General features: G+C 63.3%; 101 protein-coding genes and 1 riboswitch (2 of these 102 only partly in view). Of the genes, 57 read left to right on the top strand and 44 right to left on the bottom strand.

Annotated elements, in window-relative coordinates:
- The 13 genes from B4920_RS05540 to B4920_RS05480 all read left to right on the top strand — a co-directional run.
- On the top strand, positions 1 to 264 hold the 3' end of the coding sequence (locus B4920_RS05540) for an NADH-quinone oxidoreductase subunit D (protein WP_079433619.1). 990 nt of this gene lie to the left of the window's left edge; the window shows 264 of its 1,254 coding nt (coding positions 991-1,254); the start codon falls outside the window, past its left edge; its stop codon occupies positions 262 to 264.
- Positions 265 to 331: 67 nt separating this feature from the next.
- Positions 332 to 808 (top strand): NADH-quinone oxidoreductase subunit NuoE, encoded by a 477-nt coding sequence (gene nuoE, locus B4920_RS05535; protein ID WP_079433618.1) that lies wholly within the window; start codon positions 332 to 334, stop codon positions 806 to 808.
- Positions 805 to 2,115: an NADH-quinone oxidoreductase subunit NuoF gene (gene nuoF / locus B4920_RS05530; protein ID WP_173862643.1), complete on the top strand. Its 1,311-nt coding sequence runs from the start codon at positions 805 to 807 to the stop codon at positions 2,113 to 2,115. Before nuoE ends, nuoF begins: the two co-directional genes overlap by 4 nt.
- A gap of 7 nt (positions 2,116 to 2,122) precedes the next feature.
- Positions 2,123 to 4,471 (top strand): NADH-quinone oxidoreductase subunit NuoG, encoded by a 2,349-nt coding sequence (nuoG, locus tag B4920_RS05525; RefSeq protein ID WP_079433617.1) that lies wholly within the window; start codon positions 2,123 to 2,125, stop codon positions 4,469 to 4,471.
- Positions 4,471 to 5,520, top strand: a complete 1,050-nt coding sequence (gene nuoH, locus B4920_RS05520; RefSeq protein WP_079433616.1) for an NADH-quinone oxidoreductase subunit NuoH — start codon at positions 4,471 to 4,473, stop codon at positions 5,518 to 5,520. The genes nuoG and nuoH overlap by 1 nt, the downstream gene beginning before the upstream one ends.
- A gap of 10 nt (positions 5,521 to 5,530) precedes the next feature.
- Entirely contained in the window at positions 5,531 to 6,019 is a 489-nt protein-coding gene (gene nuoI / locus B4920_RS05515; RefSeq protein ID WP_079433615.1) for an NADH-quinone oxidoreductase subunit NuoI, read from the top strand.
- Between the two features lie 42 nt (positions 6,020 to 6,061).
- Complete coding sequence (locus B4920_RS05510) at positions 6,062 to 6,664, top strand: NADH-quinone oxidoreductase subunit J (protein WP_079433614.1); 603 nt, start codon at positions 6,062 to 6,064, stop codon at positions 6,662 to 6,664.
- A gap of 32 nt (positions 6,665 to 6,696) precedes the next feature.
- Positions 6,697 to 7,002 (top strand): NADH-quinone oxidoreductase subunit NuoK, encoded by a 306-nt coding sequence (nuoK, locus tag B4920_RS05505; protein WP_079433613.1) that lies wholly within the window; start codon positions 6,697 to 6,699, stop codon positions 7,000 to 7,002.
- A gap of 12 nt (positions 7,003 to 7,014) precedes the next feature.
- Positions 7,015 to 9,069, top strand: a complete 2,055-nt coding sequence (gene nuoL, locus B4920_RS05500) for an NADH-quinone oxidoreductase subunit L (protein WP_079433612.1) — start codon at positions 7,015 to 7,017, stop codon at positions 9,067 to 9,069.
- 86 nt (positions 9,070 to 9,155) lie between these two features.
- A complete protein-coding gene (locus B4920_RS05495; protein WP_079433611.1) occupies positions 9,156 to 10,637 on the top strand; it encodes an NADH-quinone oxidoreductase subunit M in 1,482 nt (493 codons plus the stop codon).
- Positions 10,638 to 10,677: 40 nt separating this feature from the next.
- Complete coding sequence (gene nuoN / locus B4920_RS05490; RefSeq protein WP_079433610.1) at positions 10,678 to 12,144, top strand: NADH-quinone oxidoreductase subunit NuoN; 1,467 nt, start codon at positions 10,678 to 10,680, stop codon at positions 12,142 to 12,144.
- A 42-nt stretch (positions 12,145 to 12,186) separates the two neighbouring features.
- Entirely contained in the window at positions 12,187 to 12,486 is a 300-nt protein-coding gene (locus B4920_RS30900) for a DUF2818 family protein (RefSeq protein ID WP_079433609.1), read from the top strand.
- Positions 12,487 to 12,804: 318 nt separating this feature from the next.
- A complete protein-coding gene (locus B4920_RS05480) occupies positions 12,805 to 13,098 on the top strand; it encodes a DUF3579 domain-containing protein (RefSeq protein WP_079433608.1) in 294 nt (97 codons plus the stop codon).
- Positions 13,099 to 13,205: 107 nt separating this feature from the next.
- Here the strand turns inward: B4920_RS05480 and B4920_RS05475 are convergent, their stop codons facing one another.
- From B4920_RS05475 to B4920_RS05410, 14 genes are all read right to left on the bottom strand, one after another.
- Positions 13,206 to 14,450, bottom strand: a complete 1,245-nt coding sequence (locus B4920_RS05475) for a pyridoxal-dependent decarboxylase, exosortase A system-associated (RefSeq protein ID WP_254050835.1) — start codon at positions 14,448 to 14,450, stop codon at positions 13,206 to 13,208.
- Positions 14,450 to 16,048 carry an acyl-CoA ligase (AMP-forming), exosortase A system-associated gene (locus B4920_RS05470; RefSeq protein ID WP_079433606.1) on the bottom strand — a complete coding sequence of 533 codons (1,599 nt, stop codon included), beginning with the start codon at positions 16,046 to 16,048 and terminating at the stop codon, positions 14,450 to 14,452. The genes B4920_RS05475 and B4920_RS05470 overlap by 1 nt, the downstream gene beginning before the upstream one ends.
- Positions 16,049 to 16,173: 125 nt before the next feature.
- Positions 16,174 to 17,424 carry a glycosyltransferase gene (locus B4920_RS05465; protein WP_079433605.1) on the bottom strand — a complete coding sequence of 417 codons (1,251 nt, stop codon included), beginning with the start codon at positions 17,422 to 17,424 and terminating at the stop codon, positions 16,174 to 16,176.
- A 12-nt stretch (positions 17,425 to 17,436) separates the two neighbouring features.
- Entirely contained in the window at positions 17,437 to 18,285 is an 849-nt protein-coding gene (locus B4920_RS05460) for a hypothetical protein (protein WP_079433604.1), read from the bottom strand.
- A gap of 20 nt (positions 18,286 to 18,305) precedes the next feature.
- Positions 18,306 to 19,178, bottom strand: a complete 873-nt coding sequence (locus B4920_RS05455; protein WP_173862642.1) for a hydrolase 1, exosortase A system-associated — start codon at positions 19,176 to 19,178, stop codon at positions 18,306 to 18,308.
- Positions 19,175 to 20,044: a hydrolase 2, exosortase A system-associated gene (locus B4920_RS05450; RefSeq protein ID WP_079433602.1), complete on the bottom strand. Its 870-nt coding sequence runs from the start codon at positions 20,042 to 20,044 to the stop codon at positions 19,175 to 19,177. Before B4920_RS05450 ends, B4920_RS05455 begins: the two co-directional genes overlap by 4 nt.
- A gap of 13 nt (positions 20,045 to 20,057) precedes the next feature.
- Positions 20,058 to 20,327: a phosphopantetheine-binding protein gene (locus tag B4920_RS05445; RefSeq protein ID WP_079433601.1), complete on the bottom strand. Its 270-nt coding sequence runs from the start codon at positions 20,325 to 20,327 to the stop codon at positions 20,058 to 20,060.
- Positions 20,324 to 21,454, bottom strand: coding sequence for a 2-oxo acid dehydrogenase subunit E2 (locus tag B4920_RS05440; RefSeq protein WP_079433600.1), 1,131 nt, complete (start codon positions 21,452 to 21,454; stop codon positions 20,324 to 20,326). Before B4920_RS05440 ends, B4920_RS05445 begins: the two co-directional genes overlap by 4 nt.
- A gap of 28 nt (positions 21,455 to 21,482) precedes the next feature.
- A complete protein-coding gene (locus tag B4920_RS05435; protein WP_079433599.1) occupies positions 21,483 to 23,474 on the bottom strand; it encodes an alpha-ketoacid dehydrogenase subunit alpha/beta in 1,992 nt (663 codons plus the stop codon).
- Positions 23,475 to 23,587: 113 nt separating this feature from the next.
- Positions 23,588 to 23,839: an acyl carrier protein gene (locus B4920_RS05430; protein ID WP_079433598.1), complete on the bottom strand. Its 252-nt coding sequence runs from the start codon at positions 23,837 to 23,839 to the stop codon at positions 23,588 to 23,590.
- A gap of 223 nt (positions 23,840 to 24,062) precedes the next feature.
- Positions 24,063 to 26,795 carry a nitrate reductase gene (locus B4920_RS05425; protein WP_079433597.1) on the bottom strand — a complete coding sequence of 911 codons (2,733 nt, stop codon included), beginning with the start codon at positions 26,793 to 26,795 and terminating at the stop codon, positions 24,063 to 24,065.
- Between the two features lie 187 nt (positions 26,796 to 26,982).
- Positions 26,983 to 27,780, bottom strand: a complete 798-nt coding sequence (locus B4920_RS05420) for a caspase family protein (protein WP_079433596.1) — start codon at positions 27,778 to 27,780, stop codon at positions 26,983 to 26,985.
- A gap of 109 nt (positions 27,781 to 27,889) precedes the next feature.
- Positions 27,890 to 28,849 (bottom strand): DNA-binding protein YbiB, encoded by a 960-nt coding sequence (gene ybiB, locus B4920_RS05415; RefSeq protein WP_079433595.1) that lies wholly within the window; start codon positions 28,847 to 28,849, stop codon positions 27,890 to 27,892.
- 84 nt (positions 28,850 to 28,933) lie between these two features.
- Positions 28,934 to 29,845, bottom strand: a complete 912-nt coding sequence (locus B4920_RS05410) for a hypothetical protein (protein ID WP_079433594.1) — start codon at positions 29,843 to 29,845, stop codon at positions 28,934 to 28,936.
- Positions 29,846 to 30,026: 181 nt separating this feature from the next.
- Between B4920_RS05410 and B4920_RS05405 the strand changes: the two genes are divergently transcribed.
- The 5 genes from B4920_RS05405 (at position 30,027) to B4920_RS05385 (ending at position 34,130) form a co-directional block, all read left to right on the top strand.
- The gene (locus B4920_RS05405; protein ID WP_216819753.1) at positions 30,027 to 31,172 is read left to right on the top strand and encodes a sorbosone dehydrogenase family protein; all 1,146 of its coding nucleotides are present in this window, start codon (positions 30,027 to 30,029) and stop codon (positions 31,170 to 31,172) included.
- 76 nt (positions 31,173 to 31,248) lie between these two features.
- Positions 31,249 to 32,121 (top strand): NAD(P)-dependent oxidoreductase, encoded by an 873-nt coding sequence (locus B4920_RS05400; RefSeq protein WP_079433592.1) that lies wholly within the window; start codon positions 31,249 to 31,251, stop codon positions 32,119 to 32,121.
- A gap of 2 nt (positions 32,122 to 32,123) precedes the next feature.
- Positions 32,124 to 32,993 carry an NAD(P)-dependent oxidoreductase gene (locus B4920_RS05395; protein ID WP_079433697.1) on the top strand — a complete coding sequence of 290 codons (870 nt, stop codon included), beginning with the start codon at positions 32,124 to 32,126 and terminating at the stop codon, positions 32,991 to 32,993.
- A gap of 2 nt (positions 32,994 to 32,995) precedes the next feature.
- Entirely contained in the window at positions 32,996 to 33,535 is a 540-nt protein-coding gene (locus B4920_RS05390; RefSeq protein WP_161493242.1) for an LEA type 2 family protein, read from the top strand.
- 127 nt (positions 33,536 to 33,662) lie between these two features.
- Positions 33,663 to 34,130: a glycine zipper 2TM domain-containing protein gene (locus B4920_RS05385; RefSeq protein WP_079433590.1), complete on the top strand. Its 468-nt coding sequence runs from the start codon at positions 33,663 to 33,665 to the stop codon at positions 34,128 to 34,130.
- Between the two features lie 3 nt (positions 34,131 to 34,133).
- On the opposite strand, the gene B4920_RS05380 is transcribed toward B4920_RS05385, so the two are convergent.
- From B4920_RS05380 to mtnA, 5 genes are all read right to left on the bottom strand, one after another.
- Positions 34,134 to 36,941, bottom strand: a complete 2,808-nt coding sequence (locus B4920_RS05380; RefSeq protein WP_079433589.1) for a bifunctional diguanylate cyclase/phosphodiesterase — start codon at positions 36,939 to 36,941, stop codon at positions 34,134 to 34,136.
- A gap of 91 nt (positions 36,942 to 37,032) precedes the next feature.
- Entirely contained in the window at positions 37,033 to 38,187 is a 1,155-nt protein-coding gene (locus B4920_RS05375) for an HD-GYP domain-containing protein (protein ID WP_079433588.1), read from the bottom strand.
- Between the two features lie 24 nt (positions 38,188 to 38,211).
- On the bottom strand, positions 38,212 to 42,858 hold the full coding sequence (locus B4920_RS05370; RefSeq protein WP_079433587.1) for a response regulator: 4,647 nt from the start codon (positions 42,856 to 42,858) through the stop codon (positions 38,212 to 38,214).
- 11 nt (positions 42,859 to 42,869) lie between these two features.
- On the bottom strand, positions 42,870 to 43,556 hold the full coding sequence (locus tag B4920_RS05365) for a class II aldolase/adducin family protein (protein WP_079433586.1): 687 nt from the start codon (positions 43,554 to 43,556) through the stop codon (positions 42,870 to 42,872).
- A 22-nt stretch (positions 43,557 to 43,578) separates the two neighbouring features.
- Positions 43,579 to 44,634 (bottom strand): S-methyl-5-thioribose-1-phosphate isomerase, encoded by a 1,056-nt coding sequence (gene mtnA, locus B4920_RS05360; RefSeq protein WP_079433585.1) that lies wholly within the window; start codon positions 44,632 to 44,634, stop codon positions 43,579 to 43,581.
- Between the two features lie 109 nt (positions 44,635 to 44,743).
- Here mtnA and B4920_RS05355 point away from each other — a divergent pair, with 109 nt between their 5' ends.
- From B4920_RS05355 to B4920_RS05330, 6 genes are read left to right on the top strand one after another with little or no spacing between them, the layout of a single operon-like run.
- On the top strand, positions 44,744 to 45,904 hold the full coding sequence (locus B4920_RS05355; RefSeq protein ID WP_079433584.1) for a pyridoxal phosphate-dependent aminotransferase: 1,161 nt from the start codon (positions 44,744 to 44,746) through the stop codon (positions 45,902 to 45,904).
- A 31-nt stretch (positions 45,905 to 45,935) separates the two neighbouring features.
- Positions 45,936 to 46,193, top strand: a complete 258-nt coding sequence (locus tag B4920_RS05350; protein ID WP_079433583.1) for a PP0621 family protein — start codon at positions 45,936 to 45,938, stop codon at positions 46,191 to 46,193.
- Positions 46,190 to 47,773 carry a PAS domain-containing sensor histidine kinase gene (locus tag B4920_RS05345; protein WP_079433582.1) on the top strand — a complete coding sequence of 528 codons (1,584 nt, stop codon included), beginning with the start codon at positions 46,190 to 46,192 and terminating at the stop codon, positions 47,771 to 47,773. The genes B4920_RS05350 and B4920_RS05345 overlap by 4 nt, the downstream gene beginning before the upstream one ends.
- Positions 47,770 to 49,143 (top strand): sigma-54 dependent transcriptional regulator, encoded by a 1,374-nt coding sequence (locus B4920_RS05340; RefSeq protein ID WP_079433581.1) that lies wholly within the window; start codon positions 47,770 to 47,772, stop codon positions 49,141 to 49,143. Before B4920_RS05345 ends, B4920_RS05340 begins: the two co-directional genes overlap by 4 nt.
- Complete coding sequence (locus B4920_RS05335; protein ID WP_079433580.1) at positions 49,143 to 52,544, top strand: ATP-binding protein; 3,402 nt, start codon at positions 49,143 to 49,145, stop codon at positions 52,542 to 52,544. Before B4920_RS05340 ends, B4920_RS05335 begins: the two co-directional genes overlap by 1 nt.
- A complete protein-coding gene (locus B4920_RS05330) occupies positions 52,537 to 53,487 on the top strand; it encodes a response regulator transcription factor (protein ID WP_079433579.1) in 951 nt (316 codons plus the stop codon). The genes B4920_RS05335 and B4920_RS05330 overlap by 8 nt, the downstream gene beginning before the upstream one ends.
- Before the next feature lies 1 nt (position 53,488).
- Here B4920_RS05330 and B4920_RS05325 read toward each other — a convergent pair whose 3' ends face one another.
- The gene (locus tag B4920_RS05325) at positions 53,489 to 56,797 is read right to left on the bottom strand and encodes an EAL domain-containing protein (protein ID WP_079433578.1); all 3,309 of its coding nucleotides are present in this window, start codon (positions 56,795 to 56,797) and stop codon (positions 53,489 to 53,491) included.
- A 233-nt stretch (positions 56,798 to 57,030) separates the two neighbouring features.
- Between B4920_RS05325 and modD the strand changes: the two genes are divergently transcribed.
- From modD to B4920_RS05280, 9 genes are all read left to right on the top strand, one after another.
- Positions 57,031 to 57,897 carry a ModD protein gene (gene modD, locus B4920_RS05320; protein WP_254050834.1) on the top strand — a complete coding sequence of 289 codons (867 nt, stop codon included), beginning with the start codon at positions 57,031 to 57,033 and terminating at the stop codon, positions 57,895 to 57,897.
- A gap of 185 nt (positions 57,898 to 58,082) precedes the next feature.
- Positions 58,083 to 59,978 carry a potassium transporter Kup gene (locus B4920_RS05315; protein ID WP_079433577.1) on the top strand — a complete coding sequence of 632 codons (1,896 nt, stop codon included), beginning with the start codon at positions 58,083 to 58,085 and terminating at the stop codon, positions 59,976 to 59,978.
- 414 nt (positions 59,979 to 60,392) lie between these two features.
- Positions 60,393 to 61,778: a TIGR03013 family XrtA/PEP-CTERM system glycosyltransferase gene (locus tag B4920_RS05310; protein WP_079433576.1), complete on the top strand. Its 1,386-nt coding sequence runs from the start codon at positions 60,393 to 60,395 to the stop codon at positions 61,776 to 61,778.
- A gap of 87 nt (positions 61,779 to 61,865) precedes the next feature.
- Positions 61,866 to 63,962, top strand: a complete 2,097-nt coding sequence (gene prsK, locus B4920_RS05305) for an XrtA/PEP-CTERM system histidine kinase PrsK (protein WP_088179386.1) — start codon at positions 61,866 to 61,868, stop codon at positions 63,960 to 63,962.
- Positions 63,963 to 63,966: 4 nt separating this feature from the next.
- On the top strand, positions 63,967 to 65,334 hold the full coding sequence (gene prsR, locus B4920_RS05300; RefSeq protein ID WP_079433575.1) for a PEP-CTERM-box response regulator transcription factor: 1,368 nt from the start codon (positions 63,967 to 63,969) through the stop codon (positions 65,332 to 65,334).
- Positions 65,331 to 68,138, top strand: a complete 2,808-nt coding sequence (gene prsT, locus B4920_RS05295; RefSeq protein ID WP_139379430.1) for an XrtA/PEP-CTERM system TPR-repeat protein PrsT — start codon at positions 65,331 to 65,333, stop codon at positions 68,136 to 68,138. The genes prsR and prsT overlap by 4 nt, the downstream gene beginning before the upstream one ends.
- Before the next feature lie 41 nt (positions 68,139 to 68,179).
- Entirely contained in the window at positions 68,180 to 69,460 is a 1,281-nt protein-coding gene (locus B4920_RS05290) for a nucleotide sugar dehydrogenase (RefSeq protein WP_079433573.1), read from the top strand.
- Between the two features lie 23 nt (positions 69,461 to 69,483).
- Positions 69,484 to 70,383, top strand: coding sequence for a transglycosylase SLT domain-containing protein (locus B4920_RS05285; RefSeq protein WP_079433572.1), 900 nt, complete (start codon positions 69,484 to 69,486; stop codon positions 70,381 to 70,383).
- A complete protein-coding gene (locus B4920_RS05280) occupies positions 70,380 to 71,180 on the top strand; it encodes a serine protease (protein WP_079433571.1) in 801 nt (266 codons plus the stop codon). The genes B4920_RS05285 and B4920_RS05280 overlap by 4 nt, the downstream gene beginning before the upstream one ends.
- 62 nt (positions 71,181 to 71,242) lie before the next feature.
- Here B4920_RS05280 and gcvP read toward each other — a convergent pair whose 3' ends face one another.
- From gcvP to gcvT, 3 genes are all read right to left on the bottom strand, one after another.
- A complete protein-coding gene (gene gcvP / locus B4920_RS05275) occupies positions 71,243 to 74,134 on the bottom strand; it encodes an aminomethyl-transferring glycine dehydrogenase (RefSeq protein ID WP_079433570.1) in 2,892 nt (963 codons plus the stop codon).
- Between the two features lie 73 nt (positions 74,135 to 74,207).
- Positions 74,208 to 74,585 carry a glycine cleavage system protein GcvH gene (gene gcvH / locus B4920_RS05270; protein ID WP_079433569.1) on the bottom strand — a complete coding sequence of 126 codons (378 nt, stop codon included), beginning with the start codon at positions 74,583 to 74,585 and terminating at the stop codon, positions 74,208 to 74,210.
- A gap of 54 nt (positions 74,586 to 74,639) precedes the next feature.
- A complete protein-coding gene (gene gcvT, locus B4920_RS05265; protein ID WP_079433568.1) occupies positions 74,640 to 75,722 on the bottom strand; it encodes a glycine cleavage system aminomethyltransferase GcvT in 1,083 nt (360 codons plus the stop codon).
- Between the two features lie 180 nt (positions 75,723 to 75,902).
- Positions 75,903 to 75,997: riboswitch (glycine riboswitch) on the bottom strand.
- A gap of 53 nt (positions 75,998 to 76,050) precedes the next feature.
- Between gcvT and B4920_RS05260 the strand changes: the two genes are divergently transcribed.
- The 7 genes from B4920_RS05260 (at position 76,051) to scpB (ending at position 81,856) form a co-directional block, all read left to right on the top strand.
- Positions 76,051 to 76,929 carry an alpha/beta fold hydrolase gene (locus B4920_RS05260; RefSeq protein ID WP_079433567.1) on the top strand — a complete coding sequence of 293 codons (879 nt, stop codon included), beginning with the start codon at positions 76,051 to 76,053 and terminating at the stop codon, positions 76,927 to 76,929.
- The gene (locus tag B4920_RS05255) at positions 76,926 to 77,765 is read left to right on the top strand and encodes a 3',5'-nucleoside bisphosphate phosphatase (protein WP_079433566.1); all 840 of its coding nucleotides are present in this window, start codon (positions 76,926 to 76,928) and stop codon (positions 77,763 to 77,765) included. The genes B4920_RS05260 and B4920_RS05255 overlap by 4 nt, the downstream gene beginning before the upstream one ends.
- 23 nt (positions 77,766 to 77,788) lie before the next feature.
- A complete protein-coding gene (locus B4920_RS05250; RefSeq protein ID WP_079433565.1) occupies positions 77,789 to 78,412 on the top strand; it encodes an L-threonylcarbamoyladenylate synthase in 624 nt (207 codons plus the stop codon).
- A 97-nt stretch (positions 78,413 to 78,509) separates the two neighbouring features.
- Positions 78,510 to 79,169, top strand: coding sequence for a site-2 protease family protein (locus B4920_RS05245; protein ID WP_079433564.1), 660 nt, complete (start codon positions 78,510 to 78,512; stop codon positions 79,167 to 79,169).
- Between the two features lie 6 nt (positions 79,170 to 79,175).
- On the top strand, positions 79,176 to 80,378 hold the full coding sequence (locus B4920_RS05240; RefSeq protein WP_079433563.1) for a tryptophan--tRNA ligase: 1,203 nt from the start codon (positions 79,176 to 79,178) through the stop codon (positions 80,376 to 80,378).
- A gap of 139 nt (positions 80,379 to 80,517) precedes the next feature.
- The gene (locus B4920_RS05235; protein WP_079433562.1) at positions 80,518 to 81,288 is read left to right on the top strand and encodes a ScpA family protein; all 771 of its coding nucleotides are present in this window, start codon (positions 80,518 to 80,520) and stop codon (positions 81,286 to 81,288) included.
- Positions 81,269 to 81,856 (top strand): SMC-Scp complex subunit ScpB, encoded by a 588-nt coding sequence (gene scpB, locus B4920_RS05230; RefSeq protein WP_088179384.1) that lies wholly within the window; start codon positions 81,269 to 81,271, stop codon positions 81,854 to 81,856. The genes B4920_RS05235 and scpB overlap by 20 nt, the downstream gene beginning before the upstream one ends.
- A 172-nt stretch (positions 81,857 to 82,028) precedes the next feature.
- Here scpB and B4920_RS05225 read toward each other — a convergent pair whose 3' ends face one another.
- From B4920_RS05225 to B4920_RS05145, 19 genes are all read right to left on the bottom strand, one after another.
- A complete protein-coding gene (locus tag B4920_RS05225; RefSeq protein ID WP_254050843.1) occupies positions 82,029 to 83,582 on the bottom strand; it encodes a recombinase family protein in 1,554 nt (517 codons plus the stop codon).
- The gene (locus B4920_RS29440) at positions 83,560 to 83,736 is read right to left on the bottom strand and encodes a hypothetical protein (RefSeq protein WP_161493241.1); all 177 of its coding nucleotides are present in this window, start codon (positions 83,734 to 83,736) and stop codon (positions 83,560 to 83,562) included. The genes B4920_RS05225 and B4920_RS29440 overlap by 23 nt, the downstream gene beginning before the upstream one ends.
- A 7-nt stretch (positions 83,737 to 83,743) precedes the next feature.
- Entirely contained in the window at positions 83,744 to 84,454 is a 711-nt protein-coding gene (locus tag B4920_RS28650) for a hypothetical protein (protein WP_139379429.1), read from the bottom strand.
- Positions 84,451 to 84,729, bottom strand: a complete 279-nt coding sequence (locus tag B4920_RS05220; RefSeq protein WP_079433560.1) for a hypothetical protein — start codon at positions 84,727 to 84,729, stop codon at positions 84,451 to 84,453. The genes B4920_RS28650 and B4920_RS05220 overlap by 4 nt, the downstream gene beginning before the upstream one ends.
- A gap of 2 nt (positions 84,730 to 84,731) precedes the next feature.
- Entirely contained in the window at positions 84,732 to 85,073 is a 342-nt protein-coding gene (locus tag B4920_RS05215; protein ID WP_079433559.1) for a hypothetical protein, read from the bottom strand.
- A gap of 102 nt (positions 85,074 to 85,175) precedes the next feature.
- Positions 85,176 to 85,430: a hypothetical protein gene (locus B4920_RS05210; protein WP_079433558.1), complete on the bottom strand. Its 255-nt coding sequence runs from the start codon at positions 85,428 to 85,430 to the stop codon at positions 85,176 to 85,178.
- Between the two features lie 290 nt (positions 85,431 to 85,720).
- On the bottom strand, positions 85,721 to 86,107 hold the full coding sequence (locus B4920_RS30340; protein WP_254050833.1) for a GpE family phage tail protein: 387 nt from the start codon (positions 86,105 to 86,107) through the stop codon (positions 85,721 to 85,723).
- The gene (locus B4920_RS05200) at positions 86,104 to 88,389 is read right to left on the bottom strand and encodes a phage tail tape measure protein (protein ID WP_079433557.1); all 2,286 of its coding nucleotides are present in this window, start codon (positions 88,387 to 88,389) and stop codon (positions 86,104 to 86,106) included. Before B4920_RS05200 ends, B4920_RS30340 begins: the two co-directional genes overlap by 4 nt.
- Positions 88,390 to 88,455: 66 nt before the next feature.
- Complete coding sequence (locus tag B4920_RS05195) at positions 88,456 to 88,788, bottom strand: phage tail assembly protein (protein ID WP_079433556.1); 333 nt, start codon at positions 88,786 to 88,788, stop codon at positions 88,456 to 88,458.
- Between the two features lie 108 nt (positions 88,789 to 88,896).
- Entirely contained in the window at positions 88,897 to 89,331 is a 435-nt protein-coding gene (locus B4920_RS30895) for an ogr/Delta-like zinc finger family protein (protein ID WP_079433555.1), read from the bottom strand.
- 11 nt (positions 89,332 to 89,342) lie between these two features.
- Positions 89,343 to 90,203: a hypothetical protein gene (locus tag B4920_RS05185; protein ID WP_079433554.1), complete on the bottom strand. Its 861-nt coding sequence runs from the start codon at positions 90,201 to 90,203 to the stop codon at positions 89,343 to 89,345.
- Between the two features lie 18 nt (positions 90,204 to 90,221).
- Positions 90,222 to 91,250, bottom strand: a complete 1,029-nt coding sequence (locus B4920_RS05180; RefSeq protein ID WP_216819752.1) for a phage major capsid protein, P2 family — start codon at positions 91,248 to 91,250, stop codon at positions 90,222 to 90,224.
- 208 nt (positions 91,251 to 91,458) lie between these two features.
- Complete coding sequence (locus B4920_RS05175) at positions 91,459 to 93,318, bottom strand: replication endonuclease (RefSeq protein ID WP_079433553.1); 1,860 nt, start codon at positions 93,316 to 93,318, stop codon at positions 91,459 to 91,461.
- Positions 93,315 to 93,608, bottom strand: a complete 294-nt coding sequence (locus B4920_RS05170; protein ID WP_079433552.1) for a hypothetical protein — start codon at positions 93,606 to 93,608, stop codon at positions 93,315 to 93,317. Before B4920_RS05170 ends, B4920_RS05175 begins: the two co-directional genes overlap by 4 nt.
- Before the next feature lie 15 nt (positions 93,609 to 93,623).
- A complete protein-coding gene (locus B4920_RS05165; protein ID WP_079433691.1) occupies positions 93,624 to 93,821 on the bottom strand; it encodes a hypothetical protein in 198 nt (65 codons plus the stop codon).
- 171 nt (positions 93,822 to 93,992) lie between these two features.
- Complete coding sequence (locus tag B4920_RS05160; RefSeq protein ID WP_079433551.1) at positions 93,993 to 94,802, bottom strand: hypothetical protein; 810 nt, start codon at positions 94,800 to 94,802, stop codon at positions 93,993 to 93,995.
- Positions 94,803 to 94,914: 112 nt separating this feature from the next.
- Positions 94,915 to 95,202 carry a DNA-binding transcriptional regulator gene (locus B4920_RS05155; RefSeq protein ID WP_079433550.1) on the bottom strand — a complete coding sequence of 96 codons (288 nt, stop codon included), beginning with the start codon at positions 95,200 to 95,202 and terminating at the stop codon, positions 94,915 to 94,917.
- On the bottom strand, positions 95,199 to 95,540 hold the full coding sequence (locus B4920_RS05150) for a type II toxin-antitoxin system RelE/ParE family toxin (RefSeq protein ID WP_079433690.1): 342 nt from the start codon (positions 95,538 to 95,540) through the stop codon (positions 95,199 to 95,201). The genes B4920_RS05155 and B4920_RS05150 overlap by 4 nt, the downstream gene beginning before the upstream one ends.
- Before the next feature lie 51 nt (positions 95,541 to 95,591).
- Positions 95,592 to 97,013, bottom strand: coding sequence for an integrase family protein (locus B4920_RS05145; protein WP_079433549.1), 1,422 nt, complete (start codon positions 97,011 to 97,013; stop codon positions 95,592 to 95,594).
- 205 nt (positions 97,014 to 97,218) lie between these two features.
- Here B4920_RS05145 and rluB point away from each other — a divergent pair, with 205 nt between their 5' ends.
- From rluB to B4920_RS05100, 9 genes are all read left to right on the top strand, one after another.
- Positions 97,219 to 98,388 (top strand): 23S rRNA pseudouridine(2605) synthase RluB, encoded by a 1,170-nt coding sequence (gene rluB, locus B4920_RS05140; protein ID WP_079433548.1) that lies wholly within the window; start codon positions 97,219 to 97,221, stop codon positions 98,386 to 98,388.
- 130 nt (positions 98,389 to 98,518) lie between these two features.
- The gene (rimP, locus tag B4920_RS05135; RefSeq protein WP_079433547.1) at positions 98,519 to 98,947 is read left to right on the top strand and encodes a ribosome maturation factor RimP; all 429 of its coding nucleotides are present in this window, start codon (positions 98,519 to 98,521) and stop codon (positions 98,945 to 98,947) included.
- 21 nt (positions 98,948 to 98,968) lie between these two features.
- Positions 98,969 to 100,441 (top strand): transcription termination factor NusA, encoded by a 1,473-nt coding sequence (gene nusA / locus B4920_RS05130; protein ID WP_079433546.1) that lies wholly within the window; start codon positions 98,969 to 98,971, stop codon positions 100,439 to 100,441.
- A gap of 19 nt (positions 100,442 to 100,460) precedes the next feature.
- Entirely contained in the window at positions 100,461 to 103,319 is a 2,859-nt protein-coding gene (gene infB, locus B4920_RS05125) for a translation initiation factor IF-2 (protein ID WP_079433545.1), read from the top strand.
- Positions 103,320 to 103,322: 3 nt separating this feature from the next.
- Entirely contained in the window at positions 103,323 to 103,739 is a 417-nt protein-coding gene (rbfA, locus tag B4920_RS05120) for a 30S ribosome-binding factor RbfA (protein WP_079433544.1), read from the top strand.
- A gap of 50 nt (positions 103,740 to 103,789) precedes the next feature.
- Positions 103,790 to 104,707 carry a tRNA pseudouridine(55) synthase TruB gene (gene truB, locus B4920_RS05115; RefSeq protein WP_088179383.1) on the top strand — a complete coding sequence of 306 codons (918 nt, stop codon included), beginning with the start codon at positions 103,790 to 103,792 and terminating at the stop codon, positions 104,705 to 104,707.
- 74 nt (positions 104,708 to 104,781) lie between these two features.
- Complete coding sequence (rpsO, locus tag B4920_RS05110) at positions 104,782 to 105,051, top strand: 30S ribosomal protein S15 (protein WP_079433543.1); 270 nt, start codon at positions 104,782 to 104,784, stop codon at positions 105,049 to 105,051.
- Between the two features lie 197 nt (positions 105,052 to 105,248).
- The gene (pnp, locus tag B4920_RS05105) at positions 105,249 to 107,351 is read left to right on the top strand and encodes a polyribonucleotide nucleotidyltransferase (protein ID WP_079433542.1); all 2,103 of its coding nucleotides are present in this window, start codon (positions 105,249 to 105,251) and stop codon (positions 107,349 to 107,351) included.
- 215 nt (positions 107,352 to 107,566) lie between these two features.
- The gene (locus B4920_RS05100) at positions 107,567 to 108,127 is read left to right on the top strand and encodes a bifunctional 2-polyprenyl-6-hydroxyphenol methylase/3-demethylubiquinol 3-O-methyltransferase UbiG (RefSeq protein WP_079433541.1); all 561 of its coding nucleotides are present in this window, start codon (positions 107,567 to 107,569) and stop codon (positions 108,125 to 108,127) included.
- Here B4920_RS05100 and B4920_RS05095 read toward each other — a convergent pair.
- Positions 108,124 to 108,741, bottom strand: a complete 618-nt coding sequence (locus tag B4920_RS05095; RefSeq protein ID WP_079433540.1) for an arylesterase — start codon at positions 108,739 to 108,741, stop codon at positions 108,124 to 108,126. The two genes, B4920_RS05100 and B4920_RS05095, sit on opposite strands and share 4 nt — an antisense overlap.
- An 8-nt stretch (positions 108,742 to 108,749) precedes the next feature.
- Positions 108,750 to 109,556: an inositol monophosphatase family protein gene (locus tag B4920_RS05090; protein WP_079433539.1), complete on the bottom strand. Its 807-nt coding sequence runs from the start codon at positions 109,554 to 109,556 to the stop codon at positions 108,750 to 108,752.
- Between the two features lie 78 nt (positions 109,557 to 109,634).
- On the opposite strand from B4920_RS05090, the gene B4920_RS05085 reads away from it, so the two are divergent.
- From B4920_RS05085 to hscB, 8 genes are all read left to right on the top strand, one after another.
- Complete coding sequence (locus tag B4920_RS05085) at positions 109,635 to 110,357, top strand: RNA methyltransferase (protein WP_079433538.1); 723 nt, start codon at positions 109,635 to 109,637, stop codon at positions 110,355 to 110,357.
- A gap of 93 nt (positions 110,358 to 110,450) precedes the next feature.
- Complete coding sequence (gene cysE / locus B4920_RS05080) at positions 110,451 to 111,212, top strand: serine O-acetyltransferase (protein WP_079433537.1); 762 nt, start codon at positions 110,451 to 110,453, stop codon at positions 111,210 to 111,212.
- Between the two features lie 100 nt (positions 111,213 to 111,312).
- Entirely contained in the window at positions 111,313 to 111,801 is a 489-nt protein-coding gene (iscR, locus tag B4920_RS05075) for a Fe-S cluster assembly transcriptional regulator IscR (protein WP_079433536.1), read from the top strand.
- A 16-nt stretch (positions 111,802 to 111,817) separates the two neighbouring features.
- Entirely contained in the window at positions 111,818 to 112,966 is a 1,149-nt protein-coding gene (locus B4920_RS05070; RefSeq protein ID WP_079433535.1) for a cysteine desulfurase family protein, read from the top strand.
- Between the two features lie 43 nt (positions 112,967 to 113,009).
- The gene (locus tag B4920_RS05065) at positions 113,010 to 114,221 is read left to right on the top strand and encodes an IscS subfamily cysteine desulfurase (protein WP_079433534.1); all 1,212 of its coding nucleotides are present in this window, start codon (positions 113,010 to 113,012) and stop codon (positions 114,219 to 114,221) included.
- Between the two features lie 13 nt (positions 114,222 to 114,234).
- Positions 114,235 to 114,618 carry a Fe-S cluster assembly scaffold IscU gene (gene iscU / locus B4920_RS05060; protein WP_079433533.1) on the top strand — a complete coding sequence of 128 codons (384 nt, stop codon included), beginning with the start codon at positions 114,235 to 114,237 and terminating at the stop codon, positions 114,616 to 114,618.
- A 14-nt stretch (positions 114,619 to 114,632) separates the two neighbouring features.
- Positions 114,633 to 114,956 (top strand): iron-sulfur cluster assembly protein IscA, encoded by a 324-nt coding sequence (gene iscA, locus B4920_RS05055; RefSeq protein ID WP_079433532.1) that lies wholly within the window; start codon positions 114,633 to 114,635, stop codon positions 114,954 to 114,956.
- Between the two features lie 53 nt (positions 114,957 to 115,009).
- A protein-coding gene (hscB, locus tag B4920_RS05050) for a Fe-S protein assembly co-chaperone HscB (RefSeq protein WP_079433531.1) crosses the window boundary here: on the top strand, positions 115,010 to 115,343 show its 5' portion. Its footprint extends 197 nt past the window's final position; 334 of the gene's 531 nt are visible here — the first part of the coding sequence; it begins with the start codon at positions 115,010 to 115,012; the stop codon falls past the right edge of the window.

Raw genomic sequence — 115,343 nt, 5'->3', positions numbered from 1 at the left:
GAGTTGATTCACCACTTCAAGCTGTTTACCGAAGGCATGCATGTTCCGGCTGGTGAGGTTTATGCGCCGGTCGAGCATCCCAAGGGTGAGTTCGGCGTGTATGCCGTTTCCGACGGCGCGAACAAGCCGTATCGTCTGAAGCTTCGTTCGCCGGGTTTTGCACACCTCTCCGCGATGGATGAAATGTCCCGCGGGCACATGATTGCAGACGTGGTGGCAATCATCGGCACGATGGATATCGTGTTTGGTGACGTTGACCGCTGACCGACCTGGCTGAGCATCCGTGGTTGCCTGGGTCATATCGTAATTCTGCTGACAGTAGATGGAAAAAATGCTGAGTCCGGAATCCTTGAAGAAAATTGATCGAGAGATCGCGAAGTATCCTCCTGATCAAAAGCAGTCCGCTTCTATGTCAGCGCTCAGAATTGCGCAGGAAGAAAAGGGCTGGCTGTCCAGCGAAACCATCGAGTTCGTGGCTAAGTACCTCGAAATGCCGGCAATTGCCGTCTATGAGGTAGCCAGCTTCTACAACATGTATGACCTGGCTCCGGTCGGTGCGCGAAAGATCACGGTTTGTACCAATCTGCCCTGTGCGCTGTCCGGTGGTGTGCATGCCGCGGAACACATCAAGAAACGTCTTGGTATCGACTTCAACGAGACCACCTCCGACGGCAAATTCACTCTCAAGGAGGGTGAGTGCATGGGGGCGTGTGGTGACGCGCCTGTGCTGTTGGTGAACAATCACCATATGTGCAGCTGGATGACGGAAGAGAAAATCGATCAATTGCTCGAAGATCTGAAAAAATGAGTTCTCAAGGAATTATTCTTTCCGGTCTCGACGGTGACCGTACTTGGCATCTGGCTGATTACATCCAGCGTGGCGGCTACGAAGCGCTGAGAAAGATCATTGCCGAGAAGATTCCGGCCGACACCATCATCGGTGAAGTGAAGAAGTCATCCCTGCGCGGGCGGGGAGGCGCGGGCTTTCCAACCGGCTTGAAGTGGAGCTTCATGCCGAGAGCTTTCCCCGGTGCTAAGTATCTGGCCTGTAATTCCGATGAAGGTGAGCCGGGCACGTTCAAGGATAGGGATATCCTTCGCTACAACCCGCATTCCGTGATCGAGGGAATGATCATCGCCGGCTATGCAATGGGTTGCGAGCGGGGCTACAACTACATTCACGGCGAGATCTTCGAGATCTACACCCGCTTCGAAGAGGCGCTGCAGGAGGCGCGCGACGCCGGCCTTCTGGGCAAGAACATTCTGGGTTCCGATTTCAGTTTCGAGTTGTTTGCTCACCACGGCTACGGTGCCTACATTTGTGGTGAGGAAACCGCGTTGCTGGAGTCCATCGAAGGGAAGAAGGGGCAGCCGCGCTTCAAGCCACCTTTCCCAGCGAGCTTTGGTCTCTATGGCAAGCCCACGACCATCAATAACACCGAGACCTTCGCGTCCATTCCCTACATCATTCGTGAAGGTGGCGATGCGTTCCTGGCGCTAGGCAAGCCGAATAATGGCGGTACCAAGCTGTTCTCCATTTCCGGTCACGTGAATAAGCCGGGGACTTACGAGATCCCTCTGGGTACGCCGTTCGCAGATCTGTTGGAAATGGCTGGCGGGGTTCGTGGCGGTCGCAAGCTCAAGGCTGTGATTCCGGGCGGCTCCTCGGCTCCGGTTCTGCCGGCATCGGTCATGATGGATTGCACGATGGACTACGACTCGATTTCCAAGGCGGGATCGATGCTGGGCTCCGGTGCGGTAATCGTGATGGACGAATCAACCTGCATGGTCAAGGCGCTGGAGCGTCTGTCCTACTTCTACTTCGAAGAGTCCTGCGGTCAGTGCACCCCGTGCCGGGAGGGTACGGGTTGGCTCTATCGGGTCGTCCATCGAATCGAGAATGGTCTTGGCCGACCGGATGATCTGGATCTTCTGAATAGCGTCACGGCGAACATCATGGGCCGGACGATTTGTGCTTTGGGCGATGCAGCCTCGATGCCGGTGCAAAGTTTCATCAAGCACTTTGGCGACGAGTTCGCATTCCATATCGAACATAAGAAATGCCTTGTTCCGCAGGACGTACAGCGTGAAGGCAGCAAGATTTACGTAGCGTAGGCTCGACATGCTAGAAATCGAAATTGACGGAAAGCAGTTGCAGGTTCCTGACGGTAGCACCGTCATGGAGGCTGCCTCCAAGGTCGGCGCCTATGTGCCGCATTTTTGCTACCACAAGAAGCTCTCCATCGCGGCCAACTGCCGCATGTGTCTTGTTCAGGTGGAGAAGGCTCCGAAACCGTTGCCTGCATGCGCAACGCCAGTGACCAACGGGATGAAGGTCTGGACGCACTCTGAGCAGGCAGTCAAGGCTCAAAAGGGCGTCATGGAGTTCCTGCTGATTAACCATCCGCTGGACTGCCCGATTTGTGACCAGGGCGGTGAGTGCCAGTTGCAGGATCTCTCTGTCGGCTATGGCGGCGTGGAGTCCCGGTACCAGGAGGGGAAGCGGGTCGTCGGCAACAAAGACCTGGGTCCTCTGGTGTCTACCGACATGACCCGGTGCATCAACTGCACCCGCTGTGTCCGTTTCACGACCGAGATCGCCGGGCTCATGGAACTTGGTCAGGCTTTCCGTGGCGAGCATGCCGAGATCATGCCGTTCGTGGAAAAGACGATTGATTCCGAGCTGTCCGGCAACATCATCGATTTGTGCCCGGTCGGCGCGCTGACCTCAAAACCTTTCCGCTTTGGCGCACGCGCTTGGGAAATGTCCCGGCGGAAGTCGGTGAGCCCTCATGACTCCCTCGGCAGCAATCTGGTCGTGCAGGTCAAGAACGATGTCGTGAAGCGCGTGCTGCCTCTCGAGAACGAGGCGCTGAACGAATGCTGGCTGAGCGACAAGGATCGTTTCTCTTACGAAGCGCTGAACGGCGAAGAGCGTCTGACGCGGCCGCAGGTCAAGCAGGGCGGCAAGTGGGTCGCAACCGACTGGCAGACGGCGCTGGAGTATGTGGCGAATGCCCTCAAGTTGGTTCGTGCTGAACATGGCGCAGAGGCGATCGGTGCTCTTGCATCGCCGCATAGCACGCTTGAGGAACTGCATCTCCTTCAGGCGCTCGTGCGTGGCCTGGGGTCCGACAATATCGATTTCCGTCTGCGTCAGACCGACTTTTCGATCGACGGGCGTCGGGCAGGCGTGCCCTGGCTCGGTCTGAACGTCGCCGAGATTGGTAGCCTCGACCGGCTGTTCGTCGTCGGAAGCTTCTTCCGCAAGGATCACCCTCTCGTTGCACAGCGCGTACGGCAGGCCGTCAAGCGGGGCCTGAAAGTGAGCGTGCTGAATCCGGTCATTGATGACTGGCAGTTCAAGATCGAGAACAAGCTTCAGGTCAAACCTTCAGGCGTTGTCACTGCATTGGTTGCTGTGGCAAAGGCCCTGGCGCAACAGAGTGACCAAGTGCTGGCCGACGCGTTTGCCGCCGCCGCTGCGTCTGTGGAGGTCGATGCCGCCGCTGTCGCAATCGCTGGCAGCCTTGCTTCGGGTAAGCAGGTTGCGGTTTGGCTCGGCAACTATGCACAGCAGCATGCCGAGGCTTCCAAGATTGAAGCGGTGGCTCAGGAGATCGCCCGTCTCAGCAAGGGTAAGTTCGGTCTTCTCGGTGAAGCGGCCAACACCGTCGGTGCATATCTGGTCGGCGGCCTGCCTTCCAAGGGAGGCAAGAATGCAGCTGCAATGTTGTCTGCTCCGCTGAAGGCTTATGTCCTGTTCGGGCTTGATGCCGAGCTGGATACGCAGGCAGGGCAGGGGGCCGTCGAAACTCTCGGCAAGGCGGAGACCGTCATCGTGCTGTCGGCCTTCAAGTCCGAAGCTGCGCTGGCTTACGCAGACGTCCTGTTGCCCATCGCGCCTTTTACCGAGACGGCTGGCACCTTCGTAAATACCGAAGGACGTGCCCAGGCGTTTTACCCGGTGGTCAAGACGGCTGGCGAAGCCCGTCCTGGCTGGAAGGTGCTGCGTGTTCTGGGCCAATTGATTGGTCTTGACGGTTTCGGTTTCGATAAGGTTGAGGACGTACGGCAGGTCATTCTCGGTGCTGCACAGCAGGTCGACTCTTCGCGTCTGAATAGCGCGATTACCGTTGAGTCCTTCGAGCTCGGTGTGCTGGCACAGGGTGTCGAACGTGTTGCTGACATTCCCATTTATGCAGCCGATCCGATTGCACGGCGTTCCGCACCGCTGCAGAAGACCCGCGACGGGCAGGCACCTGCGCTACGCGTCAGCGCAGCTACGGCCGCCAAGTTGGGACTGGAGGCAGGGGGTAAGGCGAAGGTGAGATCTGCCGCCGGTGCCGTCACCGTTCCTGTGGCGATCGACGACGGCGTCGTTGATGGAAGCATTTGTTTGGCTGGTGCGCACGCAGACACTTCGGCGCTGGGTGGCCTGCATGGCGAAGTTAGCGTGGAGCGAGTGTAATGGATGCTTTCATCGAACCCGTAGCGACCTTTTTTGGCAGTGCGTGGCCACTGGTGTGGTCGTTGCTGAAGATCATCGGTATCATCGCGCCGCTGTTTCTGTGCGTGGCATACCTGACGCTGGCCGAGCGTAAGGTCATCGGTTACATGCAGGTCCGTATCGGTCCCAATCGTGTGGGACCGCGGGGCTTGCTGCAGCCGATCGCCGATGGCGTGAAGCTTCTGCTGAAGGAAATCATTGTTCCTTCCGGAGCCAGCAAGGGGCTGTTCATCGTGGGCCCGGTCCTGGCTCTTGGCCCCGCGCTTGCGGCTTGGTCCGTGGTGCCATTCAGCGACGGTTGGGTTGTCGGCAACGTTGATGCCGGTCTGCTGTTCCTGCTGGCTGTCACTTCCATAGAAGTGTATGGGGTGATCATTGCAGGGTGGGCCTCCAACTCAAAGTACGCGTTCCTCGGCGGCGTTCGGGCCGCAGCCCAGATGGTTTCGTACGAAATCGCGATGGGCTTTGCACTCGTCTGCGTGCTGATGATTTCTTCGAGCCTCAACCTGTCGGATATCGTCGCCAGCCAGGGCAAAGGGCAGGGTGCCGATCTGGGTCTGGGCTTCCTGAGCTGGAACTGGCTGCCTCTTTTCCCGATGTTCATCGTCTACCTTATTTCCGGTATTGCGGAGACGAACCGCGCACCGTTTGACGTGGTGGAAGGTGAATCGGAAATCGTGGCTGGTCACATGGTCGAATACTCGGGGATGGCATTCGCGCTGTTCTTCCTCGGTGAATATGCCAACATGATTCTCGTGTCGGCGCTGACATCGATCCTGTTCCTTGGCGGGTGGCTGTCGCCTGTCGGGTTCCTGCCGGATGGGTTCGTCTGGCTGGCGCTCAAGACGTCGTTCATTCTGTTCTTGTTTCTTTGGTTCCGTGCAACGTTTCCGCGCTTCCGATACGACCATATCATGCGGCTGGGTTGGAAGGTGTTCATTCCGCTGACGCTGTTCTGGGTAGTTGTCGTTGCGGTGTGGATCATGTCGCCGTTGTCGTTGTGGAAGTAAGGGGATCGATATGGGTTCTATGAAGAATTACGTAGGGAGCCTGTTCCTTAAGGAATTGCTTAAGGGCTTGGCGCTGACCGGACGTCATCTCTTTGCAAGGAAGATCACGGTTCAGTTTCCCGACGAAAAGACGCCCCAGAGCTCCCGTTTCCGCGGATTGCATGCGCTGCGTCGCTATCCCAACGGGGAGGAGCGCTGCATCGCGTGCAAGCTGTGCGAGGCGATCTGCCCGGCCATGGCGATCACGATCGAGTCGGAGCAGCGCGATGACGGTTCCCGGCGTACCAGTCGTTACGACATCGACCTGACCAAGTGCATCTTCTGTGGATTCTGTGAGGAAGCATGCCCAGTCGATGCCATCGTCGAAACCCGTGTTTTTGAGTACCACGGCGAAAAGAGGGGTGATCTGTATTACACCAAGCAGATGCTTCTCGCGGTTGGGGATCGGTATGAGGGGCAGATTGCCAAGGATCGAGAAATCGATTCCAAGTACCGGTAAGGACGCGGAAGCGGCTACAGACACACACATCGGAATACGCAGATGGATTTTCAGTCGGTAATCTTTTACTTCTTTTCGACCGTGCTGGTACTGGCGTCGTTACGTGTCATCACGGCGCGTAATCCGGTGCACGCGGCCTTGTTCCTCGTCCTGGCGTTCTTCAGCGCAGGCGGCATCTGGATGCTGCTGCACGCGGAGTTCCTGGCGATTGCGCTGGTGATGGTTTACGTCGGGGCGGTGATGGTGCTGTTCCTGTTTGTCGTGATGATGCTCGACATCAATCTCGAACGAATCCGACAAGGCTTCTGGAGTTATCTGCCGGTTGGCGCACTGATTGGTGTGCTGATGGTGGTCGAAATGATCATGGTGCTGGGTGGCCGTTACTTCGGTCTCGACGCAATGCCGCAGCCCGCCGAGGTGGAGCAGGGCTACAGCAACACCAAGGAACTCGGCCGTCTGCTTTATACCGAGTACGTTTATCCGTTCGAACTGGCATCGATTGTGCTGCTGGTCGCAATGGTGGCTGCCGTGGCGCTGACGCTGCGCAAGCGCAAGAACGTGAAGATCATCGATCCCGCTGCGCAGGTTGCTGTCAAGCGTGATGATCGTGTGCGCATCGTCTCGATGCGTGCAGAAAAAGAATAATTTCTGCTGGCGATCGTCAGGGGGGCCTAGTAATGATTTCGTTGTCTCACTATTTGATATTGGGTGCCATTCTCTTCGCGATAAGCGTGGTTGGTATCTTCTTGAATCGTAAGAACTTGATCGTGCTGCTGATGGCGATTGAGTTAATGTTGTTGGCCGTCAATTTGAACTTCGTCGCCTTCTCGTATTACCTCGGGGACGCCGCAGGCCAGATTTTTGTGTTCTTCATATTGACTGTGGCAGCTGCGGAATCGGCCATTGGCCTGGCGATTTTGGTTGCACTGTTCCGCAACCTGCGGACCATCCACGTTGATGATCTGGATAGCCTCAAGGGATAAGGAAGCGTTCGAATGACTGGGATGCAAAAGCTATATCTGCTGGTTCCGCTTGCGCCGTTGTTTGGTGCGATCATGGCGGGGCTGTTCGGGAAGATCATCGGCAGGCGTGGAGCTCACACCGTCACCATCGCCGGTGTCGCAACGGCCTTCGTGCTGTCCGTGCTGATCTTCCAGGACGTTCAGGCCGGCAACACCTTCAACGGTACCCTGTACCACTGGGCCTCCAGCGGCGGGCTCGATCTTGAAGTCGGTTTCATGATCGATTCGCTGACCGTGATGATGATGCTGGTAGTGACCTTCGTGTCCCTGATGGTGCACATCTATACGATCGGCTACATGGCAGAGGATCCTGGTTACCAGCGCTTCTTCAGCTATATCTCGCTGTTCACGTTCTCGATGCTCATGCTTGTCATGTCGAACAACTTCCTGCAGTTGTTCTTCGGCTGGGAGGCCGTGGGCCTGGTGTCCTACCTGCTCATCGGATTCTGGTACACACGTCCGACGGCGATCTTTGCGAACCTGAAGGCCTTCCTGGTCAATCGGGTGGGTGACTTCGGTTTTCTGTTGGGTATCGGTTTGATCGCGGCGTTCGCGGGCACCCTGAACTACACGGAAGTGTTTGCCAAGGCCGGCGAGCTTGCTGGCATGACGATTCCTGAGACGGGCTGGCCTCTCATCACTGCCATCTGTATTGGCCTGTTCATCGGCGCCATGGGTAAGTCCGCCCAAGTGCCGCTGCATGTGTGGCTGCCTGACTCCATGGAAGGCCCGACCCCGATTTCGGCACTGATCCACGCGGCGACGATGGTGACGGCCGGCATCTTCATGGTTGCCCGCATGTCTCCGCTGTTCGAGCTGTCCGAAACGGCACTGTCCTTCGTGCTGATCATCGGCGCCACGACCGCGCTGTTCATGGGTTTCCTGGGTATCGTGCAGCACGACATCAAGCGCGTCGTGGCTTACTCGACGCTCTCGCAGTTGGGTTACATGACCGTTGCGCTGGGTGTGTCCGCCTACTCGGCAGCCGTCTTCCACCTGATGACCCATGCCTTCTTCAAGGCGCTGCTGTTCCTCGGCGCGGGTTCGGTCATCATCGGCATGCATCATGATCAGGACATGCGCAACATGGGCGGCCTGTGGAAGTACATGCCGGTCACGTGGATCACGTCGCTGCTGGGCTCGCTCGCGCTGATCGGCTTCCCGTTCTTCTCGGGCTTCTACTCCAAGGACACGATCATCGAGGCTGTGCAACTCTCCGAGCTGTACGGTTCCGGCTATGCCTATTTCTGCGTGATTGCAGGGGTCTTCGTGACGGCTTTCTACTCCTTCCGTATGTACTTCCTGGTTTTCCACGGGGAGGAGCGTTTCGGCAAGGCTCACGAAGAGGCTGTCCATGGGCATGATGCCCACGCCGATGAACACGCTCATGATGAGCATGGCCACGATGACGAGCACCACGACGAACATCATCATGGGCTGGCGCCGGGCCAGAAGCCGCACGAGTCGCCGTGGGTCGTTACCGTTCCGCTGGTTCTGCTGGCCGTGCCTTCGGTGCTGATCGGTTACTTCAGCATCGACAAGATGCTCTTTGGCGACTTCTTCAAGGGTGTCATTCATTTCGCCGAGCATCACCATGCGATGGCTGAACTGGGCGAAGAGTTCCATGGCCCGGCTGCGATGGCGCTGCATGGTTTGACGTCGCTTCCGTTCATCCTGGCGACCAGCGGTGTCGTACTTGCCGGTCTGCTGTATTTGGTCGTTCCGTCCGTTCCGCCGGTTATCGCCCGGGTTTTCAGCCCGATCCATCGCCTGCTGGAAAACAAGTACTACTTCGACAAGATCAACGAAGCGGTCTTTGCTGCTGGAGCCCGACTTGTTGGCCGCCTGCTGTGGAAGGTCGGCGACCAGACCATCATTGACGGTATTGCAGTGAATGGCTCTGCAAAGGCTGTTGGTCTGATCGCGCAGTTGTCGCGTCTCTTCCAGAGCGGCCACATCTATCAGTATGCGTTTTCGATGATTATTGGTGTTTTCCTGTTGCTGGCTTTCTGGGTGAATCGCGGTTGATTCGTTCAGCGACGAATTGCAGGGAACACTTCACATAATTTAGGACTTTTGCGCCCCTTGCGGGGCGCATAGAACGGAAAGTAGAGATGACGGGTATTCCATTCCTCAGCCTTGCGATTTGGGTTCCGATCGTTGGTGGCCTATTAGCGCTCGCTTCGGGGTCGGACCGTAATGCGTCGGTCGCGAGATTTCTTGCGCTGTTTTTTGCGCTTGCGGGTCTGGCCGTCAGCATCCCGCTCTACACGGGCTTCGATGTCACCACGAGTGCCATGCAGTTCGTTGAAGCCTATCCGTGGATCCCGCGCTTCAACATCAACTATGTGCTGGGTGTTGATGGTATTTCGGTGCTTTTCGTTCTTCTGAACAGCTTCATCACCGTGATTGTCGTGGTGGCCGGCTGGGAGGTGATTCAGGAGAAGGTTGCTCAATACATGGCTGCCTTCCTGATCATGTCCGGTCTGATCAATGGGATCTTCTCTGCGCTGGATGGCGTGCTGTTCTACGTCTTCTTCGAGGCATCGCTGATTCCGCTGTTCATTATCATCGGTGTATGGGGCGGGGCGAACCGCGTATATGCGGCTATCAAGTTCTTCCTATACACCCTTGCGGGCTCGCTTCTGATGCTGATTGCGCTGCTTTACCTGTTCATGGAGTCGGGCGGCAGCTTTAATATTCTAGATTGGCACCAGCTCAAGCTCGGCATGGATGTGCAGAGCCTCATCTTCCTGGCGTTCCTGGTCTCCTTCGCCGTGAAGGTACCGATGTTCCCGGTTCATACCTGGCTGCCTGATGCCCACGTGGAGGCACCGACCGGTGGCTCCATCGTGCTGGCTGCAATCGCGCTGAAGCTGGGGGCCTACGGTTTTCTGCGGTTCGCTCTGCCGATCGCGCCGGATGCGAGCCATGCCTTTGCTCCGCTGATCATCACGCTGTCCCTGATTGCCGTGATCTACATCGGCTTTATCGCGCTGGTGCAGACGGACATGAAAAAGCTGGTGGCTTATTCGTCCATTTCTCACATGGGTTTCGTCACATTGGGCTTCTTCATCTTTAATCCGCTGGGTGTCGAGGGCGCGATTGTCCAGATGATTTCCCACGGTTTCGTGTCTGCGGCCATGTTTGCCTCGATCGGCGTCCTGTATGACCGCATGCACTCTCGCCAGATTGCCGATTACGGCGGTGTGGTGAACGTGATGCCCAAGTTCGCTGCGCTGTTCATGCTTTTTGCAATGGCAAACTCCGGCCTGCCGGCCACGTCCGGTTTTGTCGGTGAATTCATGGTTGCGCTGGGCGCCGTGAAGTTCAATTTCTGGATTGGTTTCGGTGCCGCGACTACGCTGATCCTCGGTGCCGCCTATACGCTGTGGATGTACAAGCGTGTGGTGTTCGGCGCAGTGGCCAATCACCATGTGGCTGAGCTGACCGACATCAACAATCGCGAGTTCGTTTTCCTTGCGATCCTTGCCGTGTGTGTTCTGGCCATGGGTATCTATCCCTTCCCTGTAACCGAAGTCATGCACGCGTCGGTCAATGAACTGCTCAAGCACGTTGCTGTGAGCAAGCTTTGAGCCTGTAACGGATACGAAACCAGCGGAATGTGGCCTTAAGATGAACTTTGTAATCCCTGATTTTTACCCAGCAGCGGCCGAGTTGTTCGTCGTTGCAATGTCCTTCGTGATTCTGCTTGCGGGCACATTCTCGAAGCAGCCTCGCAACGTTGCTTATGCGCTGAGTCAGCTGACGCTGATCGGGGCGGCTGCAATCACGCTGTTCACGATGGACGGGCAGGTGAGCTTCACGTTCAGCAACATGTACGTGGATGATCTGATGGGGGACTTCCTGAAGCTTATCCTCTACTTCGCCGTTGCGATCGCGCTGCTGTATTCGCGCAGTTACATGCACGAACGGAAGATCGAGACCACCGAATATTACGTGCTGGTAATTTTCGCGACCCTGGGCATGATGGTGATGATTACCGCCAATCATTTCCTGACGATCTATCTGGGGCTCGAACTTCTGTCGCTGGCCTCGTACGCGATGGTTGCTTTGCTGCGCGATTCGGCCCGTGCGACTGAAGCTGCAATGAAGTATTTCGTCCTTGGTTCGCTGGCTTCCGGTCTGCTGCTGTATGGGATCTCGATGCTGTATGGCGCTGCAGGCACGCTGGAGATTTCCGGTGTGGCACAAGCCATCTATCAGCAGGCGGGCAACAAGACTGTGCTGATGTTCGGGCTGGTGTTCATCGTGGCAGGGCTTGCTTTCAAGCTTGGTGTCGTTCCCTTCCACATGTGGATTCCCGACGTCTATCACGGTGCACCGACTTCGATCACGCTGTTCATCGCTTCGGCGCCCAAGCTGGCTGCGTTTGCGATGGCAATGCGTCTGCTGGTGAATGGCCTCTTCGAGTTCGCTGAGCAATGGCAGTCGATGCTGATGGTGCTCGCCGTGTTGTCGATCGTGCTGGGGAACCTGGCGGCTATCGCCCAATCGAACCTCAAGCGCATGTTGGGCTATTCGGGCATTTCCCACATGGGTTTCATGCTGCTTGGCCTGGTGTCCGGGGTGGTTGGCGGTGATCGTCATTTCGCCCTCAACGCCTACAGCTCCGCGATGTTCTACGTCGTTTCGTACGTGCTCACGAGTCTTGCTTCTTTCGGTGTGCTGCTGCTGCTGTCGCGGGCTGGCTTCGAAGCCGAGACGCTTGACGACTTCAAGGGCCTGAATAAGCGCAATTCCTGGTTTGCCGGTGTGATGGCCATGGTGATGTTCTCGATGGCCGGTATCCCGTTCTTTGTGGGTTTCTTTGCAAAGTTCTCTGTGCTGCAGGCTGTCGTCGCTGCCGGTTACATCTGGATTGCGATTCTGGCCGTTGTAATGTCACTCATCGGAGCGTATTACTATCTGCGTGTCGTGAAGGTGATGTTCTTCGACGAGCCGCTGGACGCCACGCCGCTCACCGCTCCGGCCGACATGCGTGTGCTGTTGTCCCTGAATGGGATCGCCATCGCGGGGCTTGGGCTTGTGCCGCAGGGGCTGATGTCGCTCTGTGCGTATTCGCTGCTGGGTTCTCTTTGAGCATTATCCGAGCATAACAACTACTGGAAGGGCAGGTAAAAGGTGAGGCACATCGGCGAGTTGGTCCTGCTGTTTGCCTTGGCGAACCTGCCTTTCTTCAGTGAGCGACTGTTCTTTCTGTTCCGTGTATCAAGGGAAAAGACAGTTCTGTTGAGAGTGCTGGAGCTGATTGTCTATTACTTTCTTGCCGGAGCCGTTTTCGGAGCACGGGAAGTATCCGAAAACGGTTCTCGTTATTCCCAGAATTGGGAGTTCTTTGCGATCACCTTGTGCTTGTTTGCTGTGTTTGCATACCCGGGGTTTGTCTACCGTCATCTCTGGTCGCGTGACTTGAAGTCTTAGGGTCGCGCGTCGTGCGTCTCCCTGGATATTTGATTCAGAACTTCGACCTTGTGCCGGTTTGGTTTATGAAGTGATTGAATGGAACTGTGGGCTGAGGCCCACAGTTTTGCTTTTTGGGGGACGGAGATGAGAGCGTTTGCTTGTGTTTGTATGTCCAGGAACGATCGTCTAGCATTCAGTCAGTCGTGGTTTCTTCTCGGTGGGGTTAGATCGGATTACGTTCCATAATGAGATTTTCGGAGCCTCTTCGCGAAAGGGAGACGGGGGGAGCGCTTGTGGTAAGGCTGTTGTTCGGCGAAATCATTTCAGTCATCGCACATGATTCAAAAAATCGAAAATTTCGTTATCGTTGGTCGCACTAGTGATGGGAGAACGTTTCGTCCTAGTGATTGGGCGGATCGCTTGTGCGGGATAATGTCCGTGTTCGGAGCGGACAATCGCATGACTTATTCCCCATACGTTCGGCCTGCATGTAATTTGCGGGGTGACAAGACAGTGCTCGTGGATGCGCGAATCCACGATATTGAGCCGCTGGCGTACAATTTTTTGAGGAATTTCGCGAAGGATAACGATCTGCAGGTGGAGTCACTGCCTGACGATCATTTTGGTTAGGGCTGTCTGAAGCTGCTTTTTGTCCGTTTCATCAGGATTCGGGCTGTGAAATGCAGAGGGGCCACGCTGATCTTGCGTGGCCCCTTTGCATTATTGAATCCGTTTCTTCAGACCAGAATTTCGACTACCCGGGGATGGTCCAGAAATGTCTGCGGGCTAGCGCTGGCACCGTAGGCGCCAGACTGAAAGATGACGACGAGGTTGCCGGGCTGGGCATCGGGGAGAAGCATCCGGTCTGCGAGAATATCGAGTGGTGTGCACAGGGGGCCGACAATGGAGACTGTTTCCCCGGTAGGCTCGCTCATGCGGTCTCCAATGGCAACGGGATAATTCTTGCGGATGACCTGGCCGAAATTTCCGGAGGCGGACAGGTGGTGATGAAGGCCACCGTCTGCCACGAGGAAGGTATGTCCGCGGGAGTCTTTCCGGTCTACGATCTTGCAGACATAGACTCCGGCCTCGCCGACCAGGTAGCGCCCCAGTTCGATGACGATCTCGGCGCCTGGAAACTTGCTTGCCGCCTCTTCTTCGATGGCTTTGAGATTGGCGCCGATGGCTGTCAGATCGAGACGCTGCTCGCCGGGGAAATACGGGATGCCGAAGCCACCACCGAGGTTGAGGAATTTGACGGGGGCTGGCGCATCTTCGGCGAGCCGTACTGCCAGATCGAAGCACTTGCGCTGGGCTTCAATGATGGCGTCGGGACGGAGGTTCTGCGAGCCTGCGAAAAGATGGAAGCCTTCGAAGGCAAGTCCGGCTCGGCCGATGTCCGCGAGCAGATCAGGCACTTTTTCGGCGTCGACACCGAACTGCTTGGGGCCCCCGCCCATTTTCATGCCCGAGCTCTTCAGTTCGAAGTCCGGGTTCACACGCACGGCCACGCGGACCGGCCAGCCGCTCTCCTGGCGGATGGCGGCCAGTTCGGCAACCTCACGGAACGATTCGACGTTGATCAGAATGCCCGCAGCTACAGCTTGGCGCAGTTCCTCATGGCGCTTGCCCGGCCCGGCAAAGCTGATATCGCGGGGATTGGTGCCGCTGTCGAGGGCAATCTTGAGTTCGCGTCCAGAGGCCACATCGATGCCGTCGACCAGACGGGCCATGTGGTCCACCACGGCAGGCATCGGGTTGGCCTTCATGGCGAAATGGATCTTGATGCCTGCAGGCAGGACGCCACGTAGCTCGGCAACGCGTTGGCTCAACAGTCCGCGATCGTAAGCATAGAACGGAGTCTGCCCCACGCGTTCAGCGAGGCGGCGCAGGGGGATGCCACCGATCAACAGCTCGCCATCAGCGGACTGGAATTGGTCCATCGCTACGTGGACCGGTTTGTCGCGGCTTGCGTCACTCATTACTGTACCTTGCGGGCCGTTTCGAATTCGGTAGACAGTGTCTTGCGGTCGATCTTGCCATTAGGATTGCGGGGGAGCGGGCCGTCCCGCGCTTCGATGACGGCGGGCACCATGTAGGCGGGCATGCGTTGCTTGCACTCATTCAGCAGCGCCGCGCTATCGAGCGGGCTACAGTCCTTGCCGGTGGCGATGACACAGATGGAATGGCCGAGACTGGGATGCGGCACACCGAATGCCACGCATTCGCCAACCAGTTGGGTGCTGTACAGGATCTCTTCGACTTCGGTGGGACTGACCCGGTAGCCGGAGGTTTTCATCATCTCGTCGCGACGGCCGATGAAGTAGAGATAGCCTTCCTCGTCACGACGGACGGTGTCCCCCGAAAACACGGCGATTTCCGGCAGGACGAAGCCCGCCTGGCGTCCGGGGGCCGTATTGGGAAGGGGTTTGAAGCGTTCGGCCGTCTTGTCCGGGTCGTTCCAGTAGCCCAAGGCAACCAGCGCACCACGTTGGACCAGCTCGCCAGGTTCATTAGGGCTGCATTCCGATCCATCTTCCCGCAACACCATTACCTCTGCATTGGGTATGGCCTTGCCGATCGAGTCAGGCCGGCTATCGGCCTGATCTGGCGGAAGATAGGTCGCGCGGAATGCTTCGGTGAGACCGTACATAAGGAAGGGCTGAGTCTTGGGCAGCTGCCCGCGGAGCAGCTTGAGGGTCTCGAGCGGCATGCGTCCGCCGGTGTTGGCGAAATAGCGTAGATGCTCGGTGACCTCGGCGGGCCACTTCAGCTGGGCCAGCTGAATGTACAGCGGCGGCACGGCAGTCAAGCCGGTGATTTTTTCCCTGACGACCGCCTTGAGTACGTCCTGGGGCAGCAGGTAGTTCAGCAGCACGACCTTGGCGCCGCTATGGAAGGCGGTGGTGAGCTGGGAGAAGCCCGCATCGAAGGACAGGGGCAGGGCTGCAAGCAGGGTGTCGTCCGGATTGTTGCCGAGATAGCTGGCCACGCTCTTGGCACCTGCAACCATGTTGCGGTGGGACAGCACGACTCCTTTCGGACGCCCGGTGCTGCCGGAAGTGTACAGAATGGACAGCAGATCGGTGTCGATGATCCGGTGGCCCGGCTGCGACGGAGCGGCGAGCAACTCGTCCCATTGCACGACGTTTACGCCCGGCAGGGTGAGCGCTGCGGCTGGCCGGGTAGTCAGAACCACGTGGCGCAGGTCATGGCAGTGGGGCAGGGCATCCACCAGCAGGGGCAGGCGCTCAGCCGAGGTCACCAGCAGGCGGGCGTTGCAGTCCCGCAGGATATGCATGACCTGTTCGCCCTTGAGGATCGGATTGACCGGCACGAAGGCACAGCCCGCGCGGGCCGTACCAAAGCTGGCGACGACAGTTTCGATCTGCTTGTCGAGAAAGATCCCGATCCGCTCGCCCCGCTCGAGGCCGAGGGCCATCAAGCCTGATGCAAAGGCGCGTACGCTGGCCTCGAGCTCGCCATAGGAGAGGGTCAGGTTTCTCGTACCGAGGGCTGCAGCCTCCGGGCTACGCTCGGAGGAGGCACTGATGAGTTCGTGAAGTAGCGTCGTGGTCATCTTTGCGGGGGACTCTATTTCGGATGCCTATGACAAAGGGGCTATTGGCCAGTTTTAGCAACGAGTCTAGCGCAAGCCCATCGTTCGTCCTGCACATTTGGACACGGGCATGCGTGGGATGCCGTTCAGCGGCTTATCGACTCCAGCAGGCGCGCCAGTTCCTCGGTGCGTGAGCGTCGGGAGCAGGTATCGGCCAACTCACGGCGGACTCCGTTGAGCTGTCCCGATTGCCATGCGGTTATGAAGCTACGCAGGGTGCCGCGGATCGATTCCGCGTCGGCGATATCCGCGATGTGGGTACAGCCGAGTTCGCGGAGAAGATGGGCGGTGTTGCCAGCGAAATCCGTCAGGCCCAGGATGGGCTGTCCGGCGCGGGCGTACTCGTACAATTTCGCTGGAATCTGGTGATTGCAGATGGATGCCTGCATCAACAGCAGTCCATCTGCACGCAGCATCTCCTGCAGGGCCGACCGGTATGCGATGGTGGGTTCGATGCTGACAAGATCTTCGATCCCGTAATCGGCGATCATCTTGCGGTAGAGGTCGTCGGTGCCCGTTGCGCGGAGTACGACCTTCAGGGTTGCCGCGCTGATTTCCCCAGCCTGCTTGAGACTCTGGAGTGCTGTGAAGAAGGGGCGTGGATCCCGCTCCTGCGGATAAAGGATGCCGCTGTGGACCAGAACCAGCTGTCCTTCTGCGCCAAGCCGGTGCCGATCGAGGCCGGTTTCAGCATCCTTGAAGTTCTCTTCGTCGAAGCCGTTTTCGATGATTGCCCAGCGGGAGGATGGAATCTCCGGGTAGCGTTCCGCGTACATGTCCAGGGTGCCCTGGGTGGTGAAGATGGCCTTGGTGCAGTGGGTGACAAGAGCCTTCTCCAGTCGGCGGTGCACCTTCCAGGTGACCGGGTCGCGCGGATAATCCGGCTCCGTCATCGCATCCCGGAAATCGGCCACGAAGGGGAGGCCCGTCAACCGGTGGAGGGTCAGGCCGATCCAGTGGGACGTAGCGATCGGATAGGTCGCCATGATGGCCTTCGGCCGGTACTTGCGGATCATGCGCAGCCCCGTCAGGACGCCCATCGGCCACCAACTGGCCCAGCGATCGGGTTGCGCCATCCAGCGCAGATACCGCCCCTTGATCGACAGATGGCGCTGTGTATTCAGCCCGAAGGCGCGCTCGACGATCATCCCGTCGGGAATCTCCTTCATCTGGTCATCGCTGACCATTTCATAGGCGCGTGGCGAGATGGTCAGGATCATTGGCTCCCAGCCATGATCCCTGAGATAGGCAGAAAATTTCAGGGTACGTTGAATGCCACTACTGACCCGGACGGGGGGATAGTGGAAGGCGACCATCAGGATGCGCTTGTCGGTCATGGGGCCGTTCCATTAGAGATTCATGGCGACCGTCTCGGAGTAGAGATAGTCGATGTCCGGCTCCTGGAGGCTCGGGCTGAGGTACAGCTTAGCGTTGAAGCCGGAACGAATTCTGGAGGGGGACACGTCGCAGCGCAGGTGCCGGGTGTCCACATGGGTGCTGACGATCCCGTTGAACAGGAAATGGGTGGTCAGGCGCCCCACATGCCGACTGAAGACTTCGGGGTCTCCGACGTGGATGATGCGGGCTGCCGGCAAACCCTTGAATGTCCAGCGCTTGTAAATCACGTGGCACCAGGACGTACCGGAGCCGACGATGAGGTGCGTGAGCCAGGGAAAGCCAGCGTTGTCACGATAAGCCTGCCGGGCGTCGCCCTGTAGCGTGGCCTCGATCTTCGCTGCTTCGGTGATCACGCGACCACTGGCCAGCAGGCGGGGCAGGTTCAGTATGACGGTCTGACGTTCGTCGATCGGTTTGAACTTGAGGAAGCGCAGGACTCCACCGACGACCTCGGTCGGCGAAAAGTCGGTGAAGTGATAACCGGGCTGTTCGACGATGGCCATCGCCAACCGCATGCTCTGCTTGCGGTAGGCATCGAGCACGCACCAGCTGGTGATGTTGCAGAAGCGCTCCTCACGACCGTTGACGCGCCGCTGCGCATAGATGGCACCGATACCGCCGGCGATGCGACCCTCGTCGCGCATCAGGAAGCCGAAGTTGGGGCGTTCCGGGTCCCAGCCGACGCGCAGTGCCTGTTGCCATTCGGCCGGGCTGCGATCCTTGCTCAGGTTGGCGTAGAGAAATTCGGCGAATTCCGGCAGGTTCTGCTCGGTCACCGGCTCGATAATCGGTCTGGCCATGAAAGATGAGAGAGATGGAATCAGTGTCCGCGCAGCCAGCCCAGGCTCCAGCTGACGACCTGGTCACGCCATTCCCGTGACGAAAAGGTATGGTCGCCGTCCTTCAAGTCGAAGCGCGTTGTGGGTTTGGCGGCGATGGCCGTTTGCCAGGGGGCGGAGTCCCGAATGAGGTCGTCGAATTCCTTGGCGATGAAATCGCGTCCGCTCATGACCAGCATGACCGGCCCCTTGAAGCGGTTGAAGCCCGTATACAACCGGTCGGGTAGCGAGGCACTGCGGGGCAGGGGGGCGAACGGATCCGCTGCTACATCGCTGTTCTTGCCCGAAGCACCTTTTGCGGCGGCGATCAGCGGAATGGCAGAGCGCACCGAGTCGAGGATGTTGAACTGGAAGCTGAACACCTTGCGCCAGAAGCTGGGCTGCATGATGCGGTTGAGGTAGTAGTGGCGCAGCACGGTCTTGGCCTGACCCGCCTCCGTGCGGGCCCACGGGTTGAGCAGCACCAGACCCTTCACGCGGGGATCCCGGTAGGCGTAGAACAGGATCGCTGCAGCGGCGTCGCATTCGCCCCACAGGATGATCTCGTCGAGCCCGGGGGCTTCCTTGAGCAACTGGTCGATGCCGGTCTGGATGTCATCGTCGGCGTCTTCGAAACCGAGGAACTCACCATGACTGTCACCCATGCCACGGTAGTCGAAACGCAAAACCGGAAAGCCCTCTGAAGAGAGCTTGCGCGCCCACAGAACGAGCTGTCGGTGCCCGCCAACGCGGTATTGGGGACCCCCGCCGACCACCATCAGGACGCCGCGTCGGGCCGCCGGATTGGCAGACGGATGAAAGATGCCGACCAGCGGAGCGCCGTGGCAGTCGAAACGTATCGCGCGTTCGTTCATGTCGTTCCTGCCTTCGCCCTGAGCCATTCGGTCGTCAGGCGGATGGCCTCGGGGGCGAGGGCCCGCTCATGAAGCTGCCAGAAGGCCTGCCCATCGAAGCCCTGGACTTCCGTTTGCACTCCCGCAGCCTGCCAGGTACTCAGCACGCGCTCTCCGGCCGCGGAGGGCACGCTGCCACCGGGCACGATCTGCTCGAGCCAGAGTGTGGCGGTATCGGCCGGGGGCGGAAAGTCGGCGAGTTTGCGGCTGTCCAAGGCCTTGGCCAGCTCAGGGTGTATCTCGTAGCCGCCGACTTCCACAGGAGTGCCGGCTGCCAGCTGCTCGCGCATGCTGGCAGTGGTCTCCTTGGGCAGGTCGCTGCGGTCCATGTTGGCGGCAATGCGCATGCGCAGGAACTGCGTGAAGTACTGCTTGCCGTCGGTCACGGGCTGCCAGGCAATCAACGCGGGACGCGATGCCGGCGCCTTGTCGTGAAGCCATTCGGCGGCCAGCAGCGCGCCAGTCCGGATACCGAGGAGCACTGCGCAGCCTTCCCGTTCGTCGAGCCAGTCGACCGCGGCCCCAATGTTCTCCAGCCAGGACTCCCAGCGTGCATCCCCGTAATCGCCGTCGCTGTCGCCGGTCCCGAAGGGGTCGATGACCAGGGTGCCAAAACCGAGCCCTGCGAAAGCCTGGGCCTGTAGTGTGACCATGCTGCGGCAGCGGTTCATCTCCTCATTGAAGGACGGGACGCACAGCACGTGTCCGCGGGCTGCGGGCAGCGTGTGGTGCAACACAAAGATGCGTCCTCCCGGGGTATCGAGGAAGAAGGGGACGACGTCGATGGCGGCTTGCGTCGGCGCGCCCGCGGGAAAAGGGGCATTCATCGCGATGGGGAAATCAGGCCTGGCCCTTGCGTTTGATGACGTATTCCGCCATCAGGGCGATGGAGCCGAGATTGTCGATGGTGATCTCTTCAGGTTTCAGCGGGATTGCAAAATGGCTTTCGTACCACATCAGCAACTCCAGCAGACCCGCCGAGTCGATCAGGCCGGAGGCGGGAATCAGTTCGTCGTGGGCCAGGTCGCTGGCGTCTTCGCCGAGGGTTTCGCAGATCTGGATCAGCTTCTGCTTGATGGCATCTTCGATGGCGGCTTGGTTGAGGCTCATTGAGTATTTTCCTTCTTGCGGTCGGGGACGGCCGGCTTGGAAAGCTTGCGCAGGGTATTGACCACCTGGAAGCCGTTCAGGACCCGGTGATCGTAGGTGGCGCCCAGCACGTGGCGACCGTCGGCGGACACGGCGTGGGCCACCATCAGCGCGGTGTGCGGCGGAAGAATGGGGATGTGGCGGCTGACCTTCCAGCGGGCCATGCTGGAGAATGAAATCGTGGCGCCCTGCAGCTCGGCCGGGACGAGCCGGTGACCGGCTGCGCGGCGCTGGATGTCGCCCTGTGCATTCACGAAACCGCTCTCGTCGAGGGTGTCGGCGTTGCGCAAGACGGTGAGATACAGCGTCTCGCCGGCCTGGACGGTGAAACCGAGATTGATCTCGCCGTACTCGTAGCGCTGTTCGCCGACATGGGTGGCGTTGAGGGCCGGCGTCTCGCGGGCCAGCTCGACCAGGCGCCAGGCCATCAGGGACAGCAGCGGACTCAGCATCAGGCGATGGCGATCGGCGTAATCCTTGGCGTAGGCATCCCACGGCTGCGGGTCATATTCGAGCTCGATGTAGCCGGGGACAGCGAAATCACGGCTCCAGCTGACGGTGTTGACCATGCCGCGTTCATCCGGGCGGAGCGGACGCAGGGCGCCCGGTACGTCCGGCAAACGGTCGATGCGTGTGGCCACCGGGCTGCCGGAGGCCTGGGCGGTCCTGCCGCCCTTGCCGGCGACGTAGTGCTCCACGTCTTCGGCAGTCAGGCGTTCCCCGGCGGCCGGAACCTGGTCGGCGGTGAGTCCATGGCGTTTCAGGAGGAGGCGGGCCTTGGCGGTTGGCGCACCGGATGCCTGGCCAGCCCGCGTCTCGACCGCCGCTGCGGCAGGCACGACTTCATCGGCGCTTTCGCCGAGCCAGACGAGAATGCTGCCCACCTCGACCATCGTGTCGACCTCGGCCTGCAGGCCGATGACGTAGCCTTCGGCCGGCGCTTCGATATCGACCACGGCCTTGTCGGTCTCGACCTGGCCGATGACTGCGCCGCGGTCGACCTTTTGGCCAATGGCCACGTCGAGGGCGATCAGCTTGACCTGGTCGTCATTGTTGTTGATACGCGGTGCGTGAATGGAAACGGCCATCTTGTTCCTCGGAAATCTCTGGGGCGGCTCAGATGAGATCGAGCACGCTGGCGACAATCATCTGCTCGTCCGGGATCTGTTCCCGTTCCAGGCTGCGGGCGGAGGCTATGGGCACCGGCGCCAGGCCGACACGGAGCACCTGGCCGGTGAAGCCGGCCTCGGCGAGCATGGCCAGGATCTCGGCGCTGACGCCGAATTCGTGGTGGGATTCCTCGACCACGACGATGCGCGGACGATCCAGCAGGGCGTCGAGCAAGGTGCCGCGGGGAAGCGGTGCAAGCAAGGCCGGTGCGACGATCTCGACGGCCAGCTCTTCCTGTTCTTCCAGTTGTTTCGCGGCACGCTCGACGACGGGCAGCATGCCGCCGAAGGACAGCAGCGTGACGTCCGGTGCATCGGCGCCGCGGCGCAGGGTGGGGAACAGGTCGGCGCCCTGGTCCTCCGGGCTGGCTGCAACGAGCTCGTAGTCCGCCGGATCCTGGGCTTCGCCGTATAGCAGCTTGTGCTCTAGGAAGACGGTGGGATTGGGCCAGCGTTGGACGGCATCCACCAGCAGCTGCCCCACGTTGTGGCGGTGGCTGCCGAACAGGACGGTGAGGCCGGGGACCGAAACGAACAGGTTTTCCGGGTTCTGGCTGTGGGTCGGCCCGTAGCCGCGCCGTCCTCCAGCTGGCGTGCGGATCAGCAGCGGTACTTTAACGTCCTCGAACATGCCCGGGAACTTCACCGCATGGTTGTAGAGCTGGTCCATGCACAGGGTCAGGAAGTCGGCGAACATGATCTCGAGGATCGGCCGCTCGCCGTCTAGGGCCAGGCCGATGCTGGCGCCGGTGATGCCCGCTTCGCTGATCGGCGTGGAGATGACCCGGCCGGCGAAGTCGCCGGACAGGCCGGCGCTGACCTTGAAGGCGCCGCCATAGGGTTCGTGGAGATCCTCGCCGATCAGCAGCACCCGTTCGTCGCCGCCCAGCAGTGTGCGCAGCGCCTGGTTGATGGCGAGCCGGACGTTCGATGCCTTGGCCGGCTGGAGGGAGCCGATGCGCGTCGTGCTGACCGGGCTGAAGGTGTGCAGGCGTTGCGCGTCGAAGCTGGCTTCCGGGGAGGCCAGCGCTTCCGCCTCGATGCGGGCCAGGAAGACGGTGTTGCGCGCTTCGATCGCCTCCCGTTCGCTATCGGCAAGACGGCGGCCGATTGCGGCGAGCGGATCGCGTGCCGCGATCGCGGCTTTCTCGTCGTCGGCGCGCAGGTCGTCACCCTTGCTGTGGGGGCCGAGGCGCCGGGTGTCGATGACCAGCATGCCGGCCCGTCCGGACTCGCGCACCTGGGCCACCACCCGGGCGACCGATGCGCTGAACTCCGGGTCTGCGTCGTTCAGGCGCCAGGTCTGCAGTCCGAAGGCCTGGCCGCGTGCTTCGATGGAGCCGCCAAGTGTCTCGGAGGTGTAGGTGGTCTGGGCGATGCCGTTGTTCTCGACGACGAAGAGCACCCGGCAATTCCAGATGGACGCGAGGTTCATGCTCTCGTACAGCAGGCCCTCACCCAGCGTGCCGTCACCGACCATGATTGTGACGATGCCCGGGGAGTCCTTGCGCTTGCGCGCCAGAGCGAGCCCTGCGCCGATGCCGGTCATGCCGGCCTGAATGCCGTTGCTGTGGAAATGCCGGTAGGCGATATGCTGGCTGCCGCCATAGCCGCCGCAAACGCCGGCCTTGCGTCCCATCACCTCGGCCACCAGCCCGAGGAAATCCCCCGAGTAGGTCATGTAGTGGCCGTGATTGCGGTGGTTGGATAGTACCGCGTCGTCCTCGTGGTCGAGGGCGCGAACCACCGCCATCTGGCACAGCTCCTGGCCGATACAGGTATGGGTCGTGCCTGACAGCAAGCCCCGGCTGAACAGGTCCAGGATCAACTGCTCGGTGCTGCGCAGCAGGTGTCCGAATGCGTACAGGCTGGCGTCATCGAGGCCGATGAGTGGTTTGCCGTGTTCGTTCCGTTCCACGCCAGGAATTGGAAAAAGCATGCGAGGCGACTTTATGCTTATGTTGATCGAGGCGCGAGTATGCCAGAGTCAGAAAAATGCTGGCGTGAAGAAATGTGCAGGTGCACGGGGAGCACCTGCACATGACTGATGAATCAGGCGCCGATCTTGGATTCGACGAAATCGAGCAGGCTGCCGACAGAGGCGAAAGTGCTGCCGTCGATTTCATCGTCATCGGCCACGAAGCCGAATTGCTCTTCCAGGGCCGTAAGGACGGCGACGACGGCCATGGAATCGAGTTCCGGGACGCTGCCGAGAAGGGCCGTGTCACGGGTGAAGGACAAGGCTCGGCCGTTCAGGCTGAGTACGTGGTCGAGCAAGGACAGCAGGCGTTCTTGAGTACGCAAAATATTCCCCAAACAGATGCTGCTGGCGTGCCTGTCGTGAAAACGAAGCCGACCGCCGCAGGCTTTTACCGAGTAGCTCGGCTTTTGTTACCGGAAGCCGCATTATATAGGCTGAGTTTTGCGGGGTATGCGCAAATTTATCCGCGTGCGGATGCAGCGGATGGCGGAGGAGAGGCGACGTGCGCCCCTGGACGGCCCATGAGGGCCATCCAGGGGGCAGGGGTCAGTGCCCGCAGCCTTGCTGGAGGCGTTTCAGTTCGGGCACGCAGGAGCCGCAGTTGGTGCCGCATCTGGTGCGGGTCTGCAGGGCTTCGAGGGACTCGCCGGACTGGAAGGCGGCCAGGATGTCGTCCTCCGCCACGTCGAAGCAGTTGCAGATCACCTTGCCGCGGGCGGCCTGGCCGGCCGGAGGCTGGGTCAGCGGCGCCAGCAGCCACTGGCGCACGGCGGCGGCCGAGTGCCCCTGCACCATCATGTCGGCCAGCCATTCGGCGGCCTTGGTCTCGCCGGCCAGACGCACCGCGGTGAGCGAATCGCCCTCCACAAGCGCGCGCTTGGCAATGTCCTTGCGGCTGTCCTGGTAGGACAGCACCTTGGTCGGGTCGTCGAGGGCCAGCTCCTTGTCCAGGGCCTCAAGCAGCGCCGGTTCCAATTCTTCGCCGCGGGCTTTCAGCACCACTACCGGCGCGGTGCGTCCGGCGAGGGTCAGGCTGGCGTAGGGGAAGTGCGGTAGCCAGCGGCGCAGGCCTTCCATGACCGTCAGTGGGTTGGGATGGAGTTGTCCGTCCTCGCCCAGTTCGGTGCGCCGCATCGCCACGAGGGTCTTGCCGGCGGTGTATTTCTCTACCTGCACGGCGGCGTGCTTGAGTTCGGGCTGCTTCGAGTAGGGGTCGAAATCGCCGGGCAGCAGCACATTGACGCCCTGGCCGCCCATCGTGTTGCCGCCCCAGTGCATCGGGACGAAGCACTGGCCGGGGCGCAGGGTAGCCGATTCGAGGACCTTCAGCACCACTTCACCGCGCCGGCTCTTGACCTTGACCAGATCGCCGGTGGCGAGGCTGCGGCGCTCCATGTCGTCCTTGTGCATGTGCAGCATGGGCTCCGGTTCATGGCTGTACAGGCGGGCCACCAGGCCGGTGCGGCTCATGCCGTGCCACTGGTCGCGCAGGCGCCCGGTGTTGAGGTGCAGGGGGTAGCGGGCGCTCGGCGATTCGGCGGTGATGCGGTGTTCGGTGACGACGAAGCGGGCCTTGCCGGACGGGGTCGGGAAGACGCCGTCCTCGTAGAGCCTGACCTTGCCCTGGCTGGCGCCTTCGGGGAAGGGCCACTGCTGGGGGCCGACGTGCTCTAGCGTCGCATAGCTCAGGCCGGTGATGTCCAGGTCACGGCCACGGGTGGATTCCCGGTGCTCGTTCCAGATCTCTTCCGGTTTGGCGTAGGGGAACATGCGGGCGGCTAGCTCGCCCTTGCCGAGGTGGGCGCCCAGACGCCGGGCGAAGTCCACCACGATCGCCCAATCGTGGCGGGCCTCGCCCGGCGCGGACACGGCGGGTCGGACGCGGCTGATGGTCCGTTCCGAGTTGGTGACGGTGCCGTCCTTCTCGCCCCACGTGGTGGCGGGTAGCAGCAGATCGGCGTAAGCGCAGGTTTCGGTGTGGCTGAAGGCTTCCTGCACCACGACGAATTCGGCGGCCTGCAGGGCTTCATGGATCAGGGCCTGGTCTGGCATGGACTGGGCCGGGTTCGTGCAGGCGATCCATACTGCCTTCACTTCGCCGGACTTCAGTGCGCGGAACAGTTCGACAGCGCTCTTGCCCGGTTTGTCGGGCACGCTGTCCACGCCCCACAGGGCGGCGACTTCGGCGCGGTGCTCGGGGTTGGCCATGTCCCGGTGGGCGGACAACAGGTTGGCCAGGCCGCCGACTTCGCGGCCGCCCATCGCGTTGGGCTGGCCGGTCAGCGAGAAGGGGCCGGCGCCGGGGCGGCCGATCTGGCCGCTGGCCAGGTGCAGGTTGATCAGCGCCGAATTGTTGTGGGTGCCGAAGGAGAACTGGTTGAGCCCCTGGCAGTACATGGACATCGTGGCCTTCGAGGTTGCGAAGATCTGCGCCGCTTCCTCGATGCGCTTCTTGTCCAGTCCGCAGATTGTGGCCGCCATCGCCGGGGTGTATTCGCGGACGGTCTTCTTCAGCGCGTCGAAGCCTTCGGTATGGGCGTCGATGTAGTTCCGGTCCACCCAGCCTTCCCACAGCATCACGTGGAGCATCGCGTTGTACAGCGCGATGTCGGTGCCGGGCAGCAGGGCCAGGTGCAGGTCGGAGGCTTCTGCTGTGTCGGTGCGGCGCGGGTCGATGACGACCAGCTTCATGTCCGGGTTGGCCTTGCGGGCGTCCTCGACGCGGCGGAAGGCGATCGGGTGCGCGAAGGCGGTGTTGCTGCCGGTGATGAACAGCGCGCGAGCGTGGGCGATGTCCGCGTAGCTGCACGGCGGCGCGTCGGCGCCCAGGCTCAGCTTGTAGCCGGCCACCGCGCTGGACATGCACAGGCGGGAGTTCGTGTCGAGGTTGTTGCTGCCGATGAGGCCCTTCATCAGCTTGTTGAAGACGTAGTAGTCCTCGGTCAGCAACTGGCCGGCGCCATAGATGGCGACCGCGTCGGGGCCGTGTTCGGCGATGATCGCGGCGAAGCGTGCGGCGGCCGTGTCGAGGGCCGCATCCCAGCTCACGCGCTGGCGGGCGCTGCTGCGATCGGTGCGCAGCTCCGGATACAGGGCGCGGGTAACCTGGGTTTCAGGCGCGGCGGTCAGGTGCAGCGTGGAACCCTTGGTGCACAGGCGGCCGAAATTGGCCGGATGGTCCGGGTCGCCTCGGACGCCGGTGATGCGACCGGCTTCATGTTCGATTACGACACCGCAGCCGACGCCGCAGTAACAACAGGTGGATTTGGTTTCTGCCATCACGACTCCTTTGGTGGACAGGGTCCAGCAAGCGTCGTGCCATCCGCCTAAGTCGCTGTTTTCCTTGCGCAGAGCCAGACCCGCGCACCAAAGGGTGGCAGCGCGGCGTCAAAATGGTGCGACCGAGGCTGCCGCGCACCAGGAGTGGGCGTGGCCGCCTCGGCGTAAGGTCGTGGAAGGTCGCTGCTCAGGAGAACACCTTCCAGGATCGAGCCGTCCGGGTGCCGAAGATCTGCGGGTTCTGCGGCAGCTGGTTGGTCGGCAGGAAGCCCGGCGTGATCTTCTTGAACCAGTCCTGGTAGCTGGCGGAGGCCGGCAGCGAGGCCAGCGCCTTCAGCGCATAGTAGGTGAAGGCCCCGTTCGGTCGGCCCTTGAAGCTGGTGTCCCAGCTGAACTGGCTGTCGGTACAGCCGGCCAGCAGCAGGTCGCCGCCGCTGCGCGACAGGCCGCCAGAGGTGGGCAGCTTGGCGACGCGGGGGGCCGGCAGGTCGGCGGCCTTCATCCATGCCTCGGGAGGCAGGAAGCGGGCGCGGGGCAGGCCTGGGTCGAGGTCGAGCGAGTTGCCGCGGGTGACGCTACCCGAATGGCAGCTGTCGGAAATCAGCACCACCCGTACGCCGGTGGCGTGGTGGGTGAAGATTGGTGCGATCTCGTCGTCCAGCAGCACGTTGCCCGAACCGATGTCCCACGGGCACAAGCCCTCGTCGCGGCCGTCCGGTTCGTCGCCGTTCTGGTCCGGCACCCAGGTGCCGTGGCCGGAGTAAGTGATGATGAGCGAGTCGCCCTTGGCCGCGCCGCCGATCAGGTCGGTCATGGCGCCCAGCATGGCGGCCTTGGTAGCCTGAGCGTCGAGCAATTTGGTGACCGCAAAGCCGCGCGCGGCGAGTCCGGCGGCCCAGTCGGTGGCGTCATTGACACAGCCGCTCAGGTCATTCTGGGTGCCCGGATAGTCGTTGATGCCGATGCACAAGGCTTTCTTGGCCATGATTCTTCTCCCGCATGTGGTTGTCTGGGCCATGCCGGTATCGGCCGGGCAGCCGTCCGTTACATTGCTTTGGCATGGCCTTTGGATTTAAGCACGGGAGCCGGAAAGGTCAACGCTTGCCTGTGCCGCTCTCCGATCCGCGCTGCTGGCGGGGGACGCGGCTGAGTTCCCGCAGGGCGCCGACCTGATCGAGGATGGGCTGGGGTATCGCGACCTCTCCGGACAGCATGGCGCGGATCAGCGCGGCGTTGGCGGTCACTTCCGGATCGTCGGCGCGCCCTTCGACCGGCGGTGCGCCGCCCTCCTCGGCCGGGAAGGCGACCTGCGCGCTGCCGTTCACGAAGACTTCCAGTCGCGGCCGGCGGCGCGGATTGGCGAAGGCTTCACCCTCGGTGCCGCGCAGCAGCATCGATACGCCGCCGGTGGCGACCAGGTGCTGGTGGATGCGCTCCAGGTACTCCGGGTGAGTCATCGATGCGACTCGCACGCTGTGGCCCGGCGCCGGATCGAGCAGCTTGGCCAGGGTGTGGCCGCTGTTGCGCACGCCGAGGCGCGGGCGCAGGGCGAGCAGCGGCGCCAGCCCGGGCGCGAGGATTTCCAGCGGCAGGCAGGCCAGATGGCTGTCGGCGAGCTGGGCCTCGGCATCGGCGATGTTCGCCGCCGGGTGGATGTCGAGCGCGGCCAGCAGTTCGAAGGGGCTGACCCGGCTGTCGAAGTCATGGCGACCCTGGATCAGCACCGGGACGCCTTCCCGCGCCAGCAGCAGGGCCAGCAGGGGCATCAGGTTGGCCTGCCGGCGGGCGCCGTTGTAGGTGGGCAGCACGACCACGCGGGGGCCGGCCGGGACGCGGACGTGGGTTGTGCGGGCGTCGAGAGCGCGCTGAAAGCCCAGCAACTCGTCGGGGGATTCGGCCTTGATGCGCATCGACAGGATGATGGCGCCCAGTTCGAGGTCAGGCACGCGGCCGTCCAGCATGTCGCCGAACAGGGCTTCGGCCTGGTCGATGGTGAGGGGTTTGGAGCCTTTCGGCCCGCGGCCGATCTCCTTGATGAAAGGGGCGTAGGACATGGGAGTTGAGCGCGTATCGGTGGATGACGGCGGAAGTGTAGCGGATGCGCCGGCCCGGCTGGCGACGCCACCTCGCGTCAAGGCCTAGGACTTGACCGGCACGATTTCCAGCGTGATGTCCTGGACTGGCAGGCGGGCTACTCCTTGCGGGCTCGTCGCCTCGTCCGCGCGGGACGCGACGCGGGCAAACTGGAAGCCGGCCAGACCGGCCAGCGAAAACTGCAGGCTCCCCAGCTCCTGCTTGAGGCTGGCATCGAGGAAAGTCAGCTTGGCGCCCAGCGGGCTGGCCGGCTTGCCTTCGGCCAGCCGTTTCAGCACAAAATCGCGCCACTCCGGATAGTTGCGCCCGCCGATCGTCAGCACGAGGGGTGAGCAGCGTGCGATGCCGTAGTAGGGCAGGAGTTCGCGAAACTCGCCAACCTTGCGGGTCGCGATGTCGCGGGTCAGATCGAGGCCGTCGATCTTCAGGACGCCGTCGGTGGGCAGACCGTCCACGCTCAGCCTGAAGGTGGAGACGAGCCACGGGCGTTGCTTGGCGCCGACGGGCAGCTTCTGCGGGCCGCCGGACGGAAGTGCCGCGATCCTCTCGGGCTGCAGGACGGCGCGGACCACGTAGGGATCCTTCTGGGCGGCCGAGCAGGGGGGAAAGTGCAGTTCGGTGAGCACACAGCCGGCCAGCTGGAAGCCTTCCTGGATATGGCCGTTGGGGTCCGCGCGCAGCACTTCCAGGTCGAGCTGGCGATGGCCGCCATCGATCAGTTCTTGCACCCACTTCGCCAGCGGCGGAAAGGACTGCGGCTGCAGGGACAGGGTCAGCTGGCCAAGGACTGGCTCGCCGATCTGGATGTCGGTTCTCGACGCAGGCTGGCCGGAGCCTGGCTCATGTACCGACCAGCTGATGTCGGGGAGGGTGCAGTCCACCAGCGGCAGGAGGTTGCCTTCGAGGTTCAGGTAGCTGCCTCCGGTTGCGTTGAGCGCGAGGGCACGTTCGGCCATGATGGTCTCTCCCTGGTAGTGAGGCGCCGCGCGGTTGCGCAGCCCTCGCGTCCAAGATAGATCCCGGAGGGGGGAAAGACAATGACGATGTCACGGGTGCGGGCTGGGTGCCGTGGCCGGTGGCGGCGCGACATCTGTCACGGCATGCTGGAGGCCGATGCGAACTGCAAGGGAGAGGGATGTGAGGTCTGGTTTCTGGCAAGTCATGCGGCGCGGGGCTGCGCTGCTGAGTGCGGGGTTCTGTGTTTCGGCGCTGGCCGCGCCGCAGGTGGACACGCTGCGCCTGCCACCGGGCTTCCGGGTCGAGGTGCTCACCGATCAGGTACCCAACGCCCGGGGCATGACGTTGGGCGACTTCGCCGACGGGCGCGGCGTGGTCTATGTGGGCAGCCGCAATGCGGGCAAGGTCTATGGGGTGGAGATCGACAAGGGGCGGGCGAAGCGTGTGCATACCCTGGCCAGCGGACTGGAGCAGCCGGTCGGCGTGGCCTACCGGGATGGCAGCCTGTTCGTATCGGCAGTGTCGCGCATCGTCGCCCTCGACGGCATCGGCCGCCGCCTGGACAAGCCGCCCGTGCCCAGAGAGCTGAATGTCCGCTTTCCCACCGAGACGCACCATGGCTGGAAGTTCATCGCCTTCGGGCCGGATGGCTGGCTCTACGTGCCGGTTGGTGCGCCGTGCAACATCTGCGAACCGGATGAGCGGCGCTACGCCAACATCCAGCGTCTCCGCCCGGACGGCAGCGGCGCCGAGGTGGTGGCACGCGGCGTCCGCAACACCGTGGGCTTCGACTGGAACCCAGTCGACGGCAGCCTGTGGTTCACCGACAACGGCCGCGACATGCTCGGCGACGAGCTGCCGTCCGACGAGCTCAACCGGGTCGCGAAGAGCGGTGAGCATTTCGGCTATCCGTACTGCCACCAGGGTGATATTGCCGATCCGGAGTTCGGCGCCAAGCGGGCATGCCGGGAATTCACTCCGCCGGTCGCCAAGCTGGGTGCCCACGTGGCGGCGCTGGGCATGCGTTTCTACACCGGCCAGATGTTCCCGGCGGCCTACCGCAACAGCATCTTCATCGCCGAGCATGGTTCGTGGAACCGCAGCCGCAAGTCCGGCTACCGCATCGTACGGGTGGAAGTGGACAAGGCCGGCAAGGCACTGCGCCAGGAGGTTTTTGCCGAAGGCTGGCTGCAGGTCGATGCCGGCGGCCAGGAGCAGGTGTGGGGGCGGCCCGCCGACGTGCTGGTGCTGCCGGACGGTTCACTGCTGATCAGCGACGATCAGGCCGGTGCAATCTACCGGGTGAGCTACGGCGGCGGGTCGTAAGCGCGCATTTCCCCCGATTGCATCGTCGGGCGGCGGCGGCTAGGCTGCGTCCTTTTCGGTTGCGAGGACGCAAGCAATGAAAGTCGGTTTCATCGGTCTGGGCATCATGGGGCGCCCGATGGCGCTCAACCTCCTCAAGGGTGGCTACGACGTGACCGTATGGGCGCGCCGCGCCGAATCCATGGCCCCGCTGCTGGAAGCCGGCGCCAAGGGGGGAGCCAACGCAGCAGCGGTGGCGGCGGCCTGTGACGTGGTGTTCTCGATGGTGGCGGACGCCGCCGACGTGGAGCAGGTCGCCCTTGGAGCTGGTGGCGTGGCGGAAGGCGCCAAGGCCGGGCTGGTTTACGTGGACATGAGCACCATCGCGCCGGCCGCCGCCCAGTCGATTGCGGCACGGCTCGCCGAGCGGGGCGTGACGATGCTCGACGCGCCGGTGTCCGGCGGTGAGGTCGGGGCGATCAACGGCGGGCTGACCATCATGGTCGGTGGTGACGAGACTGCCTTCGAGACCGTCAAGCCACTGTTCGCCTGCCTGGGCAAGGCCGCCACACTGATCGGCGGGCCCGGCGCCGGTCAGGTCGCCAAGGCCTGCAACCAGATCCTCACCGGTGTCGGCGTGATGGCGGTGGCCGAGGCCTTCAACTTCGCCCGCAAGAGCGGTGTCGATGCCGGCCGTGTGCGCGAGGCGCTGCTCGGCGGTTTCGCCTACAGCCGCATCCTGGAGAACCACGGCCAGCGCATGCTCGACCGCAACTTCAAACCGGGCTTCAAGGCCTGGATGCACCAGAAGGACATGAACATCGTCATGCAGGAAGCACACCGCCTCGGCCTGATGCTGCCGAGCAGCGCGGCCACGGCCCAGCTCTTCAATGCGCTGGTCGGCAGCGGCATGGGCGAGGAGGATTCCATCGCTGCCCTCAAGCTGCTGGAAAACCTGTCGGGAGAATGACGGTGCGGGTCGGATTTGTCGGGCTGGGCGTGATGGGCCGGCCGATGGCCGGCCACCTGCTGGCGGCCGGCCACGAGCTGACAGTGTGGGCGCGGCGGCCGGAATCGGCGGCGCCGCTGGTGGAAGCCGGCGCGCAGGCCTGCGCGACGCCCGCTGAACTGGCGAGCCGCTGCGAGGTGGTGATCTCGGTGGTGACGGCCAGCGCCGACGTGGAGAATCTGGCCCTCGGTGCGGACGGTCTCATCGCAGGCTTCGCGCCGGGCGGCATCCATGTGGACATGAGCACCATCGCACCGGGCACGGCCCGCAAGGTGGCGGCCCGCTATGCGGAGTGCGGCATCGGCTGGCTGGATGCGCCGGTGTCCGGCGGCGAGATCGGCGCGCGGGATGCGACGCTGGCGATCATGGCCGGCGGTGAGGCGGCCGTGCTGGAGCGTGTCCGCCCGCTGTTTGCGGCGCTGGGCAAGACGGTGGTGCACATCGGCCCGGCCGGCGCCGGCCAGGTGGCCAAGGCCTGCAACCAGATGATCATGGTCAATGCGATCCAGGCCTGCGCCGAGGCGATGCGCCTGGCCGGTGCCCACGGCGTGGACCTGGCCCGCGTGCGCGAAGCCCTGCTGGGCGGTTCGGCCGGTTCGCGGGTGCTCGACGTGATGGGCGAGCGCATGGCCCGGCGGGACTTCGTCGCCGGCATCCAGTCGCGGCTGCATCACAAGGATTTCGCTATCCTGATGGAAGAGGCCCGTCAGCTTGGCGCGCCGCTTCCGGTGGCGGCCCAGACCTGGCAGCAGCTCAACGCGCTGATGGCGCTGGGCGGTGGCCGGGACGATACGGCGAGCCTGCTGAAGGTGCTCGAACCCACGGGAGAATGATTGTGACGACGCCAATTTCACGCCGACGCTTCGCCCTGTTGCTGGGGGCTGCAGTGGGTGCGAGCGTGCTGGGGGGCTGCGCCGGGCTGACGCTGGGCCTGAAGAAGCCCGAGGTCAAGGTGGCCGGCATCCGCTTGCTGGACGCCGGTCTGTTCGAGCAGCGCTTCGTGGTGAGCCTGCGCATCACCAACCCGAACAATGCCGAAATTCCCATCGAAGGCCTCGACGTCAATGTGGACATCAATGGCCAGCCCTTTGCGCACGGGGTCAGCAATCAGGCGGTGGTGGTGCCGCGGCTCGGCGAGGCGGTGCTGGAGGTGACCGCCACGACCGGGCTGGACAAGCTGCTGCGCCAGTTCGGCGAGCTGGGGCGGGGTCGCGACAAGGTCGATTACCGCATCCGCGGGCGGCTGGTGACCGGCAATCTGGGCGGCTTCGACTTCGACAAAAACGGCGAAGTGGCTTTCCCGAAGATCTTCGGCGGCAGCAACGGCTCGAAGTCCGAGCCCGCGCCCGAGAAGGGGCCGTCGGAGACTTTCTGAGCCGTGGCAGGGTGCGCTTACAAACCAACATGGGCTTACATTCCGCCTGCCAACGCCGGGCGGTCAGTCGCGTTATTTCCTGCAAGGGGCGGCACTCGTACCGCCCGATCCAAGCAGGAGTAGAACGATGAAAAAGCTCATGATCCCGGCCGTCCTGGCCGCCACCGTGTTCAGCGCCAACGCCTTTGCCGACCATGGTTGGGATGACGACGATCACTGCGACCATCGTTATCGTCACGGGGGCCGCCCGGTGGTGGTCTATGAGCAGCCTCAGGTGGTGTACCAGGCGCCGCCGGCCGTCTATCAGGCTCCGCCGCAGGTGGTGTACCGGGAACGCATCGTCTATCGCGACCGGCCGGTTTACTATGCCCAGCCGCAGCCGGAGGCCTATTACCCGCCCCAGTATCCGTCCCAGCCGGCCGTGGCCTATCCGCGCTACGACGGTAACCGGGTGGTCGGCCAGGCGGTCGGCGCGCTGGCCGGCGGGGTGATCGGCAACCAGATCGGCCGGGGCAGTGGCCGGGTGGCAGCCACCGCAGTCGGTGCAGTGCTGGGCAGCGTGGTCGGCAGCCGGATGGCTGGCTATCCCTACTGATGGTCAGATCGGCGTCAGCGAGACCAGCCGCGAGGCACGCAGGCTGCGCAGCATGGCGGTCATGTCGGTGGCGCTGATCGGCCGGCTGCACAGATAGCCCTGATAGGCATCGCAGCGCCAGCGGCGAAGCAGGGCCAGCTGCGCCTCGGTCTCCACGCCTTCGGCGATCACTTCGAGGCGCAGCGTGTGGGCCATCGCGACGATGGTCTGGGCGATGGCCGCGTCGTCGGGTTCGCTGACGATGTCCTTGATGAAGGAACGGTCGATCTTCAGCCGGTCGATCGGGAAGCGCTTGAGGTTGGCGAGGCTTGAGTAGCCGGTGCCGAAGTCGTCCACCGACAGCTGCAGACCGAGCTTCTTGCATTCGGCCAGCAGGCTGCGGGTGTGCTCAGGGTTGCGCATCACCAGGCTTTCGGTCAATTCCAGGTCCAGGTAGGCGGGGGGCAGGCGCGCGTCGGCCAGCGCAGACTTGATGGTGTCGAGCAGGCCGGCGTCGTCGAACTGGCGGGCCGACAGATTGACGCCCACCGGCACACGACAGATGCCTTCCTGCAGCCAGGCGTGGTTCTGCCTGCAGGCCTCGTGGAGGACCCACGCCCCGATCGGCACGATCAGGCCGCATTCTTCGGCGATCGGGATGAACACGTCGGGCGGCACCATCGTGCCGTCCGGCTGGCGCCAGCGGATCAGCGCCTCAAGGCCGATCAACTCGCCGGACAGGGTGTCCACCTGCGGCTGGTAGAAGAGCTCCAGCTGGTTGGCCTCGAGGGCCTGGCGCAGGCGGTTTTCCAGTTCGAGGCGTTCGCTGTAGCGTGCCGACAGACTGTGGTCGAAGAACTGGTAATTGTTGCGGCCGCGTTCCTTGGCCAGGTACATCGCGGCGTCGGCGTTCTTGATCAGCGCATTGCCGTCGAGGCCGTCGCTCGGGTAGAGCGCGATGCCGATGCTCGGGGTCACCGTGCATTGCTGGCCCGACAGGTCGAAGGGGCGGGCCAGGCTGGTGAGGATGCGCTCGGCCACGTCTTCGGGCATGGAGCCTTCCTCCAGGTCGCCGAGCACCACCACGAACTCGTCGCCGCCGGTGCGCGCCACCAGGTCGCCGTCGCGGACGCAGGCGCGCAGGCGCTGGGCGACCAGCAGCAGCAGCTGGTCGCCGGCCTGGTGGCCGAGGGTGTCATTGACGAACTTGAAGCGGTCCAGGTCGGTGAACAGCACCGCTACGCCCCGTTGCAACTGGGTTGCCTGGCAGATGGCCTCGGCCAGGTGTTCGTTGAGCAGGGTGCGGTTGGGCAGCGAGGTGAGGTTGTCGTAGTGGGCCAGGTGGCGGATGCGGCTCTCGGCCGCCCGCCGCTGAGTGATGTCGGCGATGATGCCGAGATAGCCGCGGATCTGTTTCTTGCCGTCGCGCACCACCGAGATGGCGATGTTGGCCGGGAAGATGCTGCCGTCCCGGCGGCGCAGATTGATCTCCCGGGGTTCCGGACTATTGCTGGCGCTGGCCTCTTCGGCGAGGGCGGCGAAGCCGTTGCTGCGGTGGGCGAGGGTCCAGCGGGCGATGTCCTCGGCGGTGTGGAAGATCAGCGGGGTTTCCTGGCCAACCAGCTCGTCGGCCGAATGGCCGAAGAGGTGTTCGGCGGCCGGGTTGACGACGCGGATGATGCCGTTGGAGTCGGTGTAGACGATGGCGTATTCGGCGCAGTCCAGGATGGCCCGTTGCAGCGAGGTGGTTTCCCGCAGCAGCGCTTCCGAACGGGCATGTTTCTCGACCTCGGTTTCCAGCAGACGGTTGGTCTCGCCGAGGGCCTTGACGTATTGTCCGAGGGCGTCGTTGGCGTCGGCCAGCGCGAGGGTTTTCTCGGTAACCTGCTGGCGGATCGCCTCGGCGCGGGTTTGCAGCACATACAGGATCAGGGCCGCCAGCACACCGAGGGACAGGCCGGAAAAGAGCTTGGCGCCGGCCTCGGGGCTGGGCTCATCGATCGGTCCGGCACCATCCGGTGCGGCGATCAGCAGCCAGCGGCGGTCGTAGAGGGGAATCGCGTCGGCGTAGGATTGGTCGTTCAGGCGGTAGCCCGGGGTGGCAAACAGCCGCCGAGCGCTGTCGTTCGCGTCGATGAGTTCGAACTCGACCGGTGGGCGGCCACCGCTTGCTGTCGTCGGGGCGAGCATTTCGTCAAGCAGGCGGTCCAGTGGAATCTCGATGAAAATCAGTTCCCGGGCCGCCGTACGGGGCGTTGCGAAGGGTTTCAGGGGGGCGAGCAGCAGGAGGTTGTTGCCGTCGCTGCCGTCATCCCGGCGCACTCCATGTATCCGGCTGGCGACGCCTTCCTCGCCCTTGGCCGCATGAGTGATCAGTTGGCGGAGGTCGGCACGCTCGTGCTCGTCCGGAATGCGGGAGGCGGTGAGGAAGGAAGGCCCCGCCGCAGCCTTGCCGTCCGGCAGAGCGGCAACGCCGATCACCGGGTCGGCGCCGTTCAGGCGGAGGATGCCGAGCCGGCTGATTTCCGGATGATGGGCCAGCAGCGGCGCGACGAAGTCGGCAAATTCACGCTGATCGGTCTGCGGGGTCTGGGCCGCATGGCGGCGCAGGACTTCGCTGAGGGTGACCAGGCCTTCCGTGCGGTCACGCAGCTGAGCCATTTGCTGCCGGGCCAGCTGCTGAAAGCGGACGCCGGCTGCTTCGCGCTCCTCGCGGATCGTGCTGTGGTAGCTGTTTAGCGTGAAGGCCAGGGCCAGGGTAAAGACGAGTACAGCCAGCCCGTAGCGGCGAAACACGTCGACAACCTGAGCGGATGTCGTGCTGCGGGTCATCAAGTCTCCTGAAGGATGGACGGGATCTCTCTGGGCGGATCCTCGGCTCCCTTAACGGTCGCAGTCGGCCAATCTTGAACGCCGGGCCGGCTTAGCCTTCGTCGAAAACCTGGCGCAGCCGCTCCGCCTCCTGCTCGTGGTCCACCTCCACGTCGGCGAAGCGCTGGGCGATGATGCGGAATTCTTCCTGTAACTCGACGAAGGCATCGAGGATGTCCGGATCGAAGTGCGTGCCACGTCCCTGGCGTAACAGTTCGCTGGCTTCGTCGTGGGTGAAGGCTGGCTTGTAGACGCGTTTGCTGATCAGCGCATCGTAGACGTCGGCGACCGCCATCAGGCGGGCCGACAGCGGGATGCGCTCGCCGGCGAGACCTTGCGGGTAGCCGCTGCCGTCCCATTTTTCCTGGTGGGCATGGGCGATTTCCTTGGCGTAGCGCAGAAAGCTGGCCGACAGGCCGAACAGGGATGCCGCCTTGCTGATGGCTTCCAGGCCGAGGGTGGTGTGGGTCTTCATGATCTCGAACTCGGCCGGGGTCAGGCGGCCGGGCTTGAGGAGGATGCGGTCGGGGATGCCGACCTTGCCGATGTCGTGCAGCGGTGCCGATTTGTACATCAGCTCGATGTTCTCGTCGCTCAGCTCGGCGGTGAAGCGCGGGTGACGCTGCAGGTGGCGGGCGAGGCTGCGTACGTACATCTGTGTGCGCCGGATGTGGTTGCCGGTTTCGTTGTCGCGGGTTTCGGCCAGCGAGGCCATGGCGACGATGGTGGCGTCCTGCATCAGGCCCAGTTCGCGGGTCCGGCGTACGACCTCCTGCTCCAGGTAGGCGTTGCGGTCGCGCAGGAAGTCGCTGGCGGTCTTCAGCGTCAGGTGGTTGCGAATCCGTGTGAGGACCAGCGGCGGGCTGATCGGCTTGGTGATGTAGTCCACCGCGCCCGCGTCGAAGCCGAGCTGTTCGTCCACTTCCTCGTTGCGGATGGTCAGGAAGATCACCGGGATGCTGGCGGTCTGCGGGTCGCTCATCAGGCGCCGGCATACCTCGTAGCCGTCGATGTCCGGCATCGTCACGTCGAGCAGGATCAGGTCGGGCTGCGGGGTGCTGGCTGCCAGTGCCAGTGCGCGGGCGCCGTTGGTGGCGATGCGGGTGCGGAAGTCGGCGCGATGCAGGCAGTGGACGATCGGCTCGATGGAGTCCGGAGCGTCATCGACAACGAGGATCAGCGGGTTGCGGGGATCGGTGGAAGGCATCGGTGGGGAGGCTCCGGGCGGGTGTCACGCGCCAGTCGGCTGGGTGTGCGGGGATAGGCAGGCCAAGGCCTGATCATAATCGTAAGCCTGCAGTGCGCTGGCGATTTCTCCGGCGACTTCATTGCCGAGACGGGCACTGAGGTCGGCACGCATCTGTTTGAAGTGGGTCGGTGCGGTGCCGTCGGCGGTTTCGAGGAGGCGCGCCAGTTGCCACAGCGCCATGTCGAACGCTTCGTCGCTGAGTCTTGTGCCGGGGTCGGTTTCCTCTTCCGGTGGCAGCGTGCGGACCAGCAGTGCCTGCAGGGCAGTCAGTTCGTTGCGCAGCACAGCCAGCGTCGCGTCGGTGCTGCGGCCGTTGCGCAGGGCCATTTCGACGGCGGCGGCGGCCTCTTGCAGGACGGTGGCACCGAGGTTGGCCGCGGTGCCGCGCAACGTGTGGGCAAGGCGTTCGGCGGTGGCGAGGTCGCCGGCCGCCAGGGCGGCATCGATGCGCTGCGGGCAGTCGGCCTGGCTGCGGGTGAAGTGGCGCAGCAGCGCAAGATATTCGGCGGCGTCGTTGCCGACCCGGCGCAGGGCTGCCGCCACGTTGAGGCCGGGCAGCGGCGGCAGGCCGTCGGTGGCCGGCGCCAGTGGGGCGAGGGCGGCGCATCCGCCACGGGTATGGCGCAGGATTGCCTCGACCAGGTGTTCGAGGACGATGGGCTTGGCCACATGGTCGTTCATGCCGGCCTCGAGGCAGCGCCGGCGCTGGTCGACCATCGCATGGGCGGTCATGGCAATCACCGGGAGGCGGGCCAGGCGCGGATTGCGGCGGATCCGGCGGGTGGCCTCGAGGCCATCCATCTCGGGCATCTGCAGGTCCATGAGCACCACGTCGAAGGCGTCCGGCATGGTGTTGAGGGTGTCGACGGCGATCCGCCCGTTGTCGGCCACCCCGACGTGGGCGCCAAGCCGCTCGAGGATGCCGCAGGCGATCTGCTGGTTGATGTCATTGTCTTCGACGACGAGTACGCGCAGGCCGGCGAGGCTGGGGGACTGGGCGAGCGCGCCGCGGGCGGGCGCCGCCGCGTCGGAGCCGAAGGCCTCGACGATGGCGTCGAGAAGCGTGGAGGCGGTGGCGGGCTTGTGCAGATAGCCGTCGGCGCCGGCCTCGATGGCCTCGGCCGAGGTGTTGTCGTCGCCGAAGGCAGTCAGCAGGATCACCGTTGGCGGCGAGGCCAGGCTGCGGTCCTGCTTGATGCGGCGGGTGGCCTCGATGCCGTTCTGGTCGGGCATGCGCAGATCCATCAGCACCAGCCCGAAGCGGTCGCCGCCATCGGCCCGGCGCACCAAGGCCACGGCTTCTGCCGCGGAGGGTACGGCCTCGCAACGGAAGGGAAAGTTGCGCAGCAGGTCGAGTAGCACCGTGCGGGCCACCGGGTGGTCGTCCACCACCAATACCCGCAGGCCTTCGAGCACGCCGGGCAGGGCGCGCGGAGCACGGGGTTCGGCGAGTTCGAAGCGGATGTCGAAGCTGAAGCAGCTGCCTTCGCCAAGGGTGCTGCTGACGTCGAGCCGGCCGCCCATCAGCTCGACCAGATGGCGGGAGATGGACAGACCCAGTCCGGTGCCGCCGAAACGGCGGGTCATCGAATCGTCCGCCTGGGCGAAGGCTTCGAACAGGCGGTCGAGCTGCTCGGTGCTCATGCCGATACCGGTGTCGCGGACGGCGAAGCGCAGGGTGGCATGGCGTGGGGCCCGTTCGGTGACGCCAACCTGGACGCTCACCTCACCTTTTTCGGTGAACTTGACCGCGTTGCCGACCAGGTTGGTCAGAACCTGGCCGAGGCGCAACGGGTCGCCGACCAGGTCCTGGGGAACGTCCGGCCCGAGCTGCAGCAGCAGTTCGAGGGATTTTTCGCGGGCCTTCTGGCCGACGAAGGTGAGCACGTTGTCGAGCACCTGGTCGAGGGCGAATGCGACCTGTTCGAGGCTCAGCTTGCCGGCCTCGATCTTCGAGAAGTCGAGGATGTCATTCACCACGTGCAGCAGGGCGGTGCCGGCGGTGTGGATCTTGGTCACGTAGTCGTGCTGGCGCGGCGGCAGCTCGGTGCCCAGGCACAGGCTGGCGAGGCCGATGATGGCGTTCATCGGCGTGCGGATCTCGTGGCTCATGTTGGCCAGGAAGCGGGCCTTGGATTCCGTTGCTTCCTCGGCGAGGCGCTTGGCCTCGCGCAGGGTTTGGACGGACTGGCGGTAGAGGGCGAGATCCTCGAAGACCCAGATGCAGTCGGTGATCTCACCGTTGTCCTGAGCCAGGCCGCTGACCGACAGGCCGACCCACAGGGGCTCGCCGCTGCGCCGGCGGAGCTGGCATTCGCGCCGCCAGACGCCGTTGGCGCGCAGCGCATCCCATTGTTCGGCATGGAACTCGAAGGGCAGTCCGTGGGCGTCGAGCAGGTCGGGCCGGGTGCCGTGCAGGTCGTCGGCGCTGAAGCCGCAGACCTGGCAGAAGCGCGGGTTGGCGTACTGGATCGCGCCGCCCGGCGAGGTGATGACGAGCATCGAAGGGCTCTGTTCGACGGCCAGGGAGAGCTTGCGCAGCTCCTGCTCGGCTTCCTTGCGGGCGGTGATGTCGTAGCTCCAGCTGATCAGGGCCGGTGCGCCCCTCATCTCGATCTGCTCCATGGTCATCAGGGTCCAGAACGGCCGGCCGTCGATGTTCTGGAACTCGATTTCCATGTCGCGCACCGGCCGGCCGTCGCGCAGGCGGCCGAGGGCCCGCTCGCCCACGGACGGGTCGCGGAACCAGCCGGTGACGGGGCGTTGCATGAAGCTCTGCATGTCGGTGCCGGCCAGCACCAGGGCCCGTGTGTTGGCGAACAGCGGCGTGCCGTCGGGGCGGTTGATGACCACCGCGATCGGGCTCGATTCGAGCATGCGGCGGCTCCACTCGTCAGCGGCGCGCGCCTCGCGTTCGGCGGCCTTCTGGGCCGAGATGTCCACGATGACGCCGAGCAGCCCGCCGGGCTCGCCATTGGCCAGGCGGAAGCCCGACACCCAGTAGAGGGCGTCGTGCTCGCGGCCGTCGGCGAAAGCGATGCGGGTTTCGGTATGGGCGGTGCCGGCGCTGGAGATGACCCGCAGGTCCTCCTCGTGATAGGCCATGCGTTCGGTGGGGCGCAGGTAGGGCAGCTCGAGGACGGTCTTGCCGCGCAGGAAGCCGCGGGTCGTGCCGAAAGCTTCCTCGTAGGCCCTGTTGCAGCCGAGAAAGCGCGCGTCGGGGCCTTTGTAGAATACCGGGTTGGGCAGGGCGTCGAGGAGCACTTCGATGAACAGCAGCTGGTTGGCCACTGCCTGGGTCTTTTCCTCCAGCTGATGGGTGCGTTCGTCGACCTTTTCCTCCAGCCCGTTGCGGGCCTGGATCAGTTCGTCGGCGGCCCGCTGCAGCTGGATGCGCATGTTCTCCTGGGATTCGGCCAGTCCGGCGATCTCCCGCCAGGGGGTGTCGATGGGGGCGCCGGGCGACAGGTCGAGCCGGCCGATGCGCTCGCTGCGTTCGACCAGGGTGGCCAAATCGCTTTCAATGCGGCGCGAAACGCGACGGGCCAGGTGGGCGGCAGTCAGCGCCGTGGCGATGATCAGGAGCAGGAGTACCGGGGCGACGTCGCGCAGGCGGGCCGGAATGAAGTCGGCTTCGCGGGCAAAGCCGCCGATCCACCATTGCTGGCTGCCCAGTTGAACCGGGAGGAACTCCGCCAGCCAGGTCTCGTTCTCGTTGTCGAAGCGGAAGATCTTCTCGCTTTGTCGCTCGCTATCCAGCCAGTGGGCGTAGCCGTGGGTGAGAAAGTCCACATTGAGTTCGGCCGCCGGGCGGAGGATGGCGCCACGCCGGTCGGCCAGGTTGGCGAAGCGCGGGTAGCGCGGCACGCCGACCACTTCGCCGGCCGCGGTGAGCACGGCGCTGCCGCCCCGTTCGCCGACCGGGGTGTCCACGGTCAGCATGGACAGGTCGGCGAGCTGGATCTCGAAGGCGAGGACGTGGGCCTTGCCGTCGGGGGCCGTCCAGCGGGTCGCGATGGCGATGCCGCCGTCGCCGTCGGGCGTGCTGCGGTAAGGCCGGGTCCAGGCCAGCGGATCGGCGGTCGGCGCCTGCATGGCGGTTTCGAACCACGGACGCTTGCGTGGATCGTCCCGTCCCTCGCCGGCCTGCTCGCGCAGCAGCTTGCCGGAGGTCGACCAGTCCAGCCAGCGGCTGCCACCGACTCGGCCCACCGGTGGTGTGAGGCGGTTGTGCCAGCCTTCGCCATCCCGCTGCAGGCTGAGCGCCCGCCCGTCGGCGGTGGCCATGTGGATCGAGGTGATCAGCGTCCCGGCGGTCAGTGCGGGCAGCAGCGCGCTGTTGAAGGCTTCGATGTTGTCGAAATCGAGCCGGCCGGCTTCGCCGCGGGCACGCGCCGTGCGAAGTTCGATTTCGATATTGCGGAAGCGCCGCTCCACCTCGGCATGGACCTGCCGGGTGGTGAGATCGAGCTGGACCCGTGCCAGGGTCTGGGTGGCCGGTGCGACGACGAGGTAGTGGAAGGCGCCGCCGAAGATCAGCAGGCAGGCCGCGAAGACGACCGACATCCGCCACAGGAGACTGCGCGCAAGGCGTTGCCGCGGTGCGGCGCTGGGGTTCGGAGGGGGCATCGGCCGGGGGGTCAGTCCAGATCGGAGGGAGGCGGGTTGATGAGGCCGGGGCCGTTGGCTGCCTGGGCCTGGCCGTAGCTTTTGAACCGGGCGATGACTGCGGCCATTTCGACCGGACCGAGGACGGCTGGCGTGCCGAGCTGACAGGCGCGCCAGTACTGTTCGCAGAGGGTTTCGAATTCGATGGCGAGGGCCAGCGTGTGGCGAAGGTCTCCACCGAACACCAGCATGCCGTGGTTGGCCAGCAGGCAGGCGTTGCGATTCTCCAGCGCGGTCAGCGCGGAGGCGGACAGGGCCTGAGTGCCGAAGGTCGCGTAGGGGGCGCAGCGGATGCTGTCGCCGCCGAAGCGGGCGATCATGTAGTGGAAGGCCGGAATGTCGCGCCGGTGGCAGGCCAGGGCGGTGGCAAACGAGGAGTGGGCGTGAAGGACCGCGCCGGCTTCCGGCCGGGCGGCGAAGATGTCGCGGTGGATGCGCCACTCGCTGGAAGGTGCATAGGGGCCGCTCCAGCTCCCGTCCATCGCCACCAGGGCCATGTCGTCGCCGGTGCAGTCCTCGTAGGGGCGACCGCTGGGGGTGATCAGGAAGCCTCGCGCACAGCGCACGCTGGCGTTGCCTGCGGTGCCGGCATTGAGTCCGCTGGCAGCCATGCTGCGTGCGGTGGCGAGCAGACCTTCGCGAAGTACGTTTTCGTTCATCAGAGGCCTCCTGAGGACCGGATCATCGGCGGGCTAGCGGGCCCAGCGCATCGGGCGGGCAGACGCCCAAATCGGTGATTATGCCATCCAGCAATGGTGCGGGCGTGACGTCGAAAGCCGGATTGCATGCGATCGCGCGGGGTTGTGCCAGCTGCACCCGGTGGACTTCGCCGTCCTCGCCGAGACCGCTGATTGCCCGCACTTCGTCGGCGCTGCGTTCCTCGATCGGGATGTGGCGTCCGTCCGGACAGTTGAAGTCGATGGTGGAGCACGGTGCGGCCACGTAGAACGGCACCTGGTGGGCGGCGGCGGCCAGGGCCTTGAGGTAGGTGCCGACCTTGTTGGCGGTGTCGCCGTTGGCGGCGATGCGGTCGGCGCCGACGATCACGCCATCGACGCGGCCTTCGGCCATCAGCCAGCCGGCGGCGTTATCGGCGATCAGGGTGTGGGGCACGCCGGCGCGGGCCAGTTCCCAGGCGGTCAGCAGGCCCTGGTTGCGCGGGCGGGTCTCGCTGACCCACACATGGACCGGCAGCCCGGCGGCGTGGGCCGCATAGATCGGCGCCAGCGCGGTGCCATGGCCGCAGGTGGCGAGCCAGCCGGCATTGCAGTGGGTCATCAGCTGCAGCGGGCGATCGCCGGCGCCCGGCAGCTGGCGCAGCAGTTCGAGGCCGTACTGGCCGATGGCGGCGTTGGCAGCGGCGTCGCCGGCGCGGATCGCCTCGGCCTCGGCCCAGGCGGCGGCGCTGCGTGCGCCGGCCGGCAGCGGGGCGAGCGCCGTGTGCATGCGGTCCAGCGCCCAGTGCAGGTTGACGGCGGTGGGGCGGGTCTGGCGCAGGCAGGCGTCGGCGGCCTGCAGTGCGGTGTCCGAGCCGTCTTCGCGCAGGGCCAATGCAATGCCGAAGGCGGCGGTGGCGCCGATCAGCGGGGCGCCGCGCACCTGCATGTCGCGGATCGCGGTGGCGGCATCGGCCAGGCTGTCGAGGCGGAGGAAGACTTCCCGGTAGGGCAGGCGGGTCTGGTCGAGAATCACGACCTGGTCGCCGTCGCGGCGCAGGGTGGGGCAGGTGTCGGACACGGTGGTTCCTCGTTGAATGGCGGTCCGATTGTAGCGGCGCCCCGGCCCGGTTGGCTCTGAGGCTATCCATCTGCCAGAATCGGCGGGCCTGTTTCGGAGTGTATTTGCGATGCCGTCCTTTCCCGCGCCCCTCGTTTCCCGTCTGCCCGAAGTGGGGACGACGGTGTTCACCGTGATGTCCCGCCTGGCCCAGGAGTGCGGGGCGATCAACCTGTCTCAGGGCTTTCCCGACTTCAGTGCCGAAGATGTGCTGTTCGAGCGGGTCGCCTACTGGATGCGCAGCGGCCACAATCAGTACGCGCCGATGGCCGGCATGCCGGCGCTGCGGGCAGCGATCGCCGCCAAGGTGCAGGACTTGTACGGCGCGAGCTACGATCCGGAGCACGAGATCACGGTGACCGCCGGCGCCACCCAGGCCTTGTTCACGGCGGTGGCGGCGTTGGTACACCCAGGCGACGAGGTGATCGTTTTCGAGCCGGTCTACGATTCCTATGTGCCGGCCATCACGCTGCAGGGCGGCGTGGTGCGCCGCGCCCGCCTGGCCGCGCCGGATTACCGGCCCGACTGGGATGCGGTGCAGGCGCTGGTCACGCCGCGCACGCGGATGATCATGATCAACACGCCGCACAACCCCACCGGCACCGTGTGGTCGGCGGCCGACCTGCAGCGGCTGGCGGAGATCACCCGCGGCACTGGCATCGTGGTGATGGCCGACGAGGTGTATGAGCACATCGTCTTCGACGGCGCCCGCCACGAGAGCGCTGCCCGCTACCCGGAGCTGGCCGAACGCAGCGTCATCGTCTCCAGTTTCGGCAAGACCTACCACGTCACCGGCTGGAAGGTGGGCTACGTGCTGGCGCCGCAGGCGCTGATGGCGGAATTCCGCAAGGTGCATCAGTTCAACGTGTTCACCGTCAATACGCCGGTGCAGCTGGCGCTGGCCGATTACATGGCCGATGCCGGGCGCCATCTGCGTCTGGCCGCCTTCTACCAGGAAAAGCGCGACTTCTTCCGGCGCGGGCTGGCCGCGACGCGTTTCGAGCTGCTGCCCTGTGCCGGCACCTACTTCCAGACCGCCCGCTATACGGCGATTGCCGACCTGCCCGATACCGATTTTGTCGAGTGGCTGACCCGCGAGGTCGGCGTGGCGGCCATTCCGCTGTCGGCATTCTTCGGCGACGGCCGGGATGAAAAGGTGATCCGCTTCTGCTTCGCCAAGCGCGACGAGACCCTGGAGGCGGCTTTCGAGCGCCTCGGACGCTTCTGCTAAACTGGCCCGGAATTCTCCGGAGGCTTTCGTCTTGCGCAATATCCTGCTGTTCATCCTGTTTCTGCTTGCCGTTTTCTACGTTCGTCGTGCCCTGCGGAAAGACCCGCGGCGTGACGAGCGTGACGTGCCTGCGGAGGAGCGGAGCCAGGCCCGTGCGCCGTCGGAACAGATCGAGCAGATGGTGGCCTGCGCCCATTGCGGCGTGCATGTGCCGGAGAGCGAAGGCGTGCGCAGCGACGGCCACTTCTTCTGCTCGGAGGACCATCGCCGCCTCGGCGCCCGCCGGTGAGCGCCGAGTCCGCCCCGCTGGGGGCCGATTTTCCCGCCGATGACGACCGTACCCAGCCGCTGCGTTACCTGAACCTGTTCCGCCTGGTGCTTGCCGGGCTGTTCGTGGTGGCCGGGCGGGCGTTGCAGCTCGGCAGCGATTCGCCAGCGCTGTTCTTCGGCGCCGCTTTTGCCTATCTGGCGGCGGTGCTGATCCTCGGCTTTCCGGATGCCGCCCGCCTGCTCGGCATGAACCGCCTGGTGACCCTGCAGGTGCTGGTGGACATCACGCTGCTGACGCTGATCATGTGGGCCAGCGGCGGCTACCGCAGCGGCATGCCGATCCTGATCCTGGTGGCGCTGGCCGGTGCCGGCCTGGTCGGGCAGGGGCGCATGGTGCTGTTCTATGCCTCCTACGCGACGCTGGCGGTGCTGCTCGAAAACACCCTGCGCCTGCTGTCGGACCGGGTGATGACGGACTTCTTCACCGTCGGCGTGACCTGCATCGGCTTTTTCGCCATCGCCCAGGTGGCGCGCCTGCTGGCCCTGCGGGCGATTGCCAACGAAAACCTGGCCCGCCAGCGGGGCGCCGATCTGGCCAGCCAGCTGCGGCTCAACCGGCAGATCATCAAGGACATGCAGGACGGCGTGCTGGTCGTCGGTGAGGACGGGGCCGTGCGTCATTACAACCCCCAGGCCGCTGCGTTGCTCGGCCCCGCGCTGCAGGAAGGCGCGGTGCTGGCAGCCTGTGCACCGGCCCTGGCGCGGGAACTGCAGCGTGGCGTGAACACGGCGGATTCGGCGCGACGCATCCGTGCCGAACTGACCGGCAAGATGCTGCTGGTGCGCCTGCTGCCCGCCGGCGAGGCCGGCGAGACGCTGATCTATCTCGAGGACTACGATCGCCTCCACCGCCAGATCCAGCAGGTCAAGCTGGCCGCGTTGGGCCGGCTGACCGCCAGCATCGCCCATGAGATCCGCAACCCGCTGGCCTCGGTCTACCAGGCCGCGGAGCTGCTGCGCGACGAAAAGCGCGGCGACATGCAGGCCCGCCTGATCCGCATCATCGGCAACAACGCCCAGCGCATCGACCGCCTGGTCGGCGACGTGCTGGCCCTTGGACGGCGCGACGAGGCGTTGCCGGAGGCCTTGCCGCTGTGCGAGTTCGTGGATGAGTTCCTGGAAGAGTTCGCGGTGGCGCACGCCAGCGATGCACCGGGCGTCGTCGTCAATCGTATTGGGCCGGGATTGCAGATGGCGATGGACCGCACCCACCTGCGCCAGATATTGTGGAATCTTGTGGGCAACGCGCGCCGCCATTGCAGCGGCCAGCCGGCTGCGGTGACAATTACGGCGTCGCCCTGCGATGACGGTCGCGTGGCATTGGATGTGTCCGACGACGGCCCGGGGATTCCCGAGGACCTCCGGACGCAGGTCTTCGAACCCTTTTTCACCACCCATTCGAAAGGGACCGGCCTGGGGCTGTACATCGCTCGGGAGCTTGCCGAGGCCAATGGTGCAGTGCTCGAGCTGTGCCGAGACGAGCCCGGCGCCTCGCAGTCCGGTGCCCATTTCCGCATCATTGGACGCGTGAAACCATGATCCAGCACGAAAGACGGACCCGTTCCAGCGGGCCGGACGTTCTCATCGTCGATGACGAAGACGACATCCGCGAACTCCTTGAGCTCACCCTGCTGCGCCTTGGCCTGGCCAGCGATGGGGCGGCCAACCTCGCCGAGGCCCGGCGTCTGCTCGGTGAAAAGCGCTACCGCCTGTGCCTGACCGACATGCGCCTGCCCGACGGCGATGGCCTCGAACTGGTGCGCTACATTTCGGAGAACGTGCGCGACCTGCCGGTGGCGGTGATCACCGCCTTCGGCAGCATGGACAACGCGGTGACGGCCCTCAAGGCCGGCGCCTTCGACTACTTGGCCAAGCCGGTGTCCATCGATCAGCTGCGGGCCCTGGTGAAGTCCGTCTTCTCGGTGTCGGCCAAGGACGGCGAGGCCCATAACAAGGACAGCTCCAGCCTGATCGGCGATTCGCCGGCGATGGTGCAGGTCCGTTCGCTGATCGAGAAGCTGGCCAGGAGCCAGGCCCCGGTGTTCATCTCGGGCGAATCGGGGAGCGGCAAGGAGCGTGCGGCGCGGATGATCCACGATCTGGGCCCCCGCGCGGCGGCGCCCTTTGTGGCAGTGAACTGCGGCGCGATCCCGGAAAACCTCATGGAGAGCGAGTTCTTCGGTGCGAAGAAGGGCGCGTTCACCGGTGCCGACTCCGATCGGGAAGGCTTCTTCCAGGCCGCCCACGGTGGAACCCTGTTCCTCGACGAGGTCGGCGACCTGCCGCTGGCGATGCAGGTCAAGCTGCTGCGGGCAATCCAGGAGAAGAAGTTCCGCCGCCTCGGCGATACCGTCGAGACCGCCGTCGATGTGCGCATCCTCAGCGCCACCCACCAGAACCTGAAGGCCATGGTGGAGGCCTCGCGCTTCCGCCAGGATCTGTTTTACCGCCTCAACGTCATCGAACTGCGCATGCCGGCGCTGCGTGAGCGCAGCGAGGACATTCCGCGCCTGGCGGAGATCCTCCTCGAGCGTCTGGCCGAGGCGTCGGGCTTGCCGGCCGCGACGCTCAGCGCCGGGGCCGTGAAGGCGCTCGGCGCCTATTCCTTTCCAGGCAATGTGCGTGAGCTGGAGAACATCCTGGAGCGGGCACTGGCCCTGTCCAGCGGCAATGTGATCGAGGCCGACGACCTGCTGCTGGACCCGGCCGACATCGGTGAGAGCAGCCCGGCCCTCGCTGCCGCGCCGGCGGGTACCGATCTGCAGGACTACCTCGACCAGATGGAGCGCCACGCCATTGAAGATGCGCTGGAAAAATCCGGTGGCAACCGCACTGCCGCAGCCCGTCACCTGGGGGTGACCTTCCGTTCCCTGCGTTATCGCCTGGAACGGCTGGGCATGAAGGAGTGATGGACGCCGAGGGGGAGAAGGCGGCGGAGCCGGATGCCATCCAGCGGGTGGTCAAGGTCCGGCGGGATTACAACGCCTGGGTCGCCCGCGAGACCATCGAGGATTACGCGCTGCGCTTCACGCCGCGCAGCTTCCGGCGCTGGTCGGAATGGCGGGTCGCCAACACCGCCTTCGGTGTGGCTTCCTTCCTGGTGCTGGAGGCCGTCGGCGCCACGCTGCTGGTGGACTACGGTTTCAGCAACGCGCTGTGGGCGATCCTCGCCGCCGGCCTGATCATCTTCCTGGCCGGCCTGCCGATCAGTCTGTACGCCGCCCGCTACGGGGTGGACATGGACCTGCTGACCCGCGGGGCCGGCTTCGGCTACATCGGCTCGACGCTCACCTCGCTGATCTACGCGTCCTTCACCTTCATCTTCTTTGCCCTCGAAGCGGCGATCATGGCCTACGCGCTGGATCTGGCCTTCGACATACCGCCGGCCTGGGGTTACCTGCTGTGTGCGGTGGTGGTGATTCCGCTGGTCACCCACGGGGTGACGGCGATCAGCCGCCTGCAGGCGTGGACCCAGCCGCTGTGGATCCTGATGCTGGTGGTGCCCTACGTTTTCGTCTTCAGCGAACGCCCGGATGTGCTGCACGGCATTGTGTCCTACGGTGGTGAGCACGGCGTGGGGGCGGATTTCGACATGCGGGCCTTTGGTGCCGCGCTGACGGTTGGCATCGCACTGATGACCCAGATGGGGGAGCAGGCCGACTACCTGCGCTTCATGCCCGAAAAAACGCCGGCCAACCGCTGGCGCTGGTGGGCCGCGGTGCTGGTCGGCGGGCCGGGCTGGGTTCTGCCGGGGGTCGTCAAGATGCTCGGCGGGGCGCTGCTGGCCTATCTGGCGATCAGCAACTCGGTGCCGGCGGAGCGGGCGGTGGACCCCAACCAGATGTACCTGGCCGCCTACGAATACGTTTTTCCCGGCCTGCACTGGGCGGTAGGGGCGACGGCGCTGTTCGTGGTGGTGTCCCAGCTCAAGATCAACGTCACCAACGCCTACGCCGGTTCGTTGGCCTGGTCGAACTTCTTTGCACGGCTGACCCACAGCCATCCGGGGCGGGTGGTGTGGGTGGTCTTCAACACGCTGATCGCGCTGGTGCTGATGGAGCTGGACGTGTTCCAGGCCCTCGGCAAGGTGCTCGGCCTGTACGCCAACGTGGCCATCTCGTGGATGATGGCGGTGGTCGCCGACCTGGTCGTCAACAAGCCGCTGGGCCTGTCGCCGCCGGGGATCGAGTTCAAGCGTGCGCACCTGTACGACGTCAATCCTGTCGGCGTCGGCGCGATGGGGATCGCATCGGTGTTGTCGGTGGCGGCCTATCTGGGCGTCTTCGGGCCCGACGCGGAGGCCTTCTCGGCGCTCATCGCGCTGGTCGTCGCTTTCATCACCGCGCCGCTGATCGCCTGGATTACCGGCGGGCGCTACTACATTGCCCGCCGTCCGCTCCCATCCGCCGCCGGCGGTACCCGCCGCTGCACGATCTGCGAGAGCGAGTATGAGGCCGACGACCTGGCCCATTGTCCGGCCTACCAGGGCGACATCTGCTCCCTATGCTGCTCGCTGGACGCCCGCTGCAACGATTTGTGCAAGCCGGAGGCGCGGCTTTCGGCTCAGTGGTCGGCGGCGATGCGGCGCGTCCTCCCGCCGGCCGTGTGGCCTTATCTGGACACCGGGCTCGGCCACTACCTCCTGCTGATGGGGCTGATTGCGCCGGGCCTGGCGCTGCTGATGTGGCTGCTGCACTACCACGGCCTCAGCCTGCTCGGCGCCAGCGCGCCGGAGTTCGCGCCGGCGCTGCACCTGGCCTTCCTGAAGGGCTATGCGGCGCTGTTGCTGCTGGCCGGGCTGGTGGTGTGGTGGCTGGTGCTGACCCACAAGAGCCGCCAGGTGGCGCAGGAGGAGTCGAACCGCCAGACCCACCTGCTGATGCGCGAGATCGACTCCCACCGGCGTACCGACGAACAACTGCAGAAGGCCAAGCAGGTGGCCGATCTGGCCAATCAGGCCAAGAGCCGCTACATCACCGCGATCAGCCACGAACTGCGCACGCCGCTGAACAGCATCCTCGGCTACGCGCAGATCCTCGACGGCGACGACTCGATCCCGGTGCACCGACGCCAGGCGATCAACGTGATCCGCCGCAGCGGCGACCACCTGCTGTCGGTTATCGAAGGCACGCTGGATATCGCCCGCATCGAAGGCGGCAAGCTGACGCTCGACGTGAAGCCGCTGGATTTCCGCGATTTCATGGCGCAGATCGTCGGCATGTTCGAGCTGCAGGCGCGCAACAAGGGGCTGGAATTCCGCTTCGAGCCGAAGGGTGAGTTGCCGGCCTTCCTGCGTGCCGACGAGAAGCGCTTGCGCCAGATCCTCATCAACCTGCTCGGCAACGCGGTGAAGTTCACCGCCCAAGGCCACATCAGCCTGCGCCTCGCGTATCGCATGGAGATGGCCACCTTCGAGATCGAGGATTCGGGGCCGGGTATCTCGGCGGCCGAGATCGAGCGCATCTTCGAGCCCTTTTCCCGTGGCAGCTCGGCCCAGGGCGCCAGCGGGGCAGGGCTGGGGCTGACGATCAGCCGCATGTTCGCCGACGTGATGGGCGGCGAGCTGACGGTGACGAGCGAACCCGGCGTCGGTACCACCTTCCGGGTGCGCCTGTTCCTGCCGCAGGTCCGCGACGAGCTGGCGACGCGTCAGCTGCCGCGCCGCAACCGGCTCGGTTACCGCGGCGAGCGGCGGCGCATCCTGATTGTGGACAACGAGCGGGTGGATCGGGAGTTCCTGATCACCTTGCTGGAGCCCCTCGGTTTCGTGCTGGCCCAGGCGGCATCGGGGCAGGAATGTCTTGCGCTGATGCCCGAGTTCCGCCCGGACCTGGTTTTCATGGATCTGGCCATGCCGGGCATGGATGGCTGGGAGACGGTGCGCCGCATCCGCGCCGGCGCCCAGGCCGCCACCCCGGTGGCGATCATCTCGGCCAATGCCTACGAGCGCGGTCTGCACAGCGACGACAACGACCTGGGCATCGGTGCCGCGGACTTCATCCTCAAGCCAGTGCAGGTGCATGAGCTGCTGGAGTGGATCGGTCAGCGGCTGGACCTGGAATGGCTGGAGTCCGCCGACGAACTGCCGTCCGCGCCGCCCGTCGGCTGGGTCGCGCCGCCGGCCGCGCTGCTGGAACCTCTCGCGCACCAGGTCGAGCTCGGCTACGTGAAGGGCATCCTGGCCCGTCTGGCCGACATCGAGGCGGCCGATGCGGCCTACGCCCCCTTTGTGGCCGAGGTCCGCGAGCTGACCCGTGGCTTTCACCTCGACGCCATTCCACCGCTGCTGGAAAAAGCCCGCCATGCCTGATTTCGACCGGCTCAATTCCGACCTCGTGCTGATCGTGGACGACATTCCCGAGAACCTGTCGGTGCTCCACGATGCCCTCGACGAATCCGGCTACACGGTGCTGGTCGCCACCAACGGCGAGACGGCACTGCAGCGGGCGCGCCAGAGCCTGCCCGACGTGATCCTGCTTGATGCGATGATGCCGGGCATGGATGGCTTCGAGGTGGCGCGGCGACTGAAGGCGGATTTCACGACCCGCCACATCCCGATTGTCTTCATGACCGGGCTGACCGAGACCGAGCACGTGGTGGCGGCCTTCGCCGCCGGCGGCGCGGATTACGTGACCAAGCCGATCCGCCCGCAGGAGGTGCTGGCCCGCATCGCGGCCCACATGCAGAGCGCCCGCCTGATGAAGCAGGCCCGTAGCGCGCTGGATGCCTTCGGGCAGGCGACGCTGGCAATCCGCCCGGAGAGCGGCCGGGTAGTGTGGCAGACGCCGCTGGCAAGGAAGCTGATGCAGAGCTATTTCGAGGGCGTGGAAGGGCTGGAGGACCAGGCGCCACCGGCGGTGATGGCCTGGGTGCAGTCTTCGGGCCGTGCCCGTGGCGAGGGGCGGGAGTTTCCGCCCCTGTCATTGAGCCAGGGCGCCCGGCGGCTGATCTTCACGCTGCATGAGCGCACCGGCGACGACGAGTGGCTGGTGAGCCTGCGCGAGGAATCCGATGCGGCGGTGCTCGATGCGCTGATGGGCGCCTTCCGCCTGACGACCCGTGAGGCGGAGGTGTTGTATTGGGTGATCAAAGGCAAGACCAGTCCCGACATCGGCGAGATCCTCGGCTCCAGCCCGCGTACCGTCAACAAGCACCTGGAGCACGTCTTCGCCAAGCTGGGCGTCGAGAACCGCACGGCGGCAGCCTCCGTGGCGATGGCGCGGATCCGCGCCGGTGGCGCCAGCGAGGGCTAGTTCAGGCCAGCACGGGGCTGTGTTCTGCTTCCGCCCGCAGCAGGCGGGTGATGTCCACCGCCGGGAGCGGCCGCGCGAACAGGAAGCCCTGCATCACGCGGCACTGACGTTCGAGCAGGAAGTCGCGCTGGGCTTCGGTCTCGACGCCTTCGGCGACGACTTCAAGGCCCAAGTCGCGGGCGATCGACAGGGTTGCGGCGGCAATCGCGGCGTCTTCCGGGTCGCCGGGCAGATCCTGTACGAAGGAGCGGTCGATCTTCAGGCGGGTCAGTGGCAAGCGCTTGAGGTTGGACAGGTTCGAATAGCCGGTGCCGAAATCGTCCAGCGCGAGGCCGACCCCCAGGTTGCGCAGGGTGGCGAACTGCTGCTCGGTTTCGCTGCTGGGCTGCATCAGCGCGCTTTCGGTGATCTCGAGTTCGAAGCTGCCGGGCGGGATCTTCCAGTGATTCAGCGCGTGGCGGAGCCGGTCGATGAAACCCGGGCGGCGGAACTGCAGGGCCGAGATGTTGATGGCGACGGTCAGCGCGGGCAGGCCTGCATCGCGCCAGGCGGCCTGCTGGCGTGCGGCTTCGTGCAGTACCCAGTCGCTGATGGCGTGGATCAGGCCGGTTTCCTCGGCGAGGGGGATGAATTCGCCCGGCGGGACCCGGCCGCGGTCCGGGCTGTCCCAGCGCACCAGGGCCTCGACGCCGATCAGGCGCTTGCCGGGCATTTCCCACTGGGGCTGGTATTCGAGGATCAGTTCGTTGCGCTCGATGGCCCGCCGCAGCGCGTTCTCGAGCATCAGGCGGGCGTAGGCGCGGCTGTTCATGTCCGGCGTGAAGAAGCGGAAGTCGTTGCGCCCTTCGTTCTTGGCGTCGTACATGGCCGTGTCCGCATGCTTCAGCAGCCCGTCCACGTCGGTACCGTTGTCGGGGGCGAGGGCGATGCCGATGCTGGTGCTGACGGTGAGCTCCTGGCCGTCGATGTCGAAGGGCGTGAGCAAGCTGTCCAGCAGCTTGCGGGCCACGGTGGCGGCATCGCCGCTGCGGGACAGCTGGGGCAGCAGGACGACGAATTCGTCGCCGCCGAGACGGGCCAGCACGTCTTCGTCGCGCAGGCATTGGGACAGGCGTTTGGCGGCGGCCGACAACAGACGGTCGCCGGTCGGATGGCCGAGGGTGTCGTTGACCTTCTTGAAGTTGTCCAGATCGAGGAACAGCACGCCGACGCAGGTGTTGTTGCGCCGCGCGAAGGCCAGTGCCTGCTCGGCACGATTGACCCACAGGCTGCGGTTGGGCAGGCCGGTCAGGGTGTCGTAGTGGGCCAGGTAATGGATGTGGGCTTCCGCGGCGCGGCTTTCGGAGACGTCCTGTACGGTGCCGCGCAAGGTGCGCGCTCCGTTGGCAGCCGGTGTGGCCTCGATGCTGACGTGCACGATGCGGCCTTTCCGGCCAGCCTCCGCCAGGCGGATGTCCAGGTTGGCGCCGGCCTGTCCGTGCTGGACCCTGTCGAGGGTGTCCTGCAGCAGCTGGCGGTCGTCCGGATGAATGGCGGCAAGGAAGTTCGGTAGCGTGCTCGCGGTGTCGGCCGGGACGCCGAGAATGCGGTACAGCTCGGTGGACCAGTGGTTGCGGTCGTTTGCCGGGTCGGCCTCCCAGCTGCCGAGGTGGGCGATCCGTTCGGCGTGGGTGAGCATGGCCTGCTGGTCGATCAGGCGACGGCCCGCGTCGGCCAGCTCGGTGGTCCGCCGGTCCACCAGCTCTTCGATGCGCCGGGCCCGCCCAGTGGTGGCGAGCAGGAAGGCCCCCAGGGTGCCGGTGCTCAGCAGGCCGATGGCGAGCAGGGTCCAGGCCTCCCAGCCCCGGTGGCGGAAGGCGTAACTTGAATCGGTGGTGAGCGTGAGTGTCCAGCTCTGCCCGCCGATATCGATCGGCTCAACCCACGGGGTGAGACCGTTCGCGCCGGGCTCGCCGGCCGGGGGGCAGGATTGCTGGCCGGCGAGGTGGTGGCCGAACTTCGTGCCGCGGACATTCTCCGTGAGGCAGTAGCCGATGCCGGGAATCTCGTGCCCGTGCAGGGCGCTGTCCACGCTGTCGGCAATCCGCAGCGCGATGAAGACGAAGCCGTCGGGGCTGGCCGGCGGCAGCTGGCCGCGATGGCTGGTCCGCTGGTAGAGCACGACGCCGGCCATCCCCTCCGTCTCCTGGGTCAGTTCGAAGGCCCTGGAGGCGGCCGCCTGACCGTCGGTGCTGGTGCGCAGAATGGCTTCGGCACTGGCCGGGATGGTGGATACATCGACGCCGAGGGTCCGCAGGTTGGGCGAAAGGGGGGCGATGAAACGGATCGGGTAGTACTCGGGACGAGGCTCTGCCGGATAGAGTTCGTTGGAGGGGCCGCGGTCGAGAATGTCGAAGTTGCCGCCCTCTACCGCAGCGCGGGCCGAGCGTTCGAAGGCCTGACGCTGGTTACCCGGCACGCGGGGGATCCAGCCGATGGCCTGCAGTCCGCCAAGGCGGGAGAGCCAGGATGCGGCGAACTGCTGGAAGCCTTCGTCGTCCAGCCCGGGGGCGGCGACCATCACCCGTTCGGCGGACTGCAGGACCGACTGGTAATCGGAAAAACGGCTGGTCAGCAGGTTGGAGAGAAAATGGGCGTCGCTTTCGAAACGGGATTGCAGGCGCTGGCGTTCCCACTGGCCGATCTGCACCTCCAGGCCGACCAGCAGGAACAGGGCGATGCACATGGGAATCACCAGGCCCAGGCGGCGCGGCGCCCAGTCCCGGCGGGGCTGGCCCCAGAAGGCGAAGATCAGCGGACAGGCGATGAGGATGCCGATGGCGTCGCCGGCCCACCAGTTCCACCAGCTGAAGACGGCATCGTGCTCAGGAACGGAGCCGAGCAGGGACAGGGCGCCGACGCCGATGCTGGCGCTGACCACGCAGCTGAGCGGGGCCGCCAGGAAGAACAGGCGCAGGATGGCGCCGGCACTGTCGAGGGGATTGGGAAAACCGATCCAGCGGCGGACCAGGGCGACCCCGACGAAGGCTTGCAGAACGGCGCCGGTGCCGACGCACAGGGGCATGATCCAGTTGATGCCCCCGAGCCCCGCGCGCATCACCGCTTCCACATTGGTGATGGCTGCGCCGATGAAGATGGCCGGCCAGATGCGCCGGCCATGGATCAGCATGGCGGCCAGGGCGATGCCGGCTGGCGGATAGAGCGGGGCGACGTAGCCGGGCGGGATCGCGATATGGAGCGCGATCAGGCCGCATATCGCGTAGGCGACGGCAATTCCGGCGATCTGCGGTATCCGCTGGGAAAAAGGCATTGGCTGTCTGCGGTGTCGGGTTGCTGTTGTCGAAAGCCGATGGCGGTCAAGGGCGTTTCTGTGCAAACCCGGGTTCCGTGCGGCAAGTCGCCGTCATTGTAGCGTTGCCCATTTCGTGATGGAGGACATCTGTCGGGAGGATGTGGCGTACTCCGCAGCAGCGGCATTAAACCGACCGGCGAGTATGATCGGCCATCTTCGTTCTGTCAGTGCCTTCGATTTCGGGAGCCTCGATGATGTCTTCGTTCAACTTGCCGGACGCGACCCTTCTTGCGTTGCTGGCCGATGATGTGTCCTGCGGTGATCTGACCACCGTATCGCTGGGGATCGGTGTGCGGGAGGGGCGAGTGGTCTTCCGTGCGCGGGGCGCGATGACCGTGTGTGGTTCCGAGGAGGCGACACGCCTTTTTGAGCTGGCCGGGGCGCGGGCGCGCCTGTGGGTGTCTTCAGGGAGCCACGTGGAGGCGGGGCGTCTGCTGCTCGAAGCCGAAGGCACCGCCGATTCCCTGCATGCCGCCTGGAAAACCGGGCAGGTCCTGATGGAATGGGCCAGCGGACTGGCGACGGCGGCAGCGGCCATCGTCAAGGCGGCCGAGGCGGGCGGAAGGCGGGTCGCGGTGGCATGTACGCGAAAGAACGTGCCGGGAGCGAAGGCCATGTCGGTGAAGGCGGTTCGCGCCGGCGGGGCGACCATCCACCGCCTGGGATTGTCCGAATCCCTGCTGGTGTTCGCCGAGCACCGCCTGTTTCTGGCCGAGACGCCGGCACAGACCGTTAAACGGCTGCGCGCCCGAGAGCCGGAGAAGAAGATCGTTGTGGAGGTCGGCAGTGTTGCGGAGGCTGCCGAATGGGCCCGGGCGGGGGCCGATGTGCTGCAACTCGAGAAGTTCTCTGTCGGGCAGGTGGCGGAGTGCCGCCAGCTGGTGAATGCCCTGGCACCGAACGGGCGCGGGGCGCCGCTGCTGGCCGCCGCCGGGGGCGTGAAGGCGGACAATGCGGCGGCTTTCGTGGCTGCCGGTGCCGACCTCCTCGTCACCTCCGCACCCTACACTGCGGCTCCGGCGGATGTCGCCGTCAGTTTCGAGCTGCCGTCGGCATGAGTCTTCCTTTCCGGCGCGTTCTGCCTCCGGCTCTTGTTGCAATGCGGTAGTATCTCGGCCCCGAGCGTGGCTGGGCGTCGTCGATGGGCCCGCCCACGGGGGCAGGATGGCCGATTACGCGCCGTCGGCGGCGAGTTACCGGGGCGGATCGGTCGATTCGCCCACAGGTGTTTCAGGAGAGCTGTATGAGTACAGTGCTTGCCACCGGGCAAGAGAAGCAGTCCCGCATGCAGGTTCTGCCGGTTGCACTGGCGGCGATGGGGGTGGTGTTCGGCGATATCGGTACCAGTCCGTTGTACACGATGAAGGAGGTCTTCAACGGCCCTCACGCGGTACCGGTGACCCCCGACAATGTGCTGGGTATTCTGTCCCTGGTGTTCTGGGCGCTGACCATCGTCGTATCCCTCAAGTATGTGGTGTACATCATGCGGGCCGACAACCGGGGCGAAGGCGGCATCATGGCCCTGACTTCCCTGGCCCTGCGCACCAGCAAGTCGCCGCGCCTGGGGTCGGCGATGGCCGGCCTGGGGTTGTTCGGTGCCGCGTTGTTCTATGGGGACGGGGTGATCACGCCGGCCATTTCGGTGTTGTCGGCGGTCGAAGGCCTTGAGGTGGTGACACCTGCGTTCAAGCCCTATGTATTGCCGATCTCGTTGCTCGTGCTGATCGGCCTGTTCGTGATCCAAAGCAAGGGAACGGCCAGGGTGGGGGCCGTATTCGGCCCGGTGATGCTGTTCTGGTTCACGACCCTCGGTGTGCTCGGCGTGATGAACATCACGCGCCACCCGGATGTGCTGCGGGCCATCAATCCCGTTTACGCGGTGAGTTTTTTTGCCGACAACCACTGGATCGGCTTCCTGGCCCTGGGGGCGGTGGTGCTGGCAATCACCGGCGGTGAGGCCTTGTATGCCGACATGGGCCACTTCGGCCGGCGTCCGATCAAGGTGGCGTGGTTCGGTTATGTGTTTCCGGCCCTGTACCTCAACTACCTGGGACAAGGGGCGCTGATCCTCGATGACCCGTCGGCGGTGGCCAACCCCTTCTACCGGCTGGTTCCGGAGCCATTGCTGCTGCCGATGGTGGGGCTGTCGACACTGGCCACCATCATTGCCTCCCAGGCCGTGATCTCGGGGGCCTTCTCGCTGACCAAGCAGGCCGTGCAGTTGGGGTATTCACCACGTATCCACGTGATTCATACCTCCGACAAGGAGATGGGGCAGATCTACGTGCCCAATGTGAACTGGTTGCTGCTGGGGGCGGTGGTTGCACTGGTGATCGGCTTCCGCTCGTCGAGCGCACTGGCCTCGGCCTACGGCATCGCCGTGACGCTGACGATGATGATCGACACGGTGCTCGCCTTCGTGGTGGTGCGTGCCCTGTGGCAGTGGCGCTGGGCACCGGCAGTGGCTTTTCTGGCCTTGTTTTTTACCGTCGATTTCGGCTTCTTTGCTGCAAACAGCGTCAAGATCTTCGATGGTGGCTGGTTTCCGCTGGCCATGGGGCTGGCGGTCCATACGCTGCTGATGACCTGGAAGAAGGGGCGGGCGGCGCTATCGGAGCGCATGCGGCTCGACACGATGCCCCTCGACCTGTTCATCCAGTCCATGTTCCACGATCCCCCCCTGCGTGTCCCGGGAACCGGTGTGTTCATGACCACCGCGCCGGAGGGTGTGCCCCGGGCACTGCTGCACAACCTCTTGCACAACAAGGTCCTGCATGCGCGGGTGGTGCTGGTGAATGTGGTGACCGACGACATCCCCTTCGTGCCCGACACGGAGCGGGTCAAGGTAGAGGAGCTGGATTTCGGTTTTTATCGGGTCTTCGTCCGCTATGGTTTCAAGGACGACCCGGACATTCCCGCTGCGCTGGCCATGTGCGAAAGCCAGGGCCTGCCTTTCGAGTTGATGGAGTCCTCGTTCTTCCTGGGACGGGAAACGCTGATCCCGAGGACCGGGTCTTCCCTCGGCCTGTGGCGTGAGCGCTTGTTCATCCTGCTTTTCAGAAATGCGCACAGTGCCGCCGATTTTTTCTGCATCCCGGCCAACCGGGTTGTCGAGTTTGGCACTCAAATCGAGCTGTGATGTTTTGAGGTGTATGCGTTTGTGCTGAAATTTGCGGGGTGTCTGAATTCCTGCTTCAGAGAAATGAAATAAGTGATAATTTTGTTTTAATTGTTTTTATTCAAATATTTAGGGTGGGGTTTAGAGTCCCCTTCATATAATTTCGGCCCATCCTTCAGCCCGTTGTGGGCACCGCGCCAGCCGAAATGTATTTTCCCCCGTGACAGGTATCACGGGTGTTTCCAGCGCCGAGGGCTATCGTTCGAGTGCGCGGAGTTTCACGCATTTGGCAAATTTGCAGTGCACAATCGGCATGACCTTCACGCCGTCTTCATAGATAATGTGCTGCTTTTTTCCGGGTGTGAAAGCGTCTGCGTTTGACCGCTTCATCTAATTTGCATGGACGGCCGTATTGAAAATCGACCGGGGCTCGAGATGCTGAAACTCTTCAATCATTACGTACCTTCCAACACTGTGTTGCAGCTGCTGTTCGATGCGCTGTTGCTGTTTGTTGCGGTGATTGTCGTGTTCGTGGTTCAGGATAAGGTCGACGGGGAGCTCCTGTTCTCAGTCGTGCCGTCTGCGCTTGTGTTTGCGGCGGCAATGATGATTCTCAACGGAGCCCTCGGTCTTTACAGGACCGGCTTCGGCGGCGAATGGCGCGAAACCTTGATGCGTGTTGCCATTTCCATCGTGTTGAGCGTTCCGGTGGCTTATGGTGTTTTTCGGGTGTTGCCGTGGGGTGTTTTCGCCCATGAGGCGATGGAATTGAATGTCATTGCCCTGTTGGGGCTGGTGGTCGCCGCGCGGGGATTTGCAGTTCGGCGTGCAGGGGCAGGGGTTTTGGTCAAGAGAATCATGGTAATCGGGACGGGGGCGGACGCTGTTGCAGTCGAACATGCGCTGACGCATCCCGCCAATGCCAGCTTGCAGGTGGTGGGTTTCTATCCGGCGGGCAGCAATGACGAGGTGAGGGTCGACCCGAAGCGGATCGTCCATTTCGATGGCAGTCTGCTGGCCGCCGCCAATCAGCTGCGGGTCAATGAGATCATCGTTGCGGTCAAGGAGCGTCGGGGGGGCGTCATCCCGCTTCGCGAACTGCTCGACTGCAAGATGGCGGGCATCAAGGTCCTGGATCTGTCGAGCTTCTTCGAGCGGGTGCGCGGTCAGGTGCGTATCGACTCCCTGCGCGCCAGCTGGCTGATTTACGGCGAAGGTTTCCGGCAAGGCTGGGGGCGTACGCTGGTGAAGCGGATCTTCGATATCGTGGCCTCCCTCGGCCTGCTCATCCTTGCCGCGCCGGTCATGGTCCTGGCGGCGCTGGCCATCGTGATCGAGGATGGTGCCCCGGTGTTCTATCGCCAGGAGCGTGTCGGCCTCGGCGGCCGTCTGTTCAAGGTCACCAAGTTCCGCAGCATGCGCCGGGATGCGGAGCGGGATGGCAAGCCGCGGTGGGCGTCAGCCAACGACGACCGAGTCACCCGGATCGGGCGTTTCATTCGCAAGGTGCGTATCGACGAGTTGCCGCAGCTGTTCAATGTTCTGAAGGGTGACATGAGTCTGGTGGGGCCGCGGCCCGAACGTCCCTTCTTCGTCGACCAGCTGACCCGCGACATTCCGTTCTATGCGGTCCGCCATTGTGTCAAACCGGGGGTGACCGGCTGGGCCCAGGTCCGTTACCAGTACGGCTCCTCTGTGGATGATGCGATCAACAAACTGCAGTACGATCTCTACTACGTGAAGAATCACACGCTGTTCCTGGATACCGTGGTGTTGTTTGAGACTGTTCGGGTGGTATTGACGGGTGACGGAGCGCATTGATCGTTCCATTGCGTTGTTTTCACTCCTGACGGGGTGAGTTGCGGTGCTCCCGCATGTCAGGAGCGCATGCTTTTCTGCTGAGAGCCGATGGAATCCGTCCTGTCCCAAGTATCGGTCTGGAGCTACGCGTTTGCGACCATCGTCCATGCGTTGTTCGGGCTGTATCTGGCGGTAGCCTGGAGGAAAGGGCAGCGTGGTGCCCTGCTGATCGCGGCCGCGGTGGGTGGGGCCTTGTGGGCGGGCGCCAACTGGGCCTTTTCGGTGTCGGGTTGGGGATGGTTGTTCCAGCTGGCCAACTTCTTCGATGTTCTGCGCCTGGCGGCCTGGTTTGGCTTTCTCGTCGCCTTGTTGTCCCAGCCGTCCGCCGATGGCGAAAAGAACGAGCTGCCGCGCTGGCCGGGGCCAGGGGCGTCCGCCGTCGTGGCTCTGGCGGCGGGTGGGGTGTTCTGCTTCAGCCTGGGGTTGCCGCTTTATGGCACCCCGATGCGAACCTGGGCTGCAACATCCCTTCTGTCCTCGGTGTTCGGCCTGGTTCTGCTCGAACTCTTTTATCGGGCGGTGCCCGAGCGCTACCGTTGGGGCATCAAGCCCCTGGCGCTCGCGCTGGGAAGCCTGTTTGCTTTCGATGTCTATCTGTACGCCGATACCTTGCTGTTCAGCCGCATTCATCCAGTCACATGGAGCGTTCGAGGCTTTGCCCACACGCTGACCATTCCATTGCTGGCGGTGTCGGCTTCGCGGAATCCTGACTGGACGCTACGGGTTTCCGTGTCCCGTCATGTGGTGTTCCATTCGACGGCCTTGGCTGGCTCCGGACTGTATCTGTTGTTGATTGCCGGTGCTGGCTACTACATGCGCTATTTTGGCGGTGAATGGGGGGAGGCCCTCCAGTTGGCACTGCTCTTCAGTGGTGCTTTGTTCTTGTGTGTGCTGGTTGTTTCGGGCGCCTTCCGGGCGCGTCTGAGGGTCCTGCTGGCCAAGCATTTCTTCGCGTATCGCTACGACTACCGAAAGGAGTGGCTTAGTGTGACCCAGGCCCTATCGGTGGCCGGCGATGGCTTGAGCCTCGGCGAGTCGGTGGTCAAGGCGCTGGCGGATCTGGTCGAGAGTCCGGGGGGAGGGGTCTGGCTTTGCGATCTGAACGGCAGTTACAGTCAGCAGGCGCGCCTCAACATGCCTGACTACGGGGTGCGCGAGCAGGCCGATTCGGAGCTCTGCCGCTTCCTGCTGGAGCGGGAGTGGGTGGTGAATCTGCAGGAGATGCGCAGCGGCATGTCGTCGGGCGCGGGCCTGCCGATGCCGGCCTGGGCGTCCGAGCTGTCCGACATGTGGTTGATCGTGCCACTGATTTCCTCGGGCGTGCTGGTGGGTTTCGTGATCCTCCTGACGCCGCGGACTCCGGTGGACGTCAATTGGGAAGTGCTCGATCTGCTCAAGATGGCCGGACGGCAAGCTGCCAGTTACATTGCGCGCATGCAGACGGCGGAGGCCTTGATCGAAGCGCGAAAGTTCGATGCGTTCAACCGGATGTCGGCTTTTGTCGTCCACGATTTGAAGAATCTGGTCGCCCAGCTCTCGCTCATGTTGCGCAACGCGGAGCGTCACAAGGACAATCCGGAATTCCAGGCAGATATGCTGGATACCGTAAGACATGCGGAGACGCGCATGCGGGGGCTGATGGCCCAGTTGATGGAGAAGACGCCGATCAATCAGCGTCGGCCAGTCCAGCTCAAAGGGGTCGTCGAACACGTAGTTCAGTCCAAGCGCATGTTCAAACCTTGCCCCCGGTTGCTCGGTTGTGCGCCGGATCTGGCAGTGCTGGCGCATGCGGAGCGGCTCGAGCGAATACTCGGTCACATCGTGCAAAATGCCCTCGACGCGACCCCCGAGCATGGTAGTGTGTCAGTCGAGCTATCCCAGGAGGGTAAATTCGCCTGTATTACAGTGCGGGATACCGGGTCGGGTATGTCGGTCGCCTTCATCCGGGAGCAACTGTTCAAGCCGTTCCAGACGACCAAGTCCAGTGGGATGGGGGTCGGAGCCTATGAGGCCCAGCAGTACGTGAATGAACTTGGGGGAAGCCTTACGGTGCAGAGCGAGGTGGGAGTAGGGTCGAGATTCGATGTCCGCCTGCCGCTCGCCGCGCAGACCCAGAATGCGAGTAACGAAGCATTGGCTGAGTAGTCATATGAGTGAGAAACGCAGGACTTTGTTGATCGTCGAGGATGATCCCGCACTGCAAAAGCAGATGCGCTGGGCCTTCGACCAGTACGAGACGGTGGTCGCCACTGACCGGGAGGAGGCGATTGCCCAGTTGCGCCGCCATGAGCCGGCCGTCGTGACGATGGATCTGGGGCTGCCGCCAGCGCCCGACGATGTGACCGAGGGTTTCAAGCTCTTGGGGGAGATTCTGGCCCTTGCGCCGGATACCAAGGTGGTGGTGCTCACGGGACAGCACGACCGGGAGAATGCGGTTCGGGCGGTGGGTATGGGCGCCTACGATTTCTTTGCGAAGCCCTTCGAGCCCGAGTTGCTGGCTCTCACTCTGGATCGGGCCTTGCGGCTGTACGATCTCCAGCAGGACAACCGCAAACTCAAGATCCAGCAGGGTAGCGCTCTGGCGGGTGTGATCACGCGGGATCCCGGCATGCTGCGGGTGTGTCGCCTGATCGAAAAGGTCTCGTCGGCTAACGTGACTGTGATGCTGTTGGGTGAGAGCGGGACTGGTAAGGAAGTGCTGGCCAGAGGACTGCACGAACTCTCTCCGCGCCGCAACGAGCGTTTCGTCGCCATCAACTGTGCCGCCATCCCGGACAACCTGCTCGAGAGCGAACTGTTCGGCTACGAAAAGGGTGCCTTCACCGGAGCGGTGAAGCAAACGCTGGGCAAGATCGAGGTCGCCAACAAGGGAACCTTGTTCCTCGACGAAATCGGTGATTTGCCGATGCCGCTGCAGGCCAAGCTGCTACGTTTCCTGCAGGAACGCGTCATCGAGCGCATCGGTGGCCGCGAGGAGATTCCGGTCGACGTGCGTATCGTCTGTGCCACGCATCAGGATGTGAAGGGACTGATCCAGGCCGGGCGTTTCCGGGAGGATCTGTATTACCGACTGGCGGAGATCGTGGTGGACATCCCCGCGTTGAGGGACCGGGATGGTGATGCGGTGCTGCTGGCGCATGCTTTCGTGCAGCGTTTTGCAGGCGAGCATGGTCGGGGGTCGATGACGCTTACCGACGATGCGGTTCAGTGCATCGAAGCGCATCGGTGGCCGGGCAATATCCGCGAGCTTGAAAATGCAATCAAGCGGGCGGTTATCATGGCAGATGCGAACTGCATTACGGCCGATGATATCGGACTCGGCAACAATGCGGACGAGGAGTTGGAGGCGCTGAACCTGCGCGTCGTGCGTGAGGAGGCTGAACGTCGTGCAGTGGTCCGGGTCATGGCCCGGGTCAACGGCAACGTGGCCCGTGCGGCCGAGGTGCTCGGTATCAGCCGCCCGACCCTTTATGATTTGATGAACCGCTTCGGTTTGAAGAAAGAGATTTCAACGTGACCCAAGGACCCCTGCAGATGCGTTTTCCGTTCAGGCATGGCGGCAAAGTACGAAACGTCGCCATCAGTGCCCTGTGTGCCCTTCTCCTGACTGCCTGTGGCGGCAATCCCGAGTCGATGGTGGCCTCTGCCAAAGAGTACCTGGCAAAGAACGATACCAATGCCGCGACGATTCAGTTGAAGAATGCCCTGCAGAAGAATCCGAGCTTTGCCGAGGCCCGCTATTTGCTGGGCAAGGTGAATTTCCAGCAGGGGAACTACGCCGATGCGGAGAAGGAGCTCAAGCGGGCTCTCGATCTCGGCTTCTCGCCCGACCAGGTTGTTCCGCCGCTGACCGAGAGCCTGTTGCTCAGTGGTCAGGCGACGCGGATTCTGACCGAACTTCAGGACCAGAAATTGTCCCAGCCCGAGGCGCGGGCGTCCTTGCTGGCTACGGTCGGCTTGGCGCAGATGACCCAGGGAAAGCGCGATGCGGCGACCGACGCATTCCAGGCCTCGCTCAAAGAGGTGCCCAACTACCCTCAGGCCCGCGTCGGTCTGGCCAGGATCAAGGCGGGCGGGCGTGATCTAGAGGGGGCGCTGGCGGATGTCGACGCCGTTCTCAAGGATGTACCGAAGTTGCCGGAGGCTCACTCTTTGCGCGGTGAGCTGCTGCTGGCATTGAACCGGCCCGACGAGTCCATCCCGGCGTTTGAGGCTGTGATCGCGGCCCGACCGACTGATCTGCCGGCCTATCAGAGCCTGATCTCGCAGCTACTGCGCAGCAACAAGCTGGATGTGGCGCAGGGCAAGATCAATGACTTGAAGAAGGCGGTGGGCAATCATCCTCTCGCACTCTATCTCCAGGCCTTCATCGATGCACGGAACGGCAAGACCAAGGAGGCGTACGACGGGGTCCAGCAGGTGCTGCGTGTTGCTCCGGACTACATCCCGGCCCTGGTGCTGGCGTCCAGCCTGCAATTGCAGCGGCGGGACTTCATCCAGGCGAGGGATAACCTGGGCAAGGTCCTCGAAAAGGCACCGACCATGCCGATGGCGCGCCGCTTGCTGGTTGCGTCACACCTCGGGCTGCAGGAGCCGGCCAAGGCCCTCGAAGCGCTGCAGCCCTTGTTGAAGGATTATTCCGAAGATATCGCCGTGCTCAACCTGGCGGGTCAGGTCTATGCGATGAACGGTGATTTCACGCGCTCGGAGGAGTATTTCCGCCGTGCCAGTGTGGCCGATCCCAAGAATGCCCAGTATCGCACCCGCCTCGGGGTTTCCCGGCTGGCGGCTGGTGAGACCGACCGCGCCTTCCAGGACCTGGAAGCCGCATCCGCCCTCGACACCGACAATATCCAGGCTGATATCGCCCTCATCATGGCCCACCTCCGCCGTGGCGAGGCAGCCAAGGCGATGGCCGCCGTACAGACCCTCGAGAAGAAGAGACCGAACGATCCGGTCACCTTCAACATGAAGGGCGGTGTGTTCATGGCCAGCAAGGATGTGGCAGGGGCACGCAAGGCCTTCGAGCGGGCGCTGGAACTGAAGCAGGACTTCCTCCCGGCCCTCAGCAATCTGGCTCGCCTGGACATCAGTGACAAGAATCCCGCGGCTGCCCGCAAGCGCTACGAGGATTTCGTCAATAAGAACAAGAAGCTCCCCGAGGCGTATCTCCAGTACGGCGAACTTCTGGCGCTGACCGGCGCGTCCGCCAAGGATGTGCAGGTGGTGCTGGATAAGGGCTTGGCCGAGGTGCCGAGCTCCTTGCCGATTCGTGTTGCGCTGGTGCGCCTGCTGGCCCAACTCGGGGATACCAAGAGGGCACTCCTGCTTGCCCAGGAGGCCTCCGCCTCGGCGCCGGACGATCCGACCGTTCTGGATCTGCTTGGCCGGGCCCAGGTAGCTGCCGGCGAACGGCAGCAGGCCATTGCCACGTTCTCCAAGCTGGTCGGCAGGCTGCCCAATTCGCCCACTCCCTTGCTGTCACTGGCTGATCTGCAGGTTGCGCTAAAGGACTATACGGCGGCGGAGCAATCCTTGCGGAAGGCGCTCACCATCAAGCCTGACAGCATCGACGCGCAGCAGCGCCTGATCGCCATCCTGGTGAATGGCAAGCGCGGTGATGACGCGCTGCGTATTGCCAAGAATATCCAGCAGCAGCACAGCAAATCCGCGATTGGCTTTGTGCTGGAGGGGGACGTCCAGCTCGCGCTGGGGCGGAAGAGCGAAGCCGTGGTGGCGTACAACGAGGCATTCCAGCGGGACAAGACGCCCCAAGCTGCTGTCAGGCTATATGGTGCGAAGGTTGCAGCGGGCCAGGTGCAGGAGGCAGCCAAGTTGTTTGCCGACTGGATCAAGGCAAACCCGAAAGACCTTACGCTGCGCACCTATATTGCCGAAAGCAACCTGGCCGCCCAGAAATATGATCAGGCCGTGCAGCAGTATCGCCAGATGCTGGAGATTGCGCCGAAGAATCCCATGCTGCTCAACAACATGGCCTGGGCGCTGGGTAAATTGAAGGACAGTAGCGCACTGTCGGTCGCGCAGCAGGCTGTCAATCTCGCGCCGAACAGCCCGGTCGTGCTGGACACCTATGGTGTGCTCCAGATTGAAAGCGGGGACGTCAGCAAGGGGGTTGAGACGCTGAAGAAGGCCGTCAGTCTCGGGCCCAATCTGCCCCAACTGAGGTTGAGCCTTGCGCGGGCGTTGATCAGGGCCGGGGACAAGGAGAGCGCTCGCAAGGAGCTCGATCTGGCCTTGAAGAACGCTCCTGAAAAGACACCAATCCGCGCCGAGATCGACAGGTTGCGGGCCGCGTTGTAACGGTTGTTGCCATCCGGTATCAATATTTCAGGAATTAGATCATGAGTATCATTGCTGTTATCGGCCTCGGCTACGTGGGTTTGCCGCTGGCCGTTGAGTTTGGCAAGAAGATGAAGACCGTGGGTTTTGATCTGTCTGCCGAAAAGGTTGCCGCCTATGGGCGCTTCGTCGATCCGACGGGTGAGGTCAGTAGCGAGGACCTGAAGGCAGCTGTTCATCTCACGTGCAGTACGGACCCCAAGGCGGTTAGTGAGGCGGATTTCATCATCGTGGCAGTGCCCACTCCGGTGGACGAGGCGCATCAGCCGGATTTCACTCCGTTGATCAAATCTTCCGAAAGCGTCGGCCGCAACCTCAAGCGGGGCGCCACCGTGGTGTACGAATCCACTGTGTATCCGGGTGCCACCGAGGAGGTCTGCATTCCGATCCTCGAGAAGTACTCCGGCCTCAAGTGGAAGGAAGACTTCTTCGTCGGCTATTCCCCCGAGCGGATCAATCCGGGCGACAAGGAACGCACCGTCACCAAGATCGTGAAGGTGGTGTCTGGTGATACGCCTGATACCCTCAAAAAGGTTGCTGAAACTTATGGTGCGGTGATTACCGCCGGGGTTTATCCGGCTAGCTCCATCAAGGTTGCCGAGGCGGCGAAAGTCATCGAGAACACTCAGCGCGACCTCAATATTGCACTGATGAACGAGTTGTCGGTCATCTTCCACAAGATCGGCATCGATACTATCGAAGTCCTGAAGGCGGCCGGTACCAAGTGGAACTTCCTGCCCTTCCGTCCGGGCCTGGTCGGTGGTCACTGCATCGGTGTCGATCCCTACTATTTGACCCACAAGGCTGACATGCTGGGTTACCACCCGCAGGTCATCCTGGCCGGTCGTCGCATCAACGACAGCATGGGCAAGTATGTGGCCGAGCAGACCGTGAAGCAGATGATCGGTGCCGGGCACAACATCAAGGGCGCGAGCGTCATCGTGCTGGGGCTGACCTTCAAGGAGAACTGCCCCGATCTGCGTAACAGCAAGGTCATCGATGTGATCCATGAATTGCAGAGCTATGGCTGCAACGTCGTGGTGCACGATCCGGTGGCGGAATCTGCGGAGGCCGAGCACGAGTACGGTGTGAGCCTGACGGCGTGGGACGACCTGCCTCGGGCCAAGGCCATCGTCGCGGCAGTGGCGCACAGCGAATACTCCGAGCTGGGCGTGGGGCGTCTTTGCGAGAAGCTCGAGCCGAACGGTGTTTTCACCGACGTCAAGAGCTTCTACGACCCGGCAGAGCTCGATGCTGCCGGTGTGACGGTCTGGCGTCTCTGAGGACGCCGACGGGGTTGGCGGCGATGCTGGCCTGGAAAAGACTCCTGGTCTTGCTTCTCGGATTCGGTCTGGGGGCCGTTGGCACGGTGCGTGCCGCCGAGCCGGATGCTGACGGCACCCGGATCGTCGAACAAGCCCTTGCCTACGAGCACGGCGAAGGTGTGTCGCGTGATCCCGAGCGGGCTGTCGAGCTGTATTGCGAGGCGGTCCGCATGGGCAATGCCGAAGCGATGTACAGCCTCGGCTGGATGTACGCCAATGGCCGTGGTGTGGAGCGGGACGACCGCTATGCTGCAACCCTGTTTGAAATGGCGCTCTTCAAGGGCCACGCCGGGGCCGAGAAGGCACGCCGGTTGGTTGGTGATTACAGCGGCGCGGTTCCCGACTGTCTGACATCCCGGGAGTCGGGGCGTGGATTCGTGGCCAGGGATACCTGGGATACCCAGAAGTACCTGGCCTCCCTGCCCGAGCAGAAGAAGAAGATGGTGGAGCTCGTGACGACGCTGGCTCCGAGGTTTTCCATAGAGCCACGTCTGGCATTGGCCATCGCGACGACGGAATCCAATTTCGATCCGAACGCGACGTCTCCTAAGAACGCCATGGGGGTCATGCAGTTGATCCCCGAGACGGCGAGCCGCTTCAACGTGAAGGACAGCTTCGACCCGGTGCAGAACATCAAGGGGGGGCTGGCCTATCTGCGTTGGCTGCTGGCTTACTATCGCGGCAATGTGGCACTGGCGGTGGCAGGCTACAACGCTGGAGAAGGTGCGGTTGACCGCTATCGCGGAGTGCCGCCATTCAAGGAAACGCAGAACTACGTGAAGCGCATCCTCGAGTTTTTCCCGCGCACCGAGCATCCCTTCGATGCCAGCGTCGTGAATGCTTCCCCTGTGCTGCAAGCGCTCAAGGTGGTGGGCCGATGAATGATGGCTGGTCGAAAGGCTGCTCCTTGGTTTCATCGGGAGCGATGCTCGTAGCATTGATTGCCAGTGCGCTAGCCGGCGCATCCGCCGATGTCAGGGCAGACCTGGCTGATACGGTGGCGGTCGTCAAGAAGTCGGTGGTGGCGGTTGGTACCTTTGAGCCGACCCGCAGCCCGCAATTCCGCTTCCTTGGCACCGGTTTCGTGGCGGGGAATGGCAATCAGGTGGTTACGAATGCCCATGTGGAGGGGGCTGTCGTCGAGAATCAGGAAAGCAAGGAGCAGCTGGTCGTTGCCTTGCCTGGCACGGGGCGAGTAGTGGCCCGACCGGTCCGGCGTGAAGCGATAGACCGTGACCACGATGTGTCGGTGCTGCGCTTCGACGGGCCGCCCATGCCAGCGCTGCGTCTGGGCAACTCCGATACCGTGCGCGACGGTCAGGATATTGCGCTGACCGGTTTCCCGCTGGGGTCGGCGATCGGCATTGTGCCGGTGACCCACAAGGGCATCATCTCGGCCATTACGCCGGTCGGGCAGCCCCTGCCAAGTGCTCGTCAGCTCGAGGCCCAGGCCGTGCGCCGTCTGGCGACGGGGAGCTATTCGGTGTTCCAGCTGGATGCGGTGTCCTATCCGGGCAACAGCGGTAGCCCGGTATACAATCCTGCGACGGGCGAGGTGCTGGGCATCGTGAACATGGTGTTCGTGAAAGGCAGCAAGGAGGCGGCCATCACCAATCCGTCGGCGATTTCCTACGCGATTCCGGCATCCTTCATCAAGGTCTTGTTGCAGCAGCCCTGAGTTTCTGCTGGTGGTGTGAATAGTCAAAAGCCCGGGATGTTGCCATCCCGGGCTTTTCATTTTCAGGCCAGCTCGTCCATGGGCACGCAGGAGCAGAACAGGTTGCGGTCGCCGTAGACATCGTCGATGCGGTTCACGCTCGGCCAGAACTTGTTGTCACCGACCCAGGGCAGCGGGAAGGCGGCCTCCTGGCGGGAGTAGGGGCGGTCCCAGTCGCCCAGGAAATCCGCCTGGGTGTGGGGCGCGTTTTTCAGCGGGTTGTTGTCTGCCGGCACGCGGCCTTCTTCGATTGCCTGGATCTCGTTACGGATGCTCACCATCGCGGCGATGAAGCGGTCCAGTTCGCCCTTGTCCTCGGACTCGGTGGGCTCGACCATGATCGTGCCGGCCACCGGGAAGGACATGGTTGGGGCATGGAAGCCGTAGTCCATCAGGCGCTTGGCAATGTCCACCTCGCTGATGCCAGTGGCAGCCTTGATCTGGCGGATGTCGAGGATGCACTCATGGGCGACGCGGCCCTGGCTGCCGGTGTACAGCACAGGATAGTGGGCGCTCAGCTGGCTGGCCACGTAGTTGGCGTTGAGGATCGCCACCTCGGTGGCACGCTTGAGGCCGCGGTTGCCCATCATCGTGATGTACATCCAGGAGATCGGCAGGATGCTTGCGGAGCCGAACTGGGCCGCGGACACCGCGCCCTGGCCGGCATTGGGGCGGTCCTCGATGCCGGTCGGGGCGACTGCGTGGTCGGCCATGAACGGTGCCAGATGGGCCTTCAGGCCGATCGGGCCCATGCCGGGCCCCCCGCCGCCGTGGGGGATGCAGAAGGTCTTGTGCAGGTTCATGTGGCTCACGTCCGCGCCGATGGTGGCGGGGGAGGTGAGGCCGACCTGGGCGTTGAGGTTGGCGCCGTCCATGTAAACCTGACCGCCATGCTGGTGCACGCTGGCGCAGATCTCGCGGATGGCTTCCTCGAAGACGCCATGGGTGGACGGGTAGGTGATCATCAGCGCCGCCAGCTTGTCGGCGTGCTGGGCGGCCTTGGCTTGCAGGTCGGTCAGGTCCACGTTGCCGTTGTCGTCGCAATTGACGACCACCACGTCCATGCCGCACATCTGCGCGGTGGCCGGGTTGGTGCCGTGGGCCGACCTGGGGATCAGGCAGACGTTGCGATGTTGCTCACCGCGGGATGCGTGGTAGCGGCGGATCGCCACCAGGCCGGCGTACTCGCCCTGGGCGCCGGAGTTGGGCTGCATGCAGATCGCGTCGAAGCCAGTGATCTCGCGCAGTTGCGCGGCGAGGCCGTCGATCATCTCCAGGTAGCCGGCGGTCTGTTCGGCCGGGGCGAAGGGGTGGATGTCGGCGAACTCGGGCCACGTGACCGGGATCATCTCGCTGGTAGCGTTGAGCTTCATCGTGCACGAGCCCAGGGAGATCATCGAGTGGTCGAGGGCCAGGTCACGGTTCTGCAGGCGCTTAAGGTAGCGCAGCATCTCGTGCTCGGTGTGGTGGGTGTTGAACACCGGGTGGGACAGGATGGCGTCTTCGCGCAGCAGGGCTTCCGGCAGACGGCCGCCACGGGCGACAACCTGGGCGTCCAGCGCAGCCACGTCGGACTTGGTACCAAAGGCGTCGAGCAGCGCGGCGATGTCGGCAACGGTCGTCTTCTCGTCGATGGAGATGCCGAGTGCCTTGCCGTCCACGTGGCGCAGGTTGTAGCCGGCGGCTTGGGCTGCTGCGTAGATTGCGCCGCTGCGTTCGCCGGTCGTCACCTGCAGGGTGTCGAAGAAGCTGTCGGAGGCCAGTTCGAAGCCGGCCTGCTGGAGGCCTTCGGCGAGCAACGCGGCAAGGCGATGGACGCGGGCGGCGATGGTGCGCAGGCCTTCCGGACCGTGGTAGACCGCGTACATGCCGGCCATGTTGGCCAGCAGCACCTGGGACGTACAGATGTTGGAGTTGGCCTTTTCGCGGCGGATGTGCTGTTCGCGGGTCTGCAGCGTCATGCGCAGGGCGGTCTTGCCGCGGACGTCCTTCGACACGCCGATGATGCGGCCCGGCATGGAGCGCACGTGGGCCTGGCGGGTGGCGAAGAAGGCGGCGTGGGGACCGCCGAAGCCGAGGGGCACGCCGAAGCGCTGGGCCGAGCCGAGGGCGATGTCGGCACCCAGCTCGCCGGGCGACTTGAGGAGCACCAGCGCCAGCAGGTCGGAGGCGACGGCCACGACGGCACCCTTGGCCTTGAGGCCAGCGATGGCGCCAGAGATGTCGGCAACTTCACCGCGCTCGTTGGGATATTGCAGCAGGGCGCCGAAGACTTCGTGGCGGGCGGCGTCGGCCACCGGGCCGACGATCAGTTCGAAGCCAAAGTAGGCGGCGCGGGTGCGCACCACGTCGAGGGTCTGCGGGAAGACGCCTTCATCGACGAAAAAGGCCTGGCTCTTCACCTTGGAAATGCGGCGCGCCATCGCCATCGCTTCGGCCGCCGCGGTGGCTTCGTCGAGCAGGGAGGCGTTGGCGAGCTCCAGGCCGGTGAGGTCGATGACCATCTGCTGGAAGTTCAGCAGCGCTTCCAGGCGGCCCTGGGCGATTTCAGCCTGGTAAGGCGTGTAGGCGGTGTACCAGCCCGGGTTCTCCATCACGTTGCGGAGGATGACCTTCGGCGTGATGGTGTCGTAGTAGCCCATGCCGATGAGGGACTTCTTCAGCACGTTCTTGCCGGCGATGCTCTTGAGCTTGGCGAGGGCAACGTGTTCCGGTGTCGGTTCGCCGAGGGCCAGCGGGGCGGGCAGGCGGATGCCGGCAGGCACGGTCTGGGCGACCAGGGTGTCCAGAGAGTCGACGCCGACGGCAGCGAGCATGGCCGGCAGCTCGTTGGCACAGGGCCCCAGATGACGGCGAATGAAGTCGTCGCCCTGTTCGAGCGTGGCGAGCGGGGCGGAAAGAAGGGTCTTCGACATGGGAGAAACTCGGGTTGGGTTACAGCAACAGCAGGGTGGGGCGCGCCGACCGGGCGCGCCCGCGAAGGGGTGATCAGCCGATGGAGGCTTCGTAGCCGGCGGCGTCGAGCAGGCCATCCACGTCGGCGGCGTTGGCCGGCTTGATCTTGAACAGCCAGGCGGCGTAGGCGTCGGCATTGACAGCCTCCGGGGCATCCACGGCGGCCTGGTTGGCTTCGAGAATCTCGCCGGCGACCGGCGCGTAGATGTCGGAGGCGGCCTTGACGGACTCGATCACGGCGATGGCCTCTTCTTGGGCGACGACGCGGCCGGCTTCCGGCAATTCGAGAAAGACCACATCGCCGAGGGCTTCCTGGGCGTGGTCGGTGATGCCGATTGTCAGCGTGCCGTCCGCTTCGACGCGGACCCATTCGTGGGAGGCGGTGTAGCGCAGGTTCGCGGGAGTGCTCATGGTATGTCCTTGTTCAAGTCGATAAAGGGAATAGGGAACGAAGTCGGCCGGGCGTCAGGCCAGTGCTTTGCCGTTGCGGGCAAAGGGGGCTTTTACCACACGGGCCTTGAGGCGCTTGCCGCGGATTTCCACTTCGACCGCGTCGCCGGCTGCTACGCCGAGCGGCAGGCGGGCCAGCGCGATGGATTTTTCCAGTGTCGGCGAGAAAGTGCCGCTGGTGGTTTCGCCCTCGCCCTGGGCGGCGATCACCTTCTGGTGCGAGCGCAGCACGCCCTTGTCTTCGAGGATCAGGCCCAAGGTCTGCTTGCTGGCGCTTTTGGCGACGAGGGCGGCCCTGCCGACAAAGTCGCGGCTTTCGTCTTTCAAGTCCACCGTCCAGGCCAGGCCGGCATCCAGCGGGGAAACCGACTCGTCCATGTCGTTGCCGTAGAGGGCCATGCCGGCTTCCAGGCGCAGGGTGTCGCGGGCGCCGAGGCCACAGGGCTTGACGCCCGCGGCGGCGAGGGCGTCCCAGGTGGCGGCGGCCTTGGCGACCGGCAGGGTCAGCTCAAAACCGTGCTCGCCGGTGTAGCCGGTGCGGGCGATGAAGATGTCGCCGAAAGCTGCGGCCTGGAACACCTTGAGGCCAGCGGATGCAGCCTCGGCGCCGGGAAGGGCGGCCCAGGTCTTGGCGCGGGCGTTGGGGCCTTGCACGGCAATCATCGCCAGGTCGCGGCGCACGCAGAGCTTGGCCTGTGTGCCGGTGGCGGCGAGGCGCTGCTGCATCCAGGCTACGTCCTTGTCGGCTGTGCCGGCATTGACGACGATGCGGTAGCTTGTGTCGGACAGGAAATAGACGATCAGGTCGTCGATGACGCCGCCCTGTTCGTTGAGCATGCACGAGTACAGGGCCTTGCCGGATTCGGTGAGCTTGGCCACATCGTTGGCGATCAGGCCGCGCAGGAACGCCTTGGCGTCAGCGCCTTCTAGGTCGAGGGCGAGCATGTGGGAAACGTCGAACATGCCGGCGTCGCGACGCACCGCATGGTGTTCCTCGATCTGCGAGCCGTAGTTGACTGGCATGTCCCAGCCGGCGAAATCGACCATGCGGGCGCCGGCGGCAATATGGGAGGCGTGAAGCGGGGTTTGTTGGGCCATGGGGCTCTCCGTGACAATCGTTCCAGTGTAGAAAAGCAAAGGGGCCGATGCGACGTGAATTCGCTTCGGCCCCATCTGTCCTTTGTACCTGAGAGATTGCAGCGGTCTCGACCTTCTGCGTGCCCCTTCGGTGGATGCGGCCTGCGCGGTGGGCAGGGGGCATCGCTCTCCAGATTCTTGATTCGTCGGCGGTCCTTTTGCCTGAGCGGTTCCGGGGGTTGCGCCTTCGGCGGTTCGCGGCATCAGGCCGGCGAACGCTCTCCCACACGACGGCGCGCACCTTACCATCGAGGGCGAGGCGCGACAAGGGTCTGATACACTATTGCGGATGATCCCTTCCAGAAGCCGTTTCGTCGGCATTCGTGGCCTGCGCTACCACCTGCGTGAGTGGGGGCGCGACGGCGCCCCGAAGCTCGTCATGCTGCATGGCTGGATGGATGTGTCGGCCTCCTTCCAGTTCGTCGTCGATGCCCTGAAAGCCGAATGGCATGTGATTGCGCCTGACTGGCGCGGTTTCGGCCAGACGGAATGGGCTGGCTGCGACGCCTACTGGTATCCGGACTATCTGGCCGACCTGGATGCGATTCTGCGTGTCGTGGTGCCGGATCAGCCTGTGACCCTCATCGGCCATAGCCTGGGTGGCAATGTCGCCTGCCAGTATGCTGGGGTCAGGCCGAACCGGGTCGCCACGCTCATTGCACTTGATGCTTTCGGCCTGGCGGACAATCTGCCCGACGGCGCGCCGGGCAGATTGGAAAAATGGTTGCTGCAGCTTGAGTCCGACTCCGCTTTTCGCGGCTATCCGGACCGGCACGTACTCGCTGCCAGGCTGCAGGCGGACAATCCACGGCTGACGCCGGACAAGGCCTTGTTCCTGGCCGAGCATCTTGGCGAGCCCGATGGCGAGGATGGCATCCGGATGGCTGGCGATCCTGCCCATCGTCGGATAAATCCGGTTCCTTATCGGCGGGCAGAGGCCCTCGCTTGCTGGCGCAGGGTAACTGCGAGTACCTTGTGGATCGAGCCGGCCGACCCCGCGCTGCGTCGGCGGCTCGGCGTCAGTGATGAAGCGCATGCGGAAGGCAAGGCCTGTTTCCGCCGCTTTCAGGAGGTCGAGGTTCCGGACTCTGGCCATAACCTGCACCATGATCGGCCGGAACTCGTCGCGCGGATCATCGAGACCTTTTTGTTGTCGAATACGCCATGAATGCTTTGAACGCCGATCTGCACTGTCACTCCACGGCCTCCGATGGAACGTTGGCGCCGGCGGAGGTTGTCTGTCGCGCCAAGGCCAATGGCGTGGATCTGCTGGCGCTGACGGATCACGATGAGTTGCTTGGCCTTGCCGAGGCGACGGCCGAGGCCGCTAAGGTCGGTTTGCGTTTCGTGCCCGGGGTCGAGATCTCGGTGTCGTGGCTGGATCAGACGGTGCATATGGTCGGGCTGGGTATCGATCCGGGCAATCCGGCCCTCGTCGCCGGGCTGGCCCAGGTACGCGGTGGTCGGGATGGCCGGGCCGCGCGCATCGCCGCCGAGCTGGAGCGGATCGGCATTGCCGGGGCGCTGGAAGGTGCGCTGGCTTATGCCGGCAATCCGGCCCTGGTGAGTCGTGCCCATTTCGCCCGCTTTCTGGTCGAGAAGGGCTGCGCCAAGAATGTCCACGATGTCTTCCTGCATTATCTGGCCCGCGGGAAGCCGGGGTATGTGGAACATATATGGGCGACTCTGGAAGATGCCGTCGGCTGGATCAAGGGCGCTGGTGGATTGGCGGTGATTGCCCATCCGGGGCGTTATCGCCTGAGTCACGCCGAGATGGATATCCTGCTGGAGACCTTCCGGGATCAGGGGGGCGATGCTGTCGAAGTATCCTGTGGTGCCCACGATGGTGGGCAGGTGTTGGCTTTCGCCCGCCTGGCTCGAAAATTTGGCCTGCTGGCGTCGCGGGCCTCGGATTTCCACGGTCCGGAAGACAGCCCCATCGACTTGGGGCGGGCGCCGCCGCTACCTTCCGACCTCACACCGGTGTGGACGCGCCTGGTGTAAATTTCATTGTCCTTGTCTGAATCATGGCCCAGTTTTTTTCCGTTCATCCTGAACAACCCCAGCCGCGGCTGATCAAGCAGGCCGCGCAGATCATGCGGGATGGCGGCCTCATCGCCTTTCCTACCGATTCGGCCTACGCCCTTGGTGGACGTACTGGCGACAGCCCGTTGCTGGCGCGCATCCGGCGTATCCGCGATGTGGACGAGCGCCATCAGTTCACGCTGCTGTGCCGCGATCTGTCGGAAATCGCCACTTATGCGCGCGTGGACAATACCCAGTACCGCCTGCTGAAGGCCACCACGCCGGGGCCCTATACCTTCATCCTCGAAGGGACCAAGGAGCTGCCGCGACGCGTCCTTCATCCGAAGCGCAAGACCATCGGCATCCGCATTCCGGATCATCCGGTGGTGTCGGCGCTGCTTGCCGAACTGGGCGAGCCGATGTTGAGTTCGACCCTCCTGCTGCCGGACGAGGAGCATCCGCTGACCGACGCCGAGGAAATCCGTGACCGTCTCGAAAAGGATGTGGACCTGGTGATCGAGGCGGGCGCCTGTCGCGGCGAGGCGACGACGGTCATCGACCTCACCAGTGGCGTGCCCGAGCTGGTACGCGAGGGGCGAGGCAGTCTCGAGCCCTTCGGACTGTGAATCGCGTGCAAGGCCTGCTTTCCTGCGTTGCTGCATGCGCGACGCGGGTGACGGCTTGCGGCTCTGTTAGAATCGCCGGCCGTCGGCGGCGTACGCTATGCAAGAACTGATCACCACCCTGACCATCTGGGCCTTGCCCGTTCTCTTTGCCATCACGTTGCATGAGGCGGCCCACGGCTATGTGGCGCGTCATTTCGGCGACACGACGGCGGAGCTGGCCGGGCGGATCAGTCTCAATCCGCTGCGTCACATCGATCCGGTGGGCACGGTGCTGGTGCCTGGTCTGATCGTCGCGGTGAGTGCGCTGGCGGGCGGCTCGCCAATGCTGTTTGGCTGGGCCAAGCCGGTGCCGGTCAATTTCGGGCGGTTGCGCAACCCAAAGGCAGACATGTTGTGGGTGGCGGCCGCGGGGCCGTTGGCCAACCTGGTGATGGCCTTCGGGTGGGCGCTGCTGTTCCGGCTGGCGGTCGCTGCCCCGGATAATGTCTATGCACTGCCGATGGCCAAGATGGCCGATGCCGGCATCCAGATCAATGCAGTGCTGATGTTCCTGAACCTGGTGCCGCTGCCGCCCCTTGATGGCGGCCGCATCATGGTCAGCCTGCTGCCGGCGAGGCTGGCCTACAAATTTGCGCAGATCGAGCCCTACGGCTTTCCGATCCTGCTGTTGTTGCTGTTCACCGGTGTCCTGGGTGACATTCTCGGACCGCTGGTGGCCTTGTTCCGTTTTGCTATCGCAATCGTTTTTGGACTCTGATATCCCATGTTCGCTGAACGCGTCCTTTCCGGCATGCGCCCCACCGGGCGGCTCCACCTCGGCCACTACCACGGTGTGCTGAAAAACTGGGTCAAGCTGCAGGCCGAGTATCCCTGCCTGTTCTTCGCGGCCGACTGGCATGCGCTGACCACCGATTACGATAATCCTCGTGGCATCGAAAACAGCGTGTGGGACATGATTGTCGACTGGCTGGCGGCGGGCGTCGATCCGTCCCAGGCGACGATCTTCATCCAGTCCCGCGTGCCCGAGCACGCCGAGCTGCATCTGCTGATGTCGATGATGACACCGCTGGGCTGGCTGGAGCGGGTGCCGACCTACAAGGACCAGCAGGAAAAGCTGGTGCACAAGGATCTGTCCACCTACGGCTTCCTCGGCTATCCGCTGCTGATGAGTGCCGACATCCTGATCTACCGCGCCGACAAGGTGCCGGTCGGCGAGGACCAGCTGCCCCACGTGGAATTCACGCGCGAGCTGGCCCGTCGCTTCAATCATATGTATGGCCGTGAGCCTGGCTTCGAGGAGAAGGCCAAGGAGGCGGTGAAGAAGCTGGGCTCCAAGCGCGCCAAGCTGTATGAAGAATTCCGCACCCGCTTCCAGCAGAATGGTGATGAGGAAGGTCTTGCCCTCGGCAAGGCATTGCTGGAGGAAACGCAGAACCTGTCGCTGGGCGACCGGGAGCGTCTGTATGGTTACCTGGAGGGTAGCGGCAAGGTGATCCTTGTCGAGCCGGATGCGCTGCTCACCGAGGCGTCGCGGATGCCCGGCCTGGATGGCCAGAAGATGTCCAAGTCCTACGGCAACACGATCTTCCTGCGTGAAGAGGCCGATTTGGTGTCGAAGAAGATCCGTACCATGCAGACCGATCCGGCCCGTGTGCGTCGCACCGATCCCGGCAACCCGGAGAAGTGCCCGGTGTGGCAGTTTCACGTGATCTACTCCGACGAGACGACCCGCAACTGGGTGACCCAGGGGTGCACCAGCGCCGGCATCGGCTGCATCGAGTGCAAGCAGCCGGTCATCGATGCGGTGCTGAAGGAGCAGGACGTGATGCGCGAGCGTGCTCAGCCGTATCTGGACGATCCTTCGCTGGTGCGCAGCATTGTTGCCGACGGTTGCGACAAGGCCCGCAAGCTGGCCCAGGAAACCATGCGTGACGTGCGTGACTCGATGGGCTTGAGCTACAACTGATGGTGGCGCGAATGCGGAGTGGGGCCCGGCTTGGGACGTGGGTCCCCCGCGTGCTAAGGTGAACGGCGTGGGTGGGGAGCTGACCTCGCCGCTGGATCTGGCGCCTGCCGCCGAGCCACCGGATGGGGCGGTAGGCCGGATGTATGGTCAGCCGATCTTTGCCGTGCCCAAGGATCTATATATTCCGCCCGATGCGCTGGAGGTCATTCTCGAAGCGTTCGAGGGGCCGCTCGATCTGCTGCTGTACCTGATCCGCAAGGCCAACATCAACGTCCTCGACATTCCGATGGTGCCGCTCACGGCGCAATATCTGGAATACGTGGAAGCGATGCGGCAGCACAATCTGGAACTGGCGGCGGATTATCTGCTGATGGCGGCTACGCTGCTTGAGATCAAGTCGCGGATGTTGTTGCCGCGGCCGCCGCGGGCTGACGAAGCCGAGGAAGTCGACCCGCGGGCTGAGTTGGTGCGCCGGCTACTCGAATACGAGCAGATCAAGATGGCTGCGGCGCGGCTGGACGCCGTGCCGCGGGTCGAGCGCGATTTCGAGTGGGTCGGCGTGTTTGTGGCCGAGAAGGTCATCGAGCGGCTGCCAGAGGTGAGTCTGCATGATCTGCAGCTGGCCTGGCTCAAAATTGCCCGGCAAAGCCGTCTTCGGCGGCACCATACGATCCAGCGGGAAGAGCTGTCGGTGCGTGAGCACATGACTTTGATCCTGCGAAAGTTGCAGGACGATGCATTCGTAGTATTTGAATCCCTGTTCGATCCCACGCTGGGCGTTGCCGGGCTGGTGGTCAGTTTTCTGGCCACCCTTGAACTGGTGAAGGAGCGCCTGGTGGTGGTGACCCAGAACGAGGCCTTTGCACCGATTTACGTGAAGCGTGCCTATAGTGAGCGTGCAGACGCCTGAGCAGTTCAAGCTGGTGCTCGAAACAGCCCTGCTGGCGGCAAGTTCGCCCTTGCGGGTGAGCGAGTTGAGGCAGCTGTTCGAGCCGGACCCCGGGGGCGAGTTGGTGCGTCGCCTGCTGGCCGAGCTGGTGGAGGACTGGCAGGGCAAGGGCGTGGAACTGGTGCAGACAGCCGGCGGCTGGCGCTTTCAGACCCGCCTTGAATACCAGGTGTATCTCGACCGGCTCAAGCAGGAGCGGCCGCCCAGGTATTCCCGGGCGGTGCTTGAAACCTTGGCGATAATCGCCTACCGGCAACCAGTAACCCGTGGCGATATCGAGGATATCCGCGGAGTGGTGGTGTCGAGCAGTGTATTGAAAACCCTCGAATCCCGAGGGTGGGTGGACGTGGTGGGTTACCGGGATACGCCAGGGCGGCCCGGCTTGTACGCCACGACCAGAAAATTCCTGGAGGATCTCGGTTTGAGAAGTCTCACCGAGTTGCCTCCGCTGACTGAAATCGAAAGGATCATGGATCTTGTAGAGATTCCTGTTTCCTCGGGTGTGAATTCAGAAAAATCAGAGGCTTAGTGGCGATATTTTTGTTCTGAATCTGTGCAAGTTGGGCCTGTGTACCCGCTGTGTACGCGAATTTCCTTGAAGTTCGTTCTGCTGTGGCTTATCTTTCACCTGTCCTCTTCGAAGACGGACGGTGAATAGGGATAAAGGGCGGTTGATCTGCGGATCGACCGCCCTTTGTCTTTCAGTGCTGGTCATTGGGTTGTTTTTTGCCCGGCAAAACGTAGCGACCTGCCCATGTCTCGAGCAGCACATCCCCCGCTTCGGCTCTCAATACAGGCCTGCCAATCAGTCTGCGAAGGTGCTCTCTGGCTTTCTGCACGTCCGACTGCAGCATGCTTGCCAAGTCTTCGAACGCTTTCGGGTATCGCGTGAGAACGGCTTCGGCGGAGATGGTTTGCTGGGGGACGCCTACGGACTGAATGGCTATCAGCTGCGCCAGCTCCGATTCAGCTTGTTGAAGTCGATCGCGAAGGGCTGGCGATATGCCAACCGCGGCTATGGCATCGACCAATCGTTGAATCTCTGCATCAAGTTCTTTTCGTCGGCCGCTCGATGAAGTGGCATGACTCCTGATGCTCCGCTGTCGGTCTTCCAGGATCTCGCCTACCGAGGCCTTTAGAATTTCGAGAGAAGCGGGGGTCATGAGCTCTTCCCGGATTGCATTCAGGAGTGCGGCGTCGACGTCCTTCCTGAAGGCCGTTACACCCCTGCATACGCTCTCTCCGCGATCCTTCCGCGCCACGCACCCGTAATGCCGGGCACTAGTGGCCACCACGGCGCCGCCGCAGAATCCACAGCGCAGCAAGCCGCCGAACAGGGTTCGGGGCTGGCATCCGTGGCCGCTGCTTCCGCCTTGGCCCGTTGGTCGCCCCATCCGGGATCGGACTGCGGACCACAGCTCATCGCTCACGATACGCAGCTCTGGCCGCTCTTCCACATACCACTCGTCCTGTGGGCGTTCTGTGCGTATGCGTTTGCCGCTATCCGGGTCCTTCACCCATTGGGAGCGGTTCCAGATCAGACGCCCTCTATAGATCTCATTGCACAACATGCCTGAGCCCTTGGCTGGAGAGCCGTAGAGTGCCGACACTGCCCACGTCGAGCCACGACCCGTCTTGATGCCGCGGACGTTGAGATCTGCCGCGATCCGCTGGCAACTCCAGCCGTCCGCATACTGCGCATAGATCCAGCGTACGTGCTCCGCCTCGGCCTCCACGATCTCCAGCTTGTGGATCTCACCGGCAGGCACACTCCGGTAGCCGTAGGACAGGCCGCCGGCGTGGCCACCGCGCGAGAGCTGGCCAGCCAGGCCGCGATGGGTTTTGTGGCGCAGGTCATCCAGGTAGATCTCATTGATAAGCCCGCGCATGGTGCGGTGGATCTTGCGGCCGGCGGATTCCGAGTCATACCCGTCGGCCACGCCGATGATGTGGATGCCTCGGTGCTCCAGGCGTCGTACGGTGCGTTCCTGCTCCACCTGATCGCGGGACAGACGGTCCAGGCCCTCGACAATCAAGACTTCGAAGCGGCCTGCCAGCGCGTCGGTAATGAGACGGGCGCCCCCTTGGCGTTGGATGACGGGCGTCGTTCCGGATGTTCCTTCATCCGAATACATGGCATGTGCTGCTGGCCAGCCTCGGGATTGAGCGTAGGTTTGGCAAACTCGTGCCTGATCCTCCAACGATGTTTCCCGTTGTCGATCGGTGCTGAACCTAGCGTAAATCGCAATTCTCATCATCAGGTGTCTCCTGGCTCAGTGTTGCTGCTTCCGCAAGGCATTGGTCGACAAGCTGTGCAGCGATCCAGCGGATCAGGGCGAGCCGAGCATCGTCCCTTTCCTGCCCTGGAAAAATCGCATGCGTTGAAGAGGCGTCTGTGTCATCGGTCATGGTGTATCTATCCCCGGTTGGTGGTTCGGTGAGCAGGACGGGCTGCAAGCAGTCGTTCCCGATAATCGGTCCAGCTTTCGCCGGGGCGAGGTGGTTTGCCGAGTTGCACGCCCAACTGAAGCAGTCGGTTCGTATCGAGGCCTGCTTTTCGTGCCGTGTGTGTTGCTGCTGCCGAGCCATATGGCGGAGGTGGCGATTTATCCACAGCGGGGCCGGTGGGTTTTAGATTTTCCTGATACCTGATGTGTGCCCAGTTCGGCCATTGGCAGATCGCGTGAACCGGCCCAGAGTCTTCGAGCTTTTCCTGTGCTGGCGCGGCTTTCACGTTGCTGTTTCCTGTGGATAGATACGTGCCGCCACCGTGCCGGGTTTGTTCTGGACGTGCCGAGGCGACGAGGGCCAGAGGAAGCAAAAAAGTAAGTCGTTCTCCGCTTAGGCGGCGCAGAAGCCCGACGCGAATGAGGCGATCCAGTGCCGTTCGAACTGCCTTTTCGCTGGGCTGCTCGATCTGGAGCCCACCCCCTCTCGGGGTGTGGGTCTCGCAGTACGTCCGGAGCATGCCCAGGCTGACGGCGCGGCGTCGGCCGGTGATTCCGGTGCTGAAGTCCATCCAGGCGCGCAGCAGGATGTAGGTCTGAAAGGCGAGTGGGCCGGTGCCGTGCAGTGCGTCGAGTTCGGCATCGGTCATGGCAATCAGTTGAGGGGAATGGGGGCTCATGATCCCGCTCCCCTCGGCGCCTTGCTCAGCACCTCGATCAACTTGCCCCACGTGGGGTAGGGCAGGCTGACGGCGCCTTTGTCGATCTCCGCGGTGATTTGCCTAAGGATGGTCAGCATCTCGGGAGCAAGTTCGATCAGCGCTTCATTCTGATCAGCCTGCTCAATGCCTACGCCGCCTGAAAATATTTCGCAGATCGTTACCGCATTGGGCCCCGTGCCGGCAGCGATGGTGCGATGCCCGGCACGGTGCCATGGTCCTGGGGTTGGGTTCATCCTCAATCCCTCTCGATCTTGAGCTCGGAATAGAAGCGCTGATCTTCGACGGGAAAGCTCGTTTCGATATTCGTTTGGAACGATGCCCGATCATCGCGCCAAGGATGCGATTCCCGGATAGCAATCGCCTGCTGGATCACGAGGTTTCTGCCGTGGTAGGTCGTGAACCTCAGGAGTCGAATCAAGTGCTGTTCCTGCTCGTTGAGCAAAACCGAGCTCCAGTCTGTGCAACCTTCATTGCGCGAGGGCGTGCGCCGACGGCGCTGGCTGCTGGCGACCAGCTGAGCGGTTTGCGTGTTGTCCACCACAAGCCGAACTTGATGCTGCTGATCGCGCCCACTCATGCTTGCGTCCTCCCTGCAAGGGTCAGCCGGAATGCCAGTGCCGGGCCGGCAAAGTGGCGTAGCGCGCGGTAGAAGCGCAACCGGAGATGGAGGTGCGAGGTGTTACGCATAGCGTCCGCCCTCCAGGTTTGTAGCGATCGGGCCGTCGGCAGTGGCGATGAGCGCAGGCCACAGCAGGCGAGAGTTCGCCAGCTTGAGCGGGCGCACGCCGTAGAAGCTGGCGGTTGCGCACAGGCGCTGACGAACGGTGTTGGGCTTGACGTGGTTCAGCGCGGCAAATTCGGCGGTGCTGAGCGTGGCGGGGGTACTGGCCGCTGACTGCGTATGGGCGTGCGTGCCCGATGCGGAATGACGCATGGTGCTGCTCCTTGTTTTGCGGTTTAGACCCCGCTCCCCGAGACCAATCGGGGTGGCGGGCGCATGTGGAGTTGGTCTTACCGGAAACAAGGAACCGGCGAGCCTTTCGGCTCCCCCACACGGCCCGCCATTGAAAAGGCGCAGCAGTGCATACGGTGGACGTAAAAAATCCGCCAAGTAGGCGGATGCGTCCGCCTTGTTGTTTCCAGGAGACCAATCCCGGCTTCCTCTGTTTCGGAAGCGTTGCCATCATGCGTCGGATGGCATCCGGCCGTCAAGCCCCCGCAGCGTCATTCATCGGGGCAGGCGCGCACGCGGGCCCGCTCCCGCCAGGTGATCAGGTCGGGTAGTGGCAGGGCTGCAAGGGTATCGAGGGGCCAATGGAAGATGAGCGCGATGTCGGCAATCGCGTCATCCACGTACTCAGGCAGCCGGAGCGTCGCACGGGGTAGGCGGGCCTGGGCTTGTTCGAGGGCGGTAACGACTTGGGCCGCGGCTTGATAGCCAAACGTGATCAGTTGCCCGACGTCTGCCTCATCATCAAGTCCTGTGGCTTCGTCGATGTTCTGCAGCCGGCATTGGAGGCGCTGGATGGTGCTGGCCTCCATGTTCAGCAAGTCTGCGAGGTTGATCCCCAGCAGATCGGCTGTGCGGATAGCGCTGATTGGGGAGGTCATTGGGTGTCAGCGAAGATGCTGCGGCGCATGGCCTGCGCCTGGCGATCACGCTGGTCCAGGCGACGATCCACTGCGCGTGCAATCTCTTCAGGGGATTGACCTTGGGGGGCTGTGATGTTGAAGGTCGTGGGGGCGCTGTAGTTGAAGGGTTGGCTGAGAGCCGGCCGGAGCGGTTGGGACGGTGCGACAAGGTTGGCGCCCGCTCCAACCAGTGCTTTGGTTCCGACGGGGGCTGAAGCGCCGGTTTGGCTGAAATCGAAGGAGAAGGCGCGCTTGATGGCGGCAAACTTGTCCAGGATGAAGCGGATCTTCTCGGAGATGAAATTGCTGAGACGGTCCCACCATTCGCTGAGCTTTGGGCCGATCGCGTCCCAGTTCTTCCAGATGAGTGCAGCGGCACCTGCCAGGGTGGTGATCAGCAACAGCACGGGATGCCCGCGGGCAATGTTCGCAATGGCGAGCAGCGCATCCTTGACGAACGGGAGGGCCGTCTTTCCCAGGGCTGCAAGGTCGGGGAGGTATTTGCCAACGCCGAGGATCTCGAAGCCAGTTTTCAGGATTCCCAGGGGGCCGCTGATCGCCCAGGCGGCGAGGGCGAGTGTCCCCACGGCCCCCGCGAGTCCGGCAAACAGGGCGGTGCCGACCACCAGCACCTTGGAGAGTCCCGGGTACTCATCGATGAACTTGGTCAGCCCGCCAACCATGCGGCCCGCGAGGTCCATGATTTTCTGAGCTGCAGGCTCCAGCAGGGTGCCGACCTTGGTGCTGAATTCGTTGAACGTGCCTCCAAGGGTGTCCCATCGGTTCTGCAGGGTGCCAAGCGCTTCGTTGACGCGGTTGGTTAGATTCTCCTGTTTATCCATCTTCTCGATGGCGTCCTGAAACCCCTGCATGCCGCCTTTGAGGAAGATGGCGGCGGGCCGGCCGCCTTCAGTGTCGAATAGCTTCTTGAGGATGCGTTCCTGCTGCTGGGGATTGAACTGCTTGAGCTTCTCAAGCTCCTGAACCATCTTGCCGAAGCCGGCAAATTGGCCGGCGGCGTCGAAGAAATCGAACTTGATGTTCTTGGAGGCGAGTAGATCTCGGACGTACTTGCCTTCAGAGCCTCTAGCGTCGTCGAGTTTGTTGACGTTGGCCATGGCCTTGAGCATGTGGCCGAAGTTGGTGCCGAAGCTGGAGCCTTCGAGCCCGACGCCGGCGGCCATGCCTTGCAGGGCCAGGTATTCCTTCATCTTCTGAAGGTCGCCGACGAGGCCCTTGATGTTGATGTCTGTGCCCGAGTAAGACATTGCTTCGTAGATCTGATCGGGCTTGAGGCCGAAGCCGATGCGGGCGCGCTGCATGAGGTCGGCGCCAGCAGGTAGGTCGCGGTCTTGCAGTCCATGGACTTCGCGGGCCTTGGCGATGAATTCGGCGGCGCGATCCTTTTCCAACTTGAGGAGTACGGCGAGGTAACTGGTGGCTTCCAAGCCGCCGTCGACGATGCTCTTGAAGTTGACGCCCTGCTCTACCAGGGCTTTGCCGGCGAGCATGAAGTCTTGGCTGGTTCCCGGTAGGCGGGCGCCGAGTTCGCGGGCCTTGGCTGCGATCTTGTCGAACTCCTCGGGCACGCGTTTCCCGGATTCCATCATGGCGATCTTGAGATCGGTGGTGGCCGTTTGCAGGTCCGCAAAGTCTTTGACAGATTTGAGGAGAGGGAGGCCAGTGGCAGTTCCTGTTCCGACCGCCCCTGTGCCTGCGCCCAACAGCTGCCCTCGCATCTCCTGTGTTGCCTTCCAGTTCCGCTGGATGTCCCGAATTCTCGAAAGCTGGGCTCCCTGCCGTTCCAGTTGCCCGGTCGCCGAGGCGATCTGCTTCGCGAGATGAGCCTGCCGGTTTGCCAGCTCGTTGATCGGGATCTTGGCGCGCTCCATGTCGGCGGTCGCCGTGCGTTGAGCTTGGGCAGCGCGGTCATGCACGGTGGTGAGGGTGCGCAGCTCACGAGTGGCCGCCTTGTACTCGTCGGTCAGGGCCTTTGATGGGCGCTCCGCCGCGGCGATGGCGCTGCCCAGGTCCCGCACGCGGTCCCGTGCCGCCTGCAGGGCCTGGGCGGTTTCGGTAACGCGGGCAGTGGTGGTGCGGAAGGATTCGAGCTGCTTGTTCTGCGCGTTGAGGTCGCGCAGGCGGTCGCGGGTTTCCTTGGCCGCCTTGCCCAGTGCGCTGGTGCCCTTGAGGATGCCCTGCAGCGGCTTGGTGGCGTTGTCGAGTGATTCGAGGATGACTTTGAGGCGCAGGGTATCCATGCAGATCTCGCTTCAGATGAAGGGCAGCGCATTGGGAGCTCACGGGCTCCCGTTTGCCGAGGTGGATCAGTTCAGTCCCAGGTGTTCAACTTCCATCTGCACGTTGTCGGGCAGAAGGGTTGCCACCAGGCGAATGCAGAACTTGGCGAGGTCCGAGGCTTCGAGTTGATTGACCTCGTATGCCGTCAGAGTGGGGGTGCTCACGCGGGGAATGGTGGTCAGTACGGCATCCACCTTCATGTCAAAGAGATCGGAGAGCGAGATTCCCCGCAGCTCGCCTGCCTTCGGCTTGCGCAGCTGCACGGTGCGAATCTCCGTTTCACCCCGCGTGATGGGGTGATCCAGTTCAACAGTGGTCAGAGAGCCAGCATTGGCGGTGGTGGTGGAGGTCGTAGTCATTTCAGTTCGTTCCTTGGTTGAAGGTCGGGTGTAGCAGTTTCGGCCTCGGGCCTTGAGGGCCGGTTGTGGAGGTCTGGTGATGGTCGATCGGAGGGCCTCGCAAGGCCATCAGACCCCTCGGCGCGCAGTCGGGACCCCGCCACGCCCGCCCGCTTCATCGAGTGCTTTCTGTGCGCCCGTGCGGAGCCGTGGAGGCCATAACGGCACTGGCGGCGGGGCGATCGTGGTTTGTGCGCTTTCCTGTGCAGATCTGTGCACACTATCTGTGCACCCGTGTTCGGGAGGGGTAGGAATGTGCCGTCGGTAGCGGGCGAGGAAACGTTCATTGGCCCTCGGCAGGGCCTTATAGGACTCGTTGTGCTCGTTTTCCGGTAGCAGGCTCTCACCAACGATGCGCACTGCTTCGATCAGAGCCACAAAGACGCACCGGCATTTGGGATTGGTGCATACGATGTAGAGTTCGGACACGTCCTTGCTGAGCGGGCGGCTGGTGCGGACGTAGGGGTTCCGGCCTTCGCAGGCAGGGCAGACGGTGGCGACCATGGCGGCTATCCTTAAAGATCTTGGGCTTGGCGATTGGCCTGAGCGGCAGCGAAACGCTGCTTCATGGTCTCGTCGGCGGTTGCTCGGCTGCGGATGGCGTTCACTGGGAGTGCGCGCCAGTCTTTCAGGCCATCGATGATGCGCTGCATGTCCTGGTCGGCATGGATCAACACAGTCTCGGGCTGGATCTGCAGGCCTTCGGTCCAGTTGCCGTTGATCATGGCGGCCGTGTATTGGATGTACTTGAGTGCTTTGACCATGGAGGGATTGCGGGTGTCGCCGCCATTGCGGCGGCGGTGCTCGGGGTCCTGATAGTCGAAGAAGGTGCCGGCCATGGCTGCCTGGACGAGCATGTGCTCCAAGCACTCGCGGGTCATCGCTACCAGTTCCTGGTAGCGGATCTCGAGGTCTTCGAAGTTCTCCGTAAAGTACTGCTGCGCGAGTCGACGGGCGCGGCGGAGGCACTCGGTACGTTCGAACTCCACCGAGGAAAGCTCGGCTTGAAGTTCGGTCAGGGCTGCCTTCAGTTCCGCAGGGCTGGCGGGGAAGTCATCATCGAGTTCGTGCAACTCGGTGATGCGGCCTTCGAAGTGGATCCTGTCTTCCGGGTTCGGCTTTTTACCGGTCAGTAGGGCGCCCTTGATCTTCTCGGTTTGCTTGGTGAGAAGCCGGGCGGCTTCGGCGGACTTCCGTTCCGCTTTCGCCAGGTGTGCTGTTCCCGCGGAAATGGCTTTGTTCAGCCTACTGCATTGCTTGTCTAGTTCCTCGATGCGCTGGCGGTTCTTCAGCAGAGACGAGAAGTCCGGCCCCCGGTCGGTTTTCATCGCGGCCTCCATGGTCACATTTAGGCTGTTGACGGTGTAGTTGTGCATGTGGATCTCCAAGAGGGGTTAGCTGATGAACTCGATGTTCTCGATGAGGACGCACTGATCGGGCTGTTCGATTACGTAGTCTTCATTGATGGACTGGTAATCCTCGATCCGATTACGGGCGGGGTTGTCGACTACGCGACGCCGTCGAGTGCCGCGTTGCCAATAAATCGAAAGGTTGGACAGCGGGGTGATCATCAGCGATCGTTCGGGGAAGAACGGAACTTCAACCACGGGGATCGTTCCGGCCAGCTTCTTCGAATACCGGATCACGTCGGCTGCCATCATTTCAGAAGGGGGCTGAGTGGCATTAATTAGGGGAAAGAGGCGGTCGGCGCCCAGTGCGCGGCCCATGATGGCTACGTAGCCAAAGCTCATGTCCTGATACCAGGACGGAATCAGGTTGTTGAAGACGTCGCGTGCGAGGGAGTCGATGGTGCTGTAGTCGCCGGTCATGCCAACCAGAACCTTGCCGGAGCCGTGGAGGCATTCGGAGAGGACATTGCCGGGTCGCGCAATGCGCAATTTCTGGATCCAACCGATGTTGACGTCCTGCAGAAGGGGGTTCGCGATGCGGTTGGTGGTGGACGCGGCAGAGGTACCGTTCCAGCCGATCATTAGCCGATCACGCGCCATTTGCTGAAGGATGGCGTTGCGAATGCGGCTCTGAAAGTCGGGAAACTTGGCCCACTGATCTAGGTTTGAGTATTCGATATACGTATCGAAGTCGGTTTGTCGGCATAGGTAACCCGTTCCGTCCAAAGTGGTTGGATCCGCGGGCATGCGTACGGCGTTTGTGGGCGTCCGCCCAGCAATTGTGCTGGAGACGTTCAGTCCCAGCAGGTCTCCAGCCGCTTCATCAACGGCCTGGATGTTGATCAGGCTCAGAAACTCGGAGGTTTCCTGCATCTTCGTCTCAAGGGCCTGTGCAACCGAAGGGGCCACAGTGAAGTTGCGTTCTGCACTGTCGGCGCCGTTCATCCTGGCCAGGGCTTGGCGGTAGGTGTCCAGTTGTTTGGCTGTGCCGGGCTGCATGGCGTAGTGGTTCATGGTTTTCCTGTGTAAGTGTTCAGAGGCAGTCGGGTACTTCGGTGATGGATTGCCCATTGGCGAGAGCGGTGAGGAAGGCGTGATCGCCAGCCCTTTCGAGTTGTGCGTGAAGGGCAGCTCTGCGCATTTCTGCGACGAATAGCTCTATACGCAGAGCCATGATTTCGTTGTTGGTAAGAGGGGGCTGGTTAGACATTGGCTGGATTCCTCAAGGTAATTGCGGCGTGAGTCGGGAGGCGGGGCTACAAGTAATGGGGGGCCATTCCGAAGCTTTGTCGGATGAAGCGTGGGAACTGCAGCATTGGCCAGCAGAGGACTGGTGCCCAGCTGAGGACTGGTGCGTACAGTTATTGACACGAGTCCAAGGCGCGGCGGCCCGGGCGGGCCTTGCTTTGTCCGGGCTCGAAGCGCGGCGAATCTCCCACTTGAAGCGGCGACTCTCGAAGGCGCGGTCCTTGTGGGTATCGAGCACGCCATACACGCCCGCTGGGCGGGTTTCACCGTAGCGGGTGAGGGGAGCGGGCTCCGGCGCCTTCGTAATCGGGCACCACTGTTCGCCGGGGCGGGTCTTCGCCAGGGAAACGGCAAGATCCTTGCGGGCCACTGCCGGCCCGCCTTGGCATTTCACGTAGCTCGCCCAGTCGCCCGCGTCGGCGGCCTGGCGGGCGGTCTCGATCAGGGGCGTATGCTCGGGCGCGGCCTCCATGCGGCGCAGCTCGCGCCACACGCCGACCGGCGCGCCGCCAACCTGCTGAAACTGCCGGATACCCCACGTGGACGCCCACGCATTCACCCGCGCCGCGCCCTCAATGGCGTCGTCGCCGAACAGATCCTGCTGCACCTTGTAGCCGTCAATGTTCTTGGCGATGTACTTCAGGATGTAGCCCGTTGCCGAATGGGCCGAGTCCATCTTGATCGGCACGAACTTCACCCGATTCTTCAGGGCCCCGGGTTCGTCCGGGCTGTGTTGGGTCAGAAAGTAGCGGGTGACGGCTTCGCGCACCGGCCTGATGGCGGCGGCCGGCATGAACAGCAGCAGATGCCAGTGAGGGGCGCCGTCCTGGTGGGGCTCGGCGATCCGGAAGCCATAGAGACGGATGCCGCGGCGCTGCAGGTAAGCGCGAGTCTTCGCCCAGGCCTTGCACAGATGCTGCTGTGCTTCCCGCGGCGTGGTGCCATCGAAAGAAGGGTTGTCCCGCACCCGCACCGGCAGCCCCTTGCGGTACACCGCGCGCTTGGCGTGCATGGCAGAGGGGCAGGTAACGGTGATGAAGAAGGCTGCATGCTCCAAGCCTCGGGCGATCTCCTCGAAGCCCCGGGCGCGGGCCAACAGCTCCCCGCGGCGGATGGCGGGGTTGGCAGTGCTCTTCTCGGCCAGCTCGGCAAGGGTGGCTGCGTAGTCGTGTTGGTTGACCGCTTCCAGCCCCTCCAGGTAAGCAGCGTTGCGCCGCTTCTGCCGCTCCCACCGCCTCACGTTGGCGTTGGTCACATACTTCTGCTTCTTGGCATGCACGATGCCGAATAGCTCGATCGCGCAGGCTTCCTTAGTGCGCTGGTGCAGCCGGCCCACCTGGCGGCGCCACCACTTGCGGCAAACCATGCGAGCGACGGCACCCTTAACCTCTTCCTCGGTGCCGTCCTTCACGGCGGGTGGCTCAATGAAGTTGTCGACGCAGAAAGCGCAAAGCACCCGATAGGTGCCGATCAGGGAAAAGTCATTGGAGGCGCTCGCGGCCCTCTTGGGGCTCTGGCGCTCAAACGCTTGGCGGGCGAGGCGGTCGGCCTTGGCCTGGACGTCGTCATCGGTGGCGGACAGGGGCACCGGCAAGGGGAGTGCTCGCAGGCGCTCGCCGATCTCCCGAAGCCAGGTGTTGGCCGCGGCCTCACCCTTGGAGGTGCGCCGCAGCTCATACCCGGCGGTCACTTCCGGGCGCCATTCGGACGGGATGGGCGCCAGGCAGTAGGCGATGAACTCCTCATCTGCACGGCGCGTGCCGGCACTGCCTGCTGCAGGCCGCCATGGGGGCAGGCGGCGGAGGCGCGAAGGCTGGGCACGGAGGCGCATCATCGCCCGGCCTCGTCGGCTTCCGGCTCGGCAACGAATGCGCCCAGCCAGTCGTGCATCTTGCGGGCCCGTGCCGCGATCACAGGGCGGACCGCCGGGGCGATCTTCAGCCACGGCAGCGCGGCCACGTCCTCGGGGTGGGGCACCTGGGCAATCATCGCGAGTAGGCGCCGGTCCTGGGGCGTTCCCTTATCCCATGCCCGGCCGAATGCAGAGGCCGGCACGTCAGCCAGCCCGGCAGCCTTCCGGGCCAGCGGAAGCCAGCGGGCGGCGATGGCGCGGAAGGTGGGCACGGCCCGGAGCCTTGATCAGGCGTCGAGGGTGACGCGGATCGCGGGCCAGAGAAGCTTGCCAGAGGGAAGCTTCTGCGGGCGAACCCCGTAGTAGGAGCCTTTCTGGCTGTGATGCTTGTGGATGGTCTGGCGCTTGGCGCTCTGGAGCGCGGCAAACTCGGCCGTACTCAGTTTGAATTCGCTGCAGTCGTTGGCTTGGATATCTCTCGTCATCGTTCCCACCATCGTTGGATTGGTTTTGACGAGAGAAACCTTAAGCGAGACATGGACATGTCTCGCAACATGTCTATTTAAGTGATTGTTTAGTTAAAGAAATGTGCAGAACTAGACACGTGTCTAGTTTGGTAGACATGCCTTGCAGTCAGCATGTCTACTTCCTGGAACCTAGATTGTGGTTTTGCCTGCCTGCCGTCTTTCGTGGTCCGCCAGGATTCTTTTGATATTGCTCTCTGAGCACGGTTTTCCATTCCTCACCGCCTCCTCTTGCGCGAGTGCACGCGTGACTCCTTTTTTCCTAGTGCCTCCGAGTTCTTGAGATCTGCGATAAATCCGCTCGCCTCGTTCCTCTGGTGATTCCTCCGCCTGCCGCGCGTGTGCAGCGCCGCTTTCTTCGCCGACGGGCTCTTCCGGTTCTGCTTTGGTCGGAGCCTGCTGCGTCAACGAGAGGCCTTCGGCAGCCAAGTTCAGCAGAGGGAAAGCATCCGTCGCGATTCCCATCTTCTCGAGCCATGCCTTAACTTCATCGGTGCGCACCATCAACCGGTCGTGAGGCATCATTGCCGGCAGTGACGTGATGTCGTCGTTCTCCAGGCACCACGAACGATCATTTACGGGAATCCCACTCCCCTGTTCGCGGGCAACAAGGCTTCCGTCCAAAAGGGCCGCCTTTATTGCCCGGATGAAGGCCCTTCCGGACTCGCAAGCGGAGAGGTCCTTGCGCGATTCCAAGGGCTCTGCCTTGCGAGCAGCAAACGCTGCATTCCAGGCCAACTCCGCGATGGGAACAAGTCGGAAGTGCCCCGATTTGAGTTGCTTGATACGGGCTTCAAATTCGATCTTGCCGTCCTCAATTTCTTGGATTCCCTCTGCCCGGATCTGGTTGATCTTGGCCTGCGCCTCAGGAGGCAGCCCCACGTATATCTTTGAAAATATCTTATCGATTTCCGCTTGTTTCTCGGGAGAGAGTTTCACCATGGGGCGCCCCTTCGTGGCGTTCCTTCATTGGTATGCCGCGCCAGGTCGGTGAAGGTGTCCGGCTTTTCGCCCGGCCAAAGGCTAGGCGCGGCATGATCGGAAAACGTTGTGCTCAGACGGTCAGCGCGTCGATTACAGCCTTGGGGTTCCGTTCGATGACGTTCAGCAGGACGAGTGCGGGGCCGTGAGGAGAACGGTCGCCACGTTCCCAGTGGCGGAGGGTGGCCTTGGAGAAGCCAAAGCGGGCGGCAAACTGTTCCTGAGTCATTCCCACCTTGGCACGCAGAGCCTTCACATCCACCGGCCGGGGGCGATGGATGATGGTGTCCGTGGTAAGGCCTTCCGCGTGGTCGATAGCCTCCAGCAGGCCGCGCTTGATGCTTTCAAATGCAGTGCTCATTTCCGTTTCTTCCTCCATGCAGCAACCAGCAAGGTGACCAGTTCTGCCAATTCGTTGCGCTGAGCCTTTGTCAGATTGGCGCGGTCGCCCTTGGCAAATAGCGTCAGCAAGTAGAGCGGCATACCTTCATCGTGGAAGTAGTAGATGACACGTACGCCGCCGCTCTTACCTTGGCCCCCACGCCCCCAACGTAGCTTCCGGATACCACCGGTGCCCTCCATCAAATCGCCGTCCCGAGGGTGTTCAGCCAGGTAGCTGATCAGGTCTCGCCGTTCTGCTTCGCCGAGGAGCTTTTCTGCTTGCCTGGCAAAGCTGCCCAGTTCGGCAACGGTGATCATGTTTAAATTGTAATCCATTGGGACGGTTAAGTTCAGGTTGCAAGTTCAACTTTACTTTGCGACGAGACGCGGGCCGGCGGCTGCTTCTGCGGGGTGTTCCATGCCTGCTTGCTCGAGCAACCAGGCTTCAATCTTGGTGTGCCACATGCGTAGCAGGTCGAGCGGTCGGACCCGGTAATGTTTCTCCGCGGTGGCGCTGGGCTTGTGGCCCATGATCTGTGCCACAACGCCGGCGGGCGTTTCTGTCCATTCGGCCAGGGAGCCAAAGCTGCGGCGCAGGCCGTGCAGGGTGATGGGCTCTATCCCGGCGCGGCGGCAAGCCTGTTTGTGCTGGTTGCTCGGGTCCTGCAGCCAGCCGGTTGCAGATTGCGAGCTGCTGAACACCCACGGGGAGGGCTGCCACGGATCCGCGGCGGTGGCTTCTTCCTGTTGGCCCTTTTTTTTCAGCCTAGTGGGCTGCCGTGGCGGTGTCTCGTTCCTCGCCTTCAGGTCGCGCAGCAGCGCGGCGAAGTAGGGCGTCAGGGGTATTGTCCGGTCCCCTTCAACCTTATCGCGAAGGGTCAGGCTGTTCCACTGGAAGTCCACGTCTTCCCACTTCAGGATGCACAGCTCACCAGGGCGGGCGCCGGTCAGTAGGATGCCCTGTAGGTAGGCGGCCACCACGGGGCTGTGCAGGCACTGCACCTCCCGAAACCATGCCTCGAGCTGCTCCCGCAGCAGCGCATCCTTCCGGGCCTTCTTCTTCGGCAGCTCCTGCTGCACGGCCTTGGTGGTGCAGGCGGTTGGGTCGGCCTGGTCGCGGTACTCGGCAGTCTCGGCGCACCAGTTGAGAAACGCGCGCAGGATGCTGTAGGCCAGCCGGGCGCGGGTGGGGCGCACGGCGGCTTCTGCCTTCAGCCAGGCTTCGATGGTGGGCGCTCGGAGCTGGCTTAGCGGCTGCTCCAGCAAGGCACGCAGAATGCCGGGCTGTGTGAGGCCCTTCCGGCCCCGGGGGCGGGGCTCGCCACCAGGCTTGGCGGCATCCTCGTGGCAGGCAATGTGTGCTTCTCCCCAATGGTGGCGGCGTGCACGGATATAATGCGCCCACGCTTCGAGGGCAGGTGCCTGTATCAGACGGCCCCTTTCGAGCTGTGCGACGGCCTCGGCGGTCTGTTTTCGCTTCTCCTGGCGGGGGTCTCTCCCTTGATCCACAATCACCTGAAGTTGCCGTGCGGCTTCCCGCGCTTGGTCAAGGTCCAGCGTGTGCCAGTCGCCGATGGTGATCCGCACCGTGCGCCCGTCCTTCAGCTTGGACTGGAAGATGTAGGACTTGGAACCCGCCGTTGCGCGGACGCCCAGCCCCGGTGCGATCAGGTCGCGGAGAAAGGCTTGGGACTTGTCCGGCGGGCACGTGAAGCGGCGAATTCTGTCGGTCGTTAGCTTGATGCGCGTAGGGATCGGCTCCGCCGGTTGTTTCGAGGTTTCTGGGACCATGATGGTTTGCCCGCTTGATGTACGTGTACGCTTTGTGTACGCGAAGTCTATCAAGCTATGTCAAACCCGATCAACGAGCCCGGAATGTTTTTGTTACACCTAAGGCATTGATTTACCGTGATACATGAAAGTTGCGGTTTATCCGTCAAACTAGATCAATATTGATCAATGACGCTGAAAGCCTACAAAAAAAGGATCATGGATCTTGTCGACCTCCCAAAAACCGAAGAACCGGCCGTTTAGGCCCAAGACCGGCAAGCCGGCATCCGCGGGCGGTCGCCCGGCAGGGGCGTCGGACGGCGCTACCGCAGGTGGGCGCAGAGGGCGTGGACAATCTGGCGGCGAAGCTGCGCGTCGAGGGCGGGCCGAGTCCGATCGGGATGGTGAACGCCAGCCCAAAAGCAATGCTTCGGCCATCGGTCTGAGCGATCTCGGCGGTGGTCGCGCTGGCTGGCGAGGCCGCGGTAAGGTTGTGGGTGGTTCCGATTCGCCGTATCCGCTGGCCAGCACGGAATTGCTGCCTCCCCAGGAGGGAGAGCGTCGGCACAAGCCGCAAGACGCTGCATACACAGAGCCCCAGCGCCTGCACAAGGTGCTGGCTGCGGCAGGTATCGGGTCGCGTCGTGAAATCGAGGAGTGGATCGTTGCCGGTCGCATCTCCGTGAACGGCGAGCCCGCCGATGTGGGGCAAAAGGTCGGGCCCGGAGATCGGGTTCGGGTCAATGGCAAGCTGATGCCCTTGCGCTTTGCACCGCGGATTCCGCGTGTAGTGCTGTATCACAAGCCGGAAGGGGAGATCGTGTCCCGGGACGATCCCGAGGGTCGTCCGACGGTGTTCGACCGCCTGCCAGTCTTGCGCAAGGGGCGCTGGATTGCAGTGGGCCGGCTGGATTTCAATACGTCGGGTTTGTTGTTGTTCGTTAACGATGGGGATCTCGCCAACAAGCTGATGCATCCCCGCTACGAACTGGACCGGGAGTACGCGGTGCGTATTTTGGGCGAACTCGATGAGGCGCAGCGGAGCGTGCTCCTGCAGGGCATCGAGCTGGAGGATGGCCCCGCCAAGTTCAATACACTGCTGGATGCCGGCGGCGAGGGGGCCAACCACTGGTATCGGGTGGCGCTGTCGGAAGGCCGCAACCGGGAGGTGCGCCGGATGTTCGAAGCCCTCGGGCTGACGGTCAGCCGCCTGATGCGTGTTCGCTACGGTCCGGTGGTGTTGCCGTCGCGGCTGAAGCGCGGCATGTGGGAGGATATGGCTGTCGAAGAAGTGTGTGCACTGGCGGGGCTGCCAAAGCCCGACAATGCCGGTGGCAGCAAGGGGCGCAAGCCGAATCGGCAGCCTCGTCGGCAGCCGGTATCTTCCCGCGGATAGAGGGTTGAAATTGCGCCCGCTTCGGCGGGCTGCTATACTCTTCGTGTTTTATCGGTTCGAAAGAACCGACATCCGGTCGAATTTAAACAGGGATGGGCGTTTCGCCCATTTTTCATTTGTGGGCTAGGAAATGGAGTTGCTGAAACTGATCGAACAGACCGCGGAAGGCCTTGGCTATGAGCTGGTCGATTTCGAGACCTCGCCCCGTGGGCGCCTGATGCGGGTGTTCATTGATTCGCCGAACGGTATCACGGTGGACGATTGCGCCGCCGTAAGCAATCAGCTGACCCGGATCTTCGAAGTCGAGAACGTCGATTACGACCGGCTCGAAGTGTCCTCGCCCGGGTTGGATCGCGCTCTCAAGAAGCCCGCAGATTTTGAACGTTTCGCTGGTCAGGACGTGCAGGTGCGGCTTTGCATGCCGATCGCCAATCAGCGCAATTTTGCCGGCGTGTTGCAGGGTCTGAAGGATGGCGTCGTCGTCCTGGAGACGGAAAAGGGGTTGATGGAGATCCCGTTTGAAGAAATTGAAAAGGCCCGCCTGGTACCCAGGTTTTGAGGGATTTGGAGGTTTGCAGGTATGAGCCGCGAAATTTTGCTGTTGGTTGATGCGCTGGCCCGTGAGAAGAACGTTTCTAAGGAAATCGTTTTTTCCGCGCTGGAGTCTGCGCTCGCTCAGGCGACCAAGAAGCGTATTCACGACGAAGCCGACGTGCGTGTGTCCATCGACCGGGAGACCGGCGATTACGAGTCTTTCCGTCGCTGGCAGGTGCTGCCCGACGAGGAAGTGGACAATGATGAAGCCCAGATGGGGCTGATCGACGCCCGTGACGAATACCCGGACATCCAGGTTGGCGATTATGTGGAAGAGGCGCTTGAGCCCATCGATTTCGGTCGTATCGGTGCGCAGGCTGCCAAGCAGGTCATTTTGCAGAAGGTGCGTGACGCCGAGCGTGAGCAGATTCTGAGCGACTTCCTGGATCGCAAGGAATTCATCATCTCCGGCGCCATCAAGCGCATGGAGCGCGGCAACGCGATCATCGAAGTGGGTCGTCTGGAGGCTGTGCTTCCCCGCGATCAAATGATTCCGAAGGAAAACCTGCGCGTCGGTGACCGGGTCAAGGCCTTTCTGTTACGCATCGACCGTGGCGCCCGTGGCCCACAGTTGATTCTTTCGCGCACTGCCCCCGAATTCGTGATCAGGCTGTTCGAGCTCGAAGTGCCGGAGATCGACGATGGTTTGCTCGAGATCAAGGCGTGTGCCCGTGATCCCGGTCTGCGCGCCAAGATCGGCGTAAAGTCCAACGATCCTCGTATCGATCCGATCGGTACCTGTGTGGGCCTGCGCGGTTCGCGGGTCACCGCGGTCCGTAACGAGATCGGTGGCGAGAACATCGACATCGTGCTTTGGTCGCCTGAGCCGGCCCAGTTCGTGATTGGTGCCCTGCAGCCCGCAGAAGTGTCTTCCATCGTCGTGGACGAGGAAGCGCATGCGATGGATGTGGTCGTCGATGAGAACAATCTGGCGATCGCCATCGGGCGCAATGGCCAGAACGTGAAACTGGCTTCCGAGCTGACCGGCTGGACCATCAACCTGATGACCGAAGCCGAATCCGAACGGAAGTCCGAGGCTGAGCACAGCACGGTTCGCCAGTTGTTCATTTCCAAGCTGGATGTGGACGAGGAAGTGGCCGATATCCTGATCGACGAGGGTTTCTCGTCCCTCGAGGAGATCGCCTACGTGCCGCTGGCAGAAATGCTGGAAATCGAGTCGTTCGATGAAGACACGGTCAATGAGCTGCGCAACCGCGCCCGTAATGTGCTCCTGACCGAAGCTATCGTGACTGAAGAGCAGTTGGAGTCCGTCGCTGAGGACATGCTGGGGTTGGAGGGGATGGACAAGCCCCTGGCAGCCAAGCTGGCCCAGGGCGGTGTGCATACCCGTGATGAGTTGGCCGATCTGGCAGTGGATGAACTGATGGAAATGTCGGGGCTGGACGAAGAGCGGGCGAAGAATCTGATTACCAAGGCGCGCGCGCACTGGTTCGAGTAATACCCGGAGGTTCATCAAGATGGGACAGACAACCGTTACACAATTTGCCGGCGAACTCAAGATGCCGGCCTCCGTGTTGCTCGAGCAGTTGCAGAAGGCTGGCGTAGACAAGGCGAAGGAAACCGATCTGCTCTCCGAGCAGGACAAGAATCGTCTTCTCGACTTTCTCCGTCGTGCCCACGGCGACTCCGCGTCCAAGGCGAAGATCACCCTGACTCGGAAGCAGACCAGCGAGATCAAGGCGACCGATTCAACGGGGCGCGCTCGTACCGTGCAGGTCGAAGTGCGCAAGAAGCGCGTTTTCGTGAAGCGCGACGAGACACTGGTGCCCGAGACTGCGACGTCAGCCGCTACGGTTGACGCAGCCGATACCGAGGAGAGTGTTGTCGTCCCTGATGTCGAACTGCTTGCCGAACAGGCGCCGGTGGTGGAGTTGGAGCCTGTCGTTGCTCCAGAGCCTGAGCCCGTGCCGGAGCCTGTCGCAGAAGTCATTCCCGAGCCCGAGCCCGAGCCGGCTCCTGCCCCTGCCCCGGAACCCGTGGTCGAGACGGTAGAGCCTGCAGCGGTCGTCGAGACCGCGGCTGCTGAGTCGACGCCCGAGCCGGTAGCGCCCGAGCCTGCCGTTGCGGTACCTGCGAAGGAAGTTGCACAGCCGCGTCCAGTGCGTCGCGTCGTTGTCGGTTCGATCCTGTCGGCTGAAGAGAAGGCCTCCCGTGAGCGTGAAGCGCAGCGGAGTGCCGAACTGGCCGCCCGTCAGGCTGCTGATTTGAAGGAAAAGCAGGAGCGCGAAGCGCGGGCACGTGCCGCGATGCTGCAGCGCGCCGAAGAAGAGAAGCAACGCCAGGCGGCTGCCGAAAAGGCCAAGGCCGACGGCGAGGCTGCGTCCAAATCGGGCACGCTGCACAAGCCGGCCAAGACGGAAGACAAGGGCGTTCGCAAGGATGGCAAGAAGGTGGTTGCCAAGGACGCTACTGCTGACTCCAAGCGGCGTGGCGCTGGCATCAAGACCCGTGGTGATACCACTGGTGGTGCCGGCGGTTGGCGTGGTGGTGGTCGCGGTGGCGGCCGCAATGGTGGGCGTCAACAGGATACCCAGAGCTTTGTCGCACCGACGGAGCCCATTGTGCGTGAAGTTCACGTGCCGGAAACCATTTCCGTGGCCGATCTGGCCCACAAGATGGCGGTGAAGGCGACCGAGGTCATCAAGGCCCTGATGAAGATGGGGACCATGGTCACCATCAACCAGGTGCTCGACCAGGATACGGCGATGATCATCGTCGAGGAAATGGGCCACAAGGCGCTGGCTGCCAAGCTGGATGATCCCGATGCCTTCCTCGAGGACAGTGCGGAGCACAAGGACGTTGCGCTGGAGCCGCGTGCTCCGGTGGTGACCGTCATGGGCCACGTCGACCACGGCAAGACCTCGCTGCTCGACCACATCCGCCGCGCCAAGGTGGCCGCGGGCGAAGCGGGTGGCATTACCCAACACATCGGTGCCTACCACGTGGAAACCGAGCGCGGGATGGTTACCTTCCTGGATACCCCGGGTCACGAGGCCTTTACGGCAATGCGTGCCCGTGGTGCGAAGGCGACCGACTTGGTGGTGCTGGTTGTTGCTGCCGACGACGGCGTGATGCCGCAGACGAAGGAAGCCATCCACCACGCCAAGGCTGCCGAAGTGCCGCTGATCGTGGCGGTCAACAAGATCGACAAGCCGGGCGCCAATCCCGAGCGCGTGCGTCAGGAGCTGATCGCCGAAGGCGTGGTGCCGGAAGCCTATGGTGGCGACACCATGTTCGTCGAAGTCTCGGCCAAGACCGGTCAGGGCATCGACGACCTTCTCGAGGCCATCCTGCTGCAGGCCGAAGTGCTTGAGCTCAAGGCCCCGCAGGAGTCGATGGCCAAGGGTCTCATCATCGAAGCCCGCCTCGACAAGGGACGCGGCCCGGTGGCTACGCTGCTGGTCCAGTCCGGCACCCTGCGTCGTGGTGATGTGCTGTTGGCTGGCGCAACCTTTGGTCGCGTCCGTGCCATGCTCGACGAGAACGGCAAGCCCATCGAGGAAGCTGGCCCGTCCATTCCGGTCGAGATCCTCGGTTTGTCCGAGGTCCCGGGTGCCGGTGACGAAGTGGTGGCTCTTGCTGATGAGCGCAAGGCGCGCGAAATCGCCTTGTTCCGTCAAGGCAAGTTCCGCGATGTGAAGCTGGCCAAGCAGCAGGCAGCCAAGCTGGAAAGCATGTTCGAGCAGATGGGCGAAGGCGAGGTGAAGACCCTGCCGTTGATCATCAAGGCCGACGTGCAGGGTTCCCAGGAAGCGCTGGCCCACTCGCTGGTCAAGTTGTCCACCGACGAAGTTCGCGTGCAGGTCATCCACGGTGGTGTCGGCGCGATCAGCGAATCCGACGTCAATCTGGCCCAGGCTTCCGGTGCGGTCATCATCGGTTTCAACATCCGTGCCGATGCCAATGCCCGCAAGCTGGCCGAGACCTTCGGTGTGGATCTGCGCTACTACAACATCATTTACGACGCCGTCGATGAGGTGAAGAGCGCGCTGTCCGGCATGCTGGCCCCCGAAAAGCGTGAGCAGGTCCTGGGTATGGTCGAAGTCCGTCAGGTCTTCACGATCTCCAAGATCGGTACCATTGCGGGTTGTTACGTGCTGGAAGGCCTGGTCAAGCGCAACTCGCTGGTCCGTGTGCTGCGTAACCACGTGGTCATCCACAGCGGCGAACTCGAATCGCTCAAGCGCTTCAAGGACGACGTCAAGGAAGTCAAGTTCGGCTACGAGTGCGGCCTGCAGGTTCGGAATTTCAATGATCTTCAGGAAGGCGACCAGCTCGAGATCTTCGAGATCCAGGAAATCGCCCGGACGCTGTAAGCCATGCCGAAGGAGTTTTCCCGTGGTCAGCGCGTGGCGGAGCAGATCCGCCGCGAACTGGCCGAGCTGATCCGCCTGGAAGTGAAGGATCCCCGCGTCGGTTTCATTACGCTGACCGATGTGGAGATCACCCCTGACTATGCCCATGCCAAGGTGTTCTTCACCTCGATGAAGGGGCAGGAAGGGCTCGAAGAAATCCTGAAGGGGCTGCGTCGTGCCAGCAGCTTCCTGCGTCGCGAGCTGGGGCGTCGGGTGCGTATCCATACGCTGCCCGAACTGCATTTTCATTACGATCCCTCCGTCGAAACCGGCAACCGGATTTCTGCGCTGATCGACAAGGCTGTCGAAGCAGATCGTCATTTCGCTGCCGATGCCGGTGAAGAGCCGGAAGACGGTGGCAAGCCGGATCCGGCTGCGTGATACCGCCGGCAGTGCATTCCCGCATTGCCGACTTTTCTGGAATTTGTTGTTTGGCTAAAGCTCCCCAGCGTCGCATTCAACGGCGTATCGTCGACGGTGTGTTGTTTCTCGACAAGCCGGTCGGCTTGACGTCCAATCACGCCCTGCAGCAGGCACGGCGTCTGCTGAACGCAGCCAAGGCCGGTCATACGGGGACTCTGGACCCTATGGCTAGCGGCTTGCTGCCGCTGACCTTCGGTGAGGCGACGAAGTTTTCCCAGACACTGCTCGATGCCGACAAGGGCTACGATGCGACGATCCTGCTTGGCGTCACCACTACGACCGCCGATGCGGAAGGAGAGGTGCTGGCCCGGGCGCAGGTCAATGCGTCCGATGCGGATGTCGAGTCGGCCATGGATCGCCTGCGGGGTGAGATCGAGCAGGTTCCGCCCATGTATTCGGCGCTCAAGCATCATGGCAAGGCCTTGTACGAGTATGCGCGGGCGGGCATCGAGATTCCCCGCGAACCCCGCAGAGTGACGATCCATCGTTTCGAGTGTCTGGGGCGCGAGGGTGACAGCCTGCATGTCCGTGTGGCATGCAGCAAGGGAACCTATGTGCGTACCCTGGCTTCCGATCTGGGGGCGCTGCTGGGCTGTGGTGCGCACCTGACGGCGTTGCGCCGTACGCATATCGGGCCTTTTGTTCTGGATGTAACGACGGCGCTGGCAGATTTCGAGGCGCTGTCGCAAGAGGGGCGGGACGCCCGCCTGGCGCCGGTGGATGCCCTGTTGTCGCATCTGGCCGTCCAGGCCCTGGATGAGGCTCGCATGCGGAGCTTCACCCACGGTCAGCCGGTCGTGGTGGAGGCGGGCGTCGCAGGCGTGTTGTTGCGTGTTTATCATGACGAGCGTTTTCTCGGTGTGGGGACGCTTGCCGAGGGCGGTGTGTTGGTGCCAACCCGTCTGATGTCAACAGGCACCCAATGAAATTTCTTGAGCAATCGTGCCGGCGTTCGATATAATCGCGCGCTTCGCAAGGCTAAAACTAACCGAGTTAAACAATGGCAATCTCCACTGAACAAAAAGCGCAAATCGTTGGCGACTACGCGCGCGCCAAGGGCGACACCGGTTCTCCGGAAGTGCAAGTCGCTCTGCTTACCGCCCGCATCAACGATCTGACCGGCCACTTCAAGGTTAACGTCAAGGACCACCATTCCCGTCGCGGCCTGCTGATGATGGTGAGCCAGCGTCGCAAGCTCCTCGACTACCTGAAGCGCAAGAACGTCGACAGCTATCGTGAGCTGATCGGCCGCCTTGGTCTGCGCAAGTAAGCGGATAGAAGTAGCTTCGTTACTGAACGTGACATTCCTTGCGCATTTGGCGCGGGTTTGATCATGGGCACAGCCGGTGTAAGTCCGAGTGGCTTCGCCGGCTTTGTCACATCTGTGCGCCAGAGAGAACGGCGCTTTACCTCGGCTACGCGTGCGGTTGTGGTTTGCCGCCAGCCGATTGAATGAAAGGATATCCCTTGCCTACCGCAATCAAGAAGAGTTTCACCTACGGCTCCCATACCGTGACCCTGGAGACCGGCGAGATCGCCCGTCAGGCCCACGGTGCGGTGCTCGTCAACGTTGACGACACCGTTGTGCTGGCGACCGTAGTGGCAGCCAAGAACGCCAAGCCGGGCCAGGATTTCTTCCCCCTTACCGTCGACTACGTCGAGAAGTTCTATTCCGCCGGCCGCATCCCTGGCGGCTTCTTCAAGCGTGAAGGCCGTCCTACCGAGAAGGAAACCCTCACTTCCCGCCTGATCGACCGCCCGATCCGTCCGCTCTTCCCGGAAGGCTTCTATAACGAAGTGCAGGTCATCGCCCAGGTCGTGTCCCTGAATCCTGAAGTGGATGCCGACATTCCGGCAATGATCGCTGCCTCGGCTGCGCTGGCCATCGCCGGCATCCCGTTTGCGGGTCCGATCGGCGCCTGTCGCGTCGGCTATCTGAACGGTGAATACATCCTCAATCCGACCGCCACCCAGCTGCAAACGAGCCAGATGAACCTGGTGGTGGCCGGTACCGAGAGCGCGGTGCTGATGGTTGAGTCCGAAGCCCTGGAGTTGCCGGAAGACGTGATGCTGGGTGGTGTGGTGTTCGGCCACACCCAGATGCAGGCTGCCATCAATGCGATCAACGAGCTGGTCGATGTCGCTGGCAAGCCCGAATGGGATTGGCAAGCGCCTGCCAAGAACGAGGCGCTGATCGCTCGCGTGACGGAGATCGCCGACGCCAAGATCGAGGAGGCTTTCCGCATCACCGCCAAGCAGGCCCGGTCCGCGCAGTTGTCCGCCATCAGCTCCGAAGTGCATGCAGCTCTGGCTGCCGAAGGCGTGGAGTTCGATGCGAACACCGTCAACAACATCATCTTCGATCTGGAGGCCAAGGTCGTTCGTGGCCGCATCCTCAGTGGTGAGCCGCGTATCGACGGTCGCGATACCCGTACCGTGCGTCCGATCGACATCCGTGTCGGCGTGCTGCCGCGCACCCACGGTTCGGCCCTGTTCACCCGTGGTGAAACCCAGGCGCTGGTGGTCACCACCCTCGGCACCGGCCGCGACGAGCAGATCATCGATGCCGTTGCGGGCGAGTACCGCGAGCGCTTCATGCTGCACTACAACTTCCCGCCGTTCTCCACGGGCGAGTGTGGCCGTTTCGGTTCCCCGAAGCGTCGCGAGATCGGCCATGGTCGTCTGGCCAAGCGCGCCCTGGCTGCGGTGCTGCCGGGCAAGGAGGATTTCAGCTACACGGTTCGCGTGGTGTCCGAAATTACCGAATCCAACGGCTCCAGCTCCATGGCGTCCGTCTGCGGTGGCTCACTGGCCATGATGGATGCCGGTGTGCCGCTGTCCTCGCCGGTGGCGGGCATTGCGATGGGTCTGATCAAGGACGGTGGCCGTTTCGCCGTGTTGACCGACATTCTGGGCGATGAAGATCACCTCGGCGACATGGACTTCAAGGTGGCGGGTACCGAGAAGGGTGTGACCGCGCTGCAGATGGACATCAAGATTCTCGGTATCACCAAGGAGATCATGCAGGTCGCGCTGGCTCAGGCCAAGGAAGGCCGTCTGCATATCCTCGAGCTGATGAAGAGCGCGCTGGGCGAAGCCCGCGGCGAGGTGTCCACCTTCGCGCCGCGCATGATCACGCTGAAGATCAACCCCGAGAAGATCCGCGACGTGATCGGCAAGGGCGGTGCGGTGATTCGCGGTCTGCAGGAAGAAACCGGCACCATCATCGAGATCACCGACGACGGCAACGTGACGATCTCCTCCGTCAGTGCCGAAGGCGCTCAGGTCGCGAAGAAGCGCATCGAAGAGATCACCGCAGAAGTCGAGGTGGGCAAGGTCTACGAAGGTCCGGTGGTCCGTATCCTCGATTTCGGTGCGATCATCAACATTCTGCCGGGCCGCGATGGTCTGCTGCACGTTTCCCAGATCGCCAACGAGCGCGTCAATGCCGTGTCCGACTACCTCAAGGAAGGTCAGGTCGTGCGCGTGAAGGTGCTCGAGACCGACGAAAAGGGGCGTGTGCGTCTGTCCATGAAGGCACTCCTCAACGAGCAGGCTCAGCAGCAGTAAGCAGGACTGACTTGTTGTAAGTTGAAGAGGGGCGCGCAAGCGCCCCTCTTCATTTCGGGTAGTGCGAATTGCGCCAGCCTTGTGGGCAGGGGCTGTCATCGGCTTAGAATCGGGTGCGTGGGGTTGGGCGGACGCAGGGAACGCATTCCTGGTGTGCTTGATAAGGTTCAATGAGCGCAGGACATCGATCGGGTGTACCGGCGTGGAGTATAAAAATGATGCGTCAGATGTCTGCCTTGACGCCGTCACCATGGGTGACGCGCTTTGCCCCCCTGATCGCCGCCGGCGGGGAGGTGCTGGATTTTGCCTGCGGCAACGGGCGCCATGCGCGCTGGTTGGCAGGGCGCGGGTTCCGGATTGAGGCGGTGGACCGGGATGCTGTGGCGCTTGAGCTGCTGGCAGCCGTGCCCCATGTCACGACGCGGGAGGCTGATCTGGAAGTTGGGACCTGGCCCTACGAAGGGCGTCAGTTCGACGCCATTGTGGTGACCAATTACCTGTTTCGACAGCGTCTGCCGCTGTTGTTGACTGCGCTGGCTCATGGTGGAGTCTTGATCTACGAGACCTTCATGGTCGGCAATGAGCGCTTCGGCAAGCCCAGCAATCCGGATTTCCTGCTACGTTCCCACGAGCTCTTTGAGCGTGTTTCCGGTTCATGTACCGTTCTCGCCTACGAGCAGGGGGAGGTGGCCGAGCCGAAGCCGGCGGTCATTCAGCGCATCTGTGCAGTGAAGGGCCATGCGCCGTCGTTGCGCCTGCCTGCGGCGATGCCTTAGCGGAGCAGGGGGCGGAGTTCCTGCCAGACGGTGTCTACAATCAGTGGCTGAGCGGTGGCGACCGGATGGATGCCGTCCTGCTGGAAGTGATCTGGACGGTCGGCGAAGCCCTGCATCAGAAAGGGAACGAGGCGGGTCCGGTTGGCCTTGGCCAGATCCCGGAATGCTCCTTCGAAGGCACTGGTATAGGCCGGCCCGTAGTTGGGGGGCATGCGCATGCCGATCAGCAGCACCTTTGCGCCGGCCTGACGGCTGGCGTCGATCATGCTCTGCAGGTTGGCGCTCATGGCTTTGACCGGTAGCCCCCGGAGCCCGTCGTTGGCGCCGAGCTCGATGAGCACGATGCTTGGCTTGTGGGCCTGAAGGGCCGCCGGCAGGCGGCTGAGCCCGCCGGCCGTGGTCTCGCCACTGATGCTGCCGTTGACGACCTCATAGGGGAGCCTGGCTGTGCTGATTTTTTGCCCGAGCAGTACGGGCCAAGCTTCCTGCGGGCGCAGGCCGTAGCCGGCGGAAAGGCTGTCGCCCCAAACCAGGATCTTGCTGCCCGCCCACGCCGGGCTGCAGATGAGCAGCACGGCCAGGAACAGGGTGCGAAGGGGGTTCGCCGGCTTCATCGATATGCTCAGGCGCTGAGTTTGTCGCCGCAGTGGCCCTGGATGATCTGCAGCAGGGCTGGGAAGATCTTGGGCGTGCCGGCCACCACGTTGCCGGTGTTGAGGTAGTCGGCCTCGCCGGACAGATCGCTGATCAGGCCGCCGGCTTCGCTGATCAGCAGGCTGCCAGCAGCGGTGTCCCACGGCGACAGGCCGAATTCCCAGAAGCCGTCGAGACGACCCGCGGCCACGTAGGCCAGGTCGAGGGCGGCAGCGCCCGGGCGGCGCAGACCGGCCGTCTTTTGGGTGAGTTCCTTGAAAATCGCCAGGTAGGTGTCGGCGTGGGTGAACTGGCGATAGGGGAAGCCGGTGCCGAGCAGGGCGTCCTGCAGCTTGACCCGCTTGGAGACGCGGATGCGGCGGTCGTTGAGGAAAGCGCCGGCGCCCTTGGAGGCGGTGAATAGCTCATTACGGTTGGGATCGAAGACGACAGCCTGCTCGACCACGCCCTTGCGGGCCAGCGCGATGGAGATCGCGTACTGGGGGAAGCCATGGATGAAATTGGTGGTGCCGTCGAGCGGGTCGATGATCCACTGATACTCGGTTTCCGCCTCGGGGCCGGTCTCGCCGGACTCTTCTGCTAGAATGCTGTGGCTCGGATAGGCCTCGCGGAGCACCTGGATGATGGCTTCTTCTGCGGCGCGATCCACTTCCGTTACAAAATCGTTGGGGCTCTTGACCTCGACACGGAGCAGGTCCACGTCGAGGGAAGCCCGATTGATGACGGTGGCGGCGCGGCGCGCGGCCTTGATGGCAATGTTCAGTGTGGGGTGCATGGTGTCTGGCGAGCTCTGCCGGTACGGGCATCGGATGCCCACCGGTCGACTCTAATTCGGAAAACCGCTTATTTTAATATGAACAACGATGGCGCGCTTGAGCGCGTGCGTGTCGTCCTTACCCGTACCAGTCACCCCGGCAATATCGGTGCCGCAGCCCGGGCCATGAAGACCATGGGGCTGTCGCAGCTGGTATTGGTCAGTCCGCAGTTCTTTCCGGATCCCGTGGCAACGGCCCGCGCAGCAGGGGCAGACGATATTCTGGCGTCGGCACGTGTGGTCGGCAGTCTGTCCGAGGCGCTGGAAGGTACTGTCTTTGCCGCCGCGCTGACGGCCCGTCGGCGTGAGATGGCGGTGCCGATGAAATGGGCGCGGGAGGCAGCTGCCGATGTGGTCGAGCTTGCCGCCCATGGCGATGTGGCGCTGGTCTTCGGTAACGAGACGAAGGGGCTCTCCAACGAGGACGTGGCCTTGTGCCACATGCCGGTGAGGATTCCGGTCAGCGAAACCTATTCGTCCCTCAATCTGGGGGCTGCGGTGCAGCTGCTGTGCTATGAGCTGCGCATGGCCGCGATCGATCCGGGGCGGGCGCCGGCAACGGAGTTCGAGCCTGCGACCCATGAGCAGATCGAGGGCTTTTATGCCCATCTCGATCGGGCGATCACGGCGAGTGGCTTCTTCAACCCGGAAAATTCGAAGCGCCTGTGGCCGCGCCTGCGCCGTTTGTTCGGGCGGATTCGTCTTGAAAAGGACGAAATCAACATTCTGCGCGGAATGTTGAGCGCCTTCGAAAAGAAGTAGACTAAAATAGTCGGAAATAAATAGGCCTGCCGCGGGTTTCCGGCCTGCAGGTGGGCCGGCGTCAGTGCACTTCAGTTCAGGGGGTTCCCTTTCATGTTCAGTCATCTGCGTGAAGACCTGGCCAATGTTCTCGAACATGACCCGGCCGCACGCTCCAAGTGGGAAGTGCTTACCTGCTATCCCGGGATGCACGCCCTGTGGCTGCATCGTTTTGCCCATGTTGCCTGGCAGCGTGGTTTCCACTGGGTTGGGCGGTTTACCAGTCACGTGGCGCGGATGTTGACCGGTGTGGAGATCCATCCGGGCGCCACCATCGGGCGGCGGGTCTTCATCGACCACGGTATGGGGGTGGTCATCGGTGAAACTGCAGTGGTAGGCGACGACTGTACGATCTACCAGGGGGTCACCCTGGGAGGAACCTCGCTCTATCGTGGCACGAAGCGGCATCCAACCCTGGGGCGCGGTGTGGTCGTGGGCGCGGGTGCCAAGGTGCTGGGTGGCTTCGACGTGGGGGATGGAGCCAAGGTCGGCTCGAATGCGGTCGTCGTCAAGCCGGTTCCTGCGGGTGCAACGGCGGTCGGTAATCCGGCCCGCATCGTCGAAGCCGGCGACAGGCCGAGCCGCGAGCGCGAAGCCAAAGCCGAGCAGATGGGCTTCTCCGCCTATGGCGTGACGCGAGATCTGGATGATCCGGTTTCCAAGGCGCTGCATGGGCTGCTCGATCACGCAGTCGAAACAGACCGGCGTATTCGTGTCCTGGTTGAAAAGCTTGTCGATGCGGGTATTTGTGTCGAGGGTACGGCAAAGGCGGAAGACACCTTCGATCCCAAGGGGCTGGGAAAAATGGTGGACTGAGCGCCGCATGTAGGCTGGAAAATAGTTGATTGATTTTGTCGGGTTTGGTATTGTTGACCGAAATATTCAACTATTCTTTTACCAGCCCCCGGGAGCCGATATGAGACTCACAACCAAAGGTCGTTTTGCTGTCACGGCAATGATCGATCTCGCGCTGCGTTGCGCGGACGGCCCGGTGACGCTGGCCGGGATCGCCGATCGCCAGAAGATCTCCCTTTCCTATCTCGAGCAACTGTTCGGTAAGCTGCGCCGTTTCGAGCTGGTCGGGAGTGTGCGTGGGCCGGGCGGTGGCTACGCCCTGGCGCGGGACATGGCATCGATCACCGTGGCGGACATCATTGCAGCGGTCGATGAGCCGCTGGATGCAACCTCCTGTGGCGGTAAGGAAAACTGCCAGGACGAGCAGCGCTGCATGACCCACGAGCTGTGGACCAACCTCAATCGCCGGATGTACGAGTATCTCCATTCGGTGACGCTGGCCAGCCTCGTCGAACAGCAGCGGCAGAAGTGTGCCCAGGTGGCCGTGCTCCACGACGAGCGTGCGCCTTCGGCCGGCAAAGCGGCCGACAAGCTGCAACTTACTGCCTGAGCGACAAGGACGGCCCGTGTTCGCCCCCGTATACCTGGATCACAACGCGACGACGCCCCTCGACCCGCAGGTCAGGGAGGCGATGCTGCCGTGGTTCGGCAAGCGTTTCGGCAACGGGTCGAGCCGGCACGAATACGGCCGCGCGGCACGCAAGGCCATCGACGAAGCCCGCGCCCAGGTGGCGGCGGCCGTCAATGCCCATCCGACCGAGGTGATCTTCACAAGCGGTGGCTCGGAGGCCAACAACCTGTTCATCAAGGGCGCAGCGGCCAACCTGAAGCCGGGTCTGGTGGCGATCAGCGCTATTGAGCATCCCTGCGTGCGGGAGCCGGCGCGGCAACTGCAGCGCGCGGGCTGGCGCTGCGAAGAGATCGCCGTGGATGGGGCAGGGCGCCTCGATATGTCGGATTTCCAACGTCTGCTTGCCGACAAACCGAAGCTGGTGTCGGTGATGCTGGCCAACAACGAGACCGGCGTGATCCAGGACGTGCCGACAATTGCGGCGCAGGTGTGCGCTCGCGGTGCTTGGATGCACTGCGACGCTGTGCAGGCGCTGGGCAAGATCGGTGTGGATTTCCGGGCGCTCGGCGTGCATGGCCTCAGCCTGTCTGCCCACAAGATATACGGGCCGATCGGTGCCGGTGCTCTGATCGTTGATAAACGGGTCGAACTTGCACCCCTGATTGCCGGAGGTGGTCAGGAACGGAATCTGCGTTCCGGCACCGAGAACGTGATGGCCATCGTGGGTTTCGGCGTGGCCTGCGAGCGGGCCGTGGCGCTGCGTCGTGACCGCGCCGAGCGTCAGGCCAGGCTGCAGCAACGGTTCGAGAGCGGCTTGCACCAATTGGGCGCGACGATTTTTTCGGCGGATGCTGAACGTCTGGCGAACACCAGTTTCTTCGCCATGCCCGGCGTGGATGGCGAAACCCTGGTCGGCAAGCTCGATCGGGTGGGGTATGCGGTGGCCAGCGGCTCCGCGTGTTCCAGCGCCGATCCCGAGCCTTCGCACACGCTGCTGGCGATGGGTGTCGAGGCAGGCCTGGCGCGGTCGGCGGTACGCGTCAGCTTCGGCGATGGAAGTACGGAACAGGATGTGGATGGTTTTCTGGGGGCGCTTCGCGAGAACCTCGAAAACCTCCGAACGCTTGCCGCCATGGCGGTCTAAGTGACTGGAACGATTAAATTTTTGCAGTACGGAGAGGATTAAGATGCTCAAGTTCCCGATCTACCTCGATTATTCGGCAACGACGCCGGTGGATCCCCGCGTGGCGGAGAAGATGATTCCCTACCTCACGGAGCTGTTCGGCAACCCGGCATCCCGTAGCCACGCCTTCGGCTGGACGGCTGAAAAGGCCGTCGAGGAAGCCCGCGAGGAGGTTGCTGCGCTGGTGAACGCCGATCCGAAGGAGATCATCTGGACCTCCGGCGCCACCGAGTCCAACAACCTGGCGATCAAGGGTGCAGCGCACTTCTACTCCGGCAAGGGCAAGCACATCATCACCGTCAAGACCGAGCACAAGGCGGTTCTCGACACCGTGCGCGAACTGGAGCGTCAGGGCTTCGAGGCGACCTACCTGGACGTGCGGGAAGACGGCCTGATCGACCTGGATGTCCTGAAGGCGGCGATCCGCCCGGACACCGTCGTCGTGTCGGTGATGTTCGTCAATAACGAAATCGGCGTGGTTCAGCCGATCGCGGAGATCGGCGAGATCTGCCGCGAAAAGGGCATCGTCTTCCACGTGGATGCGGCCCAGGCCACCGGCAAGGTCGACATCGACCTGTCCAAGCTGAAGGTGGACCTGATGTCCTTCAGCGCCCACAAGACCTACGGCCCGAAGGGCGTCGGCGCCCTCTACGTGCGCCGCAAGCCGCGCGTGCGCCTGGAAGCCCAGATGCACGGCGGCGGCCACGAGCGCGGTCTGCGCTCCGGCACGCTGGCGACGCACCAGATCGTCGGTATGGGCGAAGCCTTCCGCCTGGCCCGCCTGGAAATGGCGGAAGAGAACAAGCGCATCGGTGCGCTGCGCGACCGTCTGTTGGAAGGCCTGTCCGCCATCGAGGAAACCTTCGTGAACGGCGACATGGCGCACCGCGTGCCGCACAACCTGAACATCAGCTTCGCCTATGTTGAAGGTGAGTCGCTGATCATGGCGATCAAGGACATCGCCGTCTCCAGCGGTTCGGCTTGCACGTCGGCCAGCCTGGAGCCGTCCTACGTATTGCGCGCCCTTGGCCGCAACGACGAGCTGGCCCACAGCTCCATCCGTTTCACCATCGGCCGCTTCACGACGGTCGAGGAAATCGACTACACAATTGATCTGCTGCAGCACAAGATCGGCAAGCTCCGCGAACTGTCGCCCCTGTGGGACATGTTCAAGGAAGGCATCGATCTGGATACCGTGCAGTGGGCTGCGCACTGACAGGAGAGCGAAAATGGCATACAGCGAAAAAGTTCTGGATCACTACGAGAACCCCCGTAACGTTGGTGCGTTCGGCAAGGAAGACGAAGACGTCGGTACCGGCATGGTTGGCGCGCCGGCCTGCGGCGACGTGATGAAGCTGCAGATCAAGGTGGGCAAGGATGGCGTGATCGAAGACGCCAAGTTCAAGACCTATGGTTGTGGCTCGGCTATTGCTTCCAGTTCCCTCGTCACCGAATGGGTGAAGGGCAAGACCCTCGACCAGGCGCTGGAAATCAAGAACACCGCCATCGCCGAGGAGCTGGCCCTGCCGCCGGTGAAGATCCACTGCTCGATTCTGGCCGAAGACGCCATCAAGGCGGCGGTCGAGGATTACAAGAAAAAGCACAACGGCTGAAAGGAAACGCAATCATGGCAGTAACCCTCTCCGACAAGGCTGCAACCCACATCGGCAACTTCATCGCCAAGCGCGGCAAGGGCGTCGGCATTCGCCTCGGCGTGCGTACGTCGGGCTGTTCCGGAATGGCCTACAAGCTGGAGTTCGCCGATGAGGTGCTGCCGGAGGACGTCGTCTTCGAAAGCCACGGTCTGAAGGTGCTGATCGATCCGAAGAGCCTGCCCTACATGGATGGCACCGAACTCGACTTCGTGCGAGAAGGGCTGAACGAAGGCTTCAAGTTCAACAACCCGAACGTCAAGGGCGAGTGCGGTTGCGGTGAGAGCTTCTCGGTCTAGGATGACGTCGTTTCGCGAACCGTTTTGCCCGCCGGGCGCGGGGGAGGGCTGACATGCTCGACATGAAGCAGGATTTCTTCGAGCTGTTCGGCCTCGAGCCGCGCTTTGCCGTTGACTTGGATCGTCTCGAGCAGGCCTACCTGGAGATGCAGGGCCGGGTGCATCCGGATCGTTTCGCCCACCTGTCGGACGCCGAAAAGCGTTTGTCTATGCAATGGGCGACGCGGGCCAACGAGGCCTTCCGGACCCTCAAGAGTCCGCTCGCCCGCGGCCAGTATTTGCTTGAGCTGAAGGGCGTCGATCCGGCTTTCGAGACCAATACCGCCATGTCCGCCGAGTTCCTGATGGAGCAGATGGAGTGGCGCGAGGCCTTGCAGGAAGCCCGCG

It is taken from the genome of Zoogloea sp. LCSB751, assembly GCF_002028455.1.
Lineage (GTDB): Bacteria > Pseudomonadota > Gammaproteobacteria > Burkholderiales > Rhodocyclaceae > Zoogloea.
This window is presented reverse-complemented; position numbering and strand designations above follow the sequence as displayed.

Bases quoted from the DNA above. Each gene is read 5' to 3' on its own strand.
- rimP (WP_079433547.1), top strand. From the start codon at position 98,519: ATGGAGTTGCTGAAACTGATCGAACAGACCGCGGAAGGCCTTGGCTAT.
- B4920_RS05335 (WP_079433580.1), top strand. From the start codon at position 49,143: ATGGACGCCGAGGGGGAGAAGGCGGCGGAGCCGGATGCCATCCAGCGG.
- B4920_RS05480 (WP_079433608.1), top strand. From the start codon at position 12,805: ATGATTCAAAAAATCGAAAATTTCGTTATCGTTGGTCGCACTAGTGAT.
- B4920_RS05495 (WP_079433611.1), top strand. From the start codon at position 9,156: ATGACGGGTATTCCATTCCTCAGCCTTGCGATTTGGGTTCCGATCGTT.
- nuoI (WP_079433615.1), top strand. From the start codon at position 5,531: ATGGGTTCTATGAAGAATTACGTAGGGAGCCTGTTCCTTAAGGAATTG.
- B4920_RS05315 (WP_079433577.1), top strand. From the start codon at position 58,083: ATGAGTACAGTGCTTGCCACCGGGCAAGAGAAGCAGTCCCGCATGCAG.
- B4920_RS05330 (WP_079433579.1), top strand. From the start codon at position 52,537: ATGCCTGATTTCGACCGGCTCAATTCCGACCTCGTGCTGATCGTGGAC.
- B4920_RS05370 (WP_079433587.1), bottom strand. From the start codon at position 42,858: ATGCCCCCTCCGAACCCCAGCGCCGCACCGCGGCAACGCCTTGCGCGC.
- B4920_RS05355 (WP_079433584.1), top strand. From the start codon at position 44,744: ATGCCGTCCTTTCCCGCGCCCCTCGTTTCCCGTCTGCCCGAAGTGGGG.
- nuoN (WP_079433610.1), top strand. From the start codon at position 10,678: ATGAACTTTGTAATCCCTGATTTTTACCCAGCAGCGGCCGAGTTGTTC.
- B4920_RS05340 (WP_079433581.1), top strand. From the start codon at position 47,770: ATGATCCAGCACGAAAGACGGACCCGTTCCAGCGGGCCGGACGTTCTC.
- B4920_RS05260 (WP_079433567.1), top strand. From the start codon at position 76,051: ATGATCCCTTCCAGAAGCCGTTTCGTCGGCATTCGTGGCCTGCGCTAC.
- rbfA (WP_079433544.1), top strand. From the start codon at position 103,323: ATGCCGAAGGAGTTTTCCCGTGGTCAGCGCGTGGCGGAGCAGATCCGC.
- B4920_RS05420 (WP_079433596.1), bottom strand. From the start codon at position 27,780: ATGGCCAAGAAAGCCTTGTGCATCGGCATCAACGACTATCCGGGCACC.
- B4920_RS05285 (WP_079433572.1), top strand. From the start codon at position 69,484: ATGCTGGCCTGGAAAAGACTCCTGGTCTTGCTTCTCGGATTCGGTCTG.
- B4920_RS05450 (WP_079433602.1), bottom strand. From the start codon at position 20,044: ATGAATGCCCCTTTTCCCGCGGGCGCGCCGACGCAAGCCGCCATCGAC.
- B4920_RS05085 (WP_079433538.1), top strand. From the start codon at position 109,635: ATGAACAACGATGGCGCGCTTGAGCGCGTGCGTGTCGTCCTTACCCGT.
- B4920_RS05325 (WP_079433578.1), bottom strand. From the start codon at position 56,797: ATGCCTTTTTCCCAGCGGATACCGCAGATCGCCGGAATTGCCGTCGCC.
- B4920_RS05475 (WP_254050835.1), bottom strand. From the start codon at position 14,450: ATGAGTGACGCAAGCCGCGACAAACCGGTCCACGTAGCGATGGACCAA.
- rpsO (WP_079433543.1), top strand. From the start codon at position 104,782: ATGGCAATCTCCACTGAACAAAAAGCGCAAATCGTTGGCGACTACGCG.
- B4920_RS05375 (WP_079433588.1), bottom strand. From the start codon at position 38,187: ATGCCTTCCACCGATCCCCGCAACCCGCTGATCCTCGTTGTCGATGAC.
- B4920_RS05145 (WP_079433549.1), bottom strand. From the start codon at position 97,013: ATGGTCCCAGAAACCTCGAAACAACCGGCGGAGCCGATCCCTACGCGC.
- B4920_RS05200 (WP_079433557.1), bottom strand. From the start codon at position 88,389: ATGGATACCCTGCGCCTCAAAGTCATCCTCGAATCACTCGACAACGCC.
- B4920_RS30340 (WP_254050833.1), bottom strand. From the start codon at position 86,107: ATGACCTCCCCAATCAGCGCTATCCGCACAGCCGATCTGCTGGGGATC.
- nuoK (WP_079433613.1), top strand. From the start codon at position 6,697: ATGATTTCGTTGTCTCACTATTTGATATTGGGTGCCATTCTCTTCGCG.
- gcvT (WP_079433568.1), bottom strand. From the start codon at position 75,722: ATGGCCCAACAAACCCCGCTTCACGCCTCCCATATTGCCGCCGGCGCC.
- B4920_RS05250 (WP_079433565.1), top strand. From the start codon at position 77,789: ATGGCCCAGTTTTTTTCCGTTCATCCTGAACAACCCCAGCCGCGGCTG.
- B4920_RS05400 (WP_079433592.1), top strand. From the start codon at position 31,249: ATGAAAGTCGGTTTCATCGGTCTGGGCATCATGGGGCGCCCGATGGCG.
- prsK (WP_088179386.1), top strand. From the start codon at position 61,866: ATGGAATCCGTCCTGTCCCAAGTATCGGTCTGGAGCTACGCGTTTGCG.
- nuoL (WP_079433612.1), top strand. From the start codon at position 7,015: ATGACTGGGATGCAAAAGCTATATCTGCTGGTTCCGCTTGCGCCGTTG.
- B4920_RS05185 (WP_079433554.1), bottom strand. From the start codon at position 90,203: ATGCACAACTACACCGTCAACAGCCTAAATGTGACCATGGAGGCCGCG.
- B4920_RS05100 (WP_079433541.1), top strand. From the start codon at position 107,567: ATGATGCGTCAGATGTCTGCCTTGACGCCGTCACCATGGGTGACGCGC.
- B4920_RS05175 (WP_079433553.1), bottom strand. From the start codon at position 93,318: ATGATGCGCCTCCGTGCCCAGCCTTCGCGCCTCCGCCGCCTGCCCCCA.
- B4920_RS05210 (WP_079433558.1), bottom strand. From the start codon at position 85,430: ATGCGTCATTCCGCATCGGGCACGCACGCCCATACGCAGTCAGCGGCC.
- modD (WP_254050834.1), top strand. From the start codon at position 57,031: ATGATGTCTTCGTTCAACTTGCCGGACGCGACCCTTCTTGCGTTGCTG.
- B4920_RS05280 (WP_079433571.1), top strand. From the start codon at position 70,380: ATGAATGATGGCTGGTCGAAAGGCTGCTCCTTGGTTTCATCGGGAGCG.
- B4920_RS05445 (WP_079433601.1), bottom strand. From the start codon at position 20,327: ATGAGCCTCAACCAAGCCGCCATCGAAGATGCCATCAAGCAGAAGCTG.
- prsR (WP_079433575.1), top strand. From the start codon at position 63,967: ATGAGTGAGAAACGCAGGACTTTGTTGATCGTCGAGGATGATCCCGCA.
- B4920_RS05410 (WP_079433594.1), bottom strand. From the start codon at position 29,845: ATGGCCGAACGTGCCCTCGCGCTCAACGCAACCGGAGGCAGCTACCTG.
- B4920_RS05310 (WP_079433576.1), top strand. From the start codon at position 60,393: ATGCTGAAACTCTTCAATCATTACGTACCTTCCAACACTGTGTTGCAG.
- B4920_RS05155 (WP_079433550.1), bottom strand. From the start codon at position 95,202: ATGAGCACTGCATTTGAAAGCATCAAGCGCGGCCTGCTGGAGGCTATC.
- B4920_RS05455 (WP_173862642.1), bottom strand. From the start codon at position 19,178: ATGAACGAACGCGCGATACGTTTCGACTGCCACGGCGCTCCGCTGGTC.
- B4920_RS05165 (WP_079433691.1), bottom strand. From the start codon at position 93,821: ATGACGAGAGATATCCAAGCCAACGACTGCAGCGAATTCAAACTGAGT.
- B4920_RS30895 (WP_079433555.1), bottom strand. From the start codon at position 89,331: ATGGTCGCCACCGTCTGCCCTGCCTGCGAAGGCCGGAACCCCTACGTC.
- B4920_RS05215 (WP_079433559.1), bottom strand. From the start codon at position 85,073: ATGAGTGGGCGCGATCAGCAGCATCAAGTTCGGCTTGTGGTGGACAAC.
- B4920_RS05195 (WP_079433556.1), bottom strand. From the start codon at position 88,788: ATGACTACGACCTCCACCACCACCGCCAATGCTGGCTCTCTGACCACT.
- cysE (WP_079433537.1), top strand. From the start codon at position 110,451: ATGTTCAGTCATCTGCGTGAAGACCTGGCCAATGTTCTCGAACATGAC.
- B4920_RS05150 (WP_079433690.1), bottom strand. From the start codon at position 95,540: ATGATCACCGTTGCCGAACTGGGCAGCTTTGCCAGGCAAGCAGAAAAG.
- B4920_RS05095 (WP_079433540.1), bottom strand. From the start codon at position 108,741: ATGAAGCCGGCGAACCCCCTTCGCACCCTGTTCCTGGCCGTGCTGCTC.
- nuoE (WP_079433618.1), top strand. From the start codon at position 332: ATGCTGAGTCCGGAATCCTTGAAGAAAATTGATCGAGAGATCGCGAAG.
- B4920_RS05425 (WP_079433597.1), bottom strand. From the start codon at position 26,795: ATGGCAGAAACCAAATCCACCTGTTGTTACTGCGGCGTCGGCTGCGGT.
- B4920_RS05180 (WP_216819752.1), bottom strand. From the start codon at position 91,250: ATGAACCACTACGCCATGCAGCCCGGCACAGCCAAACAACTGGACACC.
- B4920_RS05465 (WP_079433605.1), bottom strand. From the start codon at position 17,424: ATGACCGACAAGCGCATCCTGATGGTCGCCTTCCACTATCCCCCCGTC.
- B4920_RS05235 (WP_079433562.1), top strand. From the start codon at position 80,518: ATGTATGGTCAGCCGATCTTTGCCGTGCCCAAGGATCTATATATTCCG.
- nusA (WP_079433546.1), top strand. From the start codon at position 98,969: ATGAGCCGCGAAATTTTGCTGTTGGTTGATGCGCTGGCCCGTGAGAAG.
- B4920_RS05365 (WP_079433586.1), bottom strand. From the start codon at position 43,556: ATGAACGAAAACGTACTTCGCGAAGGTCTGCTCGCCACCGCACGCAGC.
- iscU (WP_079433533.1), top strand. From the start codon at position 114,235: ATGGCATACAGCGAAAAAGTTCTGGATCACTACGAGAACCCCCGTAAC.
- B4920_RS29440 (WP_161493241.1), bottom strand. From the start codon at position 83,736: ATGACCGATGACACAGACGCCTCTTCAACGCATGCGATTTTTCCAGGG.
- B4920_RS05440 (WP_079433600.1), bottom strand. From the start codon at position 21,454: ATGGCCGTTTCCATTCACGCACCGCGTATCAACAACAATGACGACCAG.
- gcvP (WP_079433570.1), bottom strand. From the start codon at position 74,134: ATGTCGAAGACCCTTCTTTCCGCCCCGCTCGCCACGCTCGAACAGGGC.
- B4920_RS05510 (WP_079433614.1), top strand. From the start codon at position 6,062: ATGGATTTTCAGTCGGTAATCTTTTACTTCTTTTCGACCGTGCTGGTA.
- ybiB (WP_079433595.1), bottom strand. From the start codon at position 28,849: ATGTCCTACGCCCCTTTCATCAAGGAGATCGGCCGCGGGCCGAAAGGC.
- nuoH (WP_079433616.1), top strand. From the start codon at position 4,471: ATGGATGCTTTCATCGAACCCGTAGCGACCTTTTTTGGCAGTGCGTGG.
- B4920_RS05225 (WP_254050843.1), bottom strand. From the start codon at position 83,582: ATGAGAATTGCGATTTACGCTAGGTTCAGCACCGATCGACAACGGGAA.
- B4920_RS05240 (WP_079433563.1), top strand. From the start codon at position 79,176: ATGTTCGCTGAACGCGTCCTTTCCGGCATGCGCCCCACCGGGCGGCTC.
- B4920_RS05245 (WP_079433564.1), top strand. From the start codon at position 78,510: ATGCAAGAACTGATCACCACCCTGACCATCTGGGCCTTGCCCGTTCTC.
- nuoF (WP_173862643.1), top strand. From the start codon at position 805: ATGAGTTCTCAAGGAATTATTCTTTCCGGTCTCGACGGTGACCGTACT.
- B4920_RS05385 (WP_079433590.1), top strand. From the start codon at position 33,663: ATGAAAAAGCTCATGATCCCGGCCGTCCTGGCCGCCACCGTGTTCAGC.
- B4920_RS05290 (WP_079433573.1), top strand. From the start codon at position 68,180: ATGAGTATCATTGCTGTTATCGGCCTCGGCTACGTGGGTTTGCCGCTG.
- infB (WP_079433545.1), top strand. From the start codon at position 100,461: ATGGGACAGACAACCGTTACACAATTTGCCGGCGAACTCAAGATGCCG.
- B4920_RS05380 (WP_079433589.1), bottom strand. From the start codon at position 36,941: ATGACCCGCAGCACGACATCCGCTCAGGTTGTCGACGTGTTTCGCCGC.
- B4920_RS05160 (WP_079433551.1), bottom strand. From the start codon at position 94,802: ATGGTGAAACTCTCTCCCGAGAAACAAGCGGAAATCGATAAGATATTT.
- B4920_RS28650 (WP_139379429.1), bottom strand. From the start codon at position 84,454: ATGAGCCCCCATTCCCCTCAACTGATTGCCATGACCGATGCCGAACTC.
- B4920_RS05255 (WP_079433566.1), top strand. From the start codon at position 76,926: ATGAATGCTTTGAACGCCGATCTGCACTGTCACTCCACGGCCTCCGAT.
- iscA (WP_079433532.1), top strand. From the start codon at position 114,633: ATGGCAGTAACCCTCTCCGACAAGGCTGCAACCCACATCGGCAACTTC.
- gcvH (WP_079433569.1), bottom strand. From the start codon at position 74,585: ATGAGCACTCCCGCGAACCTGCGCTACACCGCCTCCCACGAATGGGTC.
- nuoG (WP_079433617.1), top strand. From the start codon at position 2,123: ATGCTAGAAATCGAAATTGACGGAAAGCAGTTGCAGGTTCCTGACGGT.
- iscR (WP_079433536.1), top strand. From the start codon at position 111,313: ATGAGACTCACAACCAAAGGTCGTTTTGCTGTCACGGCAATGATCGAT.
- B4920_RS05460 (WP_079433604.1), bottom strand. From the start codon at position 18,285: ATGGCCAGACCGATTATCGAGCCGGTGACCGAGCAGAACCTGCCGGAA.
- B4920_RS05435 (WP_079433599.1), bottom strand. From the start codon at position 23,474: ATGCTTTTTCCAATTCCTGGCGTGGAACGGAACGAACACGGCAAACCA.
- B4920_RS05065 (WP_079433534.1), top strand. From the start codon at position 113,010: ATGCTCAAGTTCCCGATCTACCTCGATTATTCGGCAACGACGCCGGTG.
- B4920_RS05220 (WP_079433560.1), bottom strand. From the start codon at position 84,729: ATGAACCCAACCCCAGGACCATGGCACCGTGCCGGGCATCGCACCATC.
- B4920_RS05090 (WP_079433539.1), bottom strand. From the start codon at position 109,556: ATGCACCCCACACTGAACATTGCCATCAAGGCCGCGCGCCGCGCCGCC.
- B4920_RS05470 (WP_079433606.1), bottom strand. From the start codon at position 16,048: ATGACCACGACGCTACTTCACGAACTCATCAGTGCCTCCTCCGAGCGT.